Source organism: Pseudomonas sp. W2Aug9, from assembly GCF_023127755.1.
Lineage (GTDB): Bacteria > Pseudomonadota > Gammaproteobacteria > Pseudomonadales > Pseudomonadaceae > Aquipseudomonas > Aquipseudomonas synxantha_A.
The window spans coordinates 602,278-713,813 of sequence record NZ_SPKL01000010.1 but is presented as its reverse complement, the minus strand read 5'-3'; the positions used below and the strand labels follow the sequence as shown (position 1 = coordinate 713,813).

Genomic DNA, 111,536 nt, shown 5'->3' with positions numbered 1-111,536 from the left:
GGCGCCGGAAGCGATTCCCAACCGCCTGGCCCGCGGCGAGCACGCCGACGTGGTGATCATGGTTGGCTACGCTCTGGATGAGCTGATCAAGCAAGGCAAGGTCGACCCCGCGTCCCGCGTGGAATTGGCCGATTCGCGCATTGGCCTGGTGGTGAAGGAAGTCGCGCAAAAACCTGCGATCAATACCGACGCCGAACTCAAGGCCGTGCTGAGCAAAGCCAAATCCGTGGCGTACTCGGACAGCGCCAGCGGTGTGTACGTCGAGAAAGAGTTGTTCAAGAAACTCGGTATGCCGGCCAAAGGCACCATGATCGAACGCGTGCCGGTGGGCGAGCAGGTGGCCAAGGGCGACTACGAAGTCGGCTTGCAGCAGGTGGCTGAATTGTTGCCGGTCAAGGGTGTGACGTTTGTCGGCAAGATCCCGGAAAACGTGCAATCGGTGACACGCTTTGCGGCGGGCATTCCGGTCAACGCCGAACACCCGGACGAAGCCAAGGCGCTGCTGGAGTTCATGGCCTCGCCCGAAGCTCAACCGGCGGTGCAATCCACCGGCCTGGACTCGGTGTCACGCTGACCGAAACGGCATCTCCCGCACCAATCGCTCCAACTCCAGCGCCGCAGGCGGCAGTGTCCGCCCGCGGCGCTTGATCAAGCCCACATTGCGCATCACCTGCGGCTCTACCAGCGGCACACTCACCAGAATCGGGTGCTCGCACGCCGGCATCGCAATCGACGGCACCATCGCCACGCCCAGCCCCGCCTCCACCAGCCCGATCATGGTGGTCACGTGATGGGTCTCGCAGATACTCGGCTTTTTCACCCGCACGCCACGCAGCGCCTGGTCGAGCAGGAAGCGGTTGCCCGAGGTTTTGTCCACGCTGATGTAGTCGTGTTCATAGGCCTCGGTCCAGGTCACGCTCTCACGCGTGGCCAACGGATGGTCACGCCGACAGGCAAGCACATAGCGTTCCTGCAACAACAGCTCGAACTCGACCTCGTCGGCCAGGCTACCGCTGAAGCTCACGCCGAAATCCGCTTCACCGCTTGCCACCGCATTGCTCACCTCACCAGCACTGGCATCGAGCACCCGCAGGCGAATCTTCGGATACAGCTTGTGGAATTCGGAGATCACGTGGGGCATGAAGTAATACGCGGTAGACGGCACACAGGCGATGGTGACGTTGCCCATGCGTGTGGACGCGACGTTGCTGATGCCCATCAAGGCGATGTCGAGATCGTCGAGCATTCGCTCCACCTGGGGCAAGAAGGCACGACCGACCATGGTCAGACTGACCCGCCGTGTGGTGCGTTCGAACAGCTTTACATCCAGGGCGGATTCAAGCTTCTCGATGCGTCGGCTGAGGGCCGGCTGCGAGATACGGATGGCCTCGGCGGCGCCACGGAAACTGCCCTTGTCTACCACGGCGCGGAAGGCTTGGAGGTCGTTGAGGTCGAAATTGATGATCACGGGAGGCGGGCCAAAGTGGTCGGGGTGACGAGCATTATCGTATGGGAGCCGATGGGATGCCATGCGAGCCGGGGCGGCTTTATCGAGATAATCCTGTTACAGATATCAAGTCATACATTTCAGCAGCTTATCGGCCATCTACGGCCACGCGATCGCCAAAACGGGTCAATACTTGCGGCCTGACCTACACAACTGGAGACGCGACACCCCATGCAAACCTACCCCTTCTGGATGGACGACGAGACGCCGGATATCGGCATTGATCAGTTGCTTCTTGCATCGCGCCAATGGTCAAGTAGGATTTAATCCTACTCACTTCTGGCGGACATCCCAATGCGCTCAACCCAGCAAATGAGCATCACCTTGCCCCTTGAAATGGCGGCCCTGGTCAAAGCCAAGGTGGCTGCAGGCGAATATGCCAGCGAAAGCGAAGTGATTCGCGACGGATTGCGGGTGCTGCTGGCACGTGACCGTGCCATGGAAGATTGGCTGAGGGACGAAGTCATCCCGGCAGCGACCGCTCTTGAGGCACAGCCTGAGCTCGGGTTATCTGCAGAACAGGTTCGCGAGCATATGGCAGCCAGGCGTCAGCGCAAAGGCATCGGGAACGCGTGAGCTACTCGGTGGTTTTTTCGCCTGAAGTCCTGACGCAACTCAATGCCCTTGAGGATTACATCTGCGATGCCGGCTCCCCCTTGGTAGCGACGCGCTTTATCGACAATCTCGTCAGCTACTGTGAAAACCTCGCCCTGTTCCCCTTGCGTGGCACGCGCCGTGACGACCTGCTTACAGGCTTACGCATCACGCACTATCGTCGCAGCACCATCATCGCGTTCAGGGTGAGGCCTGATTGCGAAACGGTGTCGATAGTGGGGGTATTTTATGGCGGGCAAAACTACGCGGCGCTGTTCCAGGGTGAGGGGAACGACTGCTCATTGATAGACGAAAAGCCTGCTGAAAACTGATCGGCAGGCTTTTAGCGCTTAATCGACTGATAATTTCTTCCACGCCGCTGGCGCACTGAAAAACGCCTGCGCGTTACTGTCCAGCGTCTCCAAGTGATAACCCCCTTCCTGCACGATCAAGCATGGCAACCCCAGCCCTCGAATGCACTCGCCCAGCCGCGCAAAGCCTTCCCGCGTCACCGCGACTTTGCTTTGCGGGTCCAACTCGTAAATATCAAAGCCCAGTGACAACACCAGCACATCCGCCGAGAAATCCTTCACCGCTGCCAGGGCCAGCTCCAGCTTTTCGAAAAACAGCGCTTCGCTGGCACCGTGGGGCATGGGCAGGTTGAGGTTGAATCCTGAGCCTGCACCATCGCCTCTTTCTTCGGCAAAGCCCGCCACCCCGGGATAGAAGTTGGTCGGATCGCCATGGATCGACGTGTAGAGCACGTCATCGCGCTGGTAGAAAATCTCCTGGATGCCTTGGCCGTGGTGCATGTCGGTATCGAGCACCGCGACGCGCTGGAAGCCTTGGCGTAACGCTTGTGCAGCCACCGCCGCATTATTGATGTAACAGAAGCCGCCCGCCGCATCGAAGCGGGCGTGATGACCCGGCGGGCGGCACAAGGCGTAGGCGGCAGGTGCGCCATCGAGGATCGCCTTGGCAGCGGCAACGGCGCTTTGGGCTGACCAATACGCCGAGCGCCAGGTCAGTTCACCGATCGGGCAACTGCCATCAGCCAGGTAACGTGCCGCCTGGGCCAGAATGCCGCGCAGGGCGTTGGGCTCGCGCACGAAGATGTTGGACATGACTTCGTCGCCCCAGTCTTCGGGGATTTCCTTCCAGCGCTGGTGAGCTTCTTGGAGAAAATCCAGATATGCAGCGCCGTGCACGGCGAGCAGCGGCTCCATACCGTAGTCGCTCGGTTGCTGGATATCAAAGCCCAGGGATTGCGCAGCCAGCAGCAGGTTGCGCGCACGCTCGGGGACCTCCTGTGGTGTGCGCATCTGGCCACGAGAATAGTAACTGCGTGGATGATGCAGCAGTTGTTCGGGATGGAAAAACGTATTCATAGGATGCTCCTGGATAAACACAGAACCTGTGGGAGCTGGCTTGCCTGCGATTGCGCACGGTCAGAGCACAATGTACTGCCTGCTTCACCGCTATCGCAGGCAAGCCAGCTCCCACATGGGCACGGCGTCAGCCGTTAGAAATGAAACTGGCCGGCGCGTTTCAACACGGCGTTGAGCAATACATCGGTGCCCTGGCGCACGTCTTCAGGCAAGACGTCTTCGGCTTCGTTGTGGCTCAGGCCACCGACACAGGGGATGAAGATCATCGCAGTCGGGCAATAGCGCGCCAGGTGGATAGCATCGTGGCCGGCACCGCTGATGATGGTCTGCTGGCTGTAGCCCAGAGCATCCACCGACGCTTGCACACAGGCCACGCACTCAGCATCGAACGGCGTGGCCGGGCTGATCCAGTGCGGTGTGATAGTCACGCTGAGGCCACGGTTTTCGGCAATCGCCTGCAGGCGTGCGCGCACTTGTTGCTCCATGGCGTCGATATCGGCGTCGCGGTGATGGCGCAGATCGACAGTGAAGTCGAGCACACCGGGAATGGTGTTGCGCGACGACTTGGCGATGCTCAATTCACCCACAGTGGTCAGGCCATGCGGGGCAAAATCGGCAGCGAGGTTTTCCAGGGCCTGGATCATTTTTGCGGCGCCATACAACGCATCTTTGCGCAGCGCCATCGGCGTGGTGCCAGCATGGGCAGCCATGCCTTCGACCCGCACGTCGAGCCAGCGAATCGCCTGGCCGCCGGTCACCACGCCGATACTGTTGGCGTTGTCTTCCAGGATCGGGCCTTGCTCGATATGCGCTTCAAAATACGCGTCCACCGCCCCACCCAATGACCGCTCACCGTTATAGCCGGTGGTGCGCAACGCCTCGGCCACGCTGATGCCATCGACGTCGGTGGTCGCCAATGCCTTGTCCAGCGTCAGCGCACCAGTGAACACCGCCGAGCCCAGCATCGCCGGGGTGAAACGCGCGCCTTCTTCGTTGGTCCACACTGCGATTTCCAGGGGCTTGCGCGTCTGGATGCCGTGGTCGTCGAGGCTGCGGATCACCTCCAGGCCGGCCAATACGCCGTACACGCCATCGAAGCGCCCGCCTTCGGGCTGGGTATCGAGATGGCTGCCGATCATCACCGCAGCGGCGTCATTGTCGGTACCCGCACGACGGGCGAACAGATTGCCAATGGCATCCACGCTCAACGTCAGGCCAGCCGCTGTACACCAGTGACTGAACAGCTCGCGACCGGCCTTGTCTTCGGCGCTCAACGCCAGGCGGCAGCTGCCACCGCGTGCAGTCGCGCCGATCTCGGCCATGGCCATCAAGCTATGCCACAGGCGCTCGCCATTGATCTTCAACATTGCTGACTCCCTCAACTGTGTGCCATTTCCAGGCGGTGAGCCGTGGCGTGGCGGCGGGACAAGGCCAGCACGCACACCAACGAGACCGCCGCGATCACGCTGTAAAACACTGCCATCGGCCACCATTGGCCCAGGTATTGATGGGCCAGCCAGGTGCCGATCAACGGTGTCAGGCCGCCGGCCAATGCGCCGCATACCTGGTAAGCCAGAGAGATCGCGGTGTAACGCACGCGGGTTTCAAACAGGCCGCTGACAAAGCCTGCGATGACGGCATAGAACGACGCCATGCACACCACCGCGAGGGCTATGCCGAGGATGATCAACGGCGCCTGGCCGCTGCTGACCAGAACGAACATCGGATACGGCGAGGCCATTGCCAGTACGCACATGGCGCACAGGAACCGTGTAGCGCCGACCTTCTCTGCCACCCAGGCGGCCAGTGGCTGAACGCAGAACTGGATAATGGCGACGAAGAACAGGCATTCCAGAATCAGCGAGCGCGGCAGGTTCAGTTGCTGAGTGCTGTAGGCAATCATGAAGGTGTTGGTGAAATACACGCCGGCAATCCCCAATGTGTTGGCGCCAATGCACAACAACAGTGGACGCCAAGCGGTCTTCAGCACTTCCAGCACGGGGGCTTGGTCCTTCTTGATCGCCCGAGCTTTTTCCGCCAGGGCCTTGTCTTCGAGGAACTCCGGCGACTCATTTACACCCAGGCGAATCGCCAGGCCGACGACCAACAGCAAGGCACTGGCCAGGAACGGCAGGCGCCAGCCCCAACTGAGCAGGTCTTCTTCCGGTAAGCGGGTCACCGCGCTGAACGCCAGCAGAGAAAGAATCAAACCGGCCGGGCTGCCCAACTGGGCGAAGGATGCAAAGAAGTTACGGCGCCCCTTTGGCGCATGTTCTCCGGCCATCAACACCGCCCCGCCCCACTCACCGCCGACCGCAATGCCTTGCACCACTCGCAGCAGTACAAGCAGCACCGGTGCCGCGGCGCCGATCTGCGCATAGGTCGGCAACAGGCCGATGCATACCGTGACCACGCCCATCATCACGAGGGTAATCACCAGGGATTTCTTGCGGCCGATGCGGTCGCCGATATGGCCAAACACGATGCCGCCCAACGGCCGCGCAAAGAAGCCCACGGCGAAGGTGCCGAACGCAGCCATGGTGCTGAACAATTTATCGTCGGAGGGGAAAAACAGCTGACCGAACACCAGCGCCGCAGCGGTGGCATAGATGTAAAAGTCGTACCACTCGATCATGGTGCCGATAAAAGCGGCGGCCGCGGCACGGCGAGGCTGCGGCGAAGCGGAAGGCTTCATGGGGCTGGCTCCTTTGGTTATTTTTTTGGCAGGAGATGGTCGAACCGGTGCGCTCTGATGGCGCTTGTTGAGCCCGATTTTTCGGCCTGGGGCTATGATTAGTCAATTTTCTATTTATTATCTTGATTATAAATACTGCTTATTATCGAGCCACACCATGCCCGAATCCCGCCGCGATATTCACCCCCTGCTCAACGACCGCCTGGACTGGAACCTGCTGCGTACCTTCCGCGTGATCGGCCAGGAACTGAGCATCAGCCGCGCTGCTGCTCGCCTGCACCTGACGCAACCGGCCATCAGCCAGGCGCTCAAGCGCCTGGAGGAACAGCTGGATTGCCAGCTCATCGTGCGTCGCGGCCCGCGCTTCGTGCTCACCGAGGCAGGCGAACAGATTTTCGCGATTGCCGGCGAGATGTACGGCCAGGTTTCGCAAATGAGCAACGCCCTGCAAAAGCCCGGCGATGAAGTGATCGGCAAAGTGCGCTTGCTGATGATCAGCCGGATTAATTCCGACACTTTCGATGACTTTCTCGCCAGCTTTCATCGCGAACATCCGCGGGTCGATCTGGAAGTCGAAGTGATGCGCAGCTCCGACATCGTCGCCGCCCTGCTGGAAAAAACCGCGACCCTGGGGTTGAGCCTCAATCGTCGGCCTCAGCCGCGCCTGGAACAGCACCTGTTTCTGCGTCAGCGCTACGCGTTCTTTTGCGGAAAACATCACCCATTGTTCGGGCGCACAAACCTGGCCGAGGGGGATTTGCAGTCGGAAAACTTCGTGAGTTTTACCAGCGACCAGATTGGCGGGATGCTCTCGCCGCTGACGATTTTCCGTGATCAGCAAGGCTTCGGTGGGCGGATCGTGGCGTCATCCTCCAGCCTGGAAGAAGTGCGGCGTTTGGTGATTGCCGGGTTTGGTTTGGGTTGCTTACCGACTCATGTGGTGGCGGACGATGTGAAAAACGGGCTGCTGTGGCGGTTGCCGCCGGATGAGGGGATTGCGGATGTGGATATTCACCTGTTGTGGAATCGCGAGCAGAAGATGAGTCGGGCGGAGGGGGTGTTTATTGAGTGTCTTATGGGGCGGTTGGCCGACGTATAATTGGCCACATCCTGCGTGTCAAAAAGCAGTTACAACTCACTGGATACACGTCGAAGCACGCACGGCTAGGATTGCAGTCAACTAAGCCAATGGCGTACATTAGCGATGATTTTCATAGAGACGTCAGTCTTCACCCGTCGCGTTAAAGAATTGATCGACGAGGATGCCTACACGGCTCTTCAGAACGTGTTGGTAGTCAACCCTTCTGCTGGCGATGTAATCGAGGGTACGGGTGGAGTTCGCAAGATACGAGTAGCAGCCAAGGGCCATGGCAAACGAGGCGGGGCGCGGGTGATCTATTACCACTTCGTCTCGGCATCACAGATTGTTCTACTGATGGTCTATCCCAAAAATGAACAGCAGGACTTGACTGCCGACGAGCGCAAGTCACTGAAGGCTGCGATTGAGCACTGGAGATAGCTATGAGCAGATTTTTTGATGAATTGATGGAAAGCGTTCAAGAGATGAACGAGATCCTGCGCGGAGAACGCGAACCTTCTCGTGAATTCCATGTTGATTCAATGCGAGTCAAAGAGATCCGTAAGGCGACAGGGCTGACCCAGGCTAAATTCGCAGCGCTGATTGATGTGCAACTTGGCACATTACGTAACTGGGAGCAGGGTCGTCGTGAACCTACCGGACCAGCAAAGGCATTGTTGAAAGCTATCCATAATGACCCAGTCCATGTACTGAATGCGTTGGCTAGCTAAAATAAGACTCCACTGCTGCGCCTTAAACATCGTCATAACCGGAAAAGCTCGGAGCTGACTCAGCGACGGGCTTTTTCGTTTGTACGGCAGATTTAAGGCTCTTTAAAATCTCACATCGATACCACTGATGATTACTATCGAAACGAGCGCCTGAACGATTGCCGCCACTGATTCCTATAATCGCTCCAAATTCCCTCCTCGCCTGGCTTCAGGCGACATTCCTCCCGGAACCCAATCCCATGCCAAGCGCGAGCCAGGCCCCTAGCGGGCTTCCCGAACATGATCAACAAAGCGTCAAACAGCAGTGGCTGGCGATTCTTTCGGTCGCCGTGGGTGCCTTCGCCCTGGTGACCAGTGAATTCCTGCCGGTGGGCGTACTCAACGACGTCGCCAGCGACCTGGGCATCAGTGCCGGTCACGCCGGATTGATGGTCACATTGCCCGGCATCATGGCCGCCCTCGCCGCGCCGTTTCTGTCGGTCAGCATTGGCGCCATGGACCGTCGCTATCTGCTGATTGGCCTGACACTGGTGATGATCATCGCCAACTCGGTGGTGGCCTTCGCCACCGATTTCAGCCTGCTGCTGTTCGGCCGCGTATTGCTCGGCATCAGCATCGGCGGCTTCTGGGCCACGGCCATTGCCCTCAGCGGGCGGCTGGCACCCAAAGGCGTTGGGGTTGCGAAAGCCACCTCGATCATCATGATGGGCGTAACGCTCGCCACCGTACTGGGCGTGCCTGTGGGTACCTGGCTCAGCGGCCTGATGGGCTGGCGCATGACCTTCCTCGTCACGGCGTTGGTGGGCATTCCGGTGCTGCTGGCGCAGATCTTCCTGCTACCGCGACTGACCCCGGAAAAGGCCATTGAGATTCGTGACTTGCCCGCGTTGTTTATCAACCCACAGGCGCGAGTCGGCTTGATCGCTGTATTGCTGATCGGCCTGGCGCACTTTGCTGCGTATACCTATGTCGCGCCCTTCTTCAAAAACAGCTCCGGCTTTGACGGCCCGACAATTGGTTCATTGCTGCTGCTCTATGGCGTAGCCGGGGTAATGGGCAATGTTTTTGCCGGTTTCGCCGCTAACCGCAGTGTGCGTCACACCCTGCTGCTGGTTGCACTGATGATTGGCACCAGCACAGCACTGTTCCCCTACTTCGCCACCGGCCTTTCCGGCGCCTCGATGCTGATCGCACTCTGGGGTTTCGCCTTCGGCGCCTTCCCAGCCTGCGCCAGTATCTGGATGTTTGTGGTGGCGCCCAAGGATGTAGAGCGCGGCATGCCACTGTTTGTGGCGCTGTTTCAGGTCATCATCGCCCTGGGTTCGTTCTTTGGCGGACGCATCGTCGACCAGCTGGGCAGCTCGGTGTTGTTGAGCCTGGCCACGGTGTTGGTAGGGTTCGGGTTTGCGACCGTGCTGGTGTTGGGGCGCAAGGTCAGTAATAACCTGGTGGCACAGCCTGCCTGACCGGGTTGTATGCGCAAAAAAGCCTGCTGAGCGTTGAGTTCAGCAGGCTTTTTTCGTTTCAGGGAGCAGGTATTTATTTGGCCGTGGGGAAATCACGCTCGAGTACGGCGTCCACCAAGGCTTGCGCGTTCTCGATCAATTGAGCCAGGGCCATGATCACGGGCGACTGCGTGCTGTGTGGATCTTCGGCGCATTGGTAGGCGGTTTGAAGGGCGGATGAGAGGATTTCGGTGGCGTTGGTGAGGGCTTCTTCGGTGCCGACATCAGTGCCTACATGGAATATTTTACGCGGGGAAAACTCGGAATCAGAATCGAGATTGCTCATTGTGTAGCTCCTGTATGCAATAGGAACTGCCACATCCCGCTGTCAAACAGGATCAGGTGGCAGCTGTGCGCGGGTTGACAGACCGGTATACAGGACCCGGCGCACCCGAAGATGCCCCACGCACAGCCGCCATAAAACGACATCACAGCAGAAAAGCCTGTAATCGCATGGAGGTCGTACACCTGTAAATCAGTCTGTCAAAACCGGTCGCCATGAGGACGACGGCGGAAGGTTAGCGCCCTGCCCGAGCCAACGCAACCCTGCTGGAAAACTGTCGAACCTGCACAACGTAAGCACCTGTTTCAGAAAAGCTTGGTAACCAGTATCCCCACCGGGAACCTTGTGTGCATAAGCCTGCGAGCTAGTCTCAAAAAGTCGCCGCCGTGGCGACATACTGTCAAGGGTGCTGATATGCCAACGAGATATCGCGATGCGGTCACAGGTGAATACGTAACCGAGCAAGAGGCGAAGAAAAGACCAAGGGAAACGGTAAAAGAATCGGATAGAAAGCGCCCGGCAAAAGAGGATGAAGCGTTGATAGCGACCGTACGTGAGCGCCAGGCGTCTGCTCAGCGAGTGAAGGTTTCTCTAGACGACCTATAGCCTAGATTTTACCGCGGGCCATTTGAATAGGCTTACTGGCCCGCGTCCTTAGTCAAGACATGTGCACTGAATGCCAGGAAATCGCCCAGATGTTTGGTGATGATCGCAACGGCAATAGGCAACTGAAGCGTCTGATACTCATGCACCGCGATATTGCGGAAACCGACCATGTTTTTCAGGTTAGTCAGTAAGGAAGGATTCACCCATCCTCCCTGCGCCAGCAGCTCAAACACGTCACGAGCACTTTGGGGGACACCGAGGCGCTCACGACGAATCAGATGTTGCCCCATGTCCAGAGCCGCCTCGCAGGCACGCTGAATATTGAGAATGGCCGCATCTTGACGGGTGAAGTCAGTGGCAAAACTGGCTGGATCCTTTTCGTACTCCTCCCGAGCACGAGCAACGCAACGCTCAATACTGGCAGCCTTGTTGATGAGTACATCATCGGCCATATACCGTTCCATCCTTTTGAATGTCGACTAGCAGCTCTGCCCTGGCGCAATCCAATGCAGTTTTCTCGCTGAGTATGTAGCTCTCGAAGATACCCGCCTGACTGTCCTTGCTCCAGAGGCGGCGCCCTGTGGTTATGACTTGGTATTGCATGACCGTCGAGGCCGCGCGTAAGTCCAGCAAATCAACGGGGACCTTGACGATATCCGCTAACTCCCCGGATAAGCGCCACAGTTGCAGTGGGTCAATGCTTCCCTCAATCAGCACAGCCACGTCAAGATCGCTGTCGGCATGTGCCTCGCCCGTCGCCTGGCTGCCAAAGACGTACACTGCCAAAAGACCTGGAAGGTTAGCCTGCAAATGCGTGAGCACTTTTTCAAAATTCATGATTGACCCGCATTGTCATCAGGTAATCACGACCGTAGCAGAATTCACCTGAGCATTTCTGCTACAAAAACAAAAACCCCCAACAACCTTTAAGTTATTGGGGGTTTCTGTTTATAAATAATGGCGGAGAGATAGGGATTCGAACCCTAGGTACCGGTGAAGGTACAACGGATTTCGAATCCGTCCCATTCGGCCACTCTGGCATCTCTCCAACGGCGCGCATCATAACAGTGTGTTTCGCGGAAGCAAACCCCAAAGGTGATTTTTTTCCGTGCTATCAGATGCTTGCGTCGATTACAGCGGTACGCCGAGACGATTGGCGACTTCTTCGTAGGCTTCGATCACGTCACCGAGGCCCTGGCGGAAGCGGTCTTTGTCCATCTTCTTCTTGGTGTCCTTGTCCCACAGGCGGCAGCCGTCCGGGCTGAATTCGTCGCCCAGGACGATTGAGCCGTCGTGGAATACGCCGAACTCCAGCTTGAAGTCCACCAGCAACAGGCCAGCGTCGTCGAACAGCTTGCTCAGCACGTCGTTGACCTTGAGGGACAACTCTTTCATGCGCGCCAGTTGTTCAGCGGTGCCCCAGCCGAACGCCACAACGTGGGATTCGTTGATGAACGGGTCGCCCTTGGCGTCGTCCTTCAGGAACAGTTCAAACGTGTAAGGGTTGAGCTTGAGGCCCTCTTCCACGCCCAGGCGCTTGACCAGGCTGCCGGCGGCGTAGTTACGCACGACGCATTCCACCGGGATCATGTCGAGCTTCTTGACCAGGCACTCGTTGTCGCCCAGCAGTTTGTCGAATTGGGTCGGGATACCGGCCGCTTCGAGCTTCTGCATGATGAAGGCGTTGAACTTGTTGTTCACCATGCCCTTGCGATCAAGCTGTTCGATGCGCTTGCCGTCGAACGCCGAGGTGTCGTTGCGAAACAGCAGGATCAGGCGGTTGGCGTCGTCGGTCTTGTACACCGACTTGGCTTTGCCGCGGTAGAGTTCTTCACGTTTTTCCATGATGGGCTCCGCTTTGAGTAAGGTGGGCTAGGCGATGTGTCGCCAGTCGAGCCCTGAATCTTGATCGGCCAGTTGCAGCCAGTCCGGGTCGCACCCGAGGGTGTCGACAAAACATTGCCGGGCAAGCGTCGGCAGGTTGTTCTTGCTGCTGAGGTGAGCCAGGACCAGGTGTTGCAGGTCTTGCCAGCCCAACTCATACACCAGGTACGCCGCCTGGTGATTGTTCAAATGTCCCAGCTCGCCGCCCACCCGCTGCTTGAGAAAGTAAGGGTAGTGACCGCGCGCCAGCAGATCCCTGCAGTGGTTGGACTCGATCATCAAGGCATCGAGGTCCCGGTAACCGTCCAGCACCCTGGCGCAGTAGGAACCCAGGTCGGTCAGCACGCCAAAACGCCGCTGGCCGTCACTGAATACGTATTGCGTAGGCTCCTGGGCATCGTGGGCAACCGCGATGACATTGATGCTCAAGGCACCGATTTGCAGTTGCTCGCCACCGGCCAGAAAACCTGCCGGCTCGATGGGTTTGCGCATCCCGCGCAGCGTGCCGCGACTCAAGTACACCGGCAGATTGTAGCGCCGAGACAGTAAACCCACGCCATGCACGTGGTCGGCATGTTCGTGGGTGACCAGAATTGCGCTCAACTGCGTGGGGTGAACCCCGAGGCGCAGCAGGCGTCGCTCGGTTTCTCTTAACGAGAAACCACAATCGACCAGCACATACGTGTCATCGTGAGCGACCAGCGTACCGTTCCCTTGGCTACCGCTGCCGAGAACGGCAAAACGCACCGAATCAGCCCAAATTGTCTTGAATCACGCCCAACACTTTGCGCGCTGTTTCAGCTGGCGCGACGGTGTTGATGTTCTTCTCGACGGTGACTTGCACGCTTTCGCCAACCTTGCTCAAACGAACCTGATAACGCTCGGCACGGGTTTCGATCTCTTCCTTGGTCGGCGCGCTGCCGAACAGTTTGCCGAAGAAACCTGGCTCGTCGTCTTTCTTCTCGGCCTTTTCAGCCACGTTGATGTAGTACAGGCCCAGGCTGCGGTTGATGTCTTCAACGCGCCAAGGGCCTTGCTCCAACGCACGGCCAACACTGGCCCAGGCACGGTCGAGGTCTTCACCCAGGTTGAGCACCACGTTACCGCTGCCGTCTTCGGTGAGGCTGACGCGGTTAGGGGTGTCGTAGTCACGGGCCGCGAGCAGGGAAACGGAACCGCCCTTCTCGGAGATACGGCTCATGCTGGCGAGCATCTCGTCGACCAGCGCGGCATCGACGCCGGTGTTGACCGAACGCGGGGTGAAATCGACGTTGGCCGTGCTGCCGGCAGGGCGCTCGGCGCTGACCACATAGACTTCACTGGTATTGCGCTGCACGCCTGGCTCGATGCGCACACGCACACGGGCCTCGCTGTCGGCGGCTACACCACCGGCCAGCAGGCGCTGAGCCATGTTGGCGGACAACTCGCGGCCTTGCTGCCACGCCGTGGTGAACTCACCGGTTTGCGGGCGTTGCTGGTCGAGACGGAAACCGTTGTCCTGGAAGAACTGCACTGCCACCGGCCAGACTTCGGCAGGTGGGCGCTGAGCCACGATCCAGCGGTTGTCGCCACTTTTCTGCAGGCTGTAGTCGCTGGCATCGGCCACTGCCGTGATCGGCTGCGGGCGTGGTACTACGTACTCGCCCTTGACGGTGTCGTCGGCGACGTTGCGTGGGATCGGCAACAAGGGGTCAAGACGCTTGGCGACATTGACATCAGGCGGCAACTGCATCGGTTTGGTTGCTTGCGCTTCCAGGTAATCGCTGCCGCGGTCACGGAAGTAGCCTTCCGGGCCCCATACCCAACCGCAGCCACTGGTGCTGGAGATAATCAAGGCAAGTGCGGAAAGTCCGGCCAATCGCTTCATGCGTAGTGCTTCCTCAATTAAACCAGGACGCCGGACTGGCGCAGGGCCTGTCGCAGCGGTTCGTGACAGGCTTCACTGAGCCGGGTGAGCGGCAGACGGATACCGTCCGGCATCAGGCCCATCTCAGTCAGCGCCCATTTCACGGGAATAGGATTGGATTCGATAAACAGTGTCTTGTTAAGCGGCATCAGCTTCTCGTGGATCGCACGGGCCGTCGCGGCATCGCCGGCGATGGCGGCGGCGCACATCTGGCTCATGGCACGCGGAGCCACGTTGGCGGTCACGGAGATGTTGCCCTTGCCACCCAGCAGGATCAATTCGACAGCGGTGGCGTCGTCACCGGAATACACCAGGAAGTCACTGCTCACGCCGGCCAGGATGTCCTTGGCGCGCTGCAGGTCGCCAGTGGCTTCCTTGATACCGATGATGTTCGGCACGGTGGACAGGCGGATCACGGTCTCGGCCTTCATATCGCACGCGGTACGACCCGGTACGTTATAGAGGATCTGCGGGATCTGGACGGCTTCGGCGATGGCTTTGAAGTGCTGGTACAAGCCTTCCTGGGTCGGCTTGTTGTAGTACGGGGTCACCAGCAGGCACGCATCGGCGCCGGCTTTCTTGGCGTTGCGGGTCAGCTCGATCGCTTCGCGCGTGGAGTTGGCACCCGTTCCGGCGATCACGGCGATGCGGCCCGCAACGCGCTTGACCACGAACTCGATCACCTGGATGTGTTCTTCCACATCGAGGGTGGCCGATTCACCTGTGGTGCCGACCGCCACGATGGCGTTGGTGCCCTCTTGCAGGTGGAAGTCCACCAGTTTGCCCAGGCTGTCCCAGTCGAGACGACCTTGTGCATCCATGGGTGTGACCAGTGCCACCATACTGCCCGCAATCATGCAACCGCTCCTGCCGGAAAAAGAGAGCCGTAATGGTACTGGCGCCAAGATGCTTGTACAAGCGAAGTACCGCGTGAGGATGCGTTCTGGAGCAACTAAACGTCGGGCAATGCCATCATTGGGCCAAAGCACCGCTTCAAGCCGGCCGATCACGCAATGAAAACGCCACCTCCTAGCCCTTGGCGACGCTTTTCGCTACCCTTGATCCTTTGATCGATACGGCCCACACAGTATTGACCGCTCATCGCTTTAGGAAGGCTGCATGTCCACCCCCACAGTTCGCGAACAATTCCTTGTTATCAGTGCCCTCGGCGCCAACCCCATGGAGCTGACCAACGTCCTGTGCCGCGCCAGCCATGAGAACCGCTGCGCGGTCGTGACCTCGCGCCTGACTCGCCACGGCGAGTGCAGCGCGCTGGTCTTGCAGATTTCCGGCTCCTGGGACGCATTGGCGCGCCTGGAAACCGGCCTGCCGGGCCTGGCCAAAAAGCACGACTTCACCGTCAATGTGGTGCGCAGCGCCGCCCTGGAAAATCGCCCACAGGCCTTGCCTTATGTGGCGTACGTCAGCTCGGCCTACCGCTCGGACATCGTCAACGAGTTGTGCCAGTTCTTCATCGACCACAACGTCGAGCTGGAAAACCTGACCTGCGACACCTATCAGGCACCTCAAACCGGCGGCACCATGCTCAACGCCACGTTCACCGTTACCCTGCCGGCCGGCGTACAGATCAGCTGGTTGCGCGACCAGTTCCTGGATTTTGCCGATGCCCTGAACCTCGACGCGCTGATCGAGCCATGGCGCCCACAGAACCCAATGTAAGGAAAGACTCATGCCGGTAGCCATCGACAAACCCGTCGCAGACTTCGAAGCCCAGGCCACCAGCGGCCAGACTTTCAGCCTCGCAGCTCTCAAGGGCAAGCAAGTGGTGATCTACTTCTACCCCAAGGACAGCACCCCGGGCTGCACCACTGAAGGCCAGGGCTTTCGTGACCAGTACGCAGCTTTCCAGGCCGCCAACACTGAAGTGTTTGGTGTGTCGCGTGACAGCGTGAAGTCCCACGAGAACTTCAAGGCCAAGCAGGAGTTTCCTTTCGAGCTGATCAGCGACAAGGACGAAGCGGTCTGCCAGCTGTTTGATGTGATCAAGCTCAAGAAGCTGTACGGCAAGGAATACCTGGGCGTGGATCGCAGCACCTTTCTGATCGACAGCGAAGGCGTGCTGCGTCGGGAATGGCGCGGCGTGAAAGTGCCGGGGCATGTGGATGCCGTGTTGGCGGCAGCGCAGGCGCTGAACAAGGCCTGATTGTGCGTCGATAAAGCCGTCAGGCCTTGCGCAACCAATACCGGTACACACCCTCGGCGTCTTCTTCATGCTCCAGGGTGTGGCCGGCGAGTTTGGCAAAGGTGCGGAAGTCACGCTGGGAGCCAGCGTCGGTGGCGGTCACCTTGAGCACCGCACCGCAGGCCATTTTATTGAGTTCCAGCTTGGCCTTGAGCAGGGGCAACGGGCAGTTGAGGCCGCTGGCATCGAGTTCGGCGTCAAAGGCTACAGCGTCGGTCATGGTGTTACTCCAGGCAAACATTCGGGCTGCTTAGAATATCTGGTCCCAGGCGCAGTGTCCGGCTACAGTAAGCTCTTTGTCGAAAGGCTTTGTGCATGACTTTTTTGCGCCCTACCCTGCTGACGCTGGCCTGCCTGCTGGCCTCCCCGGCCTTCGCTGATGAGCTGCCGTCACTTGGTGACGCCAGTTCTGCCATTGTCTCGCCCCAACAGGAATATCAACTGGGCCGCGCCTGGCTGGCCTATTTGCGCGGTCAGGTGTCGCAGCTTAACGACCCGCAACTCAAGGACTACGTAGAAACCAGCGTGTACAAGCTGGTGGAAACCAGCCAGGTCAACGATCGGCGCCTGGAATTCATCCTGATCAACAGCCCGCAGCTCAACGCCTTTGCGGCACCCGGCGGGATCATTGGGGTGAACGGCGGCTTGTTCCTCAACGCCCAGACCGAAGGTGAATACGCGTCGGTACTGGCCCACGAACTGGCGCACTTGTCCCAGCGTCACTTTGCCAGGGGCGTGGAAGCCCAGTCACGCATGCAACTGCCAATGATGGCGGCGCTGCTTGGCGGCATTATTGCCGCCGCCGCGGGTGCCGGCGATGCGGGTATCGCAGCAATTGCCGGCTCACAAGCGGCTGCGATCCAGGAGCAGCGTCGGTTCTCCCGGCAGAACGAACAAGAGGCAGACCGCATCGGCATCCTCAACCTGGAGAAAGCCGGCTACGACCCGCGGTCGATGCCCACCATGTTCGAACGCCTGATGCGTCAGTACCGCTTCGATGCCAAGCCACCGGAGTTCCTGTTGACGCACCCAGTGACCGAATCGCGTATTGCCGACACCCGCAACCGCGCCGAGCAGGCCAAACTCGGCGGCAAGGAAGACAGCCTGCGCTATCAACTGATTCGCGCACGCGTGCAATTGAAATACGAAGACACGCCTGGCCTGGCTGCCAAGCGCTTCCAGGCGCAGTTGGACGACAACCCCAAAAACGATGTAGCGCGTTATGGCCTCGCCATTGCGCAGATCAAGGGAGTCCAACTCAAGGAAGCACGGGAGAGCCTGGCACCGCTGCTGGCCAAGGCACCCAATGACATCACCTACAACCTGGCGCAGATCGAACTGGACATCACCAGCAACCGCATGGCGGATGCCCAGCAACGGACTGACCGTATGCTCACCCAGTACCCCAGCAACTATCCGCTGAACCAGGTGCGGGTAGACCTGCTGCTTAAGCAGAACCGCACCGCCGATGCCGAAAAGGCGCTGGATGGCTTGCTCAAGTCACGCCCCGACGATCCGGACGTGTGGTATCAGGTGGCCGAAACACGCGGCCTGTCCGGCAACATCATCGGCTTGCATCAGGCCCGCGCCGAATACTTCGCACTGGTGGGGGACTTCCAGCAGGCCATCCAGCAACTGGACTTTGCCAAGCGCCGCGCCGGCAGTAATTTCCCACTGTCCTCACGTATCGACGCACGTCAGCGTGAGCTGATCGAACAGGAACGCCTGGTGAAAGGGATGATGAGCTAAACCCGTCACCCACAAAAAAGCCCCGCTGCCGTTAACCGGCAGCGGGGCTTTTTGTTTCTATTGCAATGCAGGCTTGACGATTACTCGGCCAACTTGAAGGTAATGAAGCTGGCACGACCTTGACGCAGTACGCGCATCGACACCGAACGGTTCTTCGGCAACGCCTTGGCGATGTCGGTGAACTCCTTGGTGGTGTTGATCGCCTGATTGTTCAGGTGAGTGATCACGTCGCCCGGCTGCAGGCCGATCAAGGCGGCTGGGCCATCCTGGACTTCCTTGATCACCACACCGCTTTGCAGGTCAAACGTCTTCTTCTGCTCGGCGGTCAGTTCAACCACGGCGATGCCCAGGCGGTTACTGCTGCGCTCTGCACCCGGCTTGGCATTACCCAGGGCATCCAGCGTCGCACCTTCTTCCGGGATCGCACCGACGGTCAGCTCCACGTTCTGGCGCTTGCCGTCACGAATCACTTCCAGTTTGGCTTTGCCGCCAGCCTTGAGCGCGCCGACCAGATGAGGCAGGTCCGCCGACATGACGATGGGTTGGCCGTTCATGCTCAGAATCACGTCGCCGACTTTAAGGCCGCCTTTGGCCGCTGGACCATTGTCCTGGATTTGCGCAACCAGAGCACCGGCCGGCTTGTCGAGGCCGAAGGATTCAGCCAGGTCTTTGTTAACTTCCTGGATCACTACGCCCAACCAGCCACGGCTGACTTTGCCACCGCTTTTGAGCTGATTGGAGACGTCCATGGCCACGTCGATCGGGATCGCGAAAGACACGCCCATGAAACCACCGGAACGGGTGTAGATCTGTGAGTTGATGCCTACCACTTCGCCAGCCAGGTTGAACAATGGCCCCCCAGAGTTGCCCGGGTTGATCGGCACGTCGGTCTGGATAAACGGTACGTAGTTTTCATTCGGCAGGCTGCGGCCAATAGCACTGACGATACCCTGGGTGACGGTATGGTCAAAGCCGAACGGCGAACCGATCGCGACGACCCATTGGCCGGCCTTCAAGTCCTGGGATTTGCCCAGTTTGAGAACCGGCAGGTCCTTGCCATCGATTTTAAGCAAGGCTACGTCGGAACGCGGGTCGGTACCGATCAGCTTGGCCTTGAGCTCACTGCGATCAGCCAGGCGCACGAGGATTTCGTCGGCATCGGCAATCACGTGGTTGTTGGTCAGAATATAGCCGTCAGGCGAAATGATGAAGCCGGACCCCAGGGATTGGGCTTCGCGCTGACCACCGCCACCACGAGGGGTGCGCGGTTGCGGCATACCGCGCTCGAAGAACTCGCGCAGCATGGGCGGCAAGCCTTCCAGGTCGGGCATCTGCTGGTTCGAAACTTTGCGATCCGGCAGTTTCTGGGTGGTACTGATATTCACCACCGCCGGTGAGGCTTGCTCTACCAGTTGGGTGAAGTCAGGCAGCTCAACTGCTTGCGCAGGTAAGGCCTGACCCAGTACCAGCACTGTGGCGACTATGGATAGGTAAGACTTCAAACGTGGTATCGACATACAGCTCCCGTTACGACGAGCAGGGTTAAGCGACAGGGTCCAATAAACGCCGAATGCGGCAAACGACATTTTTGTTCCGCGAACAAAACAAGGCCAGAGCCAACAAACCCTGACCTATAAAAAACATGGGAAGTTTTTGCAAGTGAAAATGCTGATCCAGAAATTTCATACGATCGGCCCTCAACCTAACTTGAGCACAGATTGAAAGGTCAGGATGAACATAGAATTAACAATCTCACGGCCTGACAGCGGTATTTTCACCGCGTACCGACAGCGCGATACGCTCAGCAGTGCCGACGGGGATCTCCCCTACTACGGTGACCATCATCTCACCGTCAACCGTATTCAAACGCCGAGAAACCGCCACCGTCGGGCCGAGTTGAGCGCGGGTTTCATTCATGTCGGCGCCCTTGGCGGACTCAAGAAATACAGAAAAGCGTGCGAGCCCATCATCATACATCAGGCTATCGACGGTCGATTTCGTTTGGCTGTCTTTGCGCGTGGTGCTGCTGACCTGCTGGAAACCAGGCGGCAGCCAATCCAGATGCCACGCCTGGGAGGCAGGCATGTCAGAGGCTTTGTCGGTGGAAGCAGCAACAGGCTTGCATTCGCTGCCAGGCTGTAAGTCATGCTCGGCAGGAATGACCGAGGTATCCAGGCGCGCATACTGAAAGCGCTCCAGCAACTGCCCCTGATCATTGAGCAGCAGGGATTTGAGCGGCAGAGCCGTCTCACGATCCAGGTGCAATTCAAAGCCGTAGCGGTAGTGATCTCGCGGGCTGATTGACACAATCACAGCATGACGACCGGCCACGCGGGATTTGCCAATGACGGCAAGTTCATAGAATTGAGTGAGTTTTTTTGAATCGGGAGCACGCGAAGGTGCATCAGAAGAGGTAACCAACCCAGCACTCAGATCGCCACTGACGCAGTGCGTCCGGCCATCCAACCGTACAGTTTCCTGAGGCGAGCCGTCCAGTTGCAGCAACCGCTCACGGACATGACCGTCCTGCACACGGTGCCAGATAGCGTGGGTAGAAAAACTGCCATTACGTTCGTAAACAAACGTACCTTCAAAGCTTTGCTGCTGCTCTGCACGCCCAAGTCGAGTCAGCCAGTCTTGGGCTTCATCGGCATGGGCGGACTGTGCAATCCAACTACTGAGCAAAAGCGCAAGGAGCGGTATGGCGCGCATAGAGCTCCCTAACGGATCAGCGATTTTCCTGACTGGCTGCGCGAGCGTATGGCAGAGCGCTTTCGGTGCCTTTGGCGGCCGATTCCTGTGCGTGCTGACGCAGGTAGCCTGGTAGACGCTGATCTTGCCAGCCGGATTGCCCTTGAAGCACACCATTGGCCATCGGGCCTGTGGTATCAGAGCTTTCCTTGTAGCCTGCCAGTACAGCCGGGCCTTTGACTTGCGGACCCGCCATGACGGGCTGCTGAGTTTGCTGGGCCAGTTCGGCACCGGCAATTTCGTCCTGGTTGTACAGGCGAACACCAGCCAGTACGGCGACGGTCACCGAGGCAGCCACTGCCAGTCGACCCAGGCTACGCCACGGGCCACGAGCAGCTTTGGCCGGAACGGCTTCATCAGCCAGCGCGGCAGAAACGGCCGCAGCAATATCCAGACGAGGGATTAAAAGATCCTTGTGCATCACCGCCCGAGCGACTTGGTAACGAGACCAGGTATCACGGGTTTCGGCATCATCAAATGCGTTAAGCACTCGACGAAGTTCCAGTTCATCCGCTTCGTTATCCATCACTGCGGACAGCGATTCCTGCAGGGCATCACGACTCATGGCGGTTCCTCTCTTGGCTGTCGCCGCTGTCTTTAGTTTTCCTGCAACAATGGTTGCAAGGCTTTGTCGATGGCTTCCCGGGCCCGGAAAATCCGTGACCTTACAGTCCCCACCGGACATTGCATGACGCTCGCAATGTCTTCGTAACTCAGACCATCGAATTCACGTAAAGTTAATGCCGTACGCAAATCTTCTGGCAGTTGCTGAATTGTTCGATGGACGGTGCCTTCGATCTCGTCGCGCAGCAATGCACGCTCCGGCGACTCGAGATCTTTGAGGCCGTGATCACCATCGTAAAATTCAGCATCTTCTGAACTGACATCACTGTCTGGTGGGCGGCGGCCGCGAGACACCAGATAGTTCTTCGCCGTGTTAATGGCGATGCGATATAGCCACGTATAAAACGCACTATCACCGCGGAAATTTCCAAGTGCACGGTACGCCTTGATAAAGGCTTCCTGTGCAACGTCCTGCGCTTCATGGGTGTCGTGCACAAACCGCACGATCAACCCGAGAATTTTGTGCTGGTATTTCAGCACTAGCAGATCAAATGCTCGCTTGTCGCCGCGTTGTACGCGCTCGACCAGCTGCTGATCCTCTTCCTGGGTTAGCATGAACACTCCTCGTTGTACTTGAAGGAGGCTTGCATAACTAAACGATCAGGCTTGCAAACATAGACTCGGGCTTTTCGCAAAAGTTCTCCCCCTTCAAGCAAGTTTCCGGCATGCACTGATTTGGCACACACGAAAAACGCAGCCCGGGCGGGGCCGGCTGCGCGAATAATCTTGTCGCCGGTTTCGTGACGCGTCCAATGCTCCCGACGGGCCAATAAACTCAACGTTTTCCCAGCTTTCGGGCAACCTGCTATTGAGTCGGGGCCCATGCAAAAAGTTCCCGTCCCGCCAACCGGCTGTTTCCCAAAGCTGCGCAGCATAATCTCACAATGCCACGAATGCGTGGCTATTGTGCCGCTCCACCCCTCTATATACTAGTGGCCCGTGTGACCCTTTGATTCGCCGATCCAGGCGTCCTGTTTGCGCCGCTCCTTCGGATCGCTTTTTGCGGAATCCTTCCAATGAGCCAACAGTTTCAACACGATGTGCTGGTGATCGGCAGCGGCGCAGCCGGATTGAGCCTTGCCCTGACCCTACCCAGCCACCTGCGCATTGCGGTTTTGAGCAAAGGCGACCTGGCCAACGGCTCGACATTCTGGGCCCAGGGCGGTGTCGCGGCGGTACTGGACGACACCGACACGGTGCAATCGCATGTCGAAGACACCCTTAACGCTGGCGGCGGCCTGTGCAATGAGGAGGCCGTGCGCTTCACCGTCGAGCACAGCCGGGAAGCCATCCAATGGCTGATCGACCAAGGTGTGCCCTTCACCCGTGATGAACATGCCGGCAGCGACGACGGCGGCTTTGAGTTCCACCTGACACGCGAAGGCGGCCACAGCCATCGCCGTATCATTCACGCCGCCGACGCCACGGGTGCCGCGATTTTCAAGACCCTGCTCGACCAGGCTCGCCAACGGCCCAACATCCAATTGCTGGAGCAACGCGTCGCCGTCGACCTGATCACCGAAAAACGCCTGGGCCTTGCGGGCGAGCGCTGCCTCGGCGCCTACGTACTCAATCGTACCAGCGGCGAAGTCGATACCTACGGGGCGCGCTTCACTATTCTTGCTTCGGGCGGGGCCGCGAAGGTCTATCTCTATACCAGCAACCCCGACGGTGCTTGTGGCGACGGCATTGCCATGGCCTGGCGCTCGGGCTGCCGGGTGGCCAACCTGGAGTTCAATCAGTTCCACCCCACCTGCCTGTACCACCCGCAAGCCAAGAGTTTCCTGATCACCGAAGCCCTGCGCGGCGAAGGTGCGCACTTGAAGCTGCCCAATGGCGAGCGCTTCATGCAGCGCTTCGACCCACGCGCCGAGCTGGCACCGCGCGACATTGTCGCCCGCGCCATCGACCACGAGATGAAGCGCCTGGGTATCGATTGCGTCTACCTGGATATCAGCCACAAGCCCGAAGCGTTTATCAAGACCCACTTCCCGACCGTCTATGAACGCTGCCTGACGTTCAATATCGATATCACCAAAGGCCCGATCCCGGTAGTGCCGGCTGCGCACTACACCTGCGGCGGCGTGATGGTTGACCAGCACGGGCGCACCGACGTGCCCGGCCTCTACGCCATCGGTGAAACCAGCTTTACCGGTCTGCACGGCGCCAATCGCATGGCCAGCAATTCGCTGCTCGAGTGCTTCGTGTACGCTCGCTCGGCAGCAGCGGATATCCTTGAACAACTGCCGCGCATCAAGGTCCCAGCCGCCCTGCCCCGCTGGGACGCCAGCCAGGTCACCGATTCGGACGAAGACGTGATCATCGCGCACAACTGGGACGAGTTGCGGCGTTTCATGTGGGACTACGTGGGCATTGTGCGCACCAACAAGCGCCTGCAACGGGCGCAGCACCGGGTACGTTTGCTGTTGGACGAGATCGACGAGTTCTACAGCAACTATAAAGTCAGCCGCGACCTGATCGAATTACGCAACCTGGCGCAAGTGGCCGAGTTGATGATCCGCTCAGCCATGGAGCGCAAGGAAAGCCGGGGCCTGCATTACACCCTCGATTATCCGCAGATGTTGCCCGAAGCCCGCGACACTATTCTGGTGCCAACCACCTACGGCGGCTGAACTTCAGGCGTACCCGCAGGCGCCGATGCACATCGGCGGCCTGCGCGTCCTTGGGCACACAGACCGCGCGTACTCGCCGCTCACCCTGCACGCGATAACGCAACACCACGATCAACGGTAACGCCAGGCTGTCGGGGCGAAGTTGCACGGCGTGCCAGCCGCGCGCAGAGCTCCATAACTGCCAGCCATCTTCGTCGCGGCGCAGGCCACGAATCGACGAACGGTGAGTAAGCAGAACATGGCGCGGTAGCACCCACGCACAGTGTGCCAGGCATAACAGGATGCCGAGGCTCGAATAAGGCAGGTTCAAAACCAGCAGGCTGCCCATTGCGATCAGCAGGGCAAGCAGATACGCCGCCAGCAACCGCCGCGAGGTCTGCCAGCGGCATTCAAAACGATTACTTGGGCTGGACACGATCCAGGATCATCCGAACCATGCGCTGCAGCTCTGGATCTTCAGATTCAGCACGCTCCATGAACCAGCCGAACATGTCCTGATCTTCACAGGTCAGCAACCTGACGTAGAGGTCGCGGTCCACCTGATCGAGCGTCGCGTACACCTCTTTGGTGAAAGGCACCAGCAATACATCCAGCTCCAGCATGCCACGACGGCTGTGCCAGTAGAGGCGATTGATTTCTACATCTTCGACCATGGAGCCCTCCTCAAATAGAGCGCAAGTATACAGGCCCGGCGACACCGGAACAGTCGGCTTTGGTCGCCCGCGACGAAACTATGCATTTGCCGGACGCCCCTCTATGATGCACCCATGACTTTTTAACCTGCGATGACCCATGGCTGACTCTGCTTTCTTCTGCCCCCTGTCCCACGAAGGCGTTCTCGCCGTCCGCGGTTCTGATGCTGCCAAATTCCTGCAAGGCCAGCTGACCTGCAACCTCAATTACCTGAGTGATACCCAGGCCAGCCTGGGCGCGCGCTGTACGCAAAAAGGCCGGATGCAGTCCAGCTTCCGCATCCTGCTGCAAGGTGACGGCGTACTCCTGGCCATGGCCACGGAGCTGCTCGAACCGCAGTTGGCAGACCTGAAGAAATACGCGGTGTTCTCCAAATCCAAACTTACCGACGAAAGCGCCGCTTGGGTGCGCTTCGGATTGGCGAACGCAGACGCGTCCCTGGCCGCCCTTGGCCTGACGCTACCCGCCGAAACCGACAGCGTGGTGCGCACCGACACCTTGATCGCTATTCGCGTGTCCCCTGGCCGTGCCGAACTCTGGGTGCCCACCGAACAAGCCGACACCGTGCGCAACCAACTGGCCGCACAATTGCCACAGGCTGAGTTGAATGCCTGGCTACTTGGCCAGATTCGCGCGGGTATCGGCCAGGTAATGGCGCAGACCCGCGAACTGTTCATCCCGCAGATGCTCAACCTGCAAGCCGTGGGCGGCGTCAGTTTCAAGAAAGGCTGCTACACCGGCCAGGAAATCGTCGCGCGCATGCAATACCTGGGCAAACTCAAGCGGCGCCTGTATCGACTGAGCCTTGAAGCCACGCAATTACCCGAGCCCGGCACGCCGTTGTTTTCCCCAGACCATAACAGCGCGGTTGGCGAGGTCGTGATCGCGGCAAAAGCTGACCAGTCGATTGAACTTCTCGCTGTGCTGCAAGCCGAAGCAGCCGAGAGTGGCGACGTGCGTACAGGCAGCCTGGAAGGGCCCGGCCTGCAGCTGCTTGATCTGCCTTACCAACTGGACCGTGATCGCGAGATCCAGCGTTAATCGCCATACCTTTTTGCAGCACCCTAGAGAGCATGAATGAACAAGCTGGCGGAAAAAGTCCAACAGGCGTTGGTGACGGCCATCGACAACGATGACCTGGTTCTGCCGACATTGCCGGAGGTGGCCCTGAAAATTCGCCAGGCCGCCGAAGACCCTGAGATCAGCATCAGTCATTTGAGCAAGGTGATCAGTCGCGACACCGCCCTGTCGGCGCGCCTGATCAAGGTGGTCAACAGCCCGCTGTTACGGGCGAGCCAGGAAGTCACCGACCTGCACACGGCCATCACGCGGCTGGGCACCAACTACAGCAGCAACCTGGCCATCGGCCTGGTGATGGAGCAGATTTTTCACGCCCGCTCCGAAGTGGTCGCACAGAAAATGCGCGATGTGTGGTGCCGTAGCCTGGAAGTCGCCGGCGTCAGCTATGCCTTGTGTCGCCGGCATAGTCACCTCAAGGCCGACCAGGCGGCCCTCGGCGGGTTGGTGCATCAGATCGGCGTGCTGCCGATCCTCACCTACGCCGAAGACCACTACGAGCTGCTTTCCGACCCGGTCAGCCTCAACCACGTCATCGAAAGTATTCATCCGTTACTGGGCGACAAACTGCTGAGTGGCTGGGACTTCCCCGAAATGCTGGCGAAACTGCCGGGCCAGTACCTGAACCTGGAACGCAACTCTGCCACACTCGACTATGTGGATCTGGTGCAGATCGCCGTGCTCTACTGCCATCACAACACCGATCATCCGCTGGCGAAAGTCGACATTACCAGCGTACCTGCGATGAAAAAGCTGCGAATTGATCTCTACAGCGAGAAATCGCGCACCGAACTGGATGAAGCACGGTCGATGTTCTACTGATCAACCGGCGATAAAACTCACGCGCACTTTCAACCCAGCCAACTCGCCATCATGCAGGCTGATCTGCGCCAGGTGCGCACGGCAGATCTCCCCGACAATTGCCAGCCCCAAGCCCGACCCCATACCCTGCTGGCTACGGCGATAAAAGCGCTCGAATACCCGGTCCCGCTCATCCAATGGGATGCCCGGGCCATCATCCTCAACCTCCAGCACCGCCGGCGCGGTCACGCGCAAAATCACATTGCCGCCAGGTGGCGTATGGGCCATAGCGTTGTCCACCAGATTGCTCAGCAGCTCATTCAACAGCGTCGGTTCACCGCGCAACCAGACCGGCTCGTCCGCCTCCAGTGCCAGGGCCACCCCGCGTGCGTGAGCCAGCGGCGCCATGGCCATGCCCAGTTCGCGCGCCAACTGGCTGAGGTCGAGCAACTGCGCGCCTCCTTCAGCAATGGCTCGGGCACCGTTTTCGATACGGGCCAGGGACAACAATTGATTAGCCAGATGGGTCAGGCGGTCGGTGCCCTGGGCAGCGCTTTCCAGGGTGCTGTGCCAGGTGGACGGCTCCTGGGCACGCAAGCCCAGTTCCAGGCGAGCCTTGAGCGCCGCCAAGGGCGTACGCAGTTCGTGGGCTGCATCGGCAATAAACTGGGCCTGGCGCTCGAACTGGCCGCGCAGACGTTCGGTGAAATGGTTGAGGGAGCGCACCAGCGGGCCGAACTCATCCTGAACTTCCACCAATGGCAGCGGCCGCAAATCATCGGGTTGGCGTTCTTCCACCGCTGTACGCAGGCGTTCGAGCGGACGCAGTGCAGCGCTCACCGCAAACCACACCAGCAGCAACGCGCCGATGGCCAGCATCCCCAGGCGCAGCAACGTGTCGGCCATCAAGCTGCGGGCCATGGCAACGCGTGCTTCGTCGGTCTCCGCGACACGAATCTCGGCCATCCCATTCATGTTCGGCTCGGAAACGGCCTTGAGCAGGCTCACCACTCGCACGTGCTGGCCCTGGTACATGGCGTTGTAGAAGCGCGCCAAGGCCGGGTAATCGTCGGTGCGGGGAGTGCCGGGCGGCGGGCCTGGGAGGTTTTCGTAACCGGAAATCAGCTTCTGATGGATATCGTTGACCTGATAATAGATGCGCCCGGCACTGTCGTAGGCGAAAGTGTCGAGGGCCACATACGGCACATTGGCGCTGAGGGTGCCGTCCACCTGGGTCAAGCCTGCGGCAATGGTGCGCGCCGAAGCCAACAGCGTGCGGTCATAGGCCGTGTCGGCGGCTTCGCGCCCGTTCCAGTAGGCGCTCATGCCGCTGGCGAGCATCAACAGCACCAGCAACAGCGCCAGGTTCCACAGCAAGCGCCAGCGCAGACTGCTGGGCTTATGCATCGCGGGCTTCCAGCAAGTAGCCCAGGCCGCGGAACGTCACGATGGCGATGGGCTGGCCGTCGAGCTTCTTGCGCAGGCGGTGCACGTAGATTTCGATGGCATCGGGGCTGGCCTCCTCGTCCAGGCCGAAAACCTGAGAGGCCAATTGCTCTTTGCTCATCACGCGGCCCGGTCGGGCGATCAAGGCTTCGAGCACGGCTTGCTCGCGGGAGGTCAACGTCATCAATTCACCGCCAACCGTGAAGCGTCGTGTGTCCAGATCGTATACCAGCACCCCGCACGTCTGCTGGCGCTCCCCACCCAGTACACTGCGGCGCAGCAGCGCCTTGACCCGCGCTTCCAGCTCCGTCAGTTCGAACGGCTTGGCGAGGTAGTCATCGGCGCCCAGGTTCAGGCCGTGCACGCGGTCTTTGACATCACTGCGTGCCGTCAGCATCAGCACCGGCAGGTTTTTCCCTCGGGCCCGCAAGCGCGCCAGCACCTCGAAACCATCCATGCGCGGCAGGCCCACATCGAGGATCGCCGCCGCGTATTCCTCGCTGCCCAAGGCCAGGTCCGCGGCCACACCATCGTGCAGCACGTCGACGGTCAGACCCATGCCCTTGAGCGCTTGCGCAACACTTTCGGCAAGTTGCAGATGGTCTTCAACCAGGAGGACACGCATGGATTTCTACCTCATGAGGAGTGGTCGGCGCGGCGTTTTATTGGCCCGCTGGCCGGCGAGTTTACAGGCGCAACCTGCCCTGTGAAGCCCGAAAACATTGAAAGACAATTGAAAGGTTAGTGAAAGCTTCGCCCTTTAGCATCCAGCTACGGTGGTTTCTGCCCGCCGAGCTGCCTCATCCGTAGCGCCCGAAAAACGCCTCGAAGCGTTTTCGCCAAAAATAAGAACAATAACGGAGTCCATCACGATGCTGTCGACACAGCCCCAGGCTTGCACGCCTGTTCGTTCTTGCCGTCTGAGCCACACCGCTCTCGCCAGTGCTTGCGCCCTCGCCGGCTTTTCGCCGCTAAGCCAGGCTGCCTTCTTCGAAGACAGTAGCGCGACCCTGGAAACCCGCAACATGTACTTCAACCGCGACTTTCGCGACGGTACCCGTGCACAGCAATCCAAACGCGATGAATGGGCCCAGGGTTTCATGCTCAACCTGCAATCGGGCTACACCGACGGCACTGTCGGTTTTGGCGTGGATGCGCTGGGTATGCTCGGCATCAAGCTCGACTCCAGCCCCGACCGCACCGGCACCGGCCTGCTGCCGACCCACGACGACGGCCGTGCCGCCAATGAGTACTCCAAGCTGGGCCTGACCGGCAAAGTGAAAATCTCCGCCACCGAGCTGAAGATCGGCGCGCTGATACCCGAATTGCCAATCCTCAAGCCCAACGACGGTCGCATCCTGCCGCAGACCTTCAACGGTGGCCTGCTGACGTCCAAGGAATTCAAGAACCTTGTGTTCACTGGTGGCCGCCTGGATAAGGCCAAGGACCGCGACGACACCAATTACGAAGATATTGCGCTCAATAACAAGAACAGCCGCTTCCTCAGTGGCGCCACCGGCAAGCACTTCAACTTCGGCGGCGTGGACTACAGGTTCGCCGACAAAATCACCGGCAGCTATCACTTCGCCCAACTCGATGACGTGTACCGCCAGCATTTCCTCGGCCTGGTCGCCGCGCGGCCGATGGGCCCCGGCATCTTTGCCGCCGACCTGCGCATGGCCATCAGTGACGACACTGGCAGCGCCCGCGGCGGCAATATCGACAACACATCCCTCAACGGCCTGTTCAGCTATGCCCTCAATGGCCATAAGCTCAGCGCCGGCTACCAGCACATGTCCGGCGACAGCGCCTTTCCGTATGTGGATGGCAGCGACCCGTACCTGGTCAACTTCGTACAGATCAACGACTTTGCCGGCGCCGAAGAACGCTCCTGGCAGGCACGCTACGACTACGACTTCGCCAAGCTGGGGATTCCAGGCCTGAGTTTCATGAGCCGTTACCTGTCGGGCGACAACATCAAGCTCAAGAACGGCCAAACGGGCAAAGAGTGGGAGCGCAACAGCGAGATCAAGTACGTGCTGCAAAGCGGCACGTTCAAGGATGTGGCTGTGCGCCTGCGTAACGCGACCTACCGCTCCAACTATTCAGCCCGCGATGCGGATGAAATGCGCTTGCTGGTCAGCTATAGCATTGCCCTTTGGTAAATGTGCGTTGGTACTAAAACCTTATAACAACAACGATGGAGATAACCATGAACCCTTCAGTGCGTAAATTTGCCCTCGTCGCCGGCTGCCTGCTGTTCGCCGGCCAACTGCTGGCCGCTGACGAACCCAAGCGCCCGGAATGCATCGCCCCGGCCTCACCTGGCGGCGGTTTCGACCTGACCTGCAAGCTGGCGCAAAGCGCGCTGGTCAACCAGAAGCTGCTGAGCAAGCCGATGCGTGTGACCTACATGCCCGGCGGCGTTGGCGCGGTGGCCTACAACGCAGTGGTTGCCCAGCGCCCTGCGGACGCAGGCACTTTGGTGGCCTGGTCCAGTGGTTCGCTGTTGAACCTGGCCCAAGGCAAGTTCGGTCGCTTCGACGAAACCAACGTGCGCTGGCTGGCGGCGGTGGGCACCAGCTACGGCGCCATCGCGGTGAAAAGCGACTCGCCCTACAAGACCCTCGACGATCTGGTCCAGGCGTTGAAGAAAGATCCGAGCAAGGTGGTGATTGGTTCCGGTGGCACCGTCGGCAGCCAGGACTGGATGCAAACCGCACTGATCGCCAAGGCCGCCGGCATCAACCCGCGTGAACTGCGTTATGTGGCCCTTGAAGGCGGCGGTGAAATCGCTACCGCCCTGCTCGGCGGTCATATCCAGGTGGGTAGTACCGACATCTCCGACTCCATGCCGCACATCCTCAGCGGTGACATGCGCCTGTTGGCGGTGTTCTCCGAGAAACGCCTGGACGAGCCGGAAATGAAAGACATCCCCACTGCCAAGGAGCAAGGCTACGACATCGTCTGGCCGGTGGTGCGCGGTTTCTACCTTGGGCCAAAAGTCAGCGATGCCGACTACGCCTGGTGGAAAGACGCCTTCGACAAGCTGCTGGCCTCCGACGAGTTCGCCAAGCTGCGTGACCAGCGCGAGCTGTTCCCGTTTGCCATGACCGGCCCGGAGCTGGACACCTACGTGAAGAAACAGGTGGCTGACTACAAAGTGCTGGCCAAAGAGTTCGGCCTGATCCAGTAAACGCCCGTCATTTGTGTAATGCCCCTGTAGGAGCGAGCTTGCTCGCGAAGAACCCAAGGACATCCACGTGCGTCCAGACAGCACGCGTTATCGTTGAAGTTTTTCGCGAGCAAGCTCGCTTCTACAAGAGGGGCCTTGGAGTTTTCTATGCTCTTACAACGCATTTTCGCTGCAGCGCTGTTGATGGCCTGCGCCGGCCTGGCCCTGATGGCCTGGCCGTATCAGGCGGCGTTTTCCTACGAGCCGGTCGGCCCACGTGCCTACCCGCTGCTGATGCTCGGGCTGATGAGCCTGGCGCTGATCTACATGCTGTTTCGCCCGCAACCGACCAGGCACACCGAAGAAGAACCGGCGCTGGACCGCGAAACCCTGATCAAGATCGGCCTTTGCGTCGCGCTGTTGCTCGTGTTCGCCGCCACCTTCGAATCCCTGGGGTTCATTCTCAGCAGCATGTTGATCGGCATTCCAATGGCGCGCCTGTATGGCGGCCGCTGGATGCCCAGCGTGGTGATCGTCGGCCTGATGGCTATCGGCTTGTACCTGCTGTTCGATAAAGCCATGGATGTGCCGTTGCCCCTCGGCCTGCTCGACGTTCTGGAGAACTGATATGGATACTTTTGGCTATTTGGGCCAGGGTTTCGGCGTCGCGCTGAGCCCGTACAACCTGGTGACCGCGCTGTGCGGCACTTTGATCGGCACCGTGGTGGGCCTGCTGCCGGGCCTGGGCCCGATCAACGGCGTGGCGCTGTTGATCCCCATCGCATTCGCCCTGGGCCTGCCGCCGGAGTCAGCGTTGATCCTGCTCGCAGCGGTGTACCTGGGTTGCGAATACGGCGGCCGCATCAGCTCGATCCTGCTCAACATCCCGGGCGAAGCGTCCACCGTGATGACTACCCTCGACGGTTACCCGATGGCCCGCAAAGGCCTGGCTGGCGTAGCACTGTCGTTGTCGGCATGGAGTTCGTTCATCGGTGCGTTTATCGCTACCTGCGGCATGGTGCTGTTTGCCCCGCTGCTGGCCAAATGGGCGATTGCCTTCGGCCCGGCGGAATATTTCGTACTGATGGTGTTCGCGATTGTGTGCCTGGGCGGCATGGCCGGTGACAAGCCGCTGAAGACCTTCGTGGCGGCGCTGATCGGGCTGTTCCTCTCGGCAGTGGGCATCGACGCCAACAGCGGCGTGTATCGCTTTACCGGAGATAACATCCACCTCACCGATGGCATCCAGTTTGTGGTGCTGGTGCTGGGCCTGTTCTCCATCAGCGAGATCCTGTTGCTGCTGGAAAAAACTCACCGTGGTCAGGAAGCGGTCAAGGCCACCGGACGCATGATGTTCAACCTGAAGGAAGCGGGTGCGGTGTTCGTGGTTAACATCCGCTGCGGCTTGCTCGGTTTCATCATGGGCGTGTTGCCGGGTGCCGGTGCAACACTGGCTTCGGCCGTTGCCTACATGACCGAAAAACGCATGGCCGGTGCCAGCGGCAAGTTCGGCCAGGGCGATATGCGCGGCCTGGCGGCACCGGAAACCGCCATTGGGGCGTCCGCCTGTGGCGCGTTGGTGCCGATGCTAACGCTCGGCGTGCCAGGTTCGGGCACCACTGCGGTGATGATCGGCGCCCTGTCGCTGTACAACATCACCCCAGGCCCGCTGCTGTTTCAACAGCAACCCGACATCGTCTGGGGCCTGATCGCATCGTTGTTCATTGCCAACATCATGCTGGTGATCCTCAACATCCCGATGATCCGTATCTTCACCCGTATCCTCGCCGTGCCGAACTGGGCACTGGTGCCGGTGATCGCGATCATTACCGCGATTGGTGTGTATGCGGTGCATGCCACCACCTTCGACCTGTTCCTGATGGTCGGCATCGGCATCTTCGGCTACATCCTGCGCAAGCTGGATTTCCCGCTGTCGCCGGTATTGCTCGGTTTTATCCTCGGCGGCCTGATGGAGCAGAACCTGCGCCGTGCGTTGTCGATTTCCAACGGTGCGCTGGAGATCCTGTGGTCGAGCCCGATCACCTTCGGTGTATGGGTACTGACCGCCATCATGCTGCTCGTGCCATTGCTGCGTATCTGGCGCAAGCGCTCCTTGCAGCGCCGTGCCGTAGCCGATGTCTGAAGTCACCTTCAAACATTGGTGGGGAACACCGCTGGTCGGCCTGGCCGGCGGTTACCTGGCCAGCCTCGTCGGCTGGCCTTTGCCGTATATGGTCGGCGCGTTGCTGGCGATCATCCTGGTGCGCTGCCTCACGCCGTGGCAGTTGGCAGAGATTCCCGGCGGGCGCAAATGCGGCCAATGGGTGGTGGGCATCGGCATCGGCCTGCACTTCACGCCCGTGGTGATCGAACAGGTGATGAGCCACTTCGGCCTGATCTTCTTCGGGGCGCTGGTCACCAGTTTGTCGAGCGTGGTGGGTGTGTGGCTGATGCGCCGCAGCGGTGAAGACCGCGCCACGGCGTTTTTCTCCAGTATGCCGGGCGGCTCCGGGGAGATGGTCAACCTGGGCGCCCGCAATGGTGCGGTACTCAGCCGGGTGGCGGCAGGGCAAAGCCTGCGTGTGCTGGTGGTGGTGTTGTGTGTGCCGGCGATCTTCAAGTATTTGCTGGGCGGCGGTGCACCGCAGTTTCACCCGGCACCTGTGGACTGGGCCTGGCTGGCCCTGCTGTTCCCGGTAGGTGCGCTGGTGGCCTGGGGCTGGCAGCGTTTGCGCCAACCCAATCCCTGGCTGTTCGGGCCGTTGCTGGTGAGCGCCATCGCCAGTGTGACGTGGGACTTGCACATCGGCCTACCCGACGGCGGCAGCCAGATCGGCCAATGGTTGATCGGCAGCGGTTTGGGCTGCCACTTCAATCGGCAGTTCTTCCGCAGCGCTCCGGCGTTCATGGGCCGCACCTTGATTGGCACGGCCTTGACCATGGCGCTCGCCACGTTGGCAGCGGTAGGGTTGAGTGCGCTGACCCACCTGGACCTGCGCTCACTGACGTTGGGCATGATGCCTGGCGGCATTGCCGAGATGAGCCTGACGGCAGAGACCCTGCAATTGTCGGTACCGTTGGTGACCGCGATGCAGGTGATGCGTCTGCTGTTTGTGCTGTTTTTGGCAGAGCCGTTGTTCAGGCACTGGAACCGCCAATCTTAACTCTGGAAGTGGCCCCTCAGGGGCCACGACCGTTTGTCTGAACTGGCACTCTTCACAGCTAGCCAAGCTCACCTTATCAAGTGTTCCATGGCGCGACTTGCCTTTGAGGAGCGCAATCGTGGTGACCCCAACCGAAACAACGCTCGAAAACGAGAATGAAGAGCCCGCCGCAATCGTCAATACGATTACCGTCCATGGTTCCCCCAATCGCCTTGTACTCAATGGGGATGGAACGCGTCTGTATGTCGCAAGCTCCACATTGCCACAAGGCATTACTGTCATCGACACAGCGAACTTTAGCGTCGTCAGGACCATCACCAATGTGGGATCCCCCATTTGGCTGGCCATGCACCCCACGGCCCCGCGCCTTTACGCCAGCGATAACAGCCAGGCCAGCAATACGCCGATCACAGTGATAGACACCTTGACCGATACCGTCAGTGACCAGATCAGGGGGTTTACTGCCATCAATGGGTTGGCCTTGAATTCTACCGGAGCACGCTTGTACGTCGCCGACCACGCCGCATCGGAAGTGGTGGTGATCGATACCGCCAATCATCAGCGAATCGCCACCACCCCAGTGCGTTACCCTCGAGAGATAGCGATAGCACCCGGCAACGCCCGTTTACACCTTGCCTCGGATTTGGATGGGTGGACCAGCATCCACCTGGGGACCAACAGGGTTGTGACCCAAACCAATACCGTTGCCGGTCAACCTACCTCCATTGCTCATGCTCGCTTCAACGCACGTGTCTACATCACCTACCAGGACCGTGGTGAGGTCTATATCGGCAATACCTCCGCCGCACAGGTCAGTACCATACTGGACGGTTTGCTAGGCCCCTATCAGGTGGCATTTCATACGATGCTCGAATTCGCCTACATCACGGAAACCGATGGCGATCGCGTGAGTATCCTCCACACCCGCACACAAACCGTAACGGACACCCTCACAGGCTTCAACAAACCGCGGGGTATCGTCGTGACACCCAACGGCCGAACCGCCTACGTGGCCAATATTGGCAATAGCACAGTGTCGCAAGTCCGTCTGTAGCCATGGTCGTCCGGTTCAGAGTGGCGGCAGCCGCCACTCGATCGGTGCCTCGCCATTCTGTTCAAGAAACTTGTTAGCCCGGCTGAAATGCCCGCAGCCCAGAAACCCGCGATACGCCGACAACGGCGACGGATGCACCGACGTCAGCACCAGATGCTTGGTGGCATCGATGAGCTTCTGCTTGCTTTGAGCATGGGCGCCCCACAGCAGGAACACCAGGTGCGGCTGATGCTCGCTGACCACTTCGATAATTCGGTCGGTAAAGAACTGCCAGCCCTTGCCCGCGTGGGCATTGGCATTGGCGCGCTCCACGGTCATGGTGGTGTTGAGCATCAGCACGCCCTGATCGGCCCAGCTTTGCAGGTAGCCGTGGTTGGGGATGTCGATGTTCAGGTCGCGCTTGAGCTCTTTATAGATATTGACCAGCGACGGCGGCGCCGGCACCCCCGGTTGTACCGAAAAGCACAGGCCATGGGCCTGGCCGGGACCGTGGTAGGGGTCCTGGCCGAGGATCACGACCTTGACCTTGTCCAGGGGCGTTGAATTGAGAGCGTTGAAAATCAACGGACCGGGCGGGTAGATCTCTTTGCCGGCGGCATGTTCCTGGCGCAGGAATTCGCGCAACTGGGCCATGTAGGACTTCTCGAACTCATCGCGCAAGGCGTGTTTCCAGCTGGGTTCGAGTTTGATACGGTCGCCATCGGTCATAGTTGAATTGTCTTGTAAAAAAGAATGAGGCGAACCCTAGGAAAGCCGACCCCGCTTGTCAATTGATCTGACACACCACCGGCACTTTCCCACGAAGGGATCATACTCATCCTTCACCTTCTCGATTGAGGTCACAATGAACCTGCACTTCGAAGAACTGGCCGGCAACGGCGGTGCGCGCATAGGCATCGCCAGCCTGGACGCTCAAAAATCCCTCAACGCCCTCTCCCTGCCCATGATTCTGGCGTTGGCAGAACGCCTGGATGCCTGGGCCAACGACCCGCAAATCGCCTGTGTGTTGTTGCGCGGCAACGGGCCAAAAGCCTTTTGCGCTGGGGGTGAAGTGCGCAGCCTGGCTCAGGAGTGCCGTGAACAACCCGGCGAAGTACCGGCCCTGGCCGCGCAGTTTTTTGCTGCCGAATATCGCCTCGACTACCGCTTGCATACCTACCCCAAGCCGCTGATTTGCTGGGGCCACGGCTATGTATTGGGCGGTGGTATGGGTCTGTTGCAAAGTGCCTCGGTACGTATTGTTACGCCGAGCAGTCGCCTGGCCATGCCCGAGATCAGCATCGGGTTGTACCCGGATGTAGGTGCCAGCTGGTTTCTGTCTCGCCTGCCGGGCAAGCTCGGTTTGTTCCTGGGCCTTACCGGCGCTCATGTCAACGGCCGCGATGCCCTGGAACTGGGCCTGGCTGACCGCTTCCTGCGTGATGACCAGCAAGACGAGCTGCTTGACGGTTTGCTGCAACTGAACTGGCAGGAACAGGCCGCAATGCAGCTCAACAGTTTGCTCAAGGCCCTTGCCCAGGAAGCGGTCGGCCACCAACCCGAAGCGCAATGGTTGCCGCGCCGTGGGCTGATCGACGAATGGCTGGATGTGGGTGATATACGGTGTGCCTGGCGTGCATTGAGCCTGTTGCGTGATCACAGCGATCCGCTCTTGGCCCGCGCGGGTAAAACCCTCAGTGAAGGCTGCCCGCTGACGGCACACCTGGTGTGGGAGCAGATTCAGCGTGCCCGTCATCTATCCCTGGCACAGGTGTTTCAGATGGAGTACACCATGAGCCTCAATTGCTGCCGTCATCCAGAGTTCGCCGAAGGTGTTCGAGCACGCCTGATCGACAAGGACCAGACACCTCATTGGCATTGGCCGGATATCAATACCCTTCCGGAAGCGGTGGTGCACGCGCATTTCAGCAAGGCATGGGAAGGTAGGAATCCTCTGGCGGATTTATCTGACTACTGACAGGTCCGTTCGCTTGTCGTTGACGTTGAAAGCGCAGTTGTCCGGCTGGCTGTCCGTGCAGGTATATACCGGCAGTGTGAACGCGCCGGGCCGCAGTTCCCAATACAAGGTGCTGGTCAATGACATGTTGATAATTTTACTGTCCTTGTAGGGCCTCAGTGCTACCACACCGTCCCAACCGGTGCGGTAGATGCACTTATCCATGTAGCCGTTTTCCCTCTGCTCGTCCTCACCCGGTATGAAGACCGCGCCGATGAATCCGTCGATAAGGCCCCGATACTTGACCTTCGGGCTTTGCCACCGCAGGCCGTTGTCCTCGGCTCGATAATGCCCGTCGACATACGAGACCTGCGCCGGGTAAGGACAGCCTTGCTCCGCTCTGGCCGATGCAACGATGCAGCTCGTCAGCAGGAGCACGCAAATAAGTTGTTTGAACATAGGGATTCCATCTGCTCAGTTTCACCACGCAAAGCGCAGGGCTTTTCGCTAGTGAAATACAGCTATCGCCTCAAAGATAGCTGTTAAATCTGACAGTACGGACATACGGTACCTATAAAAAACGGCGCTTGATGCGCCGCTTGTTTTTCAAGATATTTAACGATGACCGCCGCGGCCACCTCCGTGATCGGAACCACGCCCATGCCCGCCGTTGCCCCAGCGATTACCCCACCCTTGATTGGAGTAAGGTCGGTAACCCGCCCTTGGGTAATAACGCGGTGCCGGCTGGTAATAACGCGGCGCCGAGTAATAGCGAGGTTGTGGTGCATAGTAGCGAGGCGCTGGGGTGTAATAACTGCGCCCATAGGGAGAATAACGCGGGCCGCCGTAATAATAGGCGGGCGCCGGTGCGGTATAGACTTCGGAGCGATAGTAAGTGGCGCCTCCATCGTAGTAGGGCACACAAGCTGACAAGGTCAGGCCGAGCAAAGCGATAAGCAGCAGTCGTCTATACATGGCGGCCTCCTGGACCGCGGAAGAGCTCCTCCAGCGACGCTGGAGAGCGGCATTCAGCCTTCACTGAATGACGAAATATCTGACATCAAAAACCGAATCTGGTGCGCCTACGACATAAGTCGAAACATCTGTTTCAGACGAAGTGAATGCTCGCCTTCAGGACGCGGCGATGGAACCGGACTCAGCGGCGCTGTATCGTGCAAGGACTTGTGCGCCCCTGCCCGATTCCTGCCTGAACCGACCGATGACCACACCCACCCTTTGCCCTGCCTGCGGCGCTCGCAACGACTGCACCCTGGCCGATCCGCGTACCGCCGAGCAGCCCTGCTGGTGCTTCAGCGTAACCATCGATCCGGCGGTGCTTGAAGCCTTGTCCGATGAACTGCGCAATAAAGCCTGCCTGTGCCCGCGCTGTGCCCAGGCGGACGAACAGTTGCGTAACCGCAATGCGCGTTGATCGTTTCCTCAGCAACCTGGCGCAGTTCAATCGCCAGCAAGTGCGCCTGCTGCTGGCGGGGCGCCGGGTGACCGTCGACGGGGTCGAGATCAGCGACCCTCATCATCCAGTGCGCGAATTCAGCCATGTCTGCGTTGACGGTGAAGTACTGCAGGCAGGCAAACCGGCGCGCTATTTCATGCTGCACAAACCCCAGGGCTGCGTGAGTGCCACATCGGACCCGCAACACCCCACTGTCCTGGACTTGCTGGATGTACCAGACAAGGCCGAGCTGCATATCGCCGGTCGCCTGGATTTCAATACCACCGGCCTGATGCTGATTACCAACGACGGCCAGTGGTCGCGGCGCCTGACGCAACCACAGACCAAGTTGCCCAAGGTTTACCGCGTGGAAACCGAGCAGGACATCGGTGCACAGTACGCGGTGACTTTTGCCGAGGGTGTGTATTTCGCTTTCGAAGATCTCACCACCCAACCTGCCGAACTTGAGTTGCTGGGCCCAAGGACGGCGCGCTTGAGCATCATCGAAGGCCGCTATCACCAAGTGAAGCGGATGTTTGGCCATTTCGACAATAAGGTGACCGGCCTGCATCGCGAGCGGATGGGCCCCTTGGCTCTGGATACAAGCCTTGCGCCGGGCCAATACCGGCCATTGACCGACGACGAAATCCGACAGGTCTGACGACCGTTCGGCCAGCGCCGGCAAAAATCCGGCCGTTCAACTTGCGGCCTGCCGGTTGTGCTGCTTGACTCAGGGCTTGCGCCACATCATGACTGATGAGTCGCCCTATAATCTCCAAGAAACACCTTGCCTCGTCCGCGCTTGATCTGCGGGCCATCCCGGCAAACCGCCCTTCATAACAATACCCGCCGGCCAGCCGTCATCGGACCGACATGGGCCCTCATTTCAAGGCGTATGCCTACCTGTCACAAAGCTCGTGCAGAGTGATCTGCGCGCACTACCCGCTTGCCAGGAGTCTTACGACATGAGGCCAGAAATCGCTGTGCTGGATATACAGGGTCAGTATCGGGTGTACACGGAGTTCTATCGCGCGGACGCGGCTGAAAAGACCATCGTCCTGGTCAATGGCTCCATGGCGACCACGGCGTCCTTTGCTCAAACCGTGAAAAGCCTGTACCCGCAATTCAATGTGGTTTTGTACGACCAGCCTTACGCCGGCCGTTCCAAAATCCATAACCGCCATGAGCAGATGCTGACAAAGGAAGTTGAGGGTCAGATTCTCCTGGAACTGCTCGATCACTTCGCCGCAGAGCATGTGCTGTCCTTTTCGTGGGGCGGTGCCGCCACGCTGGTCGCGCTTGCACACCGGCCTCGACGTGTGGAAAAAGCCGTGATCAGCTCATTCTCGCCAGTGATCAACGCACCGATGCGCGATTACCTTGAACGCGGTGTCGACTACCTCGGCAACCTCGACCGCGACCGCATCGGCCACCTGGTCAACAGCACCATCGGCAAGCATCTGCCGTCGCTGTTCAAGCGCTTCAACTACCGCCACGTCAGCAACCTGGCCGAGCACGAATATGGGCAGATGCACTTTCACATCAGCCACGTACTCAACAGCGACCGGCTGTGCTACCTCAGGGCGGCCAAACAGATCGACATTCCGGTGTTGTTCTTGAACGGCGAATGGGACGAATACACCAGCGCCGAGGATGCCAGGCTGTTTGGCCAGCATGTGGCCAAGAGCAGCTTCAGCACCATCCAGGCCACGGGGCACTTTCTGGATATGGAGCACAAAGCGGCGTGCCGGGATAGCCGTGAGGCAGTGGTGGGCTTCTTGAAACCAGAGCGACAGGTGAGCCGGCTGCGATATCACCAGGGGCAGACGCAGCATGCAGCTACCCTTTGAAATGGAGACTGGCGACGGCGAACAAGCGCCCTCGCCACACGCAACCCACACATTTTTCAAAGAAAAACTTCAAATTGCGGCGAACATCTGGTACAAAGTCAGCCGCTCTGAGCGGGTATAGTTTAGTGGCAAAACGAAAGCTTCCCAAGCTTTAGTTGAGGGTTCGATTCCCTCTACCCGCTCCACTTGAAAGTGGCACCTGCGTCAGGATGAATCTGGCGAAGGATGCATAGAAACCGGTCCTGGTGACCGGTTTTTTTATGCCTGGGATTTGAGGTTCAAGAGCGTTGTGCACCAACCCGTTCGGGTTCGACAGGCTTCCAGCCCACCAACGCGATCAACAGGCTCAGCAGTTGCAAACCGATGATCAGCCCCACACACCCGGCCCAGCCCCAGCGCTCCCAAATCAGCGCCGGCACGATAGCTCCGCAGCTACCGCCCAGGTAGTAACAGGTCAGGTAGACCCCCACTGCTCTTGCTTTGCTGTCGCCAGCGTTGGCGGTGATGAAGGCATTGGCAGCGGCTTGGGCGAGGAACACGCCGGTGGAGCTGAAGGCCAGGCCTACCACGATGCACCCCAGGGAAGGCACCAGGGTCAGGGCCGAACCACAAACGCCCAGCACCGCGGCGATACTCAGCAATTGGGCCTGTGGGCGGGCTTTGCTGAGGCGGCCGGCGATGGGTATCACGATCAACGCCAACAGAAATACGGTGTACAGCGCTCCCAAGGCCGCAGGCCCGAGGTTGAAAGGCGGTAGGCCAAGGTACAAACCTGCGTAGGTGAAGGCGGCGACCTGTGAAAATAACACGCAAAAACCTACGGCATACGCAGCCATCAGCGGCGTGCGTAAAACACCTGACCAAGCCGCCTTGGCCAGCTTCGCCCGCGGGCGATTGGCGGGCAGCAGAAACTGGATAAAACCGCCGACCATCAAGCTCAACACGGCCAGCCACTCAAACGCTTCGCGCCAGCCCACGTACTCGGTCACCACTCCGGTGACGAACCGCCCGGCGAACCCACCCAGCACGGTACCCGCCACATACAGGCTGGTGACTTCAGTCACCGTGCCACCGCTCCAGCGATCGCCGATGTAAGCCACGCTCGTGGCAAACACTATGGGGATCAGCATGCCCTCGACAAAGCGCCAGACCAACACTCCGGCGAAGCTGTCAGCATAAGCCGTCATCAACGCCGGCCCCGCCAGCAACAGCGCCGCCAGGCTTATCACCGTGCGTTGCTCGAAGCGTCGGGTCAGGTGGCTGACAAATGGCGCAGTGATCGCCACCGCCAGCGTGGTCACGGTAATGCTCCAGCCAGCGGCCTTGGCGCTGATGTCGAACTGCGCCGCAAACACCTGCAGGATGCTCTGGGTGGCGTAGAGGTTGAGGAATGCGGCGCAGCCACACAGGAACAAGGCAAGGCGGGCACAATGCAGGCGCAGTTTCATGAAACCTCTCGTTTTATTTTGTGCGGCCTTTATAGAATGGCCGGCGTGCCTTTAACCAATACCGAATTCCGACCGATTGATACCCAAGGATCAGGATGCTCGACCTACGCAAGCTGCGTTACTTTCTGACGGTCGCTGAAGAACTGCACTTCGGCCGTGCTGCACTTCGCCTGCATCTGGCCCAACCGCCGCTGACTCGGCAGATTTCTGCGCTGGAGGCAGAGTTGGGGTTCAAGCTGTTTGACCGCACCAGCCGCACGGTCACCCTCACCGCTCAGGGGTGTTCGTTCCTGCCCTATGCCCGCGGTGTGTTGGAGCAAGTAGAACTGGCGCAAGTGATCGCGCGTAAATTGGCCGCCGGCACTGCAGGCCAACTGGCACTGGGATATGCCAGCTCAATCGCGCTGTCGGACCTGTTCAGCCAGGCGATCCAGGCATTCGCCCAGCGCTTTCCCGATGTGCAGTTGACCCTGGTGGAATGCGCCTCCGGCAGCCTGGGCGCCCAGGTGGCGGACGGACGCCTGGATATCGGCTTGAGCCGCCTGATGCCGCAAAGCGCCGATGTCCAGGCGTTATCGCTGGGTGAGGAGCGGTTGGTGGCCGCCGTCTCCAGCGACAGCCCATTGGCCAGCCAAACGATGCTCGGCGTGGCGCAACTCAGCACTTATCCGCTGATTCTGTTTCCGGCCGATTACGGGTCTGGCTTGAACCAGTCCATCGAGCAACTTTACCGACACCACGGCCAGCCCCTGCGCCCTGGGCCGACCGGGCGACAGATCACTTCGATCATTGCCTTGGTGGCGGCCGGGCAAGGCGTTGCGCTGGTCCCGGAATGTACCCAGAGCTTGATGAACAAAGGCGTGACGTATCGACCGCTGCAGGAAGTGGACGCATGTGCGCAGTTATTGGTACTTACCCCGACATCAGGAAGAGGCGTATTGGTGGACGCATTTATTGGTGTACTTGAACAGGCATTACACATCCCGTAATACCGCGAAAAATCCCGCAATACGTCTCGGCGGCGCCATTCCAGCGCCGCCATACACTTCCTTCAACCGCTACCGAAATACCGGACATCGACCATCGGTAGGTAGAGTGTTGATAATTTTTTTTCAGTAGTTATAGTCACCACCAACACACACCACACGGAGGTGATGTGGATAGCCGCTATTTGATAGGTCACATCGTTGCAGACGGTTGGTATCTGGTGCGCATCAGGGGCAGTCATCATCACTTCAAGCACCCGACAAAGCCCGGTCTGGTCACGATTCCTCATCCAAAAAAGGACCTGCTGGATAAAACCGCCAAGAGCATTTTGAAACAGGCTCTGCTGAGTTAACCGTCCCTGGAGGGCAACACACATGCTTTATCCCATCGCAATTTCAACGGGCGACGAGGACCACGCCTGGGGCGTGGAAGTCCCGGATATTCCCGGGTGCTATTCCGCCGGCGATGACCTGGACGACGCCATGGCCATGGCCCGCGAAGCCATCGAGGGGCACTTCGAGATCCTTGCAGAAGATGGCGCGCCGATTCCCAGCGCGCAGAAAGTCACCTTGCACGCCGCCAACCCACAGTACGCAGGCTGCACCTGGGCGGTGGTAGACATCGACGTCACCAAGTACCTGGGCAAGGCGCAAAAACTCAACATCACCCTGCCGGGGTATCTGTTGAATCGCATCGATGACTATGTACTGAATCACCCGGAAGAAAAAAGCCGTTCGGGGTTTCTGGCGTCCGCGGCACTCAAGGTATTGCAACAGGATCGATAATCGCGGCGAAGCAACACCGAAGGGTTTACCGCAACGTTCAACTGACAAGAATTTGACCGCAAGAAACGTAGTTTCCAGGCCCGCTGGCGGAACTAGAGTAGCGTCATCCCCATTAAACGCCTGTTCGAGGAGCACGCTCATCACTTACCAATTCAAGCTCATGCCTTCCCCTGTCGGTGAACTGACCCTGGTGGCGCGCAACGGCAAACTGAGCGCCATTTTATGGGAAGTGGAACGCGCGAACCGTGTGCGCCTGGGTGAATTGGTCGAGGCCAATGACAGCCCGGTATTGCTGGAAACCCAACGCCAGTTAACGGAATACTTTGCCGGATCGCGCAATCGGTTTGAGCTGGAGCTGGATTTCGCCGGTACCGATTTTCAGAAACAGGTTTGGCGGGCTCTGCTGACAATTCCCTTCGGCGAAACGCGCAGCTACAGCCAGATTGCCCAACAGATCGGCAACCCCAAGGCTGTACGCGCAGTCGGTGCGGCGAATGGGCGTAATCCGATCTCGATTGTCGCCCCCTGCCACCGGGTGATTGGCGCATCAGGCGGGCTGACCGGATTTGCCGGGGGGTTGCAGGCCAAGCAGTATTTGCTGGCGCTGGAAGGCGCAGGTCAGGCAGAGCTGGCGCTCTGACTTTGGCGGCGACTGAACTGCTTGCCGAGATATTTGTTAAAAGAAATTTCAGAGAACTGCTGTGGTCAATTGTTCATCACCTCTTCACACAGGAAACGGTAATGAAATTCTCCACGGTCTCGCAAACCCTGTCCCGCTGGGCAGGCAGCCCCCGAACCTTCTACACAGCCGTCGCACTGATCCTGATATGGAGCCTGAGCGGACCCTATTTCCACTACAACGACACCTGGCAACTGATCATCAATACCTCGACGACCATTATCACGTTCCTTATGGTGTTCCTGATCCAGAACACGCAAAACCGCGACAACGATATCCTGCATATCAAGATTGATGAGCTGCTGCGCGTATCCAAGGATGCCCAGAATGCCGTGCTCAGCCTCGACGGCCTGGACCGCAAGGAACTGGAAAAGCTGCGCCAGGAATACCGCAACATTGGCAACACCAGCAGCCTGAGTTTGAACAACGGTTGCGCTGACAACACTGCGCCGACCAAGACAGACCTGAACCAGGCATAAAAAAACGGCGGATGGGTAGGCCCCAACCGCCGATTTCATTTCACGCTACGGTCTCAACCGTCGCCTTGATGACCCTTGCCATAGGTCGACGCCAGGGCACGGGCTTTTTGCAGACGCTCTTCGAGCTTGGGCAGCGTCTCATCCACCAGCGCTTTTATCTCCGGCACATCCGACGCGGCACCTTCTTTCTTGAACAGGGCGATGGCGTCTTCGTTTTCCTTGACCTGCTGTGCGGTATAGGCAGCGTCAAAGGAGTCGCCATCCTTGAGTTCAGGCATCAGGGTTTCGGCTTTATCGACGATCTTTTCCCGTGGCGCGACCGGCAAATCGAGCTTCTTGGCAATGGCTGCCAAGTGCTGGTTGGCCAGGGTGCGCTCGTTGATGACCTCAATGGTGTAGTCCTTGATCTCTTGGGACGAGGTCTTGGCGTGGGCCATGCGACTGGTTTCGATATCGGCCATACCTTTGGCCGAAGCCTGCTCGATAAATTCAGCAGGCGACTGGGCGAAAGCATTGCTGGCGCCGAGGCCCAGCAGCATCGCGAAACTGGCGGTGCGTAACCGGATAGCCATGCGGCTCATGATGGGTTCCTCCAGAGCAAAAATAGGTACGGGGATCTACACCCGCCCTGGATTCGAATTTTCAGAGCCGCAAAGGTTTAGAAAAAACTTGTCAGTGCGACGAACGGTTGTCGTCATTTCATGCAGGCTTGCTTGCGAACAAGCCCGGCAATGCATGCGCCAGGGCATTAATGGCAAAGCCGATGAACATCACGCCGCAGAGCTTGGTGATCAGGATTTCATGGCGTTGATACACCGTACGTACTCGTTGGGCGCCGACCACGCCGATCAAAATCCCATAGGCCAACAGGCCGCCCACAAAGCTCAGGAAGATCAGCGACGGCAGCATCGACCACGTCAACAACTCGGCACGGCTGGACAGCAACGCGGTGAAGGTCGCCACGGCAACCGGATAGGCTTTGGGGTTGGTCAAGCCGAACACAATGCCATGCCAGAACGGGTGCCGCGCGGCGCCCTGGGGAGCATCGCCGTTGCGGCGCTGGGTACGGATCGCCCGCCAGCCGAGCCAGAACAGATACACACCGCTGAGTACGCCCAATACATCAAACGCACTGCTGCCCACTTCTCGCGCACCGACGATGGCAATCAGCGCAGTACTGCACCACACCACATCGCCGAGCAAATGCCCGCACAAAAAACCCGCTCCGGCACGCCGGCCACGCGCAGCACCGATGCCGAACACGGCCAAAACACCTGGGCCTGGCGTAATACCGTAGATAAAACCCGAAGCAAGGACGGCGAGCAGCAAGGATGGGGTCATGAATAGACGCTCTGAGGGACTCTTAAAGGTGATTGATTCTGCATGTTTCACTGCGGTGGGTAAAACTTCATTCCTGCGCAAGGCTTGGCGCGACAAGCTTGCAGGCGCGAGGCCAGATCGCCGACATGAACCTCCAGCTTGTGGCCGTCGGGATCGAGGAAATAAAACGACGCGCCTTCGCTGCGGTTGTCACGCCACTCCTGCACGCCGGCGGCCCGCAGGCGTTCGACCAATGCGGTGAAATCAGCGGCATCGACGGTGAAGGCATAGTGGGTGTAATCCATTGCCGCAGTGGTCGAGCGCACCGGATCCAGCGACAGGCACAGCCAAAGCCCGGGCAAGGAAAGGTAAGCACCATTGTCCCAAGTGGCATCGAGTTGAACACGCAGCAGATCGTGATAAAAACTGACGCTGCGCGGCACGTCGGTGACGGCCAGGGTCAGGTGGTTGAAGCCGGTTAGCATTTAGGTTTTCTCTTATTATCGGTGACCATCGGACAATACACCGCACACCCGCCCAATCAACCACTGCAACCCAGAATCACCACCCCGCCGCACATGCCAGGCGAGCTCAAAAGCAAACGAGGGAATATGAAACGGCGGTGGCACGGTCAGCAAATGTTGATGGTCGATATTCAGTAAACCCCGGGACGACACCGTCAAAATCAGATCCGTGCCCTCGATCAACTGAGGCGCCACGCCCCAGTGTGGCAGGCTGATTGCCACATGCCGCCGTTCACGTATCGCAGCCAGTGCCCGTTCGATTTCCGGCGTACCGCTGCCGCGCATCTCCAACAGTACATGTGGGCGTGACAGGTAAGTCGGCAGGTCCAGCGCACCGCTGGGTGCAAGGCTGTGGCGGTCGACCAGGCAGGTGTAATGCTCTTCGAACAATGGCGTCGTACACAGTTCGGCGGGCATGTCGGGGAATACGCCCGCCGCCAGGTCGAGATCGCCATTGAGCACGCCGTCAACCATACCTTCGCGGCTGGCCTGGATGATCTGCAGGTCGATGCCCGGCGCTTCGCTGCGCAGGACGCGGACCAATCCAGGTAGGAGGATCGCTGCGCTGTAGTCTGACATCGCCACGCGAAAGCGGCGCTTGGCCGAGGTGGGGTCAAAACGATTCGGCGCCAATAATGCCTGCACCTGGCCCAGCGCTTCGGCCAATGGCGCTGCCAACTCCAGAGCCCGAGCCGTGGGCACCAGCGCGCCGCCCTGACGCACCAACAGCGGGTCGCCAAGCATATCGCGCAGCCGGGCCAACGCGTGGCTCACCGCCGGCTGACTCAGGTGCAGGCGCTCGGCGGCGCGGGTCACGTGTTGCTCGCTGAGCAAGGCGTCGAGGATCACCAGCAGGTTAAGGTCGATGCGGCGTAGATCATTCATCAGCTGCATGGTCTGTATAAGAACTTGGAATTTAAATCTGCGCGACGAATAGCCTAGAGTCCAGCGAAACTTCTGGGAGCATGGAGATGAGCGTGTTGCATTGGATGGGTTTGTTAGCGCTGGCGGTGATCGCCGGAGCCGTGGTGCCGTTTCAAAGTGCAATCAACGCTAATCTTGGGCGCGGCCTCGGCCATCCATTGTGGGCCACCTTGGCGTCGTTGCTGGTAAGTATCATCGTGCTGCTGCCAGTGATTATCGCTTTGCGTCTGCCCTTGCCGAGCCTGACGTTTATCACCAAGGCTCCGTTGTGGATGTGGGCCGGTGGCGCCTTCGGCGTCTGTTTTATTTCACTGGCGTTGATGCTGCTGCCCAAACTCGGCGCGTCAGGGTTTATTGCGTTGGCGATGGCCGGGCAGATTCTCGCCTCGTTGCTGCTCGACCATTTCGGCCTGTTCGGCCTGGTACAACGCCAACTGACAACGCCGCGGGTGTTGGGCGCGTTGCTGCTGATCGGCGGCGTGGCATTGATCCAGTTCAGTGGCGCTCAGCCGCCAGGCGATTGATCTGGGCCTGCTCTACCACCGGCTGCGGCGCGCCCAGGCTCGCGGCCTGTAACATTGCCCGGCCGACAGTCTCGGTGCTCACCACCCAAGCCGGTTTTACCCGCCGCACAAACGAAAGCACCGGCCCCAGCACGCTATAAAAAGCTTGATACACGGGGGTATTCGAGCGCACGCCGTGCAACGGCTGAATGATCCCCGGACGGAACAGGTACACCGCCTTGAACGGCAGGCGCAGCAAGGCGTTTTCCGTCTTGCCCTTGACCCGCGCCCACATCAATTGGCCCGTCTCGGAACTGTCCGTGCCGGCGCCGGAAACGTAGATAAAGGTCATCTGCGGATTAAGCCGCGCCAGGGTACTGGCAGCTACCAGGGTGAGGTCATAGGTGAGGTGGGTATACCGGGCTTCGTTCATGCCCGCCGACGAGACACCGAGGCAGAAGAAACACGCATCAAACCCTTGCAGCAGGTTCTCCAGGGGCTGTAAGTCGAGCATGTCGCTGTGCAGCACCTGGTGCAGCTTGCTGTGTTGCTGGGTCAGGGGCGTACGGCCGACGGCCACCACTTCCTGCACATCCGCCGCCAGCAGGCACTCGCGCAGCACGCCTTGGCCGACCATGCCAGTGGCGCCGAATAACAGAACTCTCATTAGGTAACCTCAGCGGCACGCCGCAAGCTTGCTCAAGTAGAACGCGTTGAGCGTGTAGCTTAACGCCTGCCGCCTGAGGCTGCCCTATCAAAACGCGCTACGAAATATCTCCTCAATCTGACGCTGATCCGCCCGACGTGGGTTGGTCAGCCCGCACGCGTCCTTCAGCGCGTTGGCGGCCAGCACTGGGATGTCCTGCAACTTGGCACCCAGCTCACGCAGGCCGGTGGGGATTTCCACGTCCTGGGACAACCGACGGATTGCCGCAATGGCGGCCTGGGCGCCCTCCTCCACGGTGATGCCCTTGATGTCCGCGCCGAGGGCGCGGGCCACGTCGCTCAGGCGCTTGGCACTGACGCTGGCATTGAAGCTTTGTACGTGGGGCAGGAGCACGGCGTTGCAGACGCCATGGGGCAAGTCGTACAGACCGCCCAGTTGGTGAGCCATGGCATGCACAAATCCCAGGGACGCGTTGTTGAATGCCATGCCGGCGAGGAACTGCGCGTAAGCCATGTTTTCCCGTGCGGCCATGTCGTTGCCGTCGCGCACCGCCAGGCGCAGGTTGGCACTGATCAGCTCGATGGCCTTGATCGCACAGGCGTCGGTGATCGGTGTGGCGGCGGTGGACACGTAGGCTTCGATGGCGTGGGTCAGCGCATCCATCCCCGTGGCGGCGGTGAGGCCCTTGGGCATACCGACCATCAGCGCCGGGTCGTTGACCGATAGCAGCGGCGTGACGTTGCGATCGACGATGGCCATTTTCACGTGACGGGTTTCGTCGGTGATGATGCAAAACCGCGTCATCTCGCTGGCGGTGCCGGCGGTGGTGTTGATGGCGACCAGTGGCAGTTGCGGCTTGCTCGACTGGTCAACGCCTTCATAGTCGCCGATGCGTCCACCGTTGGTGGCGCACAAGGCGATGCCCTTGGCGCAGTCATGGGGCGAGCCGCCGCCCAGGGACACCACGAAATCGCAGGCCGTCTGTTGCAACAGCGCCAGCCCCTTCTCGACGTTTTCCACCGTGGGGTTGGGCTTGGCGCCGTCGTAGATCACCGAGTCGATATCCTGCATCGCCAGCTTCTCGGCGATCATGCTGGCCACGCCAGCCTTGGCCAGGCCGGTGTCGGTAACGATCAAGGCTTTACGAAAGCCGTAGGCGCGAATGGCGGTCATGGCTTCGTCGAGGCAGTCGCTGCCCATGATGTTGACGGCGGGGATGAAGAATGTGCTGCTCATGGTCGATCCTCAGAGGCTTTATGCCGACAGAATCCACCGGTACCGCATGGCGCATCTTGATCAGGATCAACTTCAGCTCGTGATAAAGTCACCCTCCAGCCGATTTCGAGTAGACCCGCCGCAATGAAGGATTTCCAGGATATTGACGCCCACCTTGAAGACTGGAGCGCCCTGCGCGACGCCATCGACTTCAACGGGATTCTGATCGGCAACGGCGCCAGCCGCACGATCTGGGAAGACTTTGCCTACGACTCGCTGTTTGAAAACGCTCGCACCGTTGAAGAAAAACCCCTGAGCCAATCCGAACTCAGCGTGTTCGATGCCCTGCAAACCCGCAGTTTCGAGCAAGCCCTGGGCGCCTTGAAAACCACCAGCCGGGTCAACAAGGCCCTGGCGGTCAGTTCGGCGGCGCCGCGTAATCGCTATTACGCGATCAAGGAAGCGTTGATCAACACCATTCACACCGTACACATCCCCTGGCGCCTGGTGCAGCCATCGACCCTGGCAACGATCAACAATGAGTTGGCACGCTACGCCACCGTCTTCACCAGCAACTACGATTTGCTCAACTACTGGGCAATCCTGCACACGCCCGGGATCGACGACCTGTTCCGCAGCGCCGATTCAAGCTTCGACCTGCGCAATACCCACACCGACACCACGCGCATTCTCTACCTGCACGGCGGCCTGCATCTGGTGCGCAACCTTGACGGCACAGCGCGCAAACTGCCGTCCACCGACAACACCTTGCTCAGCAGTTTCGCGATCAACAACACGATCAAGACGCTGGACGATGTGCCGCTGTTCGTCAGTGAAGGCAAGGTGGAAGAAAAGCTCAAGAGCATTCGCAGTTCGGATTATCTGTCGTTCTGTTATGAGCAGTTGCTGAGCCATGAAGGCGCGTTGTGCATTTTCGGCCATGACTTGGGGCCGCAGGATAAACACTTGGTGGATGCGATTCGCCAGGCCGGTATCACCACCCTGGCGATCTCGGTGTCGGGGCGCACTGATGGCTTTATTCGTCAGCAGAAGCAGCGGTATTCAGAGTTGTTTGAGGGCAGTGGCGCAACGCTGAGATTCTTTGCAGCGCGCACGCATGCGTTGGGTAATCCAGTGCTGTCAGTACCGGTCGAACGCTGAGCAAAATGTGGGAGCGGGCTTGCTCGCGAATGCGGTGGGTCAGTCAACATTTTCAGTGACTGACACTGCGCTTTCGCGAGCAAGCCCGCTCCCACATTTGATTGCATTTCAAATCGGGATCAGCGTCATTCCTCAGCGCTGTGCACCACCACCAGCAACTGCGCCTGCACCTCTCCCACAGAGCGAATCCGGTGGGGTTTCTGCGCATTGAAATGCAGCGCATCGCCGCGCTCCAACAGCACCCGCTCGCTCATGAAATCCACTTCCACCTGGCCTTCATGCACGAACAAAAACTCTTCCCCCAAATGCTCCTTGAAGGTCTTGTCGGTAAACTCCGCCGGCGGGTAGATGATGAACGGCAACAGGCTGCGCTCGCTCACCTGATGGGCAAGTACCGCATAACCCGGTGACGTGTCGGGCCGTTCATGGCTGCGCACCAGGCTGTAGCTGTCGAGGCTGACGTTGCCTTCGCTGAACAGCTCTTCGACTTTCACGTTCAGCGCCTTGGCCAGTTTCAGCGCAGCAGCAATGGACGGTGTGTTGAGCCCACGCTCCACTTTCGACAGGTAACTCTTGGTCATCCCGGATTTTTCGGCCAGGGCCTCCAGGGTTACGCCAAGTTTTTTTCTCAGTAATTTCAAACGGATAGACATTTGCTGCGGTTAATCCATGCAGAAAGCGATGAGCCGTGCTTGCTAATGACACAAGGTGTCATATAGCATCTTTAGTGTCATTTGCAGTCACCCAACGACCTTGCGAGCAGCGGGCGAGCAGCAAATCCGACGTCCATTGAACTACCCAAAGGACACCGATATGGCCAAGACATTAGCACTCCCAAAAGACCAACTGGTCAAGCAAGCCCTGAGCCAGATGCAAAACAGCCTGGCAGATAATACGTGGACCGAGCGCCAAAAGCTGGCGCTGACTTGCCGAATTCTGTTCGAACACGGCCACGACTCCGGCCTGGCCGGGCAAATTACCGCACGCGGGCCTGCGCCTGGCACCTACTACACTCAGCAACTGGGCCTGGGTTTTGACGAAATCACCGCCAGCAACCTGCTGCTGGTCAACGAAGACCTGGAAGTGCTCGAAGGTCATGGCATCCCCAACCCGGCCAACCGCTTTCACACCTGGGTGTACCGCGGGCGCCCGGATGTAAACTGCATCATCCATACACACCCCACGCACATTGCTGCGCTGTCGATGCTGGAAGTGCCGTTGCAGGTGTCGCATATGGACCTCTGCCCGCTGTATGAAGATTGCGCGTTCCTGGAGGCCTGGCCCGGCGTGCCGGTGGGCAATGAAGAGGGGGAAATAATCACCACGGCGCTGGGCGACAAGCGCGCCATCCTGCTCTCGCACCACGGCCAGTTGTCCACCGGGGCCAGCATCGAAGAAGCCTGTGTCATTGCGCAGTTGATCGAGCGGGCGGCCAAGTTGCAGTTGCTGGCGATGTCCGCGGGCACCGTCAAGCCGATCCTGCCAGAGCTGGGGCGCGAGGCCCACGACTGGATTTCCAAGCCCAAGCGCCACGGCGCTGCGTTCAATTACTACGCGCGGCAGAATCTGCGTAAACATGCCGATTGCCTGAACTGATCGCCCCCCTTTTTTCGACCGGAGTTTTCCCATGTCCAATCCAACTATTCACGGCATCATCGGCTACACCATCACCCCGTTCAGTGCTGATGGCCAGCGTGTTGACTTCGACGCACTCGGGCGTTCTATCGAGCGCTTGATCGACAGCGGCATCCACGCTATCGCGCCGTTGGGCAGCACCGGCGAAGGCGCTTACCTGAGCGATGCCGAGTGGGACGAAGTCAGTGCCTACAGCATCGAGAAAGTCGCCAAACGCGTACCGACCATTGTCAGCGTGTCCGACCTGACCACCGCCAAGGCCGTTCGCCGTGCGCGCTATGCCGAGGCGCACGGTGCCGATGTGGTCATGGTGCTGCCCGCCTCATACTGGAAACTCAGCGAAGCGCAAATCCTCGCCCACTACGCCGCAATCGGCGACAGCATCGGCGTGCCGATCATGCTCTACAACAACCCGGCCACCAGCGGTACCGACATGTCGGTGGAGTTGATCCTGCGCATCCTCAAGCAGGTCGACAACGTGACCATGGTCAAGGAGAGCACGGGCGACATCCAGCGCATGCACCAGTTAAAACTGGAGAGTGACGTGCCGTTCTACAACGGCTGCAACCCGCTGGCCCTGGAAGCCTTCGCGGCCGGTGCCAAAGGCTGGTGCACCGCGGCGCCGAACTTGATCCCCCAACTCAATCTGGACCTGTATCAGGCAGTGCTGGCCAATGACTTGAATAAAGCGCGAGAGCTGTTCTACCGACAGTTGCCGTTGCTGCAATTTATCCTCAAGGGCGGGTTGCCGACGACGATCAAGGCCGGGTTACGCCTGACTGGATTGGAGGTGGGGGATCCCAGGTTGCCGGTGTTCCCGCTGGGTGAGGCGGGGATCGAGCAACTCAAAACACTTCTGAAATAAACCCAGGGCCTGTGTGGGAGGGGGCTTGCTCCCTCCCACAGTTGAATTGAGTACAGCCTTTAAATAGAGACAAATAGCAATAATTCTCGATATCATTCACGACCTTTCCACCTCGTGCTTCGTCAAGAAGGATATCCATGTCTCGTCCCAAGCCCGACCCGTCGTCGGCCGATGCCTGTCGCGGGTTTTATGCAGATATTCTGTATTTCCTGCGTAAACGCACGGACAACGCCAGCGACGCGGCGGACATGACTCAGGATGTCTTTACCCAGTGGCTGGGCTACCGCGACCGAGCCAAGGTCGAGCAGCCCCGGGCGTTTCTGTTCCAGATGGCGCGCAATCTGTTGCGCGATCACTGGCGCAAACAGAAGGTACGGCACACCGCCCATCCCGATCACGCCGAAATGGATACCGAGCCGGTCACCGACGAACAGCACGACCCCATGGCCGCCGCCCTGCGCCTGCAACGCCTGGAACAGTTGAAAGAAGTCCTCGCCGAACTCTCGCCCCGCCGGCGAGAAGCCCTTATGCTGCACCGCTTCGAAGGCTTGAGCCAGGCACAGATCGCCGAACGCATGGGCATTTCGACCAGCATGGTAGAAAAGCACATTGCCTTGGCCCTGCTGCATTGCAAGCGACGCCTTCAATCCGACCCCGGCACGGAGCAGCCAGAATGAACCGCCTGAGCGACATCGACGCCCTGGACAGCCAAGCGAGCGACTCCATCGACGCCCAGGCCGCCAGTTGGTTTGCACGCAACCGCAACGCTGCCAGCCGTGCCGACCGCAAAGCCTTTGCCGCCTGGCAGGCGGTGCCAGCCCATGCGCGTGCCTATGCCGAATTCGAACAGCTGTGGGCCGACCTGGCCCAGTTGCAACAACTGAACAAACCGCTGCCGCTGGCCAAACGCAAACGCCCCCTCTGGCGCCCAGCCCTTGCGGTGGCCGCTGCCGTGCTGTGCGCCGTGTTGGCGACCCACATCGGCGCGCCCCGCGAGCTGTATCACACCCAGGTCGCCGCTCATGCCAAAGGTATGCGTACCTTGAACCTGCCCGATGGCAGCACCCTGTACGTGAATGCCAACACCCGCATCCGCGTGGACTTCAGCGCCCATCAACGTGTCGTGCATCTGGACAAAGGCCAGCTGTATATCGAAGTGGCGGCCGACAAGGAGCGGCCACTCTACGTGCAAGCCGGCGAGTCGATCATACGGGTGGTGGGCACTGGTTTTGACGTGCGTCGCGGCCAGCAGCAACTGGTGGTGAGCGTTGCCCATGGCCAGGTGGCGTTCGAGCCGGACAGCAAAAGCCCCACCACCCTGCTCGGCGCCCGGCAACGTGCCGCTTACAGCTACGCCAAAGGCACCCTGCAACAACAAACCCTCAGCGCTGAAGAAGTGGCCGATTGGCGCAGCGGGCATTTATCGTTTCGCAATCGCGAACTGGCCAGCCTGATCGACGAGCTGAGCCTGTACCGTCCCCAGGCGCCGTTGCAGGTCAGCAAGGCCGTGGCGCAACTCAAGGTGTCGGGCAACCTGGATGTGAATGACCCCGATGCCCTGCTCAACGCCTTGCCCGCCCTGTTGCCGGTAAAAACCGTGGTCTTGGCCGATGGCAGTGTGAAAATCGAGCCGAGCAAATAGCCTGCATAGTGCCACATGAGAATATTTTGCATTCGCATGTGTGGTTTTTTTGGTCTGCCCCGTCTTCCTCCTGTCCGTGTTTGATACGCACACCTTTTTGGCTATTTAGCCGCTCCGGGGGATTTCATGTTTCGCGCGCCTCGCCACGCTTCGCACCTGTTTCTTCGACCCACGCTCCTGGCCACGTGCCTGGCCTTCAGCCTCAACGCCCAGGCCGAGTCGTTCACCCTGCACCTGCCGGCCCAGTCACTGGCCACGTCCCTGAGCCTGGTGGCACAGCAGGCGAAAATCCAGCTGCTGTTCGATGAAAGCCTGCTCAAAAACCTGAAAGCGCCGGCGCTCGACGGTGACTACACCGCGGAAGTAGCGATTCGCTCCCTGCTGAAAAACGGCGAGTTCACCCTGATCAAGGTCGGCAGCACCTACGTAGTGCGCCCCGATGAGGGCAAGGCCACCAGCAGCGCCGCGATCCAGCTGGACACGCTGAGCGTGATCGGCACCGGCAACGAAGTGAACGCCAGCACCGTCAGCCGCTCCACCCTGACCCAGGCCGATATCGACCGCTACCAGTCCAATAACATTCCGAGCCTGTTGCAGACCCTGCCCGGTGTCAGCCAGGGCGGCTCGCTCAAACCTGGCGGGCAGACCATCAACATCCGTGGTTTCGGCGATGCCGAAGACGTGCCGTTGACCGTGGACGGCGCCACCAAGACCGGCTTTGAGCGCTACCAGCAAGGCACAGTGTTTATCGAACCCGAGCTGATCAAGCGCATCGAAGTGGAAAAAGGCCCCAACTCGCCGTTCACCGGCAATGGCGGCTTCGGCGGCACCGTCAACATGATCACCAAGGACGCCCCGGACCTGCTCCAGGACGGTCGCAACAGCGGCGCGATGCTCAAATACGGCTACTCCAGCAATGATCATGAACAGGTCTACAGCGGTGCCGTGTATGGCCGCACCGACGATGGCCGTTTCGACGCCCTGGCCTACCTGACCCAACGCGACGGCGGCGATATGAAGGTGGCCGCCAAGTTGCCCAACGACAACAACGAGTACCCGATCAACCCCCAGCGCTTGCCCAACAGCGCGCAGGATGTGGACGGCAAGTTGTTCAAGGTCAACGCGTACTTCACCGATGAGCAGAGTGTCGGCCTGTCGTACTCGCGTTCTCACAGCAACCGCTGGACACCGTTTTCCGCCGCGAGCTACCCGACGCCGCCTACCCAGTTCAACATCGACCGCTACGGCTACGAAGGGGCCTTGAAGCGCTTCCTCGCGCACCGCGATACGGTCGATACCACGTGGTCGGGCAAGTATCACTACCAGCCGCTGGATAACCCGCTGGTGGACCTCACCGTCAAATATTCCCAGTCCAATACCGAACAGACCGACGAGCGTGACGCCACCGCGTTTTTCCAACTGGCTACCGGCGGGCGCAAGATGGACACCGCCTACACCGACAAAAACCTCGACATCCGCAACGTCAGCTTGTTCGACACCGGGCCCTTGCAGCATGCGGTGACCGTCGGCGGGCAGATCCGCAAGCACATCCGCGAAACCGAAATGTGGATGCCCGGCACCACCTACAACACGCCGCGCTACAACTATGGGCACTTCCAGCCGGGCTTCATGCCCCAAGGCAAGGTCGATACCAACAGCTTCTTTATCCAGGACGCGGTAACCCTCGGCGATGTGACGATCACGCCGTCGCTGCGCTATGACCACGTGCGCAATCGCGGCGAGGGCAACGATGCGCCCTACTACAACAACCCCGACCCCGCGGTTGGCCACGATTACAGCGACCGCACCTACACCGGCTGGTCGCCACGCCTGGCGCTGTTCTGGACCGTGACGCCGAATGTGGGGTTGTTCGCCAACTGGAGCCAGACCTGGCGCGCCCCGGTGATCGACGAACAATATGAAGTACAGGGCCTGGGCAGCCGCACCGCGACCAGCGTGGACCTGGACCCGGAGCGCATCACCTCGATCACCCTGGGCAACATCACCAACTTCGACAACCTGTTGGTCCAGGACGATAACCTGCAACTGCGCACTACCCTGTTCCACAACAAGATCGAAGACGAAATCTTCAAGGCCACCGGCGTGGGCTGCCAGAACCAGGCCATCAACGGCGGCAGCATCTCCTCAGCGTGCCCGCCGGGACCGATGTCCAACTATCGCAATATCGGTGGCATGACCATCAAGGGTGTCGAACTCGAATCGATCTATAACTCCACCTACCTGTTTGGTTCGGTATCGTTTGCCTATGCCAAGGGCCAGCACCAGGGCGCCTACACCAACCCCTGGGGCCCGGATGTGGCGGCGCGGGATATCCCGCCGACCAAATGGGTGCTGGTACTGGGCACCAACATCCCGGCCTGGGATGCCCAGGTGGGCTGGATGGGTCAATTCATCGGCGCTACCGACCGCTTGCCCAGCGACAAATACTCCGGTGGCCCGGGCTCCGGCGTGGGCGACCGGTTCTTCGACCAGTACGGCAACAAGCGTTACAACACCCAGGGCCTGTTCGCCAAATGGAAACCGCAGCAGGCTTACCTCAAAGGCACCGAGGTGAACTTCACGGTGGACAACCTGTTCAACGAAAACTTCCGCCCGGCGTTGAGCGGCGACCGCGCCTATACCAAGGGGCGCGATGCGAAGATCAGCGTGACGCGATTCTTCTGACCACACACGCATTCCAAATGTGGGAGCTGGCTTGCCTGCGATAGCCGTGGTACAGCCACCATCGTCATCGCAGGCAAGCCAGCGCCCACAGGGAACGCGCTCACTTCAGGCCAGGTAGCCATCCCCGCTCAACAGGGTTTCCAGGCAGTGCTCAGTGATGTGGTAGAACGCCTTGAGCTCCTGGATTTTCACCAGCAACTGCGCGTTGTCCAAAGGCTGCGCACGCTTGACCGCAAGAATCATCTTGTTCTTGTTGGTGTGCTCCAGCGAGATGAACTCGAACACCTTGGTCTCGTAGCCACAGGCTTCCAGGAACAACGCACGCAAGCTGTCGGTGACCATTTCTGCCTGCTGGCCCAGGTGCAGGCCGTATTGCAGCATCGGCTTGAGCAGCGCCGGGCTCTGGATCTGCAGGCGGATCTGCTTGTGGCAGCATGGCGAGCACATGATGATCGACGCGCCGGAGCGGATGCCGGTATGGATCGCGTAATCGGTGGCGATGTCGCAGGCATGCAGGGCGATCATCACGTCCAGCTCGCTCGGCGCCACACTGCGTACGTCCCCGCACTTGAACACCAGCCCCGGGTGCTCCAGGCGCGCGGCAGCACTGTTGCACAGGGTGACCATGTCTTGGCGCAATTCAACACCGGTAACCTCGCCCTCGGCCTTGAGGGTATTGCGCAGGTAATCATGGATGGCGAAGGTCAGGTAGCCCTTGCCCGAGCCAAAATCGGCAACGCGCACCGGTTGGTCGAGTTTCAACGGCGACGACGTCAGCGCATGGCTGAACACTTCGATGAACTTGTTGATCTGCTTCCACTTGCGCGACATCGATGGAATCAGTGCCTGCCTGGCATCGGTCACCCCAAGATCGGCGAGAAACGGCCGGCTCAGGTCGAGGTAGCGGTTCTTCTCACGGTTATGCTCGGCCGACGGTGCTTCGCGCAGTTGTTGCGGTTTGCTTTTGAACAGCGAGCTTTTGTTCTTCTTGCTGTATTCCAGCTGGGCTTCGTCAGTCAGCGACAGCAAGTGCGCGTTCTTGAATGACGCAGGCAACAGCTCGGCAATCACCGCCACGCCGTCGGCCGAGGGGAAATTCTTGGTGATGTCGCGGGTCTTGTAGCGGTACACGAAGGACAGGCACGGCTGGTCTTTGACGGTGACCGGCTTGATGATCAGCCGTTGCAGCTCGGCTTCCTCACCGACGTACTTGGCCAGCACCAGCTTGATAAAGGCGTTTTGCGCAAGGCTTGCGCTCAGCAATTGGATGAACTGGGCGTGATGATCCGGCGCAGGGTTGGCGGGTTGAGCGGTGACGGACATGAACAAAAACGCCTCGGGCAAAGAATGCCGGGCATTTTAGGGGGGATAGGGGTTCAGGGCACGGGGTTATTTGATCAACGGTCAGTTCCAGCAGCCACAGTAGATCCAAATGTGGGAGGGGGCTTGCCCCCGATATAGGTGGATCAGCCAACAGATTCATTGACTGGTGCACCGCCATCGGGAGCAAGCCCCCTCCCACATTTGCAACTGAGTTGGCCGGGTTATTCGAGTACCACCAGGCGATTGGGTAGCTCATTGCGCGTTTGCGTCACTGGCACATGCACCTTGAGCAACTCGCCGCACGCCTCGATGCACGCAATAAACCCGGCCAGCGTCTGCCCCTGTTTCACCTGCTGGGTGAACGTCTTGACGATGGCGTCCCAACTGCTGTCATCCAGGCGTTTGGAAATGCCGTCATCGACGAGGATCTCCACGTAGCGTTCCGCCTCGCTGACAAATATCAGCACGCCAGTGCTGCCCAACGTGTGATGCAGGTTCTGCTCCAGAAACTGCCGACGCGCCAGGTTAGAGGCGCGCCAGTGGCGTACGGAGCGAGGAATCAGGCGGGTGGTGACCTTGGGCAAGCGAAACACCAGGCACAACACAATAAACGTCGCCCATTGCGCCAACAGCAAGGTGTACATGGTCAGGTAGCCCGACAAATAATGCACCACGCCCGGCACCACCAACGCGATCAGGCTGGCCCACAGCAACGGGATGTAGGCGTAGTCGTCGGCACGCGCCGCCAGCACGGTCACCAGCTCTGCGTCGGTGTTTTTTTCGACCCGGGCAATTGCTTCGGCGACTTGGCGCTGCTCATGTTCAGTCAGTAATGCCATGGTTGTAGATGCTCTTTTCTCGTTATTGTCATTACCAGCCGCCCGAAGCCCCGCCACCGCCGAAGCCACCACCGCCGCCACGGAAACCACCGCCACCGCCGCCCCCACCACCACCGCGGCCGCTGCTGCTGAGAATGGCCAGCAGGATAGCGCCTACCGGCAAGCCCATGCGATTGCACAGCCACAACACGCCGATCAGCAGGATAAACAGGCCGATGGAAAATCCGGGATTATCCTTGGCGAAATTCGCATCCGCCACATGGGCGGGCACCGCCAGGGGTTCACCGCCCACCACCTGGATCATCGCCGCCACGCCGTCGCTGATGCCCTGGCTGAAATTGCCGGTCTTGAACTTGGGCAGGATCACCTGGTTGATGATCACCCAGGACTGCGCATCCGTCAGCACGCCTTCCAGGCCGTAACCGACTTCGATGCGCAATTGGCGCTCATCACGGGCAACGATCAACAGCGCGCCGTTGTCCTTGCCCTTCTGGCCGATGCCCCATGCGCGCCCCAATTGATAACCGTAGTCTTCAATCGGAACGCCCTGCAGGTCGGGCACGGTGACCACCACAAGCTGGTCACCGGAGGTCTGCTCCAGCGCCTGCAGCTGTTGAGTGAGCTGCTGGCGCGTTGCCGGGTCGATCATCTGGGCGTTGTCCACCACCCGCCCGGTCAGTGCCGGGAAGGTCAGGGCCGCCTGGGCCATGCCCATGCAGGCCAGTAGCCAGAATGCCAGGCCTATCCGTAATAAACGCATCGACACCTCAAGGCAGCGTTATTTGAATTTCACCTGCGGCGCCTTGTCGGCATCGGCGCTGGTGGCTTCAAACGTGGCGCGGATCGGCAAGTCGCTGTACATCACGCTATGCCACAGACGGCCCGGGAAAGTACGGATTTCGGTGTTGTACGCCTGCACGGTCTGGATGAAATCACGACGGGCCACGGCGATACGGTTCTCGGTGCCTTCAAGCTGGGATTGCAAGGCCAGGAAGTTCTGGTTGGCCTTGAGGTCCGGGTAACGCTCGGACACTACCATCAAACGGCTGAGTGCGCCGCTCAAGCCATCCTGGGCTTGCTGGAACTGCTTGAGTTTTTCCGGGTTGTCGAGGGTGCTGGCGTCCACCTGGATCGAGGTGGCCTTGGCCCGCGCTTCGATCACGGCGGTGAGGGTCTCCTGTTCGTGGGCGGCATAGGCCTTCACCGTTTCCACCAGGTTGGGGATCAGGTCGGCGCGGCGTTGATACTGGTTCTGCACCTGGCCCCAGGCCGCCTTGGCCTGTTCGTCCAGGGTCGGGATGTTATTGATGCCGCAACCGCTCAGTACGGTGCTGATCAATAGCAAAGCCGCGGCCTTGAAGCCCCAACGGTAAGTCTGTGCTGCTTGCATGGTGTTTCTCCTGCCCAATCTTGATGGAATTTGACGACTAACCCTATAAACCACGCGCTTGGGGCATAATCCGCCACCACTGGAATGCATCGAGCCAATCAGCTACAAAGATGCCCAGCGCGAAAAAGAGTTCAGAGTGTGCTGCATTTATCTGAACAACACCCGAACAACAATAGACGTTCCCCACATTTTGGCCGACAGCATGCGTTTAATGCTGCGCAGTAGCCGAAAAAGGATATTCATGAAAAAGCTGTGTTTGCTCGGCCTTGTTGCCACGCTGGCCACCCACCCCGTCTGGGCAGAAACAAAGCCTGCTGCGCTTAAAGACAAGGACGCCTTCGTCAGCGACCTGCTCAAGCAAATGACCCTGGACGAAAAGATCGGCCAATTGCGCCTGATCAGCATCGGCCCGGAAATGCCCCGCGAGATGATCCGCAAGGAAATCGCCGCTGGCCGCATCGGTGGCACCTTCAACTCCATCACTCGCCCGGAAAACCGTCCGATGCAGGACGCGGCCATGCGCAGTCGCTTGAAGATCCCGATGTTCTTCGCCTATGACGTGATCCACGGCCACCGCACCATTTTCCCGATCAGCCTGGCCCTGGCCTCCAGCTGGGACATGGACGCCATCGGCCGCTCCGGGCGCATCGCCGCCCAGGAAGCCGCTGCCGACAGCCTCGACATCACCTTCGCGCCGATGGTCGATATCTCCCGCGACCCGCGCTGGGGCCGTACCTCCGAAGGTTTCGGCGAAGACACCTACCTGGTCTCGCGGATTGCCGAAGTCATGGTCAAGGCGTTCCAGGGCGCAAGCCCGGCGAATGCCGACAGCCTGATGGCCAGCGTCAAGCACTTCGCCCTGTATGGCGCGGTGGAAGGCGGGCGCGACTACAACGTGGTCGACATGAGCCCGGTCAAGATGTACCAGGACTACCTGCCGCCCTACCACGCGGCGATCAAGGCCGGTTCCGGCGGCGTGATGGTCGCGTTGAACTCGATCAACGGCGTGCCCGCCACCGCCAACACCTGGCTGATGAACGACCTGCTGCGCAAGGACTGGGGCTTCAAGGGCCTGACCGTCAGCGACCACGGCGCGATCTTCGAGTTGATCAAGCACGGCGTGGCCAAGGACGGGCGCGAAGCCGCCAAGCTGGCGATCAAGGCCGGCATCGACATGAGCATGAACGACTCGCTGTACGGCAAGGAATTGCCCGGCCTGCTCAAGTCCGGCGAGATCGAACAGAGCGACATCGACAATGCCGTGCGCGAAGTGCTCGGCGCCAAGTACGACATGGGCCTGTTCAAGGACCCGTACCTGCGCATCGGCAAGGCCGAGGATGACCCGGTCGACACCTACGCCGACAGCCGCCTGCACCGCGCCGAGGCCCGCGACATTGCGCGCCGTAGCCTGGTGTTGCTGAAAAACCACAACGACACCCTGCCGCTGAAAAAATCCGCGACCATCGCGCTGGTCGGCCCGCTGGCCAAGGCGCCGATCGACATGATGGGCAGTTGGGCGGCTGCCGGCCGACCTGCGCAATCAGTGACCCTGCTCGACGGCATGAACGCCGTGATCGGCGAAAAGGGCAAAGTGATCTATGCCCGCGGTGCCAACATCACCGGCGACAAGGCGGTGCTCGACTACCTCAACTTCCTCAACTTCGATGCTCCGGAAGTGGTGGATGACCCACGCCCTGCCCAGGTATTGATCGACGAAGCGGTGAAAGCGGCGAAGAACGCCGACGTCATCGTCGCGGCCGTGGGCGAATCCCGTGGCATGTCCCACGAGTCGTCGAGCCGTACCGACCTGAACATCCCGCAAAGCCAGCGCGACCTGATCAAGGCCCTCAAGGCGACCGGCAAGCCGTTGGTGCTGGTGCTGATGAACGGCCGCCCGCTGTCGATTCTCGAAGAGAACCAACAGGCTGACGCGATCCTGGAAACCTGGTTCGCAGGTACCGAAGGCGGCAACGCCATCGCCGACGTGCTGTTCGGGGACTACAACCCGTCGGGCAAGCTGCCGATCACCTTCCCGCGTTCGGTAGGGCAGATTCCCACCTACTACAACCACCTGACCATTGGCCGGCCGTTCACCCCAGGCAAGCCGGGCAACTACACCTCGCAGTACTTCGATGACACCACAGGTCCCCTGTTTCCCTTTGGCTATGGCCTGAGCTACACCCAGTTCAGCCTGTCGGACATGGCACTGTCGTCCACCACCCTGAACAAGACCGGCAAGCTCGACGCCAGCGTCACCGTGAAGAACACCGGCAAGGTCGATGGCGAAACCGTGGTGCAGTTGTATATCCAGGATGTGGCCGGCTCGATGATCCGCCCGATCAAGGAGCTGAAGAACTTCCAGAAGGTCATGCTCAAGGCCGGCGAAGCGCGCACGCTGCATTTCACCATCACCGAGGACGACTTGAAGTTCTACAACGCCCAGCTCAAGTTCGCGGCGGAACCGGGTGAGTTCAATGTGCAGATCGGGCTGGATTCCCAGGATGTGCAGCAGCAGACCTTTGAACTGCTCTAACGCCTGACGCGGTCAAAAATGTGGGAGGGGGCTTGCTCCCGATAGCAGTGGGTCAGTCAATGAATCTGTTAACTGAAACACCGCCATCGGGAGCAAGCCCCCTCCCACATTTGACCTCATTGTTCTTGTTAGCCGCGCCGGTCGAGCAGATTGACCACCAACCGATCAATCCACCCCCACACCCGCTGCTTCACCCGCTTCCACAACGGCCGCGCCTTCCAGGCCTCCAGGCTCACCACCTGGCTTTGGGCAAAATCCGCTTCGAAACTGCCCACCACCGCCGCCGTCAATCCCGGGTCCAACGCTTCGAGGTTGGCTTCCAGGTTGAAGCGCAAATTCCAGTGGTCGAAATTGCACGAGCCAATGCTGACCCAATCGTCCACCAGCACCATCTTCAGGTGCAAAAAGCACGGCTGGTATTCAAAAATCTGCACGCCTGCACGCAGCAGACGCGGGTAATAACGATGGCCGGCGTAGCGTACTGACGGGTGATCGGTACGGGGCCCGGTGAGCAGCAAACGCACATCCACCCCGCGCCCTGCCGCCCGGCGCAAGGCACGACGCACGCTCCAGGTCGGCAGAAAATAGGGAGTCGCCAGCCAGATACGCCCTTTGCTGCTGTTCAACGCGCGAATCAACGACTGCAGGATATCGCGGTGCTGACGAGCGTCGGCGTACGCCACGCGACCAAGCCCAGGGCCCGTCGCTGGCACTTTCGGCAAGCGCGGCAAACCGAAATGGGTCGCCGGTTTCCATTCACGGCGCGCGGCGTTAGCGTGCCATTGCCGGTCGAACAGGGCCTGCCAGTCCAGTACCAGCGGGCCGCTGATCTGCACCATCACTTCATGCCAATCGGCGCTGTCTTGCCCCGGCGTCCAGAACTCATCGGTGACGCCCGTACCACCGACCACGGCAACGCGCTGGTCGATCAGCAGCAGCTTGCGGTGGTCGCGATACAGGTTGCGCATCCAGCGCCGCCAATTCAGGCGGTTGTAAAAACGCAGCTCCACGCCGGCGTCGGTCAAGCGCTTGCGCAGCCCAAGGGTAAACGCCAGGCTGCCGTAGTCATCGAACAAGCAGCGCACCTGCACCCCACGTTCGGCGGCCAGCACCAGCGCCTGCACCATCGCGTCGGCACAGGCGCCGGCTTCGACCAGATACAGCTCAAGATCCACCTGCTGCTCGGCCCGGGCGATGCCCACCAGCATCTGCGGGAAGAAACTCGGCCCGTCGATCAGCAGTTCGAATTGATTGGCGCTGCGCCACGGGAACACTGCGCCACTCATGTCAGCGCGCCGTGAAGATCAGTACCGCACCCACCGGCACCGACAAACTGATCGACTTGAGCCCCGCCGCCTTGCGCAACGCCGCCACACCCGGCGCCAGATCGAAGTCCTCGGCGTGCAACACCACAGGCTCCAGGGTCACCACCTGGAAACGTCGCTCATCCAGGCGCGTGGCAAGCAATTCGGCGCTGTAGGTCTGGGTCTTGCCGTGCAGGGTGACGCTCAGCGGCAGGCGCAACTCCAGTTGCGCGCCGGACGCCAGGTCGTTGATCGGTTGCAGATTGATCTGTGCGCTGATCAATGCGTCGGGAAAGGCCTTGATCTGGAACAGCTCTTTGCGCATGCGCTCATCGCGCAGCGGGATGCCGCTGTTGATCGACTCCATCTCCACTTGCAACTGCGCCGCGCCTTTGGCATCGACTTTGCCGTGCAGCACCAGGAAGCGGTGGACTTCAGCAACCTCTGTGTTTTTGGTGGTGACGAAAGACAGGCGCGAGGATTCGTTATCCAGGTACCAATCGGCGTGGGCAGGCACGGTGGCGCAGGTCAGCAGGGCGAAGACCAGAGGTTTGACATTGAACATAAAGACTCATGGGGCAAAAAACCTGGGCGAACATTAAGCGCAATCTCACGAACGGCGCAAATCCATTGTGGGAGCTGGCTTGCCTGCGATGGCGGTGTGCCAGGCGAGAAATGGTTGACTGATACATCGCCATCGCAGGCAAGCCAGCTCCCACAGGGTTTTGCGGTGTTTTTAATCCAGCGTTCGCTGAACTTCGCACACCGCCTGTTCAAGGCTGGCCATATGCAAATTCAACACCCGCTCCACCGGCGCCTGATGCATGGGCCAATGCAACGCCATGCTCCCCACCAACCGGCCATTGGCGTGCACCGGCAACGCCACCGCCCGAATCAGGAAGGGCAAACGCACCGGGTATTCCCAATAGCCCTCGGTACGCTGGCCGAACCCCTGGTGCTGGGTTTGCTCGCAAGCATGGCTTTGCTCATCGGCGGCCACACGATCGCGACACGCCAGCCGCTGCACTTCATCAAGGGGCAACTGCGTCAGGCATGCCTTGCCCATCGCCGAGTGAAACAGGCTGGCGTACTGACCGACGATCTGGCAGTTGTTCGGGTAGAGCTTGCGCAACACGCTGGGAATCGCGCTTTCCATGACTTCCAGGCGCTCGCCGTCGAAACACGACAAGTCCACCACCAACCCCGTGCGCTCGCTGAGCTCCAATAACCAGGGCGCCGCGCTTTCCACCACCTGGCGCTTGAAGCGTTGCTGGGTATCACCGAACAAACGCCGAGCGCGCAGGCGGTAACGCCGATCGCTCAGGCCGCGGTAGACCCAGCCCTGATCCTGCAAGGTCAGTAACATGCGCGACACCGTGGCCTTGGGCAGCCGCGTAAGGTAGTGCAGTTCTTCCAGCCCAAGGGCCTGGTGCTCGCCCAGCAACTCGACGATTGCCAGTGCGCGCTCAACCGAGCGTACCGTGCCTGTCTCCATGTTCGATCTCCCTGTTGCCGGTGGATGATCTGTTTTACACAGCAAGATACAGGCCCGGTCGCAGGTCAGGTGGTGGTGGCAATGCACGCCGGCGGCCGGCGCTGCACCCATTGAGTCAGCTGTTCATGGGCAAATGCCAGTTGCAGCACGGCTCGGTCGGCCTGGGCCGGGCCGATGACTTGCAGGCCCATGGGCAGCCCTTGGGGGTTGAAGCCCACCGGGATGCTCATGCTCGGCAAACCGGCGAGTGTCGGGCCGATCACCACTTCCATCCAGCGGTGATAGGTGTCCATTTCGCGCCCGCCAACGAGGCGTGGCCAAGGCTGTTGTGCATCGAAAGGGAACACTTGGGCGGTGGGCAACAGCAGAAAATCGTAACGTTCAAACAACTTGGCCAGGGCCCGATACCACTCGCTGCGATCCACCGACGCCTGGTACACCTGCTGGGCACTCAGGCCCTGGCCGCCCTCCACTTCCCATTGCGCTTCGGGCTTGAGCAATGCGCGTTTTCGCGGGTTGGCGTAGGCCGCGCCGAGGTTGCCGTGCACCAGCCAATGGCGGTGTACCAGCCAGCAACGCCACAGGCGCGCCAGGGAAAAGTCCGGCTGGCAGCTTTGCACCTCGCAGCCCAGCGTGGCGAAATCATCGAGTGCCGCCTCGCACAGGCTCAGCACGCCGTCTTGCATCGGCAGATAACCGTTGTAGTCACCCAGCCAACCCAGGCGCGTGCCTTTGAAGTCGCGCTGTAACGACTGGCCCAGCATCGCGGGATCGTCCTGGGATGACAAGGGCACACGGGGGTCGTAACCGGCCTGGATGCTCAGCAGCCGCGCTACATCCGTGACACTGCGCCCCATCGGGCCTTCGGTGCCCAGTTGCTGCACAAACAGCTCCGGCATCGGCCCGTGGGGCACGCGGCCCTGGGACGGGCGCAAGCCGAACACGTTATTGAACGCCGCCGGGTTGCGCAGCGAGCCCATCATGTCGCTGCCATCGGCCACCGGCAACATCCGCAACGCGAGGGCCACCGCTGCCCCGCCGCTGCTGCCGCCGGCCGTCAGGCGTGGGTCATAGGCATTGCCGGTGGTGCCGAACAGCGTGTTGTAGGTGTGGGACCCCAGGCCAAACTCCGGCACGTTGGTCTTGCCGATGATGATCGCGCCACTGGCGCGCACCCGCGCCACGCTGATGGCGTCTTCGCTGGGCACGTGCTCGGCAAACAACGGTGAGCCCAAGGTGGTACGCAAACCTTGGGTCGCCGCCAGATCTTTGATGGCCTGGGGCATGCCATGCATCCAACCGCGGGATTGACCCTGGTACAGCTCACGGTCGCAGGCCCTAGCCTCGGCCAGCACAACCTCGCTGTCGCGCAACGACACCAGCGCATTCACACGGGGGTTGAAACGCTGGATCTGCGCCAGGTACGCCTGCATCACCTCTTCGCACGATACCTGCCGCCCATGGATCGCCTGCGACAGTTGCGTGGCATCCCAATCGACAATACTCAAGGCTTCACCTCTCTGGAAAACGGCAGCGGTTTGCTCGCTCGTGGTGCCTCGCGCATGCAATAAGTGCCGAGCAGCGTCAGCACGCACGCGAACAATACGTAGAACGACGGCGCCACCGGCGTGCCCAGCACCTTACTCAACCAGGTCACGATCAACGGCGCAAAACCGCCGAACACCATCACCGCCACGTTATAGGCCACCGACACGCCGGTCGAGCGCACCTCGATGGGAAACTGTTCAGCCAACGCCGTCGGCGCCGGGCCGAAGAACCCGCCAATGGCCGTGCACAGCATTACCTGCATCACCAGCAAGCGCTCGATGGACGGCGCGGCAGCCACCCATACATACAACGGGTAGACCATCACGAAGAACGCCAGAGTGAAGGCCATCAACACCGGTCGCCGCCCCAAGCGATCCGAGAGCAGGCCGGACAAGGGAATCACCACGGTCATCAGCGCCACCGCAAACATCTGCACCATCAGCACCTGGTCCAACGGCAGGCCGAGATTCTTGTGGGCGAAGGTCGGCATGTTCACCAACACCACATAGAACGACACCGTCGCCCCGCACGCCAGGCCCATGGACACCAGGATGCTGCGCCGATGTTCACGCAGCACCTGCATCAGGCTCGGCGCCGGGCCGGTAGCGTTTTTGCGCGCCTGGATAAACTCTTCCGGGTCCTCCATGTGCCGCCGGATCCACAACCCCACCGGGCCGATCAGCAAGCCCAGCACAAACGGCAGGCGCCAGCCCCACAGGTCGAGGGTTTCGGGGGAGAAGAGGTGCGTGACCAGCGCCACCATCGCCGCACCACCAAACACCGCCAGGCACTGTCCCACCAATTGCCAGGAACCATACAAGCCCTTGCGATGGGCCGGTGCGCTCTCCACCAGAAACGCCGTGGCACTCGCGTATTCACCGCCGGTGGCAAACCCCTGAAGCATCCGCGCCACCACAATCAGCAACGGCGCGCCCATACCGATGGCGGCGTAATTGGGGGCGAAGGCGATCAGCGCGATGGACACGGTCATCAGCCGGATAATCAACTGCATCGCGGCTTTGCGGCCTTTGCGGTCGGCGTAGATGCCCAACAGGATCCCGCCCACCGGGCGCATGAAAAAGCCCACGCCAAAGGTGGCCAGGGCCATCAGCAGCGAAGCGTATTCATCCTCCGACGGGAAAAACTGCCGGGCGATAATGCTGGCCAGAAAGCCATAGACGATGAAGTCATACCATTCCAGCGCGTTGCCGATCACGGCGGCCACCACTTGGCGGGTGCGCGAGACGCCGGGTTTTGAAGTCTGCATGAGGAACACTCCATTCAACCGATAAGGGAAAGGGTCCAGCGGCAGAAAAAAGTGCGGTCGTCAGGCAGGCTTGAGCCAGCTCTCGGCCAACGCGCCCCAATAGGCGGCGCCGGTCAGCAGGATGTCGTCGTTGAAGTCATAGGCGGGGTTATGCACCATCGGCCGCGACACGCCGTTGCCGATAAACAGGTAACTGCCGGGGCAGCGTTGCAGCATCCAGGCGAAGTCTTCACTGCCCATCAGCGTGCGAGTGTTGCCATCCACCGCATCGGCGCCGAGCAAGGCCACACCGACCTGGCGAGCGAATTCGGTTTCTTCGCCATGGTTGACCAGCACCGGGTAGGCCGGGCGGTGCTCGATCTGCACGGTGCAGCCGAAGCTGGCGGCCTGGGTGTTGATGATCGCGTTGACCCGCTCCAGCATCTGTTCGCGCACCTTGGGGTTGAGTGCACGCAGGCTCAGGCGCAGCAAGGCTTGCTGGGGAATCACGTTGGCGGCCTGGCCGGCTTGCAGCGCACCGACCGTAACCACGGCGGCTTCCTGGGTATCGATATTGCGCGCTACTACCGTCTGCAAGGCCATGACCATACTCGCCGCCGCCACCAGCGGATCCACCGTCAGATGCGGCATGGAACCGTGGCCGCCGACACCTTCCAACGTCACCGTGAGCAAGTCTTGCGAGGCCATCATCGGCCCGACTCGCAAGCCCAGATGCCCAGCCGGCAAGCCCGGCATATTGTGCATGCCGAACAGGCCGTCACACGGGAAGCGCTCCAGCAAACCATCCGCCAACATCGCCTCGGCACCGCCCTGGCCTTCTTCGGCGGGTTGGAAAATCAGATTCAGGGTGCCGTCGAATTGCCGGGTCGCCGCCAGGTAGCGGGCAGCGCCGAGCAGCATGGTGGTGTGGCCGTCATGCCCGCAGGCGTGCATGCAACCGGCGTGCTGGCTGGTGTAGGCCGCACCGGTGTTTTCGATGATGGGCAAGGCGTCCATATCGGCACGAATACCCAGCGTGCGCGAACTGCTGCCATTGCGCAGCACCCCGACCACACCGGTCTTGCCGATGCCGGTATGCACCTCATACCCCCAATCCCGCAGGGACTGCGCGACCAGCGCTGAGGTGCGGTTCTCTTCAAAGCCGAGTTCGGGATGGGCGTGGATATCGTGGCGCACAGCGTGCAAGTCGCTGGCGACATCGCTGAGCCAATCCAGAATGTGCTGGTGTGGGCGCATGGTGATTCTCCTCACAGGCGGGTGGTCCCGTTCTTGTTGGCGACACATCTACAGCTAAGCGCGATGTGGGGCTGAGGACAATCAAAGGTGGTTCCACCCTGTGGAACCTCAGGGCCGGTTCTTTTTCCGAGAACCCACGCAGATAATCTAAATGTGGGAGCTGGCTTGCCTGCGATGACGGCGGCACAGGCACCAGTGATGTTGGCTGACCTGACGCTATCGCAGGCAAGCCAGCTCCCACAGGGGAATTTGGGTGTGTCAGGGGTTGAGGCGGCAGCCTTGGCGGTTGCCCAACCACCGTGCCGTATGCGTACGCCCCAACCCACTCGCCGTCACTTCACTGCGCTCCGGCGTGTCGATCAACGCACTGGTCGGCACGTACTGCTTCACATACCCACGGCAATACTGCGCCGGGTTGTTCTCTACATACCGACACGAGCAATACTCCTTGGCCGTGTACGCCGCGATGATGTCGGGGAAGGCTTGCAGGTTGACGCGCTCGTGCCATACCCAACCCAATAGGGCCAGCAACAGCAGTAGCAGCAGGCTGGTAAATGGCCGACGACGAATCATGACCGCACCGCCGCCAGCACGCGCTTGAGCAGTTCGTTGTGGCGGTAGCTGCCATCGCGGTCATCGCCGTAGCGCACGATCACCAAGTGCTCGTCGGGCAGTACAAACAGTGCCTGGCCCCAGTGCCCCAGCGCAGCGAAGGTGTCGGTCGGGGCGTCGGGCCAGGGTTGGGGCGTACCCTTGTTGAGCCACCAGTGGCCGCCCGGTACCGCTTCATCCTGGCCGGCTTTGTATTTGTCGAAAGGCCGCCGATTGAAAGCCACCCACTCTTTGGGCAGCAACTGTTGCTCACCCCAGCGCCCTTCCCGTGCCATCAGCAGCCCGACCCGCGCCAGATCGCGAGCAGTGAGGTAGGCGTAGGACGAGGCAACAAAGGTTTCGTCGGCATCGGTTTCCCACGTCGCGTTGCGAATGCCCAATGGCTTGAACAGCGCATCCCACGGATAGCTCATGTACGCCTGGTGGCCGAGCATCCCTTTAAGCGCAGCGGACAGAATATTGCTGTCGCCACTGGAATAACGGAACGTCTGGCCGGGCTCGGCGGCGGCTTCGGTATCGGCGGCAAATTGCGCCATATCGTCACGCCCACGGGTATAGAGCATCGCCACAACAGAAGATTTCAACGGGGCGTATTCATAGTCTTCCTGCCAATCCAGCCCCGAAGCCCAATGGAGCAAGTCGGCCATGCTCACCTTGGGGTGTTGCTTCATTGGCGGGTAAAAACGTGCGGCCGGGTCGGTGAGCTTGAAACGGTTTTCGCCGTAGGCCACGCCGAGCACAGTGGCCATCAGGCTTTTGCTCACCGACCAGGTCAGGTGCGGCGTGCTGGCGGTGGTTGGCGCGGCGTAGCGTTCGTAGATGATTTCGCCGTCACGAATGACCAGCAGCGCGTCGGTACGAATGCCTTTGCGGGTGGTGTCGTCCCGGGTTGGGAAAGCATAGGCGTTCAGGGCATCGACAGCGGGACCTTCAAGTGACGTGCCCGTAGCCCATTCTTTTTCGGGCCAGGTTTCAGCGCGGACTATAGCGGTAACTAAAAGCACAACAACGCACAGCAGGCCTCGGACCATGGGCACGAACTCAAGGGGGCATTCAAGCCCGCGAGCCTAGCGCAGGCCAATGACAGATTTGCTACACGGGGGCTGTCACCCAACCGTCACCGTAAGTTCATGGAGATGACACCGAGGCTACATAGCCTGACTTTGGACAACAAAGTCGACTGGCCGCAACCTGGCCGGCACCCGGAGACTCGCTATGACTCAGATCGCCCGCATCAGCGACAAAGGCAATGAACGCCGTCTGCAAGCCGAACGCCTGGTGGGCGCCAAGGCCTTGCAGGAAGCCCAGGCCCTGCGGTTCAACGTGTTCAGCGGCGAGTTCAACGCCAAGCTGAAAGGCGCGGAACTGGGCCTGGACATGGATGACTATGATGTTCACTGCAGCCACATCGGCGTGCGGGACTTGAACAGCGGTCGACTCGTCGCCACCACCCGTCTGCTCGACCACCAGGCCGCCAGCACTCTGGGCCGGTTCTACAGCGAAGAAGAATTCAGCCTGCATGGCTTGCTGCACTTGCAAGGCCCGATCCTGGAAATCGGTCGCACCTGCGTCGACCCGGCTTACCGCAACGGCGGCACCATCGCGGTGCTCTGGGGCGAACTGGCCGAAGTGCTCAACCAGGGCAGCTACAGCTACCTGATGGGCTGCGCGAGCATCCCGATGCACGATGGCGGCATTCAGGCCCACGCAATCATGCAGCGCTTGCGCGAGCGCTACCTGTGCAACGAACACCTGCGCGCCGAGCCGAAAAAGCCACTGCCGGCCCTGGACTTGCCGTCCAATGTCATCGCCGAAATGCCACCGCTGCTCAAAGCTTATATGCGCCTGGGCGCGAAGATCTGCGGCGAGCCGTGCTGGGATGAAGACTTCCAGGTGGCCGATGTGTTCATCCTGCTCAAGCGCGATGAGTTGTGCCCGCGCTACGCGCGCCACTTCAAGGCGGCGATGTGATGAACCGCCTGCGCATCTACGGGCGCATCGCCCGCGTGCTGTTGGTGGTGGCGCTGGGCTTGAGCATGGCCAGCGTGTTTGGCCTGTTCGAGCGTCTGGGCGTGGCCAATTCAATGGTGCGGCGCCAGCGTTGGTCGCGGTTCTTTATGGCGCGATTGAGCAACGCCCTGCCCTTTCGCGTAACGGTGCACGGCGAGTTGCCGCAAGCGCCGATGCTGTGGGTGAGCAATCACGTGTCCTGGACCGACATCCCACTGCTGGGCATGGTCACGCCGCTGTCGTTTTTGTCCAAGGCCGAAGTCCGCACCTGGCCGGTAGCCGGCTGGCTGGCGGCCAAGGCCGGCAGTCTGTTCATTCGTCGTGGCGCGGGTGACAGCCAGTTGATCCGCAAACAGATGACCCGCCATCTGGAGCAACAGCACCCGCTGCTGATGTTCCCCGAGGGCACCACCACTGACGGACGCAGCTTGCGTACGTTTCACGGGCGTTTGCTGGCCAGTGCAATCGATGCGGATGTGTCGCTGCAACCGGTGGCGATTCGTTATCTGCGTGACGGTGGGGTTGATCCGCTGGCGCCGTTCATTGGCGATGACGATTTGCTCTCGCACTTGATGCGCTTGTTTTCCAACGACCAGGGCGATGTGCAGATTCATCTGCTCAAGCCGATTGCCTGCGCCGGGCAGGAACGCGCGGCACTGGCGTATCAGGCGCAGCAGGCGGTGCAAAAGGCGTTGTTTGGCCCGGTGCCGGAAGCTGAGCAAGTGGCTGCTCGACCTGCGTTCGCGGCATAAAGCGGGCACAGTCATATGTGGGAGGGGGCTTGCTCCCGATAGCAGTTGTTCAGTCAACATAGACAGTGACTGACACACCGCAATCGGGAGCAAGCCCCCTCCCACATTTAGACATCGGTGGTCAGTTGGATCTGCGCAAATCTCTGCAATTGGGGATAGAACACCCGGAAATCTTCACTTAACGGCTTATAAAGCTCGCGCAACTCGTGCATCGCAAATCCGAGTGCCTGCGGGTCAGTCAGCCGCCGCGAAATTCCACGCAACACCTGCTCCATCACCGCGAACTCGCGATACGAACCCAGCCAGTCATCCGCCGCCATATACGGCGCAATCTGCGCCAGCCGCCCCGGTAACTCAGGTTCTGCCGCCAGCACGCGATACACCTGCGAGGTAAAACGCTCCAGGGGCTGCTCGGCATACAACGCCCAATCCCGCGCCAGGCAATGGTCAAAAAACACATCGAGCACGATCCCGGCATAGCGCCTGCGGGTCAGGCTGAAGCGCGACAACGCCTCGCCCACCAACGGGTGGCTATCGGTAAACCGGTCAATCGAACGGTGCAACTGGATCGCTGCTTCGATTTGCGGGCTGAACTGGCCCTGCAGGCGGCCTTTGACGAAGTCGCCATACAGGCTGCCCAGCAGTTGCGCAGGAAGTTGGCCGCCCAGGTGCAGATGTGCGAGATAATTCATGGCGCGCAGTCTATCACTGCCGCACTCATATCGTTATAACCCGATATACCGATTCGCTTTGGCCTCAGATCAAAATCATATTGGTATATCGAGATATGACGATTTAAAGTTCGCCTCATCGCGATATAACGCTTTACGACACCGAGCACCCTGCCATGTCCATCGACCTCGACGAAATAATAAAAGCCCTGGCGCACCCAGTACGACGAGACATCCTCACCTGGCTCAAAGACCCGAAAGTGCAATTCCCCGAGCAACTGCACAACCACGAATACGGCATCTGCGCCGGGCAGATCGATCAGCGCTGCGGCCTGTCCCAGTCGACCGTGTCGGCGCACCTGGCAACCTTGCAACGGGCGGGATTGATCAGCAGCCAGAAGGCCGGGCAATGGCACTTTTTCAAACGCAATGAGGAGACGATCCAAGCCTTTCTCACGGCGCTCATAACCGAACTCAGCGCACCGCAATAACCAAGGAAACGCAAATGCCCCTCTCGCTCCTCATACTGGCCCTGAGTGCCTTCGCCATCGGCACCACCGAGTTCGTCATCATGGGGCTGCTGCCCGATGTCGCGGCGGACCTGGGTGTGTCGATTCCCGGCGCCGGCTGGCTGGTCACCGGCTACGCCTTGGGCGTGGCCATCGGCGCGCCCTTCATGGCACTGGCCACCGCCAGGCTGCCACGCAAGGCCGCTCTGGTAGCGTTGATGGGCATCTTTATTGTCGGCAACCTCCTCTGCGCCCTGGCCAGTGACTACAACGTGCTGATGTTTGCCCGCGTCGTCACGGCGCTTTGCCACGGAGCCTTCTTCGGGATCGGTTCCGTGGTGGCGGCCAACCTGGTGCCGGCCAATAAACGCGCTTCTGCGGTGGCCTTGATGTTCACCGGTTTGACCCTGGCCAACGTGCTCGGCGTGCCGTTGGGCACTGCACTGGGTCAGGAAACTGGCTGGCGCTCGACCTTTTGGGCAGTGACCGTGATTGGCGTGATCGCCTTGATTGGCCTGATCCGCTTCCTGCCGGCCACGCGTGACGAAGAAAAACTCGACATGCGCGCCGAACTCGCTGCCCTCAAAGGCGCGGGTATCTGGTTGTCGCTGAGCATGACGGCGCTGTTCGCCGCCTCCATGTTCACCCTCTTTACCTACGTAGCCCCGCTGCTGGGCGATGTGACCGGCGTGTCGCCCAAAGGCGTGACCTGGACCCTGCTGTTGATCGGCCTGGGCCTCACGGTGGGCAACATCATCGGCGGCAAGCTGGCCGACAAACGCCTGGCGGCCACCCTGATCGGCGTGTTCATCAGCATGGCGGTGGTTTCCACGGTGTTGAGCTGGACCAGCGTTGCACTGATACCGACCGAAATCACCCTGTTCCTGTGGGCCACCGCCTCGTTTGCCGCCGTACCAGCGCTGCAGATCAACGTGGTGACCTTCGGCAAGGCCGCCCCCAACCTGGTGTCCACCCTGAACATCGGTGCCTTCAACATCGGTAACGCCCTCGGCGCCTGGGTCGGTGGCAGCGTGATTGCCCACGGCTTCGGCCTGACCAGCGTGCCCCTGGCCGCAGCAGCACTGGCGATTCTCGCGCTGCTGGTGACCCTGATTACCTTCCGCCAGAGCGGCGATGCCGACTTGGCCCCCGCGACCAACTGATCAACTTAAAGACAAAGGTGTTTTCCCATGACGACTATTTTCGATCCGATCACACTGGGCGACCTGGAACTGTCGAACCGCATCATCATGGCGCCACTGACCCGCTGCCGTGCCGATGCCGGCCGCGTGCCCAACGCGCTGATGGCCGAGTATTACGTGCAGCGCGCATCCGCCGGGCTGATCCTCAGCGAAGCCACCTCCGTGACGCCCATGGGCGTGGGCTACCCGGACACGCCGGGCATCTGGTCCAACGACCAGGTGCGCGGCTGGGCCAACATCACCAAGGCTGTGCATGGCGCGGGCGGCAAGATCTTCCTGCAACTGTGGCATGTGGGTCGCATCTCCCATGAGTCCTACCTGAACGGCGAAACCCCGGTGGCGCCAAGCGCGATCCAGCCTAAAGGCCACGTCAGCCTGGTGCGCCCACTGGCCGACTACCCTACCCCGCGCGCCCTGGAAACCGCTGAAATCGCCGACGTCGTCGACGCTTACCGCGTGGGCGCCGAAAACGCCAAGGCCGCAGGCTTTGACGGCGTGGAAATCCACGGCGCCAACGGCTACCTGCTCGACCAGTTCCTGCAAAGCAGCACCAACCAGCGCACCGACCAATACGGCGGTTCCCTGGAAAACCGTGCGCGCCTGCTGCTGGAAGTCACCGACGCCGCCATTGAAGTCTGGGGCGCCGGCCGCGTGGGCGTGCACCTGGCACCGCGTGGCGATGCGCACGACATGGGCGACGCCAACCTGGCCGAAACCTTCACCTACGTCGCCAGCGAACTGGGCAAGCGTGGCATCGCCTTCATCTGCTCCCGTGAAAAAGAAGGCGCGGACAGCCTCGGCCCACAACTGAAAAAAGCCTTCGGCGGCGTCTACATCGCCAACGAACGTTTCACCAAAGACAGCGCCAACGCCTGGCTGGCGGCGGGCAAAGCGGATGCGGTGGCCTTCGGTATTCCTTTCATCGCCAACCCGGACCTGCCGGCGCGCTTGAAGGCTGATGCGCCGTTGAACGAGCCGCACCCAGAAACCTTCTATGGCAAAGGCCCGGTGGGTTACATCGACTACCCGACGCTGCCGATCTAACCTGATCCGCAAAACCAATGTGGGAGGGGGCTTGCCCCCGATAGCAGTGCTTCAGTCAACACATCAGTGACTGATACACCGCAATCGGGGGCAAGCCCCCTCCCACATTTGCCTGTTTGTAGCGCCTGCGGAAACATTGCTTCACAGAACGGCAACAATATCGCTACAAAATACTTAGCCGGCTACCTATCAACGGCCCGCCAGCCCGTATATAAAGTCACCCCACAAATCAGGCAGAAGGACGATTGACGATCCTTAGGCTTTACTGTTGACACAACTGGTCGCAATTACGCATTTTGTCTCAATTGCGCAGGCTGGGGCTCAGGCGCAGCATGTCCAGCCCTATATCAGCCCAGCGCTCGGCGTCCTGATGCAATTGAAAACTGTCAGGCACCAGCAGCCACTGGCCGATCAAGCCGTGGATAAAGGCATGAATACACACAGCACCGCGGGTGGTATCCAGCGTGGCTGGAAGTTGCCCGCGATGGACCGCGTTACGCAACGTCAAGCCGATGCGCAGGTTGCACTCAAGGGTGTGGGTCTGGCGTTGGCGGCGCATGTCACACATTTCATCGGTGAACTCGCACTTATGAAACAGAATCTCGTTGATGCGCCGGGTTTTCGGGTCCAGGGCCACTTCATGGTAGAGATGAATCAGCAGCTTGCGCATACAGCCCAGCGGGTCGGCTTCGTCCTCGCTTTCACTGGCCCGCGCCAGTTCGTCCAGGGGCTCGTGCAACGTGTCGAGCAGTGCCTGAAGCAAGTCGGACTTGTTGCTGAAGTGCCAGTAGATAGCCCCGCGCGTCACCCCTGCCAGCGTGGCGATGTCCGCCAGGGTGGTCCGCGCGACGCCGCGCTCATAAAAGGCTTGCTCGGCGGCTTGGAGAATCTGGCTGCGCGTTTCCTGAGCTTCCTCTTTGGTGCGACGAACCATGGCAGTAAAACCTCAATCGGGACACTGTGGATGGTACTTGACCATCATCTGAATAATTATGGGACGACGCCGTCATGGGCACCGAACGTACTAGAATCGAGGCTTGCGGCAGTGCTTTGTCAACAATGCGCCAAGCCTGTCAAGAGTTTACAAACAACCATGAACGTAAGTATATTGCGTAGCAAGCTACTTATCCACTCACGGCTTGTTTTTTACCCTTCCACACTTCTTGTGCGCACTCTGCGCGCCTGACCCGAGGATCTTCATGCAACTTAAGCCAGCTGTTACCGCTCTGGTCACTGCCGTCGCCCTGGCATCGCTGCTCAGCGGATGTAAAAAGGAAGAAGCGGCACCGCCCGCTCAAACCCCTCAGGTCGGCGTGGTCACCATTCAACCGCAAGCCTATACCCTGACCACCGAGCTGCCAGGCCGCACCACGGCCTTTCGCATCGCGGAAGTGCGGCCTCAGGTCAACGGCATCATTCTCAAGCGCCTGTTCAAGGAAGGCGCCGACGTGAAGGAAGGGCAACAGCTCTACCAGATCGACCCGTCGGTGTATGAGGCCACGCTGAAAAGCGCACAAGCCAGCCTGTCCCAGACCAAGTCCATCAGCGACCGCTACAAGCAGTTGGTCGATGAACAGGCCGTCAGCCGTCAGGAATACGACACCGCCGTCGCCAACCGCATGACCGCCGAAGCAAACGTTCAAACCGCCCAGATCAACGTGCGCTACACCAAAGTGTTTGCACCGATCTCCGGGCGCATTGGTCGTTCTTCGGTGACCGAAGGCGCGCTGGTCAGCAATGGCCAGGCCGATGCCATGGCCGTGATTCAGCAACTGGACCCGATCTACGTCGACGTTACGCAGTCCTCGGCTGAAATGCTGAAACTGCGCCGCGACCTGGAAAGCGGCCAGCTGGAGAAGGCCGGCGAAAACGCCGCCAAGGTCAAGCTGACCCTGGAAGACGGCACGCCTTACGCCCAGGACGGCAAGCTGGAATTCTCCGAAGTGTCGGTCGACCAGACCACCGGTTCCGTGACCCTGCGTGCCGTGTTCCCCAACCCTGACCACGTGCTGCTGCCGGGCATGTTCGTGCACGCCCAGTTGCTGGCCGGTGTGAACAGCAAGGCCATCCTGGCTCCGCAGCAAGGCGTGACCCGTGACCTGCGCGGCATTCCGACGGCGCTGATCGTGAACAAGGACAACAAGGTCGAGCAACGCGAACTGGTTGCCAACCGTACCGCGGGTGCCTACTGGCTGGTGGAAAAAGGCCTCAATGCCGGTGACCGCGTCATCACCGAAGGCTTGCAATACGTCAAGCCGGGCGCCGAGGTGAAGGTCACGGAAGCTGCCAACGCTAAACCCGCCGGTACTGCTGCAGCGCCTGCTGACGCCGCTGGTCAAGGGGAGTAATCCATGTCGAAATTTTTTATCGACCGCCCCATTTTCGCCTGGGTAATTGCCCTGGTGATCATGCTGGTCGGGGCACTCTCGATCCTGAAGTTGCCCATCAACCAATACCCGGCCATTGCGCCAACGGCCATTGATATCCAGGTGACCTACCCAGGCGCTTCCGCACAAACCGTGCAGGACACCGTGGTGCAGGTCATCGAGCAACAGCTCAACGGTATCGACAACCTGCGTTATGTCTCCTCGGACAGTAACTCCGACGGCAGCATGACCATCACCGTGACGTTCAATCAGGGTACCAACCCGGATATCGCTCAGGTTCAGGTACAGAACAAGCTAAACCTGGCCACCCCGCTGCTGCCGCAAGAAGTGCAGCAACAGGGTATCCGCGTGACCAAGTCGGTGAAGAACTTCCTGATGGTGATCGGTCTGGTGTCGGAAGACGGCAGCATGACCAAGGACGACCTCTCCAACTACATCGTGTCCAACATCCAGGACCCGATCTCCCGTACCGCGGGGGTGGGTGACTTCCAGGTGTTCGGTTCGCAGTACGCCATGCGTATCTGGCTCGACCCGGCCAAACTGAACAATTACCAGCTCACGCCAGTGGACGTCAGCAATGCCATCAAGGCCCAGAACGTGCAGGTGGCCACCGGCCAACTGGGCGGCCTGCCTGCGCTGCCCGGCACCCAACTGAACGCCACCATCATCGGCAAGACGCGCCTGCAAAGCACAGAGGAATTCGCCAAGATCCTGATGAAGGTGAACACCGACGGCTCCCAGGTTCGCCTAGGTGACGTCGCGCGTATCGAACTGGGCGGCCAGAACTACAGCATCAGTGCACAGTTCAACGGCAAGCCGGCTTCGGGTATGGCGATCAAGCTGGCGGCCGGTGCCAACGCACTGGACACCGGCAAGGCCATCCGCGAAACAGTGAAGTCTCTGGAACCATTCTTCCCGCCTGGCATGAAGGCGGTAGTGCCCTATGACACCACCCCGGTCGTGACCGAGTCGATTTCCGGCGTGGTTCACACCCTGGTCGAAGCGATCGTGCTGGTGTTCCTGGTGATGTTCCTGTTCCTGCAGAACTTCCGCGCCACCATCATCACCACCATGACCGTACCGGTGGTATTGCTGGGTACCTTCGGGATCCTGGCCGCGTGCGGCTTCACCATCAATACCCTGACCATGTTCGGCATGATCCTGGCCATCGGCTTGCTGGTGGACGATGCCATCGTCGTGGTGGAAAACGTCGAACGGGTCATGGCCGAGGAGCACCTGTCGCCCAAGGAAGCGACGATCAAGTCCATGGGCCAGATCCAGGGCGCCCTGGTGGGTATTGCCCTGGTACTGTCGGCGGTATTGCTGCCGATGGCGTTCTTCGGTGGCTCCACCGGTGTGATCTACCGCCAGTTCTCCATCACCATTGTTTCGGCGATGGCGTTGTCGGTACTGGTTGCCCTGATCTTCACCCCGGCCTTGTGCGCCACCATGCTCAAGCCGATCGATCCGGAAAAGCACGGCCAGCCCAAGCGCGGCTTCTTTGGCTGGTTCAACCGCACCTTCGACAGCGGCGTACTCAAGTACGAGCGCGGCGTGGGCAACATGATCAAGCACAAGATCCCGGCGTTTCTGGTGTATGTGCTGATCCTGGCCGGCATGATCTGGATGTTCACCCGTATTCCAAGCGCGTTCCTGCCAGAGGAAGACCAGGGTGTGATCTTCGCCCAGGTGCAGACACCAGTCGGTGCTTCGGCTGAGCGTACGCAAAAAGTCGTCGACGATATGCGTGCCTTCCTGCTGAACGACAAGGAAGGCGAGCCTGGCGAAGGCAAGTCGGTGAACTCGGTGTTTACCGTAAACGGCTTCAACTTCGCCGGCCGTGGCCAGAGCTCGGGCCTTGCGTTCGTGATGCTCAAGCCGTGGGACGAGCGTGACTCGACCCAATCGGTATTCGAAGTGGCCAAGCGTGCCCAGGGTTACTTCTTCGGGGCCTTCAAGGACGCCATGGTATTTGCCATCGTGCCGCCTTCGGTTCTGGAATTGGGTAACGCCACCGGTTTCGACGTGTTCCTGCAAGACCAGGGTGGCGTGGGCCACGACAAGCTGATGGCTGCCCGTAACCAGTTCCTCGGTGCGGCGGCGCAAAGCAAGGTGCTGGCGGGCGTACGCCCCAACGGCGTGAACGATGAACCGCAGTACGAGCTGACCGTCGACGACGAGAAAGCCAGTGCCCAGGGCATCAGCCTTGCCGATATCCAGCAGACCCTGGCCATTGCCTTGGGTGGCAGCTACATCAACGACTTCATCGACCGTGGTCGTGTGAAGAAGGTGTATGTGCAAGGTGACGCCGCCAGCCGCATGTCGCCGGAAGACCTGGACAAATGGTACGTACGCAGCGGCGACGGAAAAATGGTGCCGCTGTCGGCCATCTCGTCGGGCCAGTGGATCTACGGTTCGCCCAAGCTTTCGCGATACAACGGTGTAGCGGCGATGGAAATCCTCGGTACCCCGGCACCAGGCTACAGTACCGGTGACGCGATGGCCGAAGTCGAACGCATTGCCAAAGAACTGCCGGCCGGTGTCGGCTATGCCTGGACCGGCCTGTCGTACGAAGAACGCCTGTCCGGCTCCCAGGCGCCAGCCCTGTACGCATTGTCGCTGCTGGTGGTGTTCCTGTGCCTGGCGGCACTGTACGAAAGCTGGTCGATCCCGATCGCGGTGATTCTGGTTGTGCCACTGGGTGTGATCGGTGCACTGATCGCTACCAGTATGCGGGGCTTGTCCAACGACGTGTTCTTCCAGGTGGGCTTGCTGGTGACGGTGGGCCTGGCGGCGAAAAACGCCATCCTGATCGTGGAATTCGCCAAAGAGCTGCACGAGCAAGGCAAAGGCATCGTCGAGGCGGCTATCGAAGCGTCCCGTATGCGTCTGCGCCCGATCATCATGACGTCCATGGCGTTCGTGCTCGGCGTACTGCCGCTGGCGATTTCCACCGGTGCCGGCTCAGGCAGCCAGCACGCGATCGGTACCGGCGTGATCGGCGGTATGATCACCGCCACCGTGCTAGCCATTTTCTGGGTGCCACTGTTCTACGCAACCGTGTCCTCGGCCGGCGAACGCAAAAAGAAAGACACTACTGAAACTCCTAAAGAGGCTGGCCAATGAGCAAGTCGCTACTTTCCCTAGCCGTCACGGCATTCGTGCTCAGTGGCTGCTCGCTGATACCTGACTATCAGCGCCCCGATGCGCCGGTGGCTGCACAGTTCCCGCAGGGGCCGGCGTATTCGTCGGCCCAGGCGCCGAACCAGGCCGCTGCCGAGCAGGGCTGGAAGCAGTTTTTCCATGACCCTGCCCTGCAACAGCTGATCCAGACCGCATTGGTGAACAACCGTGACCTGCGTGTCGCGGCCCTGAACATCGACGCCTATGCAGCGCAGTACCAGATCCAGCGTGCCGACCTGTTCCCGGCGGTATCGGCCACCGGTAACGGCAGCCGTTCGCGCACCCCGGCCAAGCTGTCACAGACCGGCGAATCGTCTATCGCCAGCCAGTACTCGGCGGGCCTGGGGATCAGCTCTTATGAGCTGGACCTGTTCGGTCGCGTGCGCAGCCTGAGTGAAGAAGCGCTGCAGAAGTACTTCGCCACTGAAGAAGCGCGGCGCAGTACCCAGATCAGCCTGGTGGCCAGCGTGGCCAATGCCTACCTGACCTGGCAGGCCGACAAGGAACTGCTCAAGCTGACCCAGGACACCCTGGGTGCGTTCGAGCAGAGCTTCAAGCTCACCTCGCGCAGCAACGAAGTCGGCGTGGCGTCGGCGCTGGACCTCAGCCAGGCACGCACCTCGGTGGAAAACGCCCGGGTGCAACTGGCACGTTATACGCGCCAGGTGGCTCAGGACGAAAACAGCCTGACCCTGTTGCTGGGCACCGGCCTGCCGGCGAATATCGCCAGCAAGCCGCTGTCCGATGACCTGCTCAGCGAAGTGCCTGCCGGCTTGCCGTCAGACCTGCTGCAACGTCGTCCCGACATTGTGCAGGCCGAGTACAACCTCAAGGCTGCCAATGCCAATATCGGCGCGGCCCGTGCGGCGTTCTTCCCGAGCATCAGCCTGACGGCCAGTGCCGGTACCGCCAGCCCAACACTGGGCGGCCTGTTCAAAGGCGGTTCGGGTACCTGGGCGTTTGCCCCGCAGATCAACATCCCGATCTTCAACGCCGGTAGCCTGCGCGCAAGCCTGGACTACTCGAAGATCCAGAAAGAGATCAACGTGGCCAACTACGAGAAAGCCATCCAGACCGGCTTCCAGGAAGTCTCCGACGGCCTCGCTGCGCGTCAGACCTACAAGCAGCAACTGGATGCCCAACGTGGCTTCGTCGAGGCTAACCAGGATTACTACCGCCTGGCCGAGCGTCGCTACCGCATTGGTGTCGACAGCAACCTGACTTTCCTCGACGCCCAGCGCCAACTGTTCAGTGCCCAGCAATCGCTGATCACCGACCGCCTGGCGCAGCTGACCAGCGAGGTCAACCTGTACAAGGCCCTCGGCGGTGGCTGGAATGAGCAGACCGCCAAGAACGAGCCGTTGAAAGAACAAGCACCGCCGTTGAAGTTGTTCTGATAGCGCGTGTGTAAGAAAACCGCTTCCCTTACCGGAAGCGGTTTTTTTATGCCTGGTTTTTTACCTCGCCAACTTGCGTTCGATCACCGCCCACAACCCGCCCTCCCCCACTTTCATCGCCCCCATACCGCCGCGCACCATGGCCGCCACCTGCATAAACCCAATAACAACAGGTCCAACACCATGAGCACTTTTCACCCGCGCCAGCTGTTGCTGGCTGCCGCTGTCGGCAGTCTTGCCGTTCCTGCAATCGCCGAAGAACACGGTTTTCTTGAAGATGCCAGCGCCAACCTCAACCTGCGTAACTTCTTCTTCAACCGCAATTACACCAACCCGACCAAGGCCCAGGGTGGCGCGCAGGAGTGGACGCAGAGTTTCATCCTCGACGCCAAGTCCGGCTTTACCCAAGGCACCGTGGGTTTTGGTGTGGATGTGCTGGGCCTGTACTCGCTCAAGCTTGATGGCGGGCGCGGCACGGGCGGCACCCAGTTGCTGCCGCTGGACCATGATGGCCGTCCGGCGGATGAGTTCGGGCGCCTGGGCGTGGCGTTCAAGGCGCGGTTTTCCAAGACAGAGCTGAAGGTAGGCGAATGGATGCCGGTGCTGCCGATCTTGCGTTCCGACGACGGCCGCTCCCTGCCGCAGACCCTGCGCGGCGGGCAGATCACCTCGAAGGAAATCGACGGCCTGACCCTGTATGGCGGCCAGTTCCGCGCCAACAGCCCGCGTGACGACGGCAGCATGAGCGACATGTCGATGTTCGGCAAAACCGCCTTCACTTCCGACCGTTTCAATTTCCAAGGTGCCGAGTACGCATTCAACGACAAGCGCACCCAGGTCGGCGTATGGAATGCCCAGCTCAAGGACATCTACAGCCAGCAGTATCTCAACCTGATCCACAGCCAGCCTGTCGGCGCCTGGACCCTCGGCGCCAACCTCGGGTTCTTCTACGGCAAGGACGATGGCAGCGCCCGCGCAGGTAACCTGGACAACAAAACCTGGTCCGGCTTGCTTTCTGCCAGGTACGGCGGCAATACCTTCTACGTTGGCCTGCAAAAACTCACCGGCAACAGCGCCTGGATGCGCGTCAACGGCACCAGTGGCGGCACCCTGGCCAACGACAGCTATAACTCCAGTTACGACAACGCCGAGGAAAAATCCTGGCAAGTGCGCCACGACTACAACTTTGCCGCCCTGGGCATTCCTGGCCTGACCCTGATGAACCGCTATATCAGCGGCAGCAACGTGCACACCGGCACTATCACCGACGGCAAGGAGTGGGGCCGCGAAAGTGAAGTGGGCTACACCGTGCAGAGCGGTGGCCTGAAAAACCTCACGGTGCGCTGGCGTAATTCGAGCATGCGCCGCGACTACAGCAACAACGAATTCGACGAAAACCGGTTGATCGTCAGCTACCCCATCAGTCTGCTGTAAACCGGCGCCGGACTTGCTGTATGGTGCGCGCCTGCCGCTGCTGATCCCCCCAGCAGCGGCCTTTATCGAGCCTGCGTACCTGATGAAACCCTTTGCCGCAGCGAGCGTAGTGTTTGCCTTGGCCCTGAGCCTGAGTGGCTGCATCGGCGCGCCCATTGCCCTGACACCGGCAACCCAGCAACGCTTGCAAGCCCAGGCGCCGATCCGCTTTCTGCTGACCTTCGATGACGGCCCCAGCGCCTCGGGCTACAACAACCCGAGCCGTTCGGTCGTGGCGGATCTGGCAAATAACCCGGTATTGCCTGGGATCAAGGCGGTGTTCTTCTCTCAGACCGAAGCCGCTCGCTCCGGCGGCAGTTCTCGCGGGCGCAAGACCATGGAACGTGAATTCGCCGCTGGCCATGTACTGGCCTTCCACACGGCGACGGCGTTTCATACCAATCACCGCTGGCTGAACGATGCAGAGCTGGAACGCACCCTTACCGAAGGTGCGGCAGACATTACCGCCATCACCGGCACGCCGCCCATGCTGGTACGCCCACCGTTCTGGAACTACGACCGCCGTACCTTCGCCGCCTACCAGCGGCATGGCATGCACGTACTGCTGACGGACCTCAGCGCCAATGACGGCAAGATCTGGGGCTTCAACGCCAGCCCGCGCCGGCGGGCCAATTTGTATCGGCAGCTGTCGGTCGTGCGTGAGCGCATCGCGCTGGGTGAACTGCCGATGGTGGAAGGCGTGATACCGGTGGTAGTGACCTTCCATGACATCAACCGCTACACCGCCCGGCATATGCAGGAATACATGCAGATCCTGATGGACAGCGCGCAAATCAACGGAGTGAAGACCGCTGCCGAGCCGTTCTACACCGACACCGCCATGCTGGAACGCGCAGCACTGGCACGCACCGTGAAGGATGTGAATGAAGAGGCCCATCTGCCGGGTGTATGGAACTGGATATGGGATGCGGACTCACACTGAAAGCTACAAACAATTACAACAGTAAGATATTTAAGTCAGACAGGTAGTCCCATCCTGCCCCACCACGCCCACCTTATTAACCACCCACTGACCATAAGCCCTTTGAATACGTAGGAAAGTGAAACAAGTGGCGTTGGAACTCAGTACTCCTTCCCGCCCACTATCGGATCAGTAGTTCGCAAGACTTACCGCGCACTGCCCAACCTTCTCACACTTGCCAACCTTTAAAAGGACTTAGTCATGTTGACAACTCCCTTACAGAACAACTATTCGCACAGCCTTTACAACCCTAACGAAAAATCCATTCACCGCGATAAAAAACACTCAGACTCCCTCCACCCGCGGCACCGTAAAGAAAATAACTTTCTACCGGCGAACACCGCCAAACCTGCGCGCTTCGCAAAGGATCAGGTTGCTACCTCGCTGGCCGGCCAGCGTGTTAACTCCTCGATGGATAAACCCGTCAATTCCGCAGCTACGGCTCCAGCACAACAGCCCATGGAATCACGCCCCATCACCGAAGTACCACGCGCCCTCACCAGTACCCCGACCACTCACACGTACGATAACGGCAACGTCAAGATCACCTCGGCAACGGCTCATGAAGGCAGTTTTCACGGCGTTCCCATGCTGCGCAACAAAGTCACCATCGAAACCGGTAATAGTGCAGACAACGTTCACCTCAAGAGTCTTCCGGACATTGGGGTCGTCGCAGAAATAAACGGCAGGCGATACCTGTTACCGGTTCAGAATGCTGGCGGCATGACCGAGACCGTGGAAATAAAAACCAAGGGTGGCGATGACCACGTCACGATTGCAGACGACATCTGGTTCCAAACCACTGTGAGTCTTAACGACAACCACGCGGTTTCCGGGACCAATGGGTATACCTCCGCCCCCGAGTCAGCGGGCGTGAAAACATTCTCGCAACCCGGAATCATCGCCATTGCACCTCACCTGCAAAAAGGCACCGAGTTCAAACATGACGAGACCACATTCAAGTTCTCGCCAAACGCCAACCCAAGGCAGTTCGGCGACGGCGTCATGCAAATAACCGCCGGCAGCGGCAATGACACTATTCGTATCAGCGCAGCAGAAGACAATTCATTGTTAGCTGAAGTGAATGGGCAACAATTCCTCCTGCCTATTAAAAACGATCCAGCAGGTGGTTCCAGGCTGTTCATTCAAGCCGGAGACGGAGACGATAAAGTCACCATCGACTCTAATGTAAAGAACTATGCCTTTATCAACATGGGCGAGGGTAAAGCAGGCACTTTATACAGTGGCGGCGGGTTCGTTTCGGGTGAAGAAGAGCCCAATTTGAGGCAGCGCTATACCACGCAAAACTACAAACCTGTCGAAACCAGTGTCTGACCCCCGATATGGCATAACCTCACCCCACGCCAAGTTTGCATCGGCGCACGGTGAATGAATTCCGAGCCTAGGTGTACGTGATAAAAACCCACCTGATAACCCGGGGGTGGGTTTTCACTCTTTTTACGCTCGGGATTGCGCCTGCTAGCCCAAGTGCTGATCCGTTTCCCGCTGACCCTCTATGACGCCGTAGCGTTTCATACCAATCGTAGGTGATGCGGCTGCCGACGGTGACCGATCTGATCCCATTGCAGCCACGCGGGTTATGTCGAGTGACCCGCAAATTTTTGTATCAGATGGGTTGGGCCAGAAACAATTAACAAATCACCCGGCAGAACCAGCGAACCAGGAGTTGCATGCTGGAAGTCTTGACTGGCGCGCTTCAGCCCTACGACCGTCACGCCAAATTTCTCACGGATCTGGCCGTCGGCCAGCGTGCTGTTATGGCTCGACAGGGGTGAATGAATCTTGGCAATGGCGAAGCCGTCATCGAACTCGATGAAGTCGATCATCCGCCCGGTAATGAGATGAGCAACACGCTCGCCCATTTCTCTCTCCGGATAGACAACATGATGGGCACCAATGCGCTGGGCTATTTGCCCATGCTCGGCAGTGCGGGCCTTGACCCAGATATCAGGGATACCCAGTTCGGTCAGCGTCATGATGGTCAGCAAGCTGGCTGACAGATCGGTGCCTATCCCTACAATGGCATGAGCGAAGTCGGCAACTCCCAACTGGCGCAAGACCTGCAGGTTGGTGGAGTCGGCCTGAACCGCATGAGTCAACAGATCTGCCCACTCATGGACAGGTGCGGGGTCCAGGTCGATGCCCATCACATCGTGACCAAGGCGCATCAGCGACTGAGCCACGGAGCCGCCGAAGCGGCCAAGACCGACCACCACCACGCTATCGCCCTTGGAAAATGAAAACTGCTCTGAAAACAAAAGTTTAGCCAACAATTGGATGTTCCTCAGGGTAGCGATAGGGCATGCGGCGCTCGCCCAAGGCTAATGACGCCGCAAGTGTAATGGTGCCGACCCGTCCGGCATACATCAGCAGCGTCAGCACCAGTTGACTCGATGGGGGTAGATCAGCGGTGATGCCAGTGGACAACCCGACGGTGCCAAACGCCGAGATGACTTCAAATATGACCTGATCGGTAGGCAAATCTGTTCCACGCAAGATAAAGAGCGTCGCCAGTACGATCATGGCGCTGCTTAGAACGAGCACCGTGATGGCTTGACGTTGGGCCGGGGCACCGACTCGCCGGCCAAATGCCTCGCTGTCACTGTGACCACGAATTTCGGCAACAACCAGCAAGACCAAAATGGCGACAGTACCGACTTTGACCCCACCCGCCGTTCCGGCGCTGCCCCCCCCGACAAACATCAGAAAGTAGTGCACTGCCCAACTTTCAGGCGTCAATGCACCTATATCGAGGGCGTTGAACCCGGCAGTACGCGCAGAAACGGAAGCAAATGCAGCCGAGAGGATTTTATCGGCTAACGCCATCGGCCCAATCGTCGCCGAATTGTCCCACTCGAACAGAAGCACGGTGAAAAACCCGCCCAGTAACAGGATTACCGTTCCAGTCAGGGTGAATTTGGTGTGTAAGGACCAACGACGGGGATGCTTGAACCTACTGCGCAAGTCATACAGCACGGGAAACCCAATGCCGCCGATAACAATCGCAACCATGATCGGCAGCAGGATCCAGCCATCTGAGGCATAGCGCATCAGGCTGTCGGGATAAAGGGAGAAACCCGCATTATTGAATGCCGATACCGCGTGGAACAGGCCATTCCAGGCTGCACCGGCCCACGGCAAGTCATAAGCCCAATGGAGTCTAAGTGTAAGCCACACGGTCGCAATGAATTCCAAGGCGAATGTCACTAACAGCACCAGCTTGGCCACGCTGGCGATATCGCCCGCCCCTAATGAGCGTGATTCCAACTGTGCAACCATTTTGGTGCGTAGACGAAAACTGCGGTTAACCATCAAACCGAGCAAGGTCGCCACTGTCATGATGCCGAAGCCACCGAGCTGGAACAGTAACAAAATCACTGATTGGCCGAAGGTTGACCAGTACGTGCCGGTATCCACCACTACCAGGCCGGTCACGCAGACAGCCGATACCGCAGTAAAGAAGGCAGTCAGCCAAGGAGCCGCGATACCCTCGGATTGAGAGATCGGCAGCATCAAAATGACCGTTCCAGCCACAATCGCTGCCAGGAACACCAAGGCAACCGCCCTGGCTGGATGAAGCATTAATTTCATTGGGCGTCAGGGCTCATGTCGTGTCAGGAAAATGCACAGCGCTCGAGAAACCTGACCTCTATATCACTCGCTTGATATCGATAGGCACAACTGAAGCAGTCAGCGTCAGCTCTAACTCAACATCATCCGCACTGGGATTGGCAGTATATGCCGTTGAAAAACTATTCAACGTAAGAGATTTCACTCGATGATCATTCAGTCAGGCTGGCGGGACTCAACCCCGAGCTCATCCCACACCGACTCGGCCAAGTGAAACGTCGCATTCGCCGCCGGTATTCCGCAATAGATCGCACTCTGCATCAGCACTTCCTTGATCTCGGCGCGGGTCACACCATTGCTGGCGGCCGCACGCAGGTGCAGCTTGAGCTCTTCACTGCGGTTCATGCCGATCAACATGGCGATGGTGATCAGGCTGCGGGTATGCCGAGGCAGCCCGGGGCGCGTCCAGATATCGCCCCAGGCGTGGCGGGTGATCATTTCCTGGAACTCGCTGTTGAACTCGGTGAGGGCATTGAGGCTGCGGTCGACATGGGCATCGCCCAGCACTTCGCGGCGCACCTGCAGGCCATCGGCGTAACGTTGTTTCTCGTCCACAAAACGCTCCTCAGCGAGCCAGCAGAAAGTTGATCACGCGGTCGCTGAAGGCAGCGCCGGCTTGCACGTTGGACAGGTGCGCCGCATAGAACTCGGCGTATTCGGCGCGCTGCACATGGTGCTGGATAAAGTGGCTGCCAGCCGGCGGTGTCACCGCATCTTCAGTGCCGGCAATCACCAGGGTCGGCACCTTGATCAACGACAGTTGCTCACGAAAATCCGCGTCGCGCACGGCGCCGCAATTGGCGGCGTAGCCCTCGGGCGATGTGGCCGCGAGCATGTCGGTGATCTGCTTGGCCTGGTGCGGGTTGGCCGCAGCGAAATCCGCGGTAAACCAGCGCGCAATCGAAGCATCGCGTAGCGCCACCATCGCAGCGGCGCCGTCACGCAGGACCATTTCGATGCGCGGGTTCCAAACCTCAGGCGTGCCGATCTTGGCGGCGGTATTGCACACCACCAGACGCCGCAAACGCTCGCCGGCGTGGATGCCCAGCCATTGGCCGATCAAGCCGCCCATGGACAGGCCGCAAAAATGCGCGCGCTGGATATCCAGCGCATCCAGCAACGCAAGCACGTCTCGCCCCAGTTGTTCGATGCTGTACGGCCCCTCGGTGACCAGGGATTTGCCGTGACCGCGGGTATCGAAACGCAACACGCGAAAATGCTCGGTGAACGCCGGAATCTGCACGTCCCACATATGCAGGTCGGTGCCCAGGGAGTTGGACAGTACCAGTACCGGTGCATCCACGGGCCCGTCCAATTGGTAATGCAATTCGCCCTCGGCGAGTTGTACAAAAGCCACAGCGGTCTCCTCAGGCAGTCAAAGCAAAGTGTTCAGTCACGGCACGCGTGACCCAGGTCTGGGCTTGGCCCAGGTAATGAGCCGGGTCGAGCAGCCGGTCCAGTTCAGCCGCTGACAACTCGGCAGTCACCTGGGACTCATCCGCCAGCACGGCGCGCAAGTGACGCTGCTCGGCCACGGCGCGTTTGCAGCATTGCTCCAGCAGGTGGTGTGCGGTATCGCGGCCCAGGCGTTGGGCAAGCACGATGCTGACTGCTTCAGCCAACACCAGGCCCTGGGTCAGGTCGAGATTCTGCGCCATGCGCGCGGTATCGACCTCCAGCCCTTCACTCACCAGCAGCGCCTGTTGCAAGGCGCCGGACACCAGGCGGCAAATCTCTGGCAAGGTTTCCCATTCGGCGTGCCACAGGCCCAGGCTGCGTTCGTGCTCCTGGGGCATGGCGCTGAACATGGTCGCCACCAGGCCCGGCACGCGGGTGGCAGCGCTGATCAATACGGCGGCGCCTACGGGGTTGCGTTTGTGCGGCATGGTCGATGAACCGCCCTTGCCCGGCGCGGCGGGCTCAAACACCTCTGCCGCCTCGGTTTGCATCAACAGGCTGATGTCGCGCCCCAGTTTGCCGAGGCTGCCGGCGATCAGACCGAGCACGCTGGCAAATTCCACCAGGCGATCACGCTGGGTGTGCCAGGGCTGTTCCGGCAAGTCCAGTTGCAACTCGGCGGCCAAGGCTTCGGCAACAGGCATGGCGTGTTCGCCGAGCGCAGCCAAGGTGCCGGATGCACCGCCAAATTGCAGCACCAAAAGGCGCGGTTTCAATTCGGCAAGGCGCTGACGACTGCGTGTCACGGCGCCCAGCCAACCGGCGATTTTCATGCCCAGGGTGACCGGTGTCGCGTGCTGCAGCCAGGTGCGGCCAGCCAACGGCACGGCGGCGTGGCGCTGCGCCTGGGCAGCCAGCACGTCCCCCAGGCGCGCCAAATCCGCCTCGATCAGCACCAGCGCCTGGCGCACTTGCAGCACCAGGCCGGTGTCCATCACATCTTGACTGGTCGCGCCCAGGTGCACATAACGCTCGGCGTCGGCATCTTCGCTGGCGATCAACTTGCCCAGCGCCTTCACCACAGGAATCGCGGAATTACCCGCCGTGGCAATGGCCGCGCCAAGCGCATCGACGTCATACAGCGAAGCCAGGCACGCCTGGGCAATCGGCGCGACGGCAGCCTTGGGAATCAACCCGACCCGAGCCTGGGCCCGGGCCAGCGCCGCCTCGAAATCCAGCATGCCCTGCAAACGTCCCTGGTCACAGAACACTTCGGCCATGCTGCTGGCGGTGAAGTAAGCGTCGAACAGTTGATTGCTCGTGCGCAGCGTCATAACTCATCCCTTACAAATCGTGATGCAGGTACGCCGCCTGTTTAGGCAGGCGCAAGCTGAACAGGAAGGCCACCGCCATCATCGCAGTGACGTACCAATAGAAGGTGTTTTCCATGCCGATGGATTTCAGGCTCAGTGCGACCACTTCCGCCGAACCGCCAAACACCGCGTTAGCCACGGCATATGCCAGGCCCACACCCAACGCACGCACCTGGGGCGGGAACATCTCGGCTTTGACCAGGCCGCTGATGGAGGTGTAGAAGCTGACAATCGCCAAGGCCAGGGTGATCAGTACAAACGCCAGGAACGGGCTGGTCACGGTTTTCAAGGTCAACAGGATCGGCACAGTGAACAAGGTGCCAAGGCCGGCGAACCAGAGCATGGAATTACGTCGCCCGATCTTGTCGGCCAACATGCCGAACAGCGGCTGCATGCACATGTACAGAAACAGCGCGCCGGTCATGATGTAGCTGGACGTCTTGGCGTGCATGCCCACGGTGTTCACCAGGTACTTCTGCATGTAGGTGGTGAACGTGTAGAAAATCAGCGAGCCGCCAGCGGTGTAGCCCAGCACAGTGATGAAGGCTTTGCCGTGGTCACGGAACAGCGCGACGATGCTGCCGGCGTCCTTGTCCTGACGCATTTCCTTGCTGGTTGTTTCTTTCAGGGTGCGACGCAGCAGCAGGGAGATCACCGCGGCGATGGCGCCGATTACAAACGGAATGCGCCAGCCCCAGGCACGCAGTTCTTCTTCGGTGAGGATCTGTTGCAGGATCACCACCACCAGCACCGCCAGCAACTGGCCGCCGATCAGGGTCACGTACTGGAACGAAGCGAAGAAACCGCGCTGGCCCTTGAGCGCAACTTCACTCATGTAGGTCGCCGTGGTGCCGTATTCGCCACCCACCGACAAGCCCTGGAACAGCCGCGCCACCAGCAGCAGCGCCGGGGCCCAGGCACCGATGTCGTTGTAGGTGGGAAGGAAGGCGATGACCAGGGAACCGGCGCACATCATCAGCACCGAGATCATCATCGAGTTCTTGCGCCCGTGCTTGTCGGCCACCCGGCCAAACAGCCAGCCGCCGATCGGCCGCATCAGGAACCCGGCGGCGAACACACCGGCGGTGTTGAGCAGTTGCACCGTGGGGTCGTCCGAGGGGAAAAACGCCGGGGCAAAATAGATTGCGCAGAAGGCGTAGACGTAGAAGTCGAACCATTCGACCAGGTTGCCGGAGGAAGCCCCGACAATCGCAAAAATCCGTTTGCGGCGTTCTTCTCCGGTGTAGTGACTCGTTGTTGTTGTCATGGTTTTTTACTCAGTGGGAACGGTTATAGCCTAGACATACTTTGCAACAACCATGTTCCGCAAGCAGACTTTTGGGTATGTAGTGACTGTGAGGGCCTCATCGGGAGCAAGCCCCTCCCACATTTGACCGAGTTGTCTGAACTCTACTCGGTCAGTATGGGAGGGGCGGTGCGACGATTCGACTTGCCCCCGATGAGGCCCTACAGCCAACTCAGTAATCGAAGAAAACCGTTTCCTTGTCTGTCCCCTGCAAAATCACATTCCACTGATACACACCCTGCGCATCCGGCTTGGCAATCAAGGTGCTACGACGCTCAGCCGGTACACACGCCAACAGCGGGTCATCGCCGTTGAGCGCCTCACCGTCAAAATAAATCCGCGTGAGCAAGTGCTTTACCAACCCCCGGGCAAACACCAGTACCACCAGATGCGGCGCCTGGGTCGTGCCTTTCAATCCCGGCACACTGCCTGGCTTGATGGTGGTAAAGCGGAACCGCCCTTCAGCATCCACCGGCACCCGGCCAAAACCTTCAAAGTGCGGATCGACCGCCTTGTCCTGTTCATCCTCAGGGTGGTCATATTTACCGGCAGCATTGGCCTGCCAGACTTCCAGCATGGCGTCGTTGACGACATCACCGTTGCCGTCCACTACCTGGCCGCTGATCGCCACGCGCTCGCCGAGTGTGGCGGCTACAGTCATGTCTTCGCGGTTCAGCCAGGTCAGGCCAATGTGGTAATACGGCCCGACGGTGTGGGACGTGGTCGCGTTGAGTGTCATCTCATTTCTCCATCGGCGTAGCGTCGCGGCCGCGCAGGACGATGTCCCAGCGGTAACCGAGGGCGTAGGAAGGGACGGTTTTTTCCAGGTCGAAACGCGCGATCAGGCGTTCCTTGGCGCGGGTATCCGGCACGCAGTTGTAGATCGGGTCGTATTCGAGCAAAGGGTCGCCAGGGAAATACATCTGCGTCACCAAGCGCGTCAGCACACTGGGGCCGAACAGCGAAAAGTGGATATGCGCCGGGCGCCATGCATTGTGATGGTTGCCCCACGGGTAGGCGCCGGGCTTGATGGTTTGGAACTGGTACCAGCCATCGGCGTCGGTAACGGTACGCCCGGTGCCGGTGAAGTTCGGGTCCAGCGGCGCGTCGTGCAGGTCACGCTTGTGGTTGTAGCGCCCGGCCGCGTTGGCCTGCCAGATCTCCACGAGAATGCCCGGCACCGGCAAGCCATTCTCGTCCAGCACACGGCCATGAATGATGATGCGCTCGCCTTGAGGCTCGCCTTCATGCTGGGCGGTCAGGTCGTTGTCCTTGTCATTGATGCGCTCGGCGCCGATCGTCGGGCCGGTGATTTCCGACAAGGAATGGGGCAGGAACACCAACGGCTGGGACGGCGAACGCAGGTTCGTCGACTGATACGCCGGGTGCAGGTAATCAGGTTGAGTGCCCGCTTGCGGGCGCCGGTAACCAGGCTTGTCACTCATGGAGCCATCCTCTTTTATTAGACGCGTTCAATCGCCAGGGCCAGGCCTTGGCCGACGCCCACGCACATGGTCGCCAGGCCTTTGCTGCCGCCGGTTTTTTCCAACTGGTGCAGGGCCGTCAACACCAGCCGCGCACCGCTCATGCCCAGGGGATGACCCAGCGCAATGGCACCGCCGTTCGGGTTGACCTGAGGTGCATCGTCGGCAATACCCAGCTCGCGCAGCACCGCCAGACCCTGGCTGGCGAAGGCTTCGTTAAGCTCGATCACGTCGAAGTCGGTGACCGCCAACCCCAGGCGTTCCACCAGCTTGCGCACCGCCGGCACCGGGCCGATACCCATTACGCGCGGTGCGACACCGGCACTGGCCATGCCCAGCACCCGCGCGCGCGCGGTGAGGCCGTGTTTCTTGACGGCGTCGGCGGATGCCAGAATCAGCGCGGCGGCACCGTCATTGACCCCCGAGGCATTGCCGGCGGTGACGGTCTTGTCCGGGCCGTTGACCGGCTTGAGTTTGGCCAGGGCTTGCAGGCTGGTGTCACGCGGGTGTTCGTCGTGTTCCACCAGGGTTTCGCCTTTTTTATGGGCAACCCGTACCGGCACTATTTCCTCGGCGAAGAAACCGGCGGCTTGCGCAGCGGCGGTCCGCTGCTGGCTGCGCAAGGCGAAAGCATCCTGGTCGGCGCGGGAAACCTGGTAGTCGTCGGCGACGTTATCGGCGGTCTGCGGCATGGCATCCACGCCGTACTGGGCCTTCATCAACGGATTGATGAAACGCCAGCCGATGGTGGTGTCTTCCAGCTTCATGCTGCGCGAAAACGCAGCATCGGCCTTGCCCATCACGAACGGAGCACGGGACATCGACTCGACACCGCCAGCAATCGCCAGCTCCATTTCGCCACTGGCAATAGCGCGAAAGGCCGTGCCGATGGCATCCATGCCCGAGGCGCACAGACGGTTGAGGGTCACGCCCGGAATGCTCTCCGGCAGCCCCGCCAGCAACAGTGCCATGCGCGCCACGTTACGATTGTCTTCGCCGGCCTGGTTGGCACAGCCCAAAAAGACTTCGTCCACCGCGTCCCAGTCCACCGACGGGTTGCGCTCGATCAGGGCCTTGATCGGCAGCGCCGCCAGGTCATCGGCACGCACCGTGGACAGCCCACCGCCGAAACGACCGATAGGTGTGCGAATGGCATCACAGATAAATACCTCGCGCATCAGGCTTCTCCCGGTGCTTGGCCATGGGCGGCGGCGGTGCGGGCTTCAAGCTCGCGCAGCGCGGTCAGTTCTGTCTCGGTCGGTTCTGCCGTGGTGCTGACCTGGTCGGCAAAGCGAATCGCCCAGCCGGTGGCAGCGACCACTTGCTCGCGGGTCACGCCGGGGTGCAGCGCGGTGACCACGAACTCATGGCTGCCCTCCTCCGGTTCCATGATGCACAGGTCGGTAATGATGCCGACGGGGCCGGCACCGGGCAGGCCAAGACGCTTGCGTGAGTCGCCACCTTCGCCGTGACCGACGGAGGTGATGAAGTCCAGTTTGTCGACAAACGAACGGGACGACTGTTTAAGGATGATCAGCACGCTCTTGGCGGAACCGGCGATCTCCGGCGCCCCACCGGCACCCGGCAAACGCACTTTGGGCTGGTGATAATCACCGACCACGGTGGTGTTGATATTGCCGAAACGGTCGACCTGGGCCGCACCGAGAAAGCCCACGTCAATGCGCCCGCCCTGCAGCCAATAGCGAAAGATCTCACCGGTGGGCACCACAGTGTCGGCGGTCTCGGCCAACTCGCCATCGCCGATTGACAGCGGCAACACGCTGGGCTTGGCGCCAATCGGGCCGGACTCGTAGATCAGCACTACATCGGGTGAGGACGTCAGCCGCGCCAGGTTGGCGGCCTTGGACGGCAGGCCGATACCGACGAAGCACACTGAACCGTTCTTCAAGCGGCGTGCAGCGGCTACGGTCATCATTTCATTGGTGGAGTAGGTCATTACTTGGCCTCCTGCGCGGTGGCCAGCTTGGCCTGGAACTCGCTGAAATCAGCAGTGCCGTGGATGAATTCATCAATCCAGGCGGTAAAGGTCCCACGGTCGCGAGCAATCGGATCCCACGCCTGGTAGAAGCGGTTATCCCGCTCGTTGTAGCCGTGAGCGTAGGAGGGATGTGCACCACCCGGCACATGGCACACCGCGGTCAGTGCCCAGGTCGGCAACACGCAACTGTTCATCGGCGCATTGAGGTCATCGACGATTTCTTCCACGGTGACAATGCAACGCTGAGCCGCCAGGGCCGCTTCCTTCTGTACCCCGAGAATGCCCCAGAGCAACACGTTGCCCTTGCGATCGGCTTTCTGCGCGTGAATCACGGTGACATCCGGACGTACCGACGGCACCGCCGCCAGCACTTCGCCGGTGAAGGGGCACGTGACGGTCTTGATCAGCGGGTTGACCTTGGGCAAGTCGGAACCAGCGTAGGCACGCAGCACCGCGAACGGCAGGCCCGAGGCACCGGCGACGTAGGCATTGGCCAAGTCGGCGTGGCTGTGTTCTTCGATCTCCAGCGGTTGCGGCCATTGCTTCTCCACCGCGTCGCGCAAACGATGCAGGGAGCCCACGCCCGGGTTGCCGCCCCAGGAAAAAATCAACTTGCGCGCGCAGCCAGCACCGATCAATTGGTCGTAGATCAGGTCGGGCGTCATACGCACCAGCGTCAGGTCTTTCTTACCCTGACGAATGATTTCATGACCTGCGGCCGTTGGGATCAGGTGGGTAAAACCTTCGAGAGCGACGGTATCGCCGTCGTTCACAAAGCGCTTGACCGCATCACGCAGGGTGAGGATTTCAGCCATGGGGTTGGGCTCCCGGTGTTGATCGAAAAAGGCGCTGAGGTGGCGCCGAAGTGCTTGAAGATTAAGCCGGGGAAATGGGCCGAACAATCCGATAATCGACTCAGCGTTCGATTATCGAACGGATTGTTGTCTAGCTAATCGTCTAAGCGAACGCAATTCAAATGTGGGAGGGGGCTTGCTCCCGATAGCGGTGGATCAGCCAACAAATTTTTTGACTGACACCCCGCAATCGGGAGCAAGCCCCCTCCCACATTTGAGTCCCATCAAGGCTTAAGTGGCGTCGGCGTGGCTGACCATGCCTTTGATCAACACCGCAGCCGTCGCCAGTGCCGCCGGAATCACCAGTGCCGTGAGCACCTGCTCGAAATTCCAGCCCAGGCCCAGCAAGGTGGCCCCCATCCACGCACCCAGGATCGCGCCGAAGCGGCCAATGCCAAGCATCCACGACACACCGGTGGCACGCCCCTGGGTAGGGTAAAAACGTGCGGCCAGGGACGGCATCGCTGACTGCGCACCGTTGACGCACATCCCGGCGATCAGCACTAACGTTGCCAATAAAGTGATATTGCCAAGGCTTTGCCCTACCGCGTAGGCAAACACCCCGGCCAGCAGGTAGAAAGTCCCGATCACTTTGTGCGGGTTGAACCGATCCATTGCCCAGCCCACGCCCACTGCGCTCAACACCCCGCCGAACTGGAACAACGCGCCGATAAATGCCGCCTGCTCCATGCTGGCGCCACTGTCGCGCATCAAGGTGGGCAGCCAACTGGTCAGCAGGTAAACAATCACCAGGCCCATGAAGTAAGTGAGCCACAGCAGCAAGGTGCCGGCACTGTAGGTGCCCGAGAAAATCACCGCGAACACGTTGCGAGCCTTGACGGTTGCTTGCTCCGGCACGCTGAAGCTGCCGGCCTGGGCCACGATACGGGGCTCAATGGGTGCCAGGGCCTTGCGTACCTTGTCGGTACCGCGATTACGCACTACCAGGTAACGCGCCGACTCCGGCAGCCACACCAACAGCACCCCCGCGAGGATCAATGGCAGGATGCCGCCGATCAGCAGCAAGCTGTGCCAGCCAAACGCCGGGATCAACTTAGCCGAGATAAACCCACCACCGGCCATGCCCCGGTTGAAACCGCAAAACATGCTGGTGACCAACAACGACTTATGACGCTCGGGGGTGTATTCGGAGAGCAAGGTCGTGGCATTGGGCATACCCGCGCCCAGACCCAGCCCGGTCAGAAAGCGCAGCACCAGCAACTGGTCGACATTGGTGCTGTAGGCCGAGGCCAGGCTGAACGCGCCAAATACCAGTACCGCGCCGACCAACACGACTTTGCGGCCAAAGCGGTCGGCCAGCGGGCCGGACCCGAGTGCGCCGAACACCATGCCGATCAACGCGGCGCTCATCACCGGGCCAAGGCTGGCGCGGTCGATGCCCCAGTCCTGGGACAGGGCCGGCGCAATAAAACCCATCGCCGCCGTATCAAGGCCGTCAAGAAAGACAATCAGGAAACACAGGATCACCACGCGCCACTGGTAGCGTGACAATGGCTGGGTGTTGATGAAGGACTGCACGTCCAGGGTGGTACCGACAGAAGGCTGATTCATTATTTTTATTCCACACCGATGGCGGGCCGATGACCTCAGGTCATCATTATTGTTAGGCGGCGCTTTGAAGCGCTGCCGCACATTAATAAGCCAGGGGAAACACCGTCAATCGAGCCGACCGGGATCTGTGCGGTCACCGAACAGCTTAGGCAAACAGTTGCGCGCTCAACTCACGGCTGGCGGTGAGCATACTCGGCAGAAAACGCTGTTCCAGCTCGCTGCGGCTGACGCGCCCGGCATGGGTGCTGACGTTCAGTGCGGCCAACACCTGGCCGGATGCGTCATACACCGGCACCGCGATGGAACGCAGGCCCTGCTCCAATTCCTGATCGACGATGCACCAGCCTTGCTGACGTACCTGTTGCAAGCATTCGAACAAGGCTTGGGGAGTCGTGAGCGTGCGGCTGGTCTTGGTTTGCAGGTCTGCGTGGTCGAGGTAATCCTGCAGCGAGGCATCATCCAGGGCCGCCAGGAGGATGCGCCCCATGGACGTGCAATAGGCCGGCAGCCGACCGCCGACGGAAAGGTCCACGGAAATCAGGCGCTGAGTCGTGGCCGAACGTGCGATGTAGAGAATATCGTCGCCTTCAAGGGTGGCCATGTTGCAGGCTTCATGGAGCTGCTCGCTCATGCGGTCCAGATAAGGTTGGGCCGAGACGGCCAACGGTGTCGACGACAAATAGGCATGACCGAGCGTCAGCACTTTAGGCAATAGCGAGTAGGTACGCCCATCCGTGGTGGCGTAGCCGAGTTTGATCAAGGTATGCAGGCAACGGCGCACAGCGGCGCGGGGGATTTCCGTGCGGTGGCTGATCTGGGCGATGGTCAGGTGACGCTTGCGCTCCTGGAACGCTTGCACCACGGCCAGGCCACGGGCCAGGGACGTCATGAAGTCCGGATCACCGGTGAACGCCTGGATGCGCTTGGCCGGTGAAGCCACGATCGGCGGCGCCACTGATGCGAAGGAGTTGCGCAATTGATCGTTCATTTCCAGGGTCCTGTCTCTTGTTCTTACCACGGGAGGGTTGGCCGCTATTACAAGCCGTGCCGATCGCGATGCACAAGCCAGCGCCAGCAACATTGGGCGATTATCGGACGATCATGCGATTATCGCAACTTGTCAGGCTAGGGCAGCCGCCGCCGCGGCCAAGTTTCAGATTTGCCTGATGACCTGGGAAGTGCGCAGATTTACGCTTTTATTTAGAACAGGTGGCGACAATATGATGACGCTGTTCACAAATAGTGATGCCCCTCCATAACACCCTCCCCTGCACCGTTGACGCTTTTTAACTTTATGATGATAGTGTTATTCAAATGCGCCGCTATAATGCAACCTGTGCAGAGGTCGGCCCGGTATCACTATCGGGATGGGAGCTCGCCAGGCGCTGGAGGACGTAAGCCGCGCCGGCCACAAGTAGCCGCTTAAAAGAACTGCCCTCAGGCCTGCTTTTCAACTTGAACGGTTTTCTACTGTTTTATTTGGAATCGCCCGAGGACGACTGTTGAAGCGCGACACTGCGCAATCAATAAACTTCACACAATTAGGTAATACTGTGACGAAAGATGAACTGCGCGCCGAACTTGAGCGCCAGGAGCAACGTTACAAGGACGTCTACGGCGGGGAAGTCACCACCTACGCCGCGCAACCTGAGCCGGAACGCAAGCCATGGCGCAAACGCGCCAGCCTGCTGGATCAGGCATTTGCCCAGGAAATCCAGAAGATCGAACAGGAACTCAAAACCGAAGAGCCATAAGCGCTTCGGTGCGAGTAGGCGGGGCCCTGCTGTCTCTGCCGGTCCACCACCGGCAGGGAGCCCCTCGCGTCAGCGCCCGTTGGTCAGTCGCCTACAGCCGCGCACGAAATTTCATACAAATGTTTCAGGCATGACGTTTTCATGACAAATGCCGGCCTTTTGCGGCCTGTGCTTTATAAATCAAAGACTTGCCAAAGCCCCGAAAACCCTGGGATGCGTCCGTTTTGCCCGGGCTTGTGCGACGAAGATTGTTACCGATGAGCAGTCAATGCATCGATTACCGATGTTTTCTGGCATAATCGCGCCCCCTTACGACCGGGTCAGAAAACCTTCATGATCGATTTATTCAGCGGACTGGATGCTTGGGTTCTAGTGAGCCTGCTGCTCGCCCTGGCCTTTGTCCTCGCCTTCGAGTTCATCAATGGCTTTCATGACACCGCTAACGCGGTGGCCACAGTCATCTATACCAAAGCCATGCCGCCACACCTGGCGGTGTTCTTCTCCGGGGTCTTCAATTTCCTCGGCGTGTTGCTCGGTGGTGTCGGTGTCGCCTACGCCATCGTGCATTTGCTGCCGGTGGAGTTGCTGATCAATGTGAACACCGGCCATGGCCTGGCGATGGTCTTCTCGTTATTGGCGGCGGCGATCACCTGGAACCTGGGCACCTGGTACTTCGGTATTCCCGCCTCCAGCTCCCACACCCTGATCGGCTCGATCCTCGGTGTCGGCCTGGCCAACGCCCTGATCAACGACATCCCCCTGGCTGACGGTGTGAACTGGCAAAAGGCCGTGGATATCGGTGCGTCCCTGGTGTTCTCGCCGATGGCCGGCTTCCTGGTCGCAGCCCTGGTGCTGATCGGCCTGAAGTGGTGGCGCCCGCTGTCGAAGATGCACAAGACCCCGGACCAGCGCCGCAAGCTCGACGACAAGAAGCACCCGCCGTTCTGGAACCGCCTGGTCTTGGTGATCTCGGCCATGGCCGTGAGCTTCGTGCACGGCTCCAACGATGGCCAGAAAGGCATCGGCCTGATCATGCTGGTGCTGATCGGTATCGTGCCGGCGCAGTTCGTATTGGACCTGGGCAGCACCACCTACCAGATCGAGCGTACCCGTGACGCAACCCTGCACCTGAACCAGTTCTACCAGCGCAACCACGAGACCCTCGGCGAGTTCCTGGCCCTGGGCAAAAGCGTGAAGGATGATCTGCCGGGCAAATTCCGCTGCAACCCGCAGCAGACCGAGCCGACGATCAACGCGCTGCTGGGCACCCTCAAGGGCGTCTCGGACTACCACTCGCTGACCGCAGATCATCGCATCGAAGTGCGTCGCTACCTGCTCTGCCTGGACGACACCGCGAAGAAAGTCGGCAAACTGCCTGGGCTGGATTCCCGTGAGAAATCCGACCTCGACAAGCTGCGCAAAGACCTGACCGCCACCACCGAGTACGCCCCGTTCTGGGTGATCCTCGCGGTTGCACTGGCCCTGGGCCTGGGCACCATGGTGGGTTGGAAGCGCGTGGTACTGACCATTGGCGAGAAGATCGGCAAGCAGGGCATGACCTATGCCCAGGGCATGTCGGCGCAGATCACCACCGCAACCATGATCGGCTTTGCCAACATCTTCGCCCTGCCGGTGTCCACCACTCACGTGCTGTCTTCCGGTGTGGCGGGTACCATGGTTGCCAACAAGAGCGGCCTGCAAGGCGGTACCGTCAAGACCATCCTGATGGCCTGGGTATTGACCTTGCCGGCAACCGTCGGCCTGTCGGCCGGTTTGTTCTGGTTGGCGTCCAAGGCATTGGGTAACTGATAGCCAGCCGGCAATAGAAAAGGTGCGATCCGCGAGGGTCGCACCTTTTTTTATAGCTGGGTTTTGCACTGCCAATCAAAATAATCGGCCAAAAAAAAGGGCGACCGAAGTCGCCCAAAATGCCTTGCGTGCCCATGTAACCCGGAAAGACTTAAGGTTTTTTACGCTTGTTCGCGTCCTTCCAGATAAAAAATCCAAACCCTACAAAAAACAGCACCATGAGGCTGACAGTCAGCACTCCGGCAAAAACCACATTATCGAAAAACATGACCGGCCTCCTGCACGTGCCCTGTTGCGATAGGGCTAAGTTAATGGAGAAGACGCAGCGGGAAATTGACCGGGATCAATGTCGCCCGCAACGGGGCGTAAAGAGGGGTAATAACTGATCTGCATCAATGGATGCAGACCCTTTCAACGCTTTTTCGGTTTGTTCTTCGACTTTTTCTTGGGTTTGCCCAAGGGCATGGCTTGTTCAAAGGCTTGGCGCACTTCATTCAAGCGTTTGTCATTGAGGTCGTGCACGCGCTTGGCGCGTTCGGCATTCAGGTCGATCAGCTTGTCGTCATCACTCATGGCTTGGCTTACGTCGTGGCGGGAATGCCCCAATAATGCGGCCTGCCCTGCCCGACGGCAAATCAGCGAGCGACAAAAGGCAGGTCATCGACCAAAATCGGCACTTTCCAACCGACCCAGGAGCTGCACCCAAGTGGCCTTGCACAACGACCTTCCACCGCTGCTGGCCCTGCGCGCCTTCGAAGCCGTGGCACGGCACTTGAGCTTTATCAAGGCAGCGAACGAGTTGTCGGTGACCCAAAGTGCGCTGAGCCACCAGGTGCATAAGCTTGAACAGCATTTGGGCAAGCCGCTGTTTATCCGGCGTACCCGTGCGATTGATCTGACCTTGGCCGGGCAACATTACTACGACCAAATCCGCCCAGCCCTGGACGCCATCGCTACTGCGACACGCAGCCAACGGGGTGTACCCAGCACCAGCGTGTTGCGCATCGGCGTACTGGCGTCTTTCGCCACGCTATGGCTGGCACCGCGTCTGGCCGAGTTTCTGCAGCGCTACCCGCATATCCAGGTGGAGTTGCTGCCCGCGATTCAACTGGCCAATGTCGCCACGGCCGAAGTTGACCTGGCCATCCGTTACGGCAAGGGCGATTGGCCCGACGTGCAGGCCACGCGCCTGATGGCCGAAACCTTGTCACCCGTGTGCAGCCCCGCGTTCAAGGCCAGCCAGGTAACCAAAGGCCCCCTACTGATGGCGACCTCGCACCGTCCTTTCGAGTGGACGGATTGGGCCGCCCATTACCAGGTCAACCTCGATCACCACCCCAGGGTGATGCTGCATGACTACAACATCGTGGTCGAGGCTACCGTGGCCGGCCAAGGTATCGCCATGGGCCGCCATCGCCTGATCGAACGCAGGCTCCAGGACGGCAGCCTGGTGGAGGCCTTTGACTGGCCGCCCTATCACAGCGAAATCGGCTATTGGCTGATCGCTCCCCAGGGCCCACTCGGCGAACCAGCCGAATGCTTCAGCCAGTGGTTGAAGCACCTGTGTGCGGATGGGTGAGTTTTTTCGATACGTCGATTGAGATCTATCCGTTTGTCGTCCATCGCAACAGCCAACATGCTCAAACCTCCTGAACCCAGAGGTTTTCAGCATGACCGATTCCATTCGCCAACGCGTACACACACTCGGCCTGACACTGCCCACACCCAGTCAACCGGCTGCCAATTACATCAACCATCTCGTCAGCCAACACCAGCTGTTCATTTCCGGGCAAATTCCCATGCTCGATGGCAAACCTGCCTACATAGGCCGGCTGGGCGATTCCCTCAGCGATGAAGAAGGCGCCCAGGCGGCGGAACTGGCGGCGCTGGGCCTGCTGGGGCAATTGAGCGATGCGCTGGGCGATGACCTGTCGCGCGTGGTGCGCACCCTGCGTCTGGGCGTCTTCATCGCCAGCAGCGCTGATTTCCAGCGCCAGAGCGTGGTCGCCAATGGCGCCTCGAACCTGCTGGTCAACGCCCTCGGCGACAAAGGCCGGCACGTACGCACCGCCGTAGGCGTCAGCAGCTTGCCGGCTGGCGTCGCCGTGGAGGTGGATGCCATTTTCGAGCTGCAGCCATGAGCCCGCTGGACGTCCAACAACTGCGGGAGGCCACGCCCGGTTGCCAGTCGGGCCTTGTGCACTTCAACCATGCCGGGGCGTCCTTGCCCAGCCAGGCGACGCTGGACGCCATCATCGAACAGTTGCAACACGAAGCCCGCAACGGCCCGATGGAAGCCGGCGAACAGGGCGCCGTGCTGGTGGAAAACGCCCGCCGCGCCGCCGGGCAACTGCTCAATGCACCGCCCTCCTCGATTGCCTTCGCCAGCAGTGGCTCAACGGCCTGGAGCATGGCGTTCCAGGCCCTGGGGCCTTGGCGGCCGGGCGACCGCATCCTGGTGGGGCGCCATGAATGGGGCGGCAACCTGGCGAGCATGGAGTTGGCCGTGCAAGCGGGCGCGCGCGTGGAAGTTATCCCCTGTGATGCCACCGGCGCGGTTTGCCCGGTAGCACTGGAAGCGATGCTCGACGCCCACGTGAAGCTGATCGACCTTGCCTGGCTGCCGGCCAACGGCGGCCTGATCAACCCGGCCCAGGCCATCGGCGAAGTGGCTCGTCGTCACGCCATCCCCTACTTTATCGACGCAGGCCAAGCCGTCGGCCAATTACCGGTGGATGTGCAAGCGTTGCAGTGTGACGTGCTCAAATCCGCCGGCCGCAAACACCTGCGCGGCCCGCGCGGTACTGCACTGCTGTATGTCAGGCCGGATTTTCTTGGGCAACTGAACCCGGCCCAACGCGACGTGTTTTCGGCGCCCTGGACCACCGACGGCTTCGACCTGCGCAACGACGCCCGGCGCTTCGAAACCAGCGAAGTGTCCGTCGCCCTGCTGGCGGGCTTGGGCAATGCATTGCAAGAGATCAATCGACTGGGGATCGAGCGGGTGTGGGAAAGGATCTCGCAGACCAGCGCCCGAATCCGCGAAGCGCTGCATCAGATACCTGGGATTAGCCTGCATGACCTGGGCAGTAAACATTCGGGCTTGATCGCTTTCAACCTGGCCGGCTGGGATAGCTTTGAACTCAAGCGGCGCTTGGGGTTAAAGCGCATCAACATCGGTGCCAACGGCGTGGCCTATACGCCGCTGGATATGCAAGCACGTGGGTTGCGCAGTATTGCGCGCCTCTCCGTCAGCCCACTCAACACCGATGACGATATCGAACTGTTGATCAAGGCCCTGCATGAATTGAACGCTTAAACCTCGATGTCCACCCACAAGCCCTGGCGCGGCGCGTCTTCGATCAACGGCGCCACGGGCACCGTGTTGTCAGCATTGAGCAAGTCGCCGGGGATAGGCAAATGCTGCTCGGCGTCATCGTCGGCTTCGCGCCGACGCTTGTGCTGCTCCTGCTGACGACGCTGCTCTTCGCGCAACAGAAAGGTCGATTGCTCGGCATCGCCTTTTTTCAGGTCGATCGTGCTCTCGCTGGAGCCCGGTTGAACGGGCACCACCGGCGGAATATCCGGCTTCTGGCGTGCCGGATCGAGTTGCGACGTGACCGGCACAACACTGACGGGCAGCATGGGTGGCAGCATGATAGTTATTCTCCTGATCAACAGGCTGTCGGCGGGTTGCAGGGCGACTTGAGCGCAGGCTCGCCAAGCTGTGACTCAGTCGACACTCGCAAGTGCCCGCCACCCGTCGATTCAGCACTCTGCACGCCGGCCAAACGGAGTAGTTTTTGTCAGAGTCCTTGGGCGCAAGGGCTTGTTCCGTTAAGATAGTCGGCTTTTTCACGGCGGGAGTCAGGCAGCATGGCGCAGCAGTATCAACCGGGGCAACGCTGGATTAGTGACAGCGAAGCAGAGCTGGGGTTAGGCACCGTTCTGGCACAGGACGGGCGCTTGTTGACCGTGCTCTATCCGGCCACTGGCGACACCCGCCAGTATGCGCTACGGAATGCGCCCCTCACTCGCGTGAGATTTTCGCCGGGTGACACCATCACCCATTTCGAAGGCTGGAAAATGACCGTACAGGAGGTCGACGACGTCGACGGCCTGCTGGTCTACCACGGCCTCAATGGGCAGAACGAGCAGGTCACCCTGCCGGAAACCCAACTGTCCAACTTCATCCAGTTCCGCCTGGCCAGCGACCGTCTGTTCGCCGGGCAGATCGACCCGCTGGCGTGGTTCTCGCTGCGCTACCACACGCTGGAACACACCAGCCGCCAGTTGCAGTCCTCGTTGTGGGGCCTGGGTGGCGTGCGTGCGCAACCCATTGCGCACCAACTGCACATCGCCCGTGAAGTCGCTGACCGTATCGCGCCGCGGGTCTTGCTGGCTGACGAAGTGGGCCTGGGCAAGACCATCGAAGCGGGCCTTGTGATCCATCGCCAACTGCTCTCGGGCCGCGCCAGCCGTGTGCTGATCCTGGTCCCGGAAAACCTGCAGCACCAGTGGCTGGTGGAAATGCGCCGCCGCTTCAACCTGCAGGTCGCGCTGTTCGACGAAGAACGCTTTATCGAAAGCGATGCCACCAACCCGTTCGAAGACACCCAGCTTGCACTCGTTGCGCTGGAATGGCTGGTGGACGACGAGAAAGCCCAGGACGCGTTGTTCGCCGCTGGCTGGGATTTGCTGGTGGTCGACGAAGCGCACCACCTGGTGTGGCATGAAGACAAGGCCAGCGCCGAATACTCGCTGGTCGAACAACTGGCTGAAGTGATCCCAGGCGTGCTTTTGCTCACCGCCACCCCGGAACAACTGGGCCAGGACAGCCACTTTGCGCGCCTGCGCCTGCTGGACCCGAACCGTTTCCACGACCTGCAAGCCTTCCGCGCCGAGAGCGAAAACTATCGCCCGGTGGCCGAAGCCGTGCAGGAGCTGCTCGACAAGGGCCGCCTGTCTCCGGCCGCGCACAAGACCATCCAGGGTTTCCTTGGTAACGAAGGCGAAGCCCTGCTCAGCGCCGTCAACGATGGCGACAGCGAAGCCAGTGCGCGCCTGGTGCGTGAACTGCTCGACCGCCACGGCACCGGTCGCGTGCTGTTCCGCAACACCCGCGCTGCCGTGCAAGGCTTCCCCGAGCGCAAGCTGCACGCCTACCCGCTGCCGAACCCGGATGAGTACCTCGAACTGCCGTTGGGCGAACACGCCGAGCTGTACCCGGAAGTCAGTTTCCAGGCGCAGCCGGATATCGAGGAAGAAAACCGCTGGTGGCGTTTCGACCCGCGTGTCGAGTGGCTGATCGATCAGCTGAAAATGCTCAAGCGCACCAAGGTCCTGGTGATCTGCGCCCACGCCGAAACCGCCATGGACCTGGAAGACGCCTTGCGCGTGCGCTCCGGCATCCCGGCCACGGTGTTCCACGAGGGCATGAACATCCTCGAGCGTGACCGCGCCGCCGCCTACTTTGCCGATGAAGAGTTCGGCGCCCAAGTGCTGATCTGTTCGGAAATCGGCAGTGAAGGCCGCAACTTCCAATTCTCCCACCACCTGGTGCTGTTCGACCTGCCGTCCCACCCCGACCTGCTGGAACAGCGTATCGGTCGTCTGGACCGGATCGGCCAGAAACACGTGATCGAACTGCACGTACCGTACCTGGAAACCAGCCCGCAACAGCGCCTGTTCCAGTGGTACCACGAAGCGCTCAACGCCTTCCTCAACACCTGCCCGACCGGCAACGCCTTGCAGCATCAGTTCGGCCCGCGCCTGCTGCCATTGCTCGAAGCCGCCGACGACGGCGAGTGGCAAGCCTTGATCGACGAAGCCCGTGCCGAGCGCGAACGCCTGGAGCAGGAGCTGCACACCGGTCGTGACCGCTTGCTGGAACTCAACTCCGGCGGCGCCGGTGAAGGCGATGCGCTGGTCGAGGACATCCTTGAGCAAGACGACCAGTTCGCCCTGCCGATCTATATGGAAACCCTGTTCGACGCCTTCGGTATCGACAGCGAAGACCATTCGGAAAACGCGCTGATCTTGAAACCCAGCGAAAAAATGCTCGACGCCAGCTTCCCCCTGGGTGACGACGAAGGTGTAACCATCACCTACGACCGTAACCAGGCGCTGTCGCGTGAAGACATGCAGTTCATCACCTGGGAACACCCGATGGTGCAAGGCGGCATGGACCTGGTGCTGTCCGGTTCCATGGGCAACACCGCCGTGGCGCTGATCAAGAACAAGGCGCTCAAGCCGGGCACTGTGCTGCTGGAACTGCTCTATGTCAGCGAAGTGGTTGCCCCGCGCTCGCTGCAACTGGGCCGTTACCTGCCACCAGCGGCTTTGCGTTGCCTGCTGGACGCCAATGGCAATGACCTGTCCGGTCGGGTGTCGTTCGTGACCTTGAATGACCAGCTCGAAAGCGTGCCACGGGCCAGTGCCAACAAGTTCGTGCAGGCCCAGCGCGATCAGCTCACGCCGCGCATCAATGCCGGTGAAGAGAAGATCGCCCCGCGTCACGCCGAGCGTGTGGCCGAAGCCAAGCGCCGCCTGGCCGCAGACACCGACGAAGAGCTGGCGCGCCTGACCGCGTTGCAAGCGGTCAACCCCACCGTGCGTGACAGCGAGCTGGTTGCCTTGCGCAATCAACGCGAGCAAGGCCTGGCCATGCTCGACAAGGCGGCGCTGCGACTGGAAGCGATTCGCGTGTTGGTGGCGGGCTGATCATTCGCTGTCAGTAGAAGGCCCGCGCAATGCGGGCCTTTTTTATTTGCCTTCAGGGCCTCATCGGGGCATGGGTATCTACACAACTTCAGTTCGCAGCCCCTACGGTAACCACGATGCAAAGCGAGCCGCTCTTGATCTGCATTTGATC

The 111,536-nt window shown here is 60.2% G+C and carries 114 protein-coding genes, 2 tRNA genes and 1 pseudogene (1 of these 117 running past the window's edge); 55 read left to right on the top strand and 62 right to left on the bottom strand.

Annotated features, from left to right (window positions below; genetic code table 11):
* Positions 1-574, top strand: partial view of a substrate-binding domain-containing protein gene (locus tag E3O56_RS10160; RefSeq protein ID WP_248128161.1) — the 3' portion only. Its footprint begins 185 nt before the window's first position; 574 of the gene's 759 nt are visible here — the last part of the coding sequence; the start codon falls outside the window, past its left edge; it ends in the stop codon at positions 572-574.
* Here E3O56_RS10160 and E3O56_RS10155 read toward each other — a convergent pair.
* Positions 566-1,468, bottom strand: a complete 903-nt coding sequence (locus E3O56_RS10155) for a LysR family transcriptional regulator (protein WP_057701145.1) — start codon at positions 1,466-1,468, stop codon at positions 566-568. The genes E3O56_RS10160 and E3O56_RS10155 overlap by 9 nt on opposite strands.
* A gap of 333 nt (positions 1,469-1,801) precedes the next feature.
* Between E3O56_RS10155 and E3O56_RS10150 the strand changes: the two genes are divergently transcribed.
* Together E3O56_RS10150 and E3O56_RS10145 are read left to right on the top strand one after the other, a co-directional pair.
* Entirely contained in the window at positions 1,802-2,083 is a 282-nt protein-coding gene (locus tag E3O56_RS10150; protein ID WP_032881061.1) for a type II toxin-antitoxin system ParD family antitoxin, read from the top strand.
* Positions 2,080-2,433 carry a type II toxin-antitoxin system RelE/ParE family toxin gene (locus tag E3O56_RS10145; RefSeq protein WP_216090887.1) on the top strand — a complete coding sequence of 118 codons (354 nt, stop codon included), beginning with the start codon at positions 2,080-2,082 and terminating at the stop codon, positions 2,431-2,433. Before E3O56_RS10150 ends, E3O56_RS10145 begins: the two co-directional genes overlap by 4 nt.
* 18 nt (positions 2,434-2,451) lie before the next feature.
* Here E3O56_RS10145 and E3O56_RS10140 read toward each other — a convergent pair whose 3' ends face one another.
* From E3O56_RS10140 to E3O56_RS10130, 3 genes are all read right to left on the bottom strand, one after another.
* Positions 2,452-3,489, bottom strand: a complete 1,038-nt coding sequence (locus E3O56_RS10140; RefSeq protein WP_248128160.1) for a histone deacetylase family protein — start codon at positions 3,487-3,489, stop codon at positions 2,452-2,454.
* A gap of 134 nt (positions 3,490-3,623) precedes the next feature.
* Positions 3,624-4,856, bottom strand: coding sequence for a Zn-dependent hydrolase (locus E3O56_RS10135; RefSeq protein WP_248128159.1), 1,233 nt, complete (start codon positions 4,854-4,856; stop codon positions 3,624-3,626).
* Positions 4,857-4,867: 11 nt separating this feature from the next.
* Positions 4,868-6,184: an MFS transporter gene (locus tag E3O56_RS10130; protein ID WP_228309513.1), complete on the bottom strand. Its 1,317-nt coding sequence runs from the start codon at positions 6,182-6,184 to the stop codon at positions 4,868-4,870.
* A gap of 157 nt (positions 6,185-6,341) precedes the next feature.
* On the opposite strand from E3O56_RS10130, the gene E3O56_RS10125 reads away from it, so the two are divergent.
* The 4 genes from E3O56_RS10125 to E3O56_RS10110 all read left to right on the top strand — a co-directional run bounded on the left by E3O56_RS10125 (position 6,342) and on the right by E3O56_RS10110 (position 9,459).
* Positions 6,342-7,283, top strand: coding sequence for a LysR family transcriptional regulator (locus tag E3O56_RS10125; RefSeq protein ID WP_216090883.1), 942 nt, complete (start codon positions 6,342-6,344; stop codon positions 7,281-7,283).
* A gap of 105 nt (positions 7,284-7,388) precedes the next feature.
* Positions 7,389-7,703, top strand: a complete 315-nt coding sequence (locus E3O56_RS10120) for a type II toxin-antitoxin system RelE/ParE family toxin (RefSeq protein WP_248128158.1) — start codon at positions 7,389-7,391, stop codon at positions 7,701-7,703.
* Positions 7,704-7,705: 2 nt separating this feature from the next.
* Positions 7,706-7,993, top strand: a complete 288-nt coding sequence (gene nadS / locus E3O56_RS10115) for a NadS family protein (RefSeq protein ID WP_003189536.1) — start codon at positions 7,706-7,708, stop codon at positions 7,991-7,993.
* A 239-nt stretch (positions 7,994-8,232) separates the two neighbouring features.
* A complete protein-coding gene (locus E3O56_RS10110) occupies positions 8,233-9,459 on the top strand; it encodes an MFS transporter (protein WP_248128157.1) in 1,227 nt (408 codons plus the stop codon).
* 73 nt (positions 9,460-9,532) lie between these two features.
* Here the strand turns inward: E3O56_RS10110 and E3O56_RS10105 are convergent, their stop codons facing one another.
* Positions 9,533-9,784 carry a DUF3077 domain-containing protein gene (locus tag E3O56_RS10105; protein WP_248128156.1) on the bottom strand — a complete coding sequence of 84 codons (252 nt, stop codon included), beginning with the start codon at positions 9,782-9,784 and terminating at the stop codon, positions 9,533-9,535.
* A 522-nt stretch (positions 9,785-10,306) separates the two neighbouring features.
* Here E3O56_RS10105 and E3O56_RS10100 point away from each other — a divergent pair.
* Positions 10,307-10,387: pseudogene (locus E3O56_RS10100) on the top strand (type II toxin-antitoxin system RelB/DinJ family antitoxin); the annotation flags it as partial.
* Between the two features lie 32 nt (positions 10,388-10,419).
* Here E3O56_RS10100 and E3O56_RS10095 read toward each other — a convergent pair.
* The 7 genes from E3O56_RS10095 to dapA all read right to left on the bottom strand — a co-directional run bounded on the left by E3O56_RS10095 (position 10,420) and on the right by dapA (position 15,034).
* A complete protein-coding gene (locus E3O56_RS10095; RefSeq protein WP_005786034.1) occupies positions 10,420-10,839 on the bottom strand; it encodes a DUF86 domain-containing protein in 420 nt (139 codons plus the stop codon).
* Positions 10,829-11,224, bottom strand: a complete 396-nt coding sequence (locus E3O56_RS10090; RefSeq protein ID WP_248128155.1) for a nucleotidyltransferase domain-containing protein — start codon at positions 11,222-11,224, stop codon at positions 10,829-10,831. Before E3O56_RS10090 ends, E3O56_RS10095 begins: the two co-directional genes overlap by 11 nt.
* Before the next feature lie 121 nt (positions 11,225-11,345).
* Positions 11,346-11,435 (bottom strand) — tRNA-Ser (locus E3O56_RS10085).
* An 83-nt stretch (positions 11,436-11,518) separates the two neighbouring features.
* A complete protein-coding gene (purC, locus tag E3O56_RS10080) occupies positions 11,519-12,232 on the bottom strand; it encodes a phosphoribosylaminoimidazolesuccinocarboxamide synthase (RefSeq protein WP_010212191.1) in 714 nt (237 codons plus the stop codon).
* 27 nt (positions 12,233-12,259) lie between these two features.
* On the bottom strand, positions 12,260-13,018 hold the full coding sequence (locus E3O56_RS10075) for an MBL fold metallo-hydrolase (protein WP_005786028.1): 759 nt from the start codon (positions 13,016-13,018) through the stop codon (positions 12,260-12,262).
* A gap of 4 nt (positions 13,019-13,022) precedes the next feature.
* Positions 13,023-14,138 carry an outer membrane protein assembly factor BamC gene (bamC, locus tag E3O56_RS10070; RefSeq protein WP_005786026.1) on the bottom strand — a complete coding sequence of 372 codons (1,116 nt, stop codon included), beginning with the start codon at positions 14,136-14,138 and terminating at the stop codon, positions 13,023-13,025.
* 17 nt (positions 14,139-14,155) lie between these two features.
* Positions 14,156-15,034 carry a 4-hydroxy-tetrahydrodipicolinate synthase gene (gene dapA / locus E3O56_RS10065; protein ID WP_032877264.1) on the bottom strand — a complete coding sequence of 293 codons (879 nt, stop codon included), beginning with the start codon at positions 15,032-15,034 and terminating at the stop codon, positions 14,156-14,158.
* Between the two features lie 262 nt (positions 15,035-15,296).
* On the opposite strand from dapA, the gene E3O56_RS10060 reads away from it, so the two are divergent.
* Positions 15,297-15,857 carry a glycine cleavage system protein R gene (locus E3O56_RS10060; RefSeq protein ID WP_003189463.1) on the top strand — a complete coding sequence of 187 codons (561 nt, stop codon included), beginning with the start codon at positions 15,297-15,299 and terminating at the stop codon, positions 15,855-15,857.
* 10 nt (positions 15,858-15,867) lie between these two features.
* Positions 15,868-16,341, top strand: coding sequence for a peroxiredoxin (locus tag E3O56_RS10055; protein WP_248128154.1), 474 nt, complete (start codon positions 15,868-15,870; stop codon positions 16,339-16,341).
* Positions 16,342-16,360: 19 nt separating this feature from the next.
* Here E3O56_RS10055 and E3O56_RS10050 read toward each other — a convergent pair whose 3' ends face one another.
* A complete protein-coding gene (locus E3O56_RS10050) occupies positions 16,361-16,600 on the bottom strand; it encodes a sulfurtransferase TusA family protein (RefSeq protein ID WP_248128153.1) in 240 nt (79 codons plus the stop codon).
* 95 nt (positions 16,601-16,695) lie between these two features.
* On the opposite strand from E3O56_RS10050, the gene E3O56_RS10045 reads away from it, so the two are divergent.
* Positions 16,696-18,129 (top strand): M48 family metalloprotease, encoded by a 1,434-nt coding sequence (locus tag E3O56_RS10045; RefSeq protein WP_005786017.1) that lies wholly within the window; start codon positions 16,696-16,698, stop codon positions 18,127-18,129.
* A gap of 80 nt (positions 18,130-18,209) precedes the next feature.
* Here E3O56_RS10045 and E3O56_RS10040 read toward each other — a convergent pair whose 3' ends face one another.
* From E3O56_RS10040 to rpoE, 4 genes are all read right to left on the bottom strand, one after another.
* Positions 18,210-19,646 carry a DegQ family serine endoprotease gene (locus E3O56_RS10040; RefSeq protein WP_005786015.1) on the bottom strand — a complete coding sequence of 479 codons (1,437 nt, stop codon included), beginning with the start codon at positions 19,644-19,646 and terminating at the stop codon, positions 18,210-18,212.
* Positions 19,647-19,881: 235 nt separating this feature from the next.
* Positions 19,882-20,841, bottom strand: coding sequence for a MucB/RseB C-terminal domain-containing protein (locus E3O56_RS10035; RefSeq protein WP_248128152.1), 960 nt, complete (start codon positions 20,839-20,841; stop codon positions 19,882-19,884).
* 16 nt (positions 20,842-20,857) lie between these two features.
* Positions 20,858-21,445 (bottom strand): RseA family anti-sigma factor, encoded by a 588-nt coding sequence (locus E3O56_RS10030; RefSeq protein ID WP_005786011.1) that lies wholly within the window; start codon positions 21,443-21,445, stop codon positions 20,858-20,860.
* Between the two features lie 32 nt (positions 21,446-21,477).
* Complete coding sequence (gene rpoE, locus E3O56_RS10025) at positions 21,478-22,059, bottom strand: RNA polymerase sigma factor RpoE (RefSeq protein WP_003172477.1); 582 nt, start codon at positions 22,057-22,059, stop codon at positions 21,478-21,480.
* Between the two features lie 461 nt (positions 22,060-22,520).
* On the opposite strand from rpoE, the gene nadB reads away from it, so the two are divergent.
* Positions 22,521-24,137 carry an L-aspartate oxidase gene (nadB, locus tag E3O56_RS10020; RefSeq protein WP_078820542.1) on the top strand — a complete coding sequence of 539 codons (1,617 nt, stop codon included), beginning with the start codon at positions 22,521-22,523 and terminating at the stop codon, positions 24,135-24,137.
* Here nadB and E3O56_RS10015 read toward each other — a convergent pair.
* Together E3O56_RS10015 and E3O56_RS10010 are read right to left on the bottom strand one after the other, a co-directional pair.
* Entirely contained in the window at positions 24,106-24,552 is a 447-nt protein-coding gene (locus E3O56_RS10015) for a protein YgfX (RefSeq protein WP_248128151.1), read from the bottom strand. The two genes, nadB and E3O56_RS10015, sit on opposite strands and share 32 nt — an antisense overlap.
* Positions 24,536-24,790, bottom strand: a complete 255-nt coding sequence (locus tag E3O56_RS10010; RefSeq protein WP_032877270.1) for a succinate dehydrogenase assembly factor 2 — start codon at positions 24,788-24,790, stop codon at positions 24,536-24,538. Before E3O56_RS10010 ends, E3O56_RS10015 begins: the two co-directional genes overlap by 17 nt.
* A gap of 139 nt (positions 24,791-24,929) precedes the next feature.
* Between E3O56_RS10010 and E3O56_RS10005 the strand changes: the two genes are divergently transcribed.
* Positions 24,930-25,871, top strand: coding sequence for a folate-binding protein YgfZ (locus tag E3O56_RS10005; RefSeq protein ID WP_032877271.1), 942 nt, complete (start codon positions 24,930-24,932; stop codon positions 25,869-25,871).
* A gap of 36 nt (positions 25,872-25,907) precedes the next feature.
* Entirely contained in the window at positions 25,908-26,729 is an 822-nt protein-coding gene (locus E3O56_RS10000; RefSeq protein WP_032877272.1) for an HDOD domain-containing protein, read from the top strand.
* Here the strand turns inward: E3O56_RS10000 and E3O56_RS09995 are convergent, their stop codons facing one another.
* Together E3O56_RS09995 and E3O56_RS09990 are read right to left on the bottom strand one after the other, a co-directional pair.
* Positions 26,730-28,115 carry a sensor histidine kinase gene (locus E3O56_RS09995; RefSeq protein ID WP_078820540.1) on the bottom strand — a complete coding sequence of 462 codons (1,386 nt, stop codon included), beginning with the start codon at positions 28,113-28,115 and terminating at the stop codon, positions 26,730-26,732.
* Positions 28,108-28,779 carry a response regulator gene (locus tag E3O56_RS09990; RefSeq protein WP_005785982.1) on the bottom strand — a complete coding sequence of 224 codons (672 nt, stop codon included), beginning with the start codon at positions 28,777-28,779 and terminating at the stop codon, positions 28,108-28,110. The genes E3O56_RS09995 and E3O56_RS09990 overlap by 8 nt, the downstream gene beginning before the upstream one ends.
* 247 nt (positions 28,780-29,026) lie before the next feature.
* Between E3O56_RS09990 and E3O56_RS09985 the strand changes: the two genes are divergently transcribed.
* The 6 genes from E3O56_RS09985 to E3O56_RS09960 all read left to right on the top strand — a co-directional run bounded on the left by E3O56_RS09985 (position 29,027) and on the right by E3O56_RS09960 (position 35,547).
* Positions 29,027-30,319, top strand: a complete 1,293-nt coding sequence (locus E3O56_RS09985; RefSeq protein WP_248128150.1) for an OprD family porin — start codon at positions 29,027-29,029, stop codon at positions 30,317-30,319.
* Positions 30,320-30,366: 47 nt separating this feature from the next.
* On the top strand, positions 30,367-31,350 hold the full coding sequence (locus E3O56_RS09980; protein WP_248128149.1) for a tripartite tricarboxylate transporter substrate binding protein: 984 nt from the start codon (positions 30,367-30,369) through the stop codon (positions 31,348-31,350).
* A gap of 147 nt (positions 31,351-31,497) precedes the next feature.
* Positions 31,498-31,956, top strand: coding sequence for a tripartite tricarboxylate transporter TctB family protein (locus E3O56_RS09975; RefSeq protein ID WP_248128148.1), 459 nt, complete (start codon positions 31,498-31,500; stop codon positions 31,954-31,956).
* A gap of 1 nt (position 31,957) precedes the next feature.
* Entirely contained in the window at positions 31,958-33,472 is a 1,515-nt protein-coding gene (locus E3O56_RS09970) for a tripartite tricarboxylate transporter permease (RefSeq protein WP_032877276.1), read from the top strand.
* The gene (locus tag E3O56_RS09965; RefSeq protein WP_078820536.1) at positions 33,465-34,493 is read left to right on the top strand and encodes an AbrB family transcriptional regulator; all 1,029 of its coding nucleotides are present in this window, start codon (positions 33,465-33,467) and stop codon (positions 34,491-34,493) included. The genes E3O56_RS09970 and E3O56_RS09965 overlap by 8 nt, the downstream gene beginning before the upstream one ends.
* A 118-nt stretch (positions 34,494-34,611) precedes the next feature.
* Positions 34,612-35,547, top strand: coding sequence for a YncE family protein (locus E3O56_RS09960; RefSeq protein ID WP_164699505.1), 936 nt, complete (start codon positions 34,612-34,614; stop codon positions 35,545-35,547).
* A 15-nt stretch (positions 35,548-35,562) separates the two neighbouring features.
* On the opposite strand, the gene ung is transcribed toward E3O56_RS09960, so the two are convergent.
* Positions 35,563-36,255 carry a uracil-DNA glycosylase gene (gene ung, locus E3O56_RS09955; RefSeq protein ID WP_032877279.1) on the bottom strand — a complete coding sequence of 231 codons (693 nt, stop codon included), beginning with the start codon at positions 36,253-36,255 and terminating at the stop codon, positions 35,563-35,565.
* Between the two features lie 136 nt (positions 36,256-36,391).
* Here ung and E3O56_RS09950 point away from each other — a divergent pair, with 136 nt between their 5' ends.
* Complete coding sequence (locus E3O56_RS09950; protein ID WP_078820535.1) at positions 36,392-37,504, top strand: enoyl-CoA hydratase/isomerase family protein; 1,113 nt, start codon at positions 36,392-36,394, stop codon at positions 37,502-37,504.
* Here the strand turns inward: E3O56_RS09950 and E3O56_RS09945 are convergent.
* Both E3O56_RS09945 and E3O56_RS09940 read right to left on the bottom strand, forming a co-directional pair.
* The gene (locus E3O56_RS09945) at positions 37,490-37,942 is read right to left on the bottom strand and encodes a DUF3757 domain-containing protein (RefSeq protein WP_032877281.1); all 453 of its coding nucleotides are present in this window, start codon (positions 37,940-37,942) and stop codon (positions 37,490-37,492) included. The two genes, E3O56_RS09950 and E3O56_RS09945, sit on opposite strands and share 15 nt — an antisense overlap.
* 156 nt (positions 37,943-38,098) lie before the next feature.
* Positions 38,099-38,458, bottom strand: a complete 360-nt coding sequence (locus tag E3O56_RS09940) for a hypothetical protein (RefSeq protein ID WP_081883289.1) — start codon at positions 38,456-38,458, stop codon at positions 38,099-38,101.
* Positions 38,459-38,702: 244 nt separating this feature from the next.
* On the opposite strand from E3O56_RS09940, the gene E3O56_RS09935 reads away from it, so the two are divergent.
* The 4 genes from E3O56_RS09935 (at position 38,703) to E3O56_RS09920 (ending at position 40,971) form a co-directional block, all read left to right on the top strand.
* Positions 38,703-38,915 carry a cysteine-rich CWC family protein gene (locus tag E3O56_RS09935; protein WP_248128147.1) on the top strand — a complete coding sequence of 71 codons (213 nt, stop codon included), beginning with the start codon at positions 38,703-38,705 and terminating at the stop codon, positions 38,913-38,915.
* A complete protein-coding gene (locus E3O56_RS09930; RefSeq protein ID WP_032877284.1) occupies positions 38,905-39,597 on the top strand; it encodes a pseudouridine synthase in 693 nt (230 codons plus the stop codon). The genes E3O56_RS09935 and E3O56_RS09930 overlap by 11 nt, the downstream gene beginning before the upstream one ends.
* Positions 39,598-39,901: 304 nt before the next feature.
* The gene (locus tag E3O56_RS09925) at positions 39,902-40,786 is read left to right on the top strand and encodes an alpha/beta hydrolase (protein ID WP_078820531.1); all 885 of its coding nucleotides are present in this window, start codon (positions 39,902-39,904) and stop codon (positions 40,784-40,786) included.
* Between the two features lie 111 nt (positions 40,787-40,897).
* Positions 40,898-40,971 (top strand) — tRNA-Gly (locus E3O56_RS09920).
* A gap of 93 nt (positions 40,972-41,064) precedes the next feature.
* Here the strand turns inward: E3O56_RS09920 and E3O56_RS09915 are convergent.
* Positions 41,065-42,234 (bottom strand): MFS transporter, encoded by a 1,170-nt coding sequence (locus tag E3O56_RS09915; protein WP_248128146.1) that lies wholly within the window; start codon positions 42,232-42,234, stop codon positions 41,065-41,067.
* Positions 42,235-42,329: 95 nt separating this feature from the next.
* Between E3O56_RS09915 and E3O56_RS09910 the strand changes: the two genes are divergently transcribed.
* From E3O56_RS09910 to E3O56_RS09890, 5 genes are all read left to right on the top strand, one after another.
* The gene (locus tag E3O56_RS09910; protein ID WP_248090951.1) at positions 42,330-43,223 is read left to right on the top strand and encodes a LysR family transcriptional regulator; all 894 of its coding nucleotides are present in this window, start codon (positions 42,330-42,332) and stop codon (positions 43,221-43,223) included.
* A 167-nt stretch (positions 43,224-43,390) separates the two neighbouring features.
* Positions 43,391-43,573: a type II toxin-antitoxin system HicA family toxin gene (locus E3O56_RS09905; RefSeq protein ID WP_003189411.1), complete on the top strand. Its 183-nt coding sequence runs from the start codon at positions 43,391-43,393 to the stop codon at positions 43,571-43,573.
* A 22-nt stretch (positions 43,574-43,595) separates the two neighbouring features.
* Positions 43,596-44,006: a type II toxin-antitoxin system HicB family antitoxin gene (locus tag E3O56_RS09900; protein ID WP_032877288.1), complete on the top strand. Its 411-nt coding sequence runs from the start codon at positions 43,596-43,598 to the stop codon at positions 44,004-44,006.
* Positions 44,007-44,145: 139 nt separating this feature from the next.
* Positions 44,146-44,646: a methylated-DNA--[protein]-cysteine S-methyltransferase gene (locus E3O56_RS09895; protein WP_032877289.1), complete on the top strand. Its 501-nt coding sequence runs from the start codon at positions 44,146-44,148 to the stop codon at positions 44,644-44,646.
* A gap of 101 nt (positions 44,647-44,747) precedes the next feature.
* A complete protein-coding gene (locus E3O56_RS09890; RefSeq protein ID WP_032877290.1) occupies positions 44,748-45,164 on the top strand; it encodes a low affinity iron permease family protein in 417 nt (138 codons plus the stop codon).
* Positions 45,165-45,217: 53 nt separating this feature from the next.
* Here the strand turns inward: E3O56_RS09890 and E3O56_RS09885 are convergent, their stop codons facing one another.
* The 4 genes from E3O56_RS09885 to E3O56_RS09870 all read right to left on the bottom strand — a co-directional run bounded on the left by E3O56_RS09885 (position 45,218) and on the right by E3O56_RS09870 (position 47,902).
* Positions 45,218-45,745 (bottom strand): DUF4142 domain-containing protein, encoded by a 528-nt coding sequence (locus E3O56_RS09885; RefSeq protein ID WP_005785958.1) that lies wholly within the window; start codon positions 45,743-45,745, stop codon positions 45,218-45,220.
* 118 nt (positions 45,746-45,863) lie between these two features.
* Complete coding sequence (locus E3O56_RS09880; RefSeq protein WP_032877291.1) at positions 45,864-46,505, bottom strand: LysE family translocator; 642 nt, start codon at positions 46,503-46,505, stop codon at positions 45,864-45,866.
* A 47-nt stretch (positions 46,506-46,552) separates the two neighbouring features.
* Positions 46,553-46,969 carry a fosfomycin resistance glutathione transferase gene (gene fos, locus E3O56_RS09875; RefSeq protein ID WP_248128145.1) on the bottom strand — a complete coding sequence of 139 codons (417 nt, stop codon included), beginning with the start codon at positions 46,967-46,969 and terminating at the stop codon, positions 46,553-46,555.
* 15 nt (positions 46,970-46,984) lie between these two features.
* Positions 46,985-47,902, bottom strand: coding sequence for a LysR substrate-binding domain-containing protein (locus E3O56_RS09870; RefSeq protein ID WP_177464402.1), 918 nt, complete (start codon positions 47,900-47,902; stop codon positions 46,985-46,987).
* A 77-nt stretch (positions 47,903-47,979) separates the two neighbouring features.
* Here E3O56_RS09870 and E3O56_RS09865 point away from each other — a divergent pair, with 77 nt between their 5' ends.
* The gene (locus E3O56_RS09865) at positions 47,980-48,456 is read left to right on the top strand and encodes a DMT family transporter (RefSeq protein ID WP_032877293.1); all 477 of its coding nucleotides are present in this window, start codon (positions 47,980-47,982) and stop codon (positions 48,454-48,456) included.
* On the opposite strand, the gene E3O56_RS09860 is transcribed toward E3O56_RS09865, so the two are convergent.
* Positions 48,428-49,102, bottom strand: coding sequence for an NAD(P)H-binding protein (locus E3O56_RS09860; protein WP_248128144.1), 675 nt, complete (start codon positions 49,100-49,102; stop codon positions 48,428-48,430). The two genes, E3O56_RS09865 and E3O56_RS09860, sit on opposite strands and share 29 nt — an antisense overlap.
* Positions 49,103-49,189: 87 nt before the next feature.
* Positions 49,190-50,338, bottom strand: coding sequence for an L-threonine dehydrogenase (gene yiaY, locus E3O56_RS09855; protein WP_103733492.1), 1,149 nt, complete (start codon positions 50,336-50,338; stop codon positions 49,190-49,192).
* 123 nt (positions 50,339-50,461) lie between these two features.
* Here yiaY and E3O56_RS09850 point away from each other — a divergent pair, with 123 nt between their 5' ends.
* Positions 50,462-51,478, top strand: coding sequence for a DUF4917 family protein (locus tag E3O56_RS09850; RefSeq protein WP_248128143.1), 1,017 nt, complete (start codon positions 50,462-50,464; stop codon positions 51,476-51,478).
* Between the two features lie 125 nt (positions 51,479-51,603).
* On the opposite strand, the gene E3O56_RS09845 is transcribed toward E3O56_RS09850, so the two are convergent.
* The gene (locus E3O56_RS09845) at positions 51,604-52,131 is read right to left on the bottom strand and encodes an XRE family transcriptional regulator (RefSeq protein ID WP_005785945.1); all 528 of its coding nucleotides are present in this window, start codon (positions 52,129-52,131) and stop codon (positions 51,604-51,606) included.
* A 160-nt stretch (positions 52,132-52,291) separates the two neighbouring features.
* Between E3O56_RS09845 and E3O56_RS09840 the strand changes: the two genes are divergently transcribed.
* The 5 genes from E3O56_RS09840 (at position 52,292) to E3O56_RS09820 (ending at position 58,305) form a co-directional block, all read left to right on the top strand.
* Positions 52,292-53,074 (top strand): aldolase, encoded by a 783-nt coding sequence (locus tag E3O56_RS09840; protein ID WP_005785944.1) that lies wholly within the window; start codon positions 52,292-52,294, stop codon positions 53,072-53,074.
* Positions 53,075-53,105: 31 nt separating this feature from the next.
* Positions 53,106-53,978, top strand: coding sequence for a dihydrodipicolinate synthase family protein (locus E3O56_RS09835; protein ID WP_078820521.1), 873 nt, complete (start codon positions 53,106-53,108; stop codon positions 53,976-53,978).
* 137 nt (positions 53,979-54,115) lie between these two features.
* Entirely contained in the window at positions 54,116-54,655 is a 540-nt protein-coding gene (locus E3O56_RS09830) for an RNA polymerase sigma factor (protein WP_032877298.1), read from the top strand.
* Positions 54,652-55,620: a FecR domain-containing protein gene (locus E3O56_RS09825; protein WP_248128142.1), complete on the top strand. Its 969-nt coding sequence runs from the start codon at positions 54,652-54,654 to the stop codon at positions 55,618-55,620. Before E3O56_RS09830 ends, E3O56_RS09825 begins: the two co-directional genes overlap by 4 nt.
* A gap of 126 nt (positions 55,621-55,746) precedes the next feature.
* On the top strand, positions 55,747-58,305 hold the full coding sequence (locus tag E3O56_RS09820) for a TonB-dependent receptor (protein WP_248128141.1): 2,559 nt from the start codon (positions 55,747-55,749) through the stop codon (positions 58,303-58,305).
* Between the two features lie 105 nt (positions 58,306-58,410).
* Here E3O56_RS09820 and E3O56_RS09815 read toward each other — a convergent pair whose 3' ends face one another.
* From E3O56_RS09815 to E3O56_RS09795, 4 genes are all read right to left on the bottom strand, one after another.
* Positions 58,411-59,628, bottom strand: coding sequence for an SAM-dependent methyltransferase (locus tag E3O56_RS09815; RefSeq protein WP_248128140.1), 1,218 nt, complete (start codon positions 59,626-59,628; stop codon positions 58,411-58,413).
* Positions 59,629-59,849: 221 nt separating this feature from the next.
* Positions 59,850-60,467, bottom strand: a complete 618-nt coding sequence (locus E3O56_RS09810) for a TPM domain-containing protein (RefSeq protein ID WP_005785935.1) — start codon at positions 60,465-60,467, stop codon at positions 59,850-59,852.
* Positions 60,468-60,498: 31 nt separating this feature from the next.
* On the bottom strand, positions 60,499-61,227 hold the full coding sequence (locus E3O56_RS26805) for a TPM domain-containing protein (protein ID WP_032877302.1): 729 nt from the start codon (positions 61,225-61,227) through the stop codon (positions 60,499-60,501).
* An 18-nt stretch (positions 61,228-61,245) separates the two neighbouring features.
* Entirely contained in the window at positions 61,246-61,857 is a 612-nt protein-coding gene (locus E3O56_RS09795; protein WP_032877303.1) for a LemA family protein, read from the bottom strand.
* Between the two features lie 241 nt (positions 61,858-62,098).
* On the opposite strand from E3O56_RS09795, the gene bglX reads away from it, so the two are divergent.
* Entirely contained in the window at positions 62,099-64,390 is a 2,292-nt protein-coding gene (gene bglX, locus E3O56_RS09790; RefSeq protein WP_032877304.1) for a beta-glucosidase BglX, read from the top strand.
* 128 nt (positions 64,391-64,518) lie between these two features.
* Here the strand turns inward: bglX and E3O56_RS09785 are convergent, their stop codons facing one another.
* The 8 genes from E3O56_RS09785 to E3O56_RS09750 form a co-directional block, all read right to left on the bottom strand.
* On the bottom strand, positions 64,519-65,676 hold the full coding sequence (locus tag E3O56_RS09785) for a phosphatidylserine/phosphatidylglycerophosphate/cardiolipin synthase family protein (protein ID WP_005785930.1): 1,158 nt from the start codon (positions 65,674-65,676) through the stop codon (positions 64,519-64,521).
* Between the two features lies 1 nt (position 65,677).
* Positions 65,678-66,259: a YceI family protein gene (locus E3O56_RS09780; RefSeq protein ID WP_032877305.1), complete on the bottom strand. Its 582-nt coding sequence runs from the start codon at positions 66,257-66,259 to the stop codon at positions 65,678-65,680.
* Positions 66,260-66,430: 171 nt separating this feature from the next.
* Positions 66,431-67,189: a helix-turn-helix domain-containing protein gene (locus E3O56_RS09775; protein ID WP_078820513.1), complete on the bottom strand. Its 759-nt coding sequence runs from the start codon at positions 67,187-67,189 to the stop codon at positions 66,431-66,433.
* A 65-nt stretch (positions 67,190-67,254) separates the two neighbouring features.
* Entirely contained in the window at positions 67,255-68,697 is a 1,443-nt protein-coding gene (locus E3O56_RS09770) for an amidase (protein WP_032877306.1), read from the bottom strand.
* Positions 68,694-70,004: a citrate-proton symporter gene (locus E3O56_RS09765; protein WP_248128139.1), complete on the bottom strand. Its 1,311-nt coding sequence runs from the start codon at positions 70,002-70,004 to the stop codon at positions 68,694-68,696. Before E3O56_RS09765 ends, E3O56_RS09770 begins: the two co-directional genes overlap by 4 nt.
* A 60-nt stretch (positions 70,005-70,064) precedes the next feature.
* Positions 70,065-71,240 (bottom strand): M20 aminoacylase family protein, encoded by a 1,176-nt coding sequence (locus tag E3O56_RS09760; RefSeq protein WP_005785919.1) that lies wholly within the window; start codon positions 71,238-71,240, stop codon positions 70,065-70,067.
* 258 nt (positions 71,241-71,498) lie between these two features.
* A complete protein-coding gene (locus E3O56_RS09755; RefSeq protein ID WP_103733485.1) occupies positions 71,499-71,813 on the bottom strand; it encodes an amidase in 315 nt (104 codons plus the stop codon).
* A complete protein-coding gene (locus E3O56_RS09750; protein ID WP_248128138.1) occupies positions 71,810-72,883 on the bottom strand; it encodes a serine hydrolase in 1,074 nt (357 codons plus the stop codon). The genes E3O56_RS09755 and E3O56_RS09750 overlap by 4 nt, the downstream gene beginning before the upstream one ends.
* Before the next feature lie 184 nt (positions 72,884-73,067).
* On the opposite strand from E3O56_RS09750, the gene olsB reads away from it, so the two are divergent.
* Both olsB and E3O56_RS09740 read left to right on the top strand, forming a co-directional pair.
* Positions 73,068-73,823, top strand: a complete 756-nt coding sequence (gene olsB / locus E3O56_RS09745) for an L-ornithine N(alpha)-acyltransferase (protein WP_005785912.1) — start codon at positions 73,068-73,070, stop codon at positions 73,821-73,823.
* On the top strand, positions 73,823-74,614 hold the full coding sequence (locus E3O56_RS09740; RefSeq protein ID WP_032877310.1) for a lysophospholipid acyltransferase family protein: 792 nt from the start codon (positions 73,823-73,825) through the stop codon (positions 74,612-74,614). The genes olsB and E3O56_RS09740 overlap by 1 nt, the downstream gene beginning before the upstream one ends.
* A gap of 107 nt (positions 74,615-74,721) precedes the next feature.
* Here the strand turns inward: E3O56_RS09740 and E3O56_RS09735 are convergent, their stop codons facing one another.
* Positions 74,722-75,306, bottom strand: coding sequence for an ACP phosphodiesterase (locus E3O56_RS09735; protein WP_032877311.1), 585 nt, complete (start codon positions 75,304-75,306; stop codon positions 74,722-74,724).
* A gap of 155 nt (positions 75,307-75,461) precedes the next feature.
* Between E3O56_RS09735 and E3O56_RS09730 the strand changes: the two genes are divergently transcribed.
* Genes E3O56_RS09730 through E3O56_RS09720 form a run of 3 tightly spaced genes read left to right on the top strand, consistent with a single transcriptional unit; the run spans position 75,462 to position 78,040 of the window.
* Positions 75,462-75,776, top strand: coding sequence for a helix-turn-helix transcriptional regulator (locus E3O56_RS09730; RefSeq protein ID WP_032877312.1), 315 nt, complete (start codon positions 75,462-75,464; stop codon positions 75,774-75,776).
* Positions 75,777-75,790: 14 nt separating this feature from the next.
* A complete protein-coding gene (locus E3O56_RS09725; RefSeq protein ID WP_248128137.1) occupies positions 75,791-76,957 on the top strand; it encodes an MFS transporter in 1,167 nt (388 codons plus the stop codon).
* Positions 76,958-76,984: 27 nt separating this feature from the next.
* Positions 76,985-78,040: an alkene reductase gene (locus tag E3O56_RS09720; RefSeq protein ID WP_032877313.1), complete on the top strand. Its 1,056-nt coding sequence runs from the start codon at positions 76,985-76,987 to the stop codon at positions 78,038-78,040.
* 301 nt (positions 78,041-78,341) lie between these two features.
* On the opposite strand, the gene E3O56_RS09715 is transcribed toward E3O56_RS09720, so the two are convergent.
* Positions 78,342-78,974: a TetR family transcriptional regulator gene (locus E3O56_RS09715; protein WP_005785903.1), complete on the bottom strand. Its 633-nt coding sequence runs from the start codon at positions 78,972-78,974 to the stop codon at positions 78,342-78,344.
* A gap of 265 nt (positions 78,975-79,239) precedes the next feature.
* Here E3O56_RS09715 and E3O56_RS09710 point away from each other — a divergent pair, with 265 nt between their 5' ends.
* From E3O56_RS09710 to E3O56_RS09685, 6 genes are all read left to right on the top strand, one after another.
* Complete coding sequence (locus E3O56_RS09710) at positions 79,240-80,388, top strand: efflux RND transporter periplasmic adaptor subunit (protein ID WP_248128136.1); 1,149 nt, start codon at positions 79,240-79,242, stop codon at positions 80,386-80,388.
* A 3-nt stretch (positions 80,389-80,391) separates the two neighbouring features.
* Positions 80,392-83,553: an efflux RND transporter permease subunit gene (locus tag E3O56_RS09705; protein ID WP_248128135.1), complete on the top strand. Its 3,162-nt coding sequence runs from the start codon at positions 80,392-80,394 to the stop codon at positions 83,551-83,553.
* On the top strand, positions 83,550-85,007 hold the full coding sequence (adeC, locus tag E3O56_RS09700) for an AdeC/AdeK/OprM family multidrug efflux complex outer membrane factor (protein WP_032877316.1): 1,458 nt from the start codon (positions 83,550-83,552) through the stop codon (positions 85,005-85,007). Before E3O56_RS09705 ends, adeC begins: the two co-directional genes overlap by 4 nt.
* 183 nt (positions 85,008-85,190) lie before the next feature.
* Positions 85,191-86,441: an OprD family porin gene (locus E3O56_RS09695; RefSeq protein ID WP_032877317.1), complete on the top strand. Its 1,251-nt coding sequence runs from the start codon at positions 85,191-85,193 to the stop codon at positions 86,439-86,441.
* Positions 86,442-86,523: 82 nt separating this feature from the next.
* On the top strand, positions 86,524-87,423 hold the full coding sequence (locus tag E3O56_RS09690; protein ID WP_078820507.1) for a polysaccharide deacetylase family protein: 900 nt from the start codon (positions 86,524-86,526) through the stop codon (positions 87,421-87,423).
* A 240-nt stretch (positions 87,424-87,663) separates the two neighbouring features.
* Positions 87,664-88,797, top strand: coding sequence for a hypothetical protein (locus tag E3O56_RS09685; protein WP_248128134.1), 1,134 nt, complete (start codon positions 87,664-87,666; stop codon positions 88,795-88,797).
* Positions 88,798-89,060: 263 nt separating this feature from the next.
* Here E3O56_RS09685 and E3O56_RS09680 read toward each other — a convergent pair whose 3' ends face one another.
* From E3O56_RS09680 to pcaR, 13 genes are all read right to left on the bottom strand, one after another.
* Entirely contained in the window at positions 89,061-89,756 is a 696-nt protein-coding gene (locus E3O56_RS09680) for a TrkA family potassium uptake protein (protein ID WP_216090857.1), read from the bottom strand.
* Entirely contained in the window at positions 89,746-91,074 is a 1,329-nt protein-coding gene (locus tag E3O56_RS09675; protein ID WP_248128133.1) for a potassium transporter TrkG, read from the bottom strand. Before E3O56_RS09675 ends, E3O56_RS09680 begins: the two co-directional genes overlap by 11 nt.
* Positions 91,075-91,269: 195 nt before the next feature.
* On the bottom strand, positions 91,270-91,668 hold the full coding sequence (pcaC, locus tag E3O56_RS09670; protein WP_078741193.1) for a 4-carboxymuconolactone decarboxylase: 399 nt from the start codon (positions 91,666-91,668) through the stop codon (positions 91,270-91,272).
* A gap of 10 nt (positions 91,669-91,678) precedes the next feature.
* Positions 91,679-92,470, bottom strand: coding sequence for a 3-oxoadipate enol-lactonase (pcaD, locus tag E3O56_RS09665; protein ID WP_032877319.1), 792 nt, complete (start codon positions 92,468-92,470; stop codon positions 91,679-91,681).
* Positions 92,471-92,480: 10 nt separating this feature from the next.
* Complete coding sequence (locus tag E3O56_RS09660; protein WP_148852402.1) at positions 92,481-93,845, bottom strand: 3-carboxy-cis,cis-muconate cycloisomerase; 1,365 nt, start codon at positions 93,843-93,845, stop codon at positions 92,481-92,483.
* 10 nt (positions 93,846-93,855) lie between these two features.
* On the bottom strand, positions 93,856-95,151 hold the full coding sequence (locus E3O56_RS09655) for an MFS family transporter (RefSeq protein ID WP_032877321.1): 1,296 nt from the start codon (positions 95,149-95,151) through the stop codon (positions 93,856-93,858).
* Positions 95,152-95,362: 211 nt separating this feature from the next.
* Positions 95,363-95,929, bottom strand: a complete 567-nt coding sequence (gene pcaG, locus E3O56_RS09650; protein ID WP_032877322.1) for a protocatechuate 3,4-dioxygenase subunit alpha — start codon at positions 95,927-95,929, stop codon at positions 95,363-95,365.
* A gap of 1 nt (position 95,930) precedes the next feature.
* Entirely contained in the window at positions 95,931-96,635 is a 705-nt protein-coding gene (gene pcaH / locus E3O56_RS09645; protein WP_005785874.1) for a protocatechuate 3,4-dioxygenase subunit beta, read from the bottom strand.
* A gap of 17 nt (positions 96,636-96,652) precedes the next feature.
* Positions 96,653-97,855, bottom strand: a complete 1,203-nt coding sequence (pcaF, locus tag E3O56_RS09640; RefSeq protein ID WP_177464409.1) for a 3-oxoadipyl-CoA thiolase — start codon at positions 97,853-97,855, stop codon at positions 96,653-96,655.
* Positions 97,852-98,631, bottom strand: coding sequence for a CoA-transferase subunit beta (locus E3O56_RS09635; protein ID WP_005785870.1), 780 nt, complete (start codon positions 98,629-98,631; stop codon positions 97,852-97,854). Before E3O56_RS09635 ends, pcaF begins: the two co-directional genes overlap by 4 nt.
* The gene (locus E3O56_RS09630; protein WP_005785868.1) at positions 98,631-99,488 is read right to left on the bottom strand and encodes a CoA transferase subunit A; all 858 of its coding nucleotides are present in this window, start codon (positions 99,486-99,488) and stop codon (positions 98,631-98,633) included. Before E3O56_RS09630 ends, E3O56_RS09635 begins: the two co-directional genes overlap by 1 nt.
* A gap of 270 nt (positions 99,489-99,758) precedes the next feature.
* On the bottom strand, positions 99,759-101,099 hold the full coding sequence (locus E3O56_RS09625) for an MFS transporter (protein WP_248128132.1): 1,341 nt from the start codon (positions 101,097-101,099) through the stop codon (positions 99,759-99,761).
* Positions 101,100-101,244: 145 nt separating this feature from the next.
* Positions 101,245-102,087, bottom strand: a complete 843-nt coding sequence (gene pcaR, locus E3O56_RS09620) for a pca regulon transcriptional regulator PcaR (RefSeq protein ID WP_032877325.1) — start codon at positions 102,085-102,087, stop codon at positions 101,245-101,247.
* 565 nt (positions 102,088-102,652) lie between these two features.
* Here pcaR and E3O56_RS09615 point away from each other — a divergent pair.
* Both E3O56_RS09615 and E3O56_RS09610 read left to right on the top strand, forming a co-directional pair.
* Positions 102,653-102,853 (top strand): hypothetical protein, encoded by a 201-nt coding sequence (locus E3O56_RS09615; RefSeq protein ID WP_003189295.1) that lies wholly within the window; start codon positions 102,653-102,655, stop codon positions 102,851-102,853.
* Positions 102,854-103,186: 333 nt separating this feature from the next.
* A complete protein-coding gene (locus E3O56_RS09610) occupies positions 103,187-104,662 on the top strand; it encodes an inorganic phosphate transporter (protein ID WP_003189291.1) in 1,476 nt (491 codons plus the stop codon).
* 151 nt (positions 104,663-104,813) lie between these two features.
* Here E3O56_RS09610 and ccoM read toward each other — a convergent pair whose 3' ends face one another.
* Both ccoM and E3O56_RS09605 read right to left on the bottom strand, forming a co-directional pair.
* A complete protein-coding gene (ccoM, locus tag E3O56_RS26800) occupies positions 104,814-104,930 on the bottom strand; it encodes a cytochrome c oxidase subunit CcoM (RefSeq protein WP_019817835.1) in 117 nt (38 codons plus the stop codon).
* A 143-nt stretch (positions 104,931-105,073) separates the two neighbouring features.
* Positions 105,074-105,235, bottom strand: a complete 162-nt coding sequence (locus E3O56_RS09605) for a hypothetical protein (protein WP_005785860.1) — start codon at positions 105,233-105,235, stop codon at positions 105,074-105,076.
* A gap of 133 nt (positions 105,236-105,368) precedes the next feature.
* Between E3O56_RS09605 and E3O56_RS09600 the strand changes: the two genes are divergently transcribed.
* From E3O56_RS09600 to E3O56_RS09590, 3 genes are all read left to right on the top strand, one after another.
* Positions 105,369-106,241 (top strand): LysR substrate-binding domain-containing protein, encoded by an 873-nt coding sequence (locus E3O56_RS09600; RefSeq protein WP_248090989.1) that lies wholly within the window; start codon positions 105,369-105,371, stop codon positions 106,239-106,241.
* Positions 106,242-106,332: 91 nt separating this feature from the next.
* The gene (locus E3O56_RS09595; RefSeq protein ID WP_032877327.1) at positions 106,333-106,803 is read left to right on the top strand and encodes a RidA family protein; all 471 of its coding nucleotides are present in this window, start codon (positions 106,333-106,335) and stop codon (positions 106,801-106,803) included.
* Positions 106,800-107,981: an aminotransferase class V-fold PLP-dependent enzyme gene (locus tag E3O56_RS09590; protein WP_223017684.1), complete on the top strand. Its 1,182-nt coding sequence runs from the start codon at positions 106,800-106,802 to the stop codon at positions 107,979-107,981. The genes E3O56_RS09595 and E3O56_RS09590 overlap by 4 nt, the downstream gene beginning before the upstream one ends.
* Here E3O56_RS09590 and E3O56_RS09585 read toward each other — a convergent pair.
* Positions 107,978-108,319: a hypothetical protein gene (locus E3O56_RS09585; protein WP_032877329.1), complete on the bottom strand. Its 342-nt coding sequence runs from the start codon at positions 108,317-108,319 to the stop codon at positions 107,978-107,980. The genes E3O56_RS09590 and E3O56_RS09585 overlap by 4 nt on opposite strands.
* A gap of 219 nt (positions 108,320-108,538) precedes the next feature.
* Between E3O56_RS09585 and rapA the strand changes: the two genes are divergently transcribed.
* Positions 108,539-111,385, top strand: a complete 2,847-nt coding sequence (rapA, locus tag E3O56_RS09580) for an RNA polymerase-associated protein RapA (RefSeq protein ID WP_032877330.1) — start codon at positions 108,539-108,541, stop codon at positions 111,383-111,385.
* Positions 111,386-111,536: the final 151 nt, after the last annotated feature.

Excerpts from the sequence above, each read along its gene's own strand:
- rapA (WP_032877330.1), top strand. The coding sequence starts at position 108,539 with ATGGCGCAGCAGTATCAACCGGGGCAACGCTGGATTAGTGACAGCGAA.
- E3O56_RS09730 (WP_032877312.1), top strand. The coding sequence starts at position 75,462 with ATGTCCATCGACCTCGACGAAATAATAAAAGCCCTGGCGCACCCAGTA.
- E3O56_RS10040 (WP_005786015.1), bottom strand. The coding sequence starts at position 19,646 with ATGTCGATACCACGTTTGAAGTCTTACCTATCCATAGTCGCCACAGTG.
- E3O56_RS09795 (WP_032877303.1), bottom strand. The coding sequence starts at position 61,857 with ATGCAAGCAGCACAGACTTACCGTTGGGGCTTCAAGGCCGCGGCTTTG.
- E3O56_RS09655 (WP_032877321.1), bottom strand. The coding sequence starts at position 95,151 with ATGACAACAACAACGAGTCACTACACCGGAGAAGAACGCCGCAAACGG.
- E3O56_RS10000 (WP_032877272.1), top strand. The coding sequence starts at position 25,908 with ATGAACAAGCTGGCGGAAAAAGTCCAACAGGCGTTGGTGACGGCCATC.
- E3O56_RS09750 (WP_248128138.1), bottom strand. The coding sequence starts at position 72,883 with ATGGTCCGAGGCCTGCTGTGCGTTGTTGTGCTTTTAGTTACCGCTATA.
- E3O56_RS10060 (WP_003189463.1), top strand. The coding sequence starts at position 15,297 with ATGTCCACCCCCACAGTTCGCGAACAATTCCTTGTTATCAGTGCCCTC.
- E3O56_RS09755 (WP_103733485.1), bottom strand. The coding sequence starts at position 71,813 with ATGATTCGTCGTCGGCCATTTACCAGCCTGCTGCTACTGCTGTTGCTG.
- E3O56_RS09675 (WP_248128133.1), bottom strand. The coding sequence starts at position 91,074 with ATGAAATTAATGCTTCATCCAGCCAGGGCGGTTGCCTTGGTGTTCCTG.
- nadS (WP_003189536.1), top strand. The coding sequence starts at position 7,706 with ATGAGCAGATTTTTTGATGAATTGATGGAAAGCGTTCAAGAGATGAAC.
- E3O56_RS09695 (WP_032877317.1), top strand. The coding sequence starts at position 85,191 with ATGAGCACTTTTCACCCGCGCCAGCTGTTGCTGGCTGCCGCTGTCGGC.
- E3O56_RS10005 (WP_032877271.1), top strand. The coding sequence starts at position 24,930 with ATGGCTGACTCTGCTTTCTTCTGCCCCCTGTCCCACGAAGGCGTTCTC.
- E3O56_RS09970 (WP_032877276.1), top strand. The coding sequence starts at position 31,958 with ATGGATACTTTTGGCTATTTGGGCCAGGGTTTCGGCGTCGCGCTGAGC.
- E3O56_RS09740 (WP_032877310.1), top strand. The coding sequence starts at position 73,823 with ATGAACCGCCTGCGCATCTACGGGCGCATCGCCCGCGTGCTGTTGGTG.
- adeC (WP_032877316.1), top strand. The coding sequence starts at position 83,550 with ATGAGCAAGTCGCTACTTTCCCTAGCCGTCACGGCATTCGTGCTCAGT.
- E3O56_RS09760 (WP_005785919.1), bottom strand. The coding sequence starts at position 71,240 with ATGCGCCCACACCAGCACATTCTGGATTGGCTCAGCGATGTCGCCAGC.
- E3O56_RS09945 (WP_032877281.1), bottom strand. The coding sequence starts at position 37,942 with ATGTTCAAACAACTTATTTGCGTGCTCCTGCTGACGAGCTGCATCGTT.
- E3O56_RS09630 (WP_005785868.1), bottom strand. The coding sequence starts at position 99,488 with ATGGCTGAAATCCTCACCCTGCGTGATGCGGTCAAGCGCTTTGTGAAC.
- E3O56_RS10120 (WP_248128158.1), top strand. The coding sequence starts at position 7,389 with ATGATTTTCATAGAGACGTCAGTCTTCACCCGTCGCGTTAAAGAATTG.
- E3O56_RS09705 (WP_248128135.1), top strand. The coding sequence starts at position 80,392 with ATGTCGAAATTTTTTATCGACCGCCCCATTTTCGCCTGGGTAATTGCC.
- E3O56_RS09780 (WP_032877305.1), bottom strand. The coding sequence starts at position 66,259 with ATGTTCAATGTCAAACCTCTGGTCTTCGCCCTGCTGACCTGCGCCACC.
- E3O56_RS09625 (WP_248128132.1), bottom strand. The coding sequence starts at position 101,099 with ATGAATCAGCCTTCTGTCGGTACCACCCTGGACGTGCAGTCCTTCATC.
- yiaY (WP_103733492.1), bottom strand. The coding sequence starts at position 50,338 with ATGAGCAGCACATTCTTCATCCCCGCCGTCAACATCATGGGCAGCGAC.
- ung (WP_032877279.1), bottom strand. The coding sequence starts at position 36,255 with ATGACCGATGGCGACCGTATCAAACTCGAACCCAGCTGGAAACACGCC.
- E3O56_RS10135 (WP_248128159.1), bottom strand. The coding sequence starts at position 4,856 with ATGTTGAAGATCAATGGCGAGCGCCTGTGGCATAGCTTGATGGCCATG.
- bamC (WP_005786026.1), bottom strand. The coding sequence starts at position 14,138 with ATGAAGCGATTGGCCGGACTTTCCGCACTTGCCTTGATTATCTCCAGC.
- bglX (WP_032877304.1), top strand. The coding sequence starts at position 62,099 with ATGAAAAAGCTGTGTTTGCTCGGCCTTGTTGCCACGCTGGCCACCCAC.
- E3O56_RS09840 (WP_005785944.1), top strand. The coding sequence starts at position 52,292 with ATGGCCAAGACATTAGCACTCCCAAAAGACCAACTGGTCAAGCAAGCC.
- E3O56_RS10140 (WP_248128160.1), bottom strand. The coding sequence starts at position 3,489 with ATGAATACGTTTTTCCATCCCGAACAACTGCTGCATCATCCACGCAGT.
- E3O56_RS09930 (WP_032877284.1), top strand. The coding sequence starts at position 38,905 with ATGCGCGTTGATCGTTTCCTCAGCAACCTGGCGCAGTTCAATCGCCAG.
- E3O56_RS09820 (WP_248128141.1), top strand. The coding sequence starts at position 55,747 with ATGTTTCGCGCGCCTCGCCACGCTTCGCACCTGTTTCTTCGACCCACG.
- E3O56_RS10095 (WP_005786034.1), bottom strand. The coding sequence starts at position 10,839 with ATGGCCGATGATGTACTCATCAACAAGGCTGCCAGTATTGAGCGTTGC.
- E3O56_RS10150 (WP_032881061.1), top strand. The coding sequence starts at position 1,802 with ATGCGCTCAACCCAGCAAATGAGCATCACCTTGCCCCTTGAAATGGCG.
- E3O56_RS10030 (WP_005786011.1), bottom strand. The coding sequence starts at position 21,445 with ATGAGTCGTGATGCCCTGCAGGAATCGCTGTCCGCAGTGATGGATAAC.
- E3O56_RS09595 (WP_032877327.1), top strand. The coding sequence starts at position 106,333 with ATGACCGATTCCATTCGCCAACGCGTACACACACTCGGCCTGACACTG.
- E3O56_RS09810 (WP_005785935.1), bottom strand. The coding sequence starts at position 60,467 with ATGGCATTACTGACTGAACATGAGCAGCGCCAAGTCGCCGAAGCAATT.
- E3O56_RS09925 (WP_078820531.1), top strand. The coding sequence starts at position 39,902 with ATGAGGCCAGAAATCGCTGTGCTGGATATACAGGGTCAGTATCGGGTG.
- E3O56_RS09815 (WP_248128140.1), bottom strand. The coding sequence starts at position 59,628 with ATGTCCGTCACCGCTCAACCCGCCAACCCTGCGCCGGATCATCACGCC.
- E3O56_RS09975 (WP_248128148.1), top strand. The coding sequence starts at position 31,498 with ATGCTCTTACAACGCATTTTCGCTGCAGCGCTGTTGATGGCCTGCGCC.
- fos (WP_248128145.1), bottom strand. The coding sequence starts at position 46,969 with ATGCTAACCGGCTTCAACCACCTGACCCTGGCCGTCACCGACGTGCCG.
- E3O56_RS09660 (WP_148852402.1), bottom strand. The coding sequence starts at position 93,845 with ATGACGCTGCGCACGAGCAATCAACTGTTCGACGCTTACTTCACCGCC.
- pcaH (WP_005785874.1), bottom strand. The coding sequence starts at position 96,635 with ATGAGTGACAAGCCTGGTTACCGGCGCCCGCAAGCGGGCACTCAACCT.
- E3O56_RS09725 (WP_248128137.1), top strand. The coding sequence starts at position 75,791 with ATGCCCCTCTCGCTCCTCATACTGGCCCTGAGTGCCTTCGCCATCGGC.
- E3O56_RS09910 (WP_248090951.1), top strand. The coding sequence starts at position 42,330 with ATGCTCGACCTACGCAAGCTGCGTTACTTTCTGACGGTCGCTGAAGAA.
- E3O56_RS09735 (WP_032877311.1), bottom strand. The coding sequence starts at position 75,306 with ATGAATTATCTCGCACATCTGCACCTGGGCGGCCAACTTCCTGCGCAA.
- E3O56_RS09965 (WP_078820536.1), top strand. The coding sequence starts at position 33,465 with ATGTCTGAAGTCACCTTCAAACATTGGTGGGGAACACCGCTGGTCGGC.
- E3O56_RS09610 (WP_003189291.1), top strand. The coding sequence starts at position 103,187 with ATGATCGATTTATTCAGCGGACTGGATGCTTGGGTTCTAGTGAGCCTG.
- E3O56_RS09885 (WP_005785958.1), bottom strand. The coding sequence starts at position 45,745 with ATGAGCCGCATGGCTATCCGGTTACGCACCGCCAGTTTCGCGATGCTG.
- E3O56_RS09690 (WP_078820507.1), top strand. The coding sequence starts at position 86,524 with ATGAAACCCTTTGCCGCAGCGAGCGTAGTGTTTGCCTTGGCCCTGAGC.
- E3O56_RS09940 (WP_081883289.1), bottom strand. The coding sequence starts at position 38,458 with ATGTATAGACGACTGCTGCTTATCGCTTTGCTCGGCCTGACCTTGTCA.
- E3O56_RS09825 (WP_248128142.1), top strand. The coding sequence starts at position 54,652 with ATGAACCGCCTGAGCGACATCGACGCCCTGGACAGCCAAGCGAGCGAC.
- E3O56_RS09830 (WP_032877298.1), top strand. The coding sequence starts at position 54,116 with ATGTCTCGTCCCAAGCCCGACCCGTCGTCGGCCGATGCCTGTCGCGGG.
- E3O56_RS09915 (WP_248128146.1), bottom strand. The coding sequence starts at position 42,234 with ATGAAACTGCGCCTGCATTGTGCCCGCCTTGCCTTGTTCCTGTGTGGC.
- E3O56_RS10105 (WP_248128156.1), bottom strand. The coding sequence starts at position 9,784 with ATGAGCAATCTCGATTCTGATTCCGAGTTTTCCCCGCGTAAAATATTC.
- E3O56_RS10055 (WP_248128154.1), top strand. The coding sequence starts at position 15,868 with ATGCCGGTAGCCATCGACAAACCCGTCGCAGACTTCGAAGCCCAGGCC.
- E3O56_RS09900 (WP_032877288.1), top strand. The coding sequence starts at position 43,596 with ATGCTTTATCCCATCGCAATTTCAACGGGCGACGAGGACCACGCCTGG.
- E3O56_RS10045 (WP_005786017.1), top strand. The coding sequence starts at position 16,696 with ATGACTTTTTTGCGCCCTACCCTGCTGACGCTGGCCTGCCTGCTGGCC.
- E3O56_RS09585 (WP_032877329.1), bottom strand. The coding sequence starts at position 108,319 with ATGCTGCCACCCATGCTGCCCGTCAGTGTTGTGCCGGTCACGTCGCAA.
- E3O56_RS09865 (WP_032877293.1), top strand. The coding sequence starts at position 47,980 with ATGAGCGTGTTGCATTGGATGGGTTTGTTAGCGCTGGCGGTGATCGCC.
- E3O56_RS09685 (WP_248128134.1), top strand. The coding sequence starts at position 87,664 with ATGTTGACAACTCCCTTACAGAACAACTATTCGCACAGCCTTTACAAC.
- E3O56_RS09845 (WP_005785945.1), bottom strand. The coding sequence starts at position 52,131 with ATGTCTATCCGTTTGAAATTACTGAGAAAAAAACTTGGCGTAACCCTG.
- E3O56_RS10035 (WP_248128152.1), bottom strand. The coding sequence starts at position 20,841 with ATGCGCGCCATACCGCTCCTTGCGCTTTTGCTCAGTAGTTGGATTGCA.
- pcaR (WP_032877325.1), bottom strand. The coding sequence starts at position 102,087 with ATGAACGATCAATTGCGCAACTCCTTCGCATCAGTGGCGCCGCCGATC.
- E3O56_RS26805 (WP_032877302.1), bottom strand. The coding sequence starts at position 61,227 with ATGCGTTTATTACGGATAGGCCTGGCATTCTGGCTACTGGCCTGCATG.
- E3O56_RS10110 (WP_248128157.1), top strand. The coding sequence starts at position 8,233 with ATGCCAAGCGCGAGCCAGGCCCCTAGCGGGCTTCCCGAACATGATCAA.
- dapA (WP_032877264.1), bottom strand. The coding sequence starts at position 15,034 with ATGATTGCGGGCAGTATGGTGGCACTGGTCACACCCATGGATGCACAA.
- E3O56_RS09710 (WP_248128136.1), top strand. The coding sequence starts at position 79,240 with ATGCAACTTAAGCCAGCTGTTACCGCTCTGGTCACTGCCGTCGCCCTG.
- E3O56_RS09605 (WP_005785860.1), bottom strand. The coding sequence starts at position 105,235 with ATGAGTGATGACGACAAGCTGATCGACCTGAATGCCGAACGCGCCAAG.
- E3O56_RS09635 (WP_005785870.1), bottom strand. The coding sequence starts at position 98,631 with ATGACCTACTCCACCAATGAAATGATGACCGTAGCCGCTGCACGCCGC.
- E3O56_RS09950 (WP_078820535.1), top strand. The coding sequence starts at position 36,392 with ATGAACCTGCACTTCGAAGAACTGGCCGGCAACGGCGGTGCGCGCATA.
- rpoE (WP_003172477.1), bottom strand. The coding sequence starts at position 22,059 with ATGCTAACCCAGGAAGAGGATCAGCAGCTGGTCGAGCGCGTACAACGC.
- E3O56_RS09590 (WP_223017684.1), top strand. The coding sequence starts at position 106,800 with ATGAGCCCGCTGGACGTCCAACAACTGCGGGAGGCCACGCCCGGTTGC.
- purC (WP_010212191.1), bottom strand. The coding sequence starts at position 12,232 with ATGGAAAAACGTGAAGAACTCTACCGCGGCAAAGCCAAGTCGGTGTAC.
- E3O56_RS10125 (WP_216090883.1), top strand. The coding sequence starts at position 6,342 with ATGCCCGAATCCCGCCGCGATATTCACCCCCTGCTCAACGACCGCCTG.
- E3O56_RS09935 (WP_248128147.1), top strand. The coding sequence starts at position 38,703 with ATGACCACACCCACCCTTTGCCCTGCCTGCGGCGCTCGCAACGACTGC.
- E3O56_RS10050 (WP_248128153.1), bottom strand. The coding sequence starts at position 16,600 with ATGACCGACGCTGTAGCCTTTGACGCCGAACTCGATGCCAGCGGCCTC.
- E3O56_RS09890 (WP_032877290.1), top strand. The coding sequence starts at position 44,748 with ATGAAATTCTCCACGGTCTCGCAAACCCTGTCCCGCTGGGCAGGCAGC.
- E3O56_RS09835 (WP_078820521.1), top strand. The coding sequence starts at position 53,106 with ATGTCCAATCCAACTATTCACGGCATCATCGGCTACACCATCACCCCG.
- E3O56_RS09995 (WP_078820540.1), bottom strand. The coding sequence starts at position 28,115 with ATGCATAAGCCCAGCAGTCTGCGCTGGCGCTTGCTGTGGAACCTGGCG.
- E3O56_RS09850 (WP_248128143.1), top strand. The coding sequence starts at position 50,462 with ATGAAGGATTTCCAGGATATTGACGCCCACCTTGAAGACTGGAGCGCC.
- E3O56_RS09870 (WP_177464402.1), bottom strand. The coding sequence starts at position 47,902 with ATGCAGCTGATGAATGATCTACGCCGCATCGACCTTAACCTGCTGGTG.
- E3O56_RS09860 (WP_248128144.1), bottom strand. The coding sequence starts at position 49,102 with ATGAGAGTTCTGTTATTCGGCGCCACTGGCATGGTCGGCCAAGGCGTG.
- nadB (WP_078820542.1), top strand. The coding sequence starts at position 22,521 with ATGAGCCAACAGTTTCAACACGATGTGCTGGTGATCGGCAGCGGCGCA.
- E3O56_RS09765 (WP_248128139.1), bottom strand. The coding sequence starts at position 70,004 with ATGCAGACTTCAAAACCCGGCGTCTCGCGCACCCGCCAAGTGGTGGCC.
- E3O56_RS09985 (WP_248128150.1), top strand. The coding sequence starts at position 29,027 with ATGCTGTCGACACAGCCCCAGGCTTGCACGCCTGTTCGTTCTTGCCGT.
- E3O56_RS09880 (WP_032877291.1), bottom strand. The coding sequence starts at position 46,505 with ATGACCCCATCCTTGCTGCTCGCCGTCCTTGCTTCGGGTTTTATCTAC.
- E3O56_RS09775 (WP_078820513.1), bottom strand. The coding sequence starts at position 67,189 with ATGGAGACAGGCACGGTACGCTCGGTTGAGCGCGCACTGGCAATCGTC.
- E3O56_RS09720 (WP_032877313.1), top strand. The coding sequence starts at position 76,985 with ATGACGACTATTTTCGATCCGATCACACTGGGCGACCTGGAACTGTCG.
- E3O56_RS09990 (WP_005785982.1), bottom strand. The coding sequence starts at position 28,779 with ATGCGTGTCCTCCTGGTTGAAGACCATCTGCAACTTGCCGAAAGTGTT.
- ccoM (WP_019817835.1), bottom strand. The coding sequence starts at position 104,930 with ATGTTTTTCGATAATGTGGTTTTTGCCGGAGTGCTGACTGTCAGCCTC.
- E3O56_RS10010 (WP_032877270.1), bottom strand. The coding sequence starts at position 24,790 with ATGGTCGAAGATGTAGAAATCAATCGCCTCTACTGGCACAGCCGTCGT.
- E3O56_RS09785 (WP_005785930.1), bottom strand. The coding sequence starts at position 65,676 with ATGAGTGGCGCAGTGTTCCCGTGGCGCAGCGCCAATCAATTCGAACTG.
- E3O56_RS09715 (WP_005785903.1), bottom strand. The coding sequence starts at position 78,974 with ATGGTTCGTCGCACCAAAGAGGAAGCTCAGGAAACGCGCAGCCAGATT.
- E3O56_RS10130 (WP_228309513.1), bottom strand. The coding sequence starts at position 6,184 with ATGAAGCCTTCCGCTTCGCCGCAGCCTCGCCGTGCCGCGGCCGCCGCT.
- E3O56_RS10090 (WP_248128155.1), bottom strand. The coding sequence starts at position 11,224 with ATGAATTTTGAAAAAGTGCTCACGCATTTGCAGGCTAACCTTCCAGGT.
- E3O56_RS09980 (WP_248128149.1), top strand. The coding sequence starts at position 30,367 with ATGAACCCTTCAGTGCGTAAATTTGCCCTCGTCGCCGGCTGCCTGCTG.
- pcaG (WP_032877322.1), bottom strand. The coding sequence starts at position 95,929 with ATGACACTCAACGCGACCACGTCCCACACCGTCGGGCCGTATTACCAC.
- olsB (WP_005785912.1), top strand. The coding sequence starts at position 73,068 with ATGACTCAGATCGCCCGCATCAGCGACAAAGGCAATGAACGCCGTCTG.